At 70.8% G+C, this 113,667-nt stretch carries 100 protein-coding genes and 1 pseudogene (2 of these 101 running past the window's edge); 59 read left to right on the top strand and 42 right to left on the bottom strand.

The genetic code is table 11. The annotated features are described in order from the left end of the window. Window positions 1-2,261: the 3' portion of a galactose oxidase-like domain-containing protein gene (locus tag ACIP79_RS10505; protein WP_383686787.1), read on the top strand. Its footprint begins 10 nt before the window's first position; the window shows 2,261 of its 2,271 coding nt (coding positions 11-2,271); its start codon lies off the left edge, out of view; its stop codon occupies window positions 2,259-2,261. A 64-nt stretch (window positions 2,262-2,325) separates the two neighbouring features. Here the strand turns inward: ACIP79_RS10505 and ACIP79_RS10500 are convergent, their stop codons facing one another. From ACIP79_RS10500 to ACIP79_RS10490, 3 genes and pseudogenes are all read right to left on the bottom strand, one after another. Then, window positions 2,326-2,958, bottom strand: a complete 633-nt coding sequence (locus ACIP79_RS10500; protein WP_401221814.1) for a TetR/AcrR family transcriptional regulator — start codon at window positions 2,956-2,958, stop codon at window positions 2,326-2,328. A gap of 323 nt (window positions 2,959-3,281) precedes the next feature. Continuing rightward, window positions 3,282-4,829, bottom strand: a pseudogene (locus ACIP79_RS10495) (MFS transporter); the annotation flags it as partial. Between the two features lie 147 nt (window positions 4,830-4,976). Further along, window positions 4,977-5,735, bottom strand: coding sequence for a hemolysin III family protein (locus tag ACIP79_RS10490; RefSeq protein ID WP_401221812.1), 759 nt, complete (start codon window positions 5,733-5,735; stop codon window positions 4,977-4,979). Window positions 5,736-6,061: 326 nt separating this feature from the next. On the opposite strand from ACIP79_RS10490, the gene ACIP79_RS10485 reads away from it, so the two are divergent. From ACIP79_RS10485 to ACIP79_RS10455, 7 genes are all read left to right on the top strand, one after another. Further along, the gene (locus ACIP79_RS10485; RefSeq protein WP_401221810.1) at window positions 6,062-7,894 is read left to right on the top strand and encodes a phosphoenolpyruvate carboxykinase (GTP); all 1,833 of its coding nucleotides are present in this window, start codon (window positions 6,062-6,064) and stop codon (window positions 7,892-7,894) included. 253 nt (window positions 7,895-8,147) lie between these two features. Continuing rightward, window positions 8,148-9,155: a serine/threonine-protein kinase gene (locus ACIP79_RS10480; RefSeq protein WP_401221809.1), complete on the top strand. Its 1,008-nt coding sequence runs from the start codon at window positions 8,148-8,150 to the stop codon at window positions 9,153-9,155. Then, the gene (locus ACIP79_RS10475) at window positions 9,142-9,618 is read left to right on the top strand and encodes a hypothetical protein (protein WP_401221808.1); all 477 of its coding nucleotides are present in this window, start codon (window positions 9,142-9,144) and stop codon (window positions 9,616-9,618) included. Before ACIP79_RS10480 ends, ACIP79_RS10475 begins: the two co-directional genes overlap by 14 nt. 92 nt (window positions 9,619-9,710) lie before the next feature. Beyond that, window positions 9,711-10,697, top strand: a complete 987-nt coding sequence (locus tag ACIP79_RS10470; protein WP_401221807.1) for a hypothetical protein — start codon at window positions 9,711-9,713, stop codon at window positions 10,695-10,697. 80 nt (window positions 10,698-10,777) lie between these two features. Further along, window positions 10,778-11,539: a hypothetical protein gene (locus ACIP79_RS10465; protein WP_383680862.1), complete on the top strand. Its 762-nt coding sequence runs from the start codon at window positions 10,778-10,780 to the stop codon at window positions 11,537-11,539. A 3-nt stretch (window positions 11,540-11,542) separates the two neighbouring features. Then, window positions 11,543-12,343: a PP2C family serine/threonine-protein phosphatase gene (locus tag ACIP79_RS10460; RefSeq protein WP_401221806.1), complete on the top strand. Its 801-nt coding sequence runs from the start codon at window positions 11,543-11,545 to the stop codon at window positions 12,341-12,343. After that, window positions 12,340-13,497 (top strand): hypothetical protein, encoded by a 1,158-nt coding sequence (locus ACIP79_RS10455; protein WP_387187528.1) that lies wholly within the window; start codon window positions 12,340-12,342, stop codon window positions 13,495-13,497. The genes ACIP79_RS10460 and ACIP79_RS10455 overlap by 4 nt, the downstream gene beginning before the upstream one ends. 32 nt (window positions 13,498-13,529) lie before the next feature. Here the strand turns inward: ACIP79_RS10455 and ACIP79_RS10450 are convergent, their stop codons facing one another. The 6 genes from ACIP79_RS10450 to ACIP79_RS10425 all read right to left on the bottom strand — a co-directional run bounded on the left by ACIP79_RS10450 (window position 13,530) and on the right by ACIP79_RS10425 (window position 20,046). Continuing rightward, complete coding sequence (locus ACIP79_RS10450) at window positions 13,530-14,138, bottom strand: hypothetical protein (RefSeq protein WP_401221803.1); 609 nt, start codon at window positions 14,136-14,138, stop codon at window positions 13,530-13,532. Beyond that, a complete protein-coding gene (locus tag ACIP79_RS10445) occupies window positions 14,125-15,675 on the bottom strand; it encodes a substrate-binding domain-containing protein (RefSeq protein WP_401221802.1) in 1,551 nt (516 codons plus the stop codon). The genes ACIP79_RS10450 and ACIP79_RS10445 overlap by 14 nt, the downstream gene beginning before the upstream one ends. After that, window positions 15,672-16,847, bottom strand: coding sequence for a toxic anion resistance protein (locus ACIP79_RS10440; protein WP_401221801.1), 1,176 nt, complete (start codon window positions 16,845-16,847; stop codon window positions 15,672-15,674). The genes ACIP79_RS10445 and ACIP79_RS10440 overlap by 4 nt, the downstream gene beginning before the upstream one ends. A gap of 12 nt (window positions 16,848-16,859) precedes the next feature. Further along, window positions 16,860-17,933 carry a substrate-binding domain-containing protein gene (locus ACIP79_RS10435; protein WP_401221800.1) on the bottom strand — a complete coding sequence of 358 codons (1,074 nt, stop codon included), beginning with the start codon at window positions 17,931-17,933 and terminating at the stop codon, window positions 16,860-16,862. A 337-nt stretch (window positions 17,934-18,270) separates the two neighbouring features. Next, window positions 18,271-18,687, bottom strand: coding sequence for a hypothetical protein (locus ACIP79_RS10430; protein ID WP_401221798.1), 417 nt, complete (start codon window positions 18,685-18,687; stop codon window positions 18,271-18,273). 147 nt (window positions 18,688-18,834) lie between these two features. Further along, a complete protein-coding gene (locus ACIP79_RS10425; RefSeq protein ID WP_383680848.1) occupies window positions 18,835-20,046 on the bottom strand; it encodes a pyridoxal phosphate-dependent aminotransferase in 1,212 nt (403 codons plus the stop codon). A gap of 211 nt (window positions 20,047-20,257) precedes the next feature. On the opposite strand from ACIP79_RS10425, the gene ACIP79_RS10420 reads away from it, so the two are divergent. After that, entirely contained in the window at window positions 20,258-21,133 is an 876-nt protein-coding gene (locus tag ACIP79_RS10420) for a serine protease (RefSeq protein WP_401221796.1), read from the top strand. Window positions 21,134-21,161: 28 nt separating this feature from the next. Here the strand turns inward: ACIP79_RS10420 and ACIP79_RS10415 are convergent, their stop codons facing one another. Both ACIP79_RS10415 and ACIP79_RS10410 read right to left on the bottom strand, forming a co-directional pair. Beyond that, window positions 21,162-22,784: an amidohydrolase family protein gene (locus ACIP79_RS10415; protein ID WP_401221794.1), complete on the bottom strand. Its 1,623-nt coding sequence runs from the start codon at window positions 22,782-22,784 to the stop codon at window positions 21,162-21,164. Between the two features lie 50 nt (window positions 22,785-22,834). Next, window positions 22,835-24,112, bottom strand: coding sequence for an amino acid deaminase (locus tag ACIP79_RS10410; protein WP_401221792.1), 1,278 nt, complete (start codon window positions 24,110-24,112; stop codon window positions 22,835-22,837). Window positions 24,113-24,260: 148 nt separating this feature from the next. On the opposite strand from ACIP79_RS10410, the gene ACIP79_RS10405 reads away from it, so the two are divergent. The 5 genes from ACIP79_RS10405 (at window position 24,261) to ACIP79_RS10385 (ending at window position 28,818) form a co-directional block, all read left to right on the top strand. Then, window positions 24,261-25,280, top strand: a complete 1,020-nt coding sequence (locus tag ACIP79_RS10405) for a sugar kinase (protein WP_401221790.1) — start codon at window positions 24,261-24,263, stop codon at window positions 25,278-25,280. Then, window positions 25,277-26,044, top strand: coding sequence for an IclR family transcriptional regulator (locus tag ACIP79_RS10400; protein ID WP_401221788.1), 768 nt, complete (start codon window positions 25,277-25,279; stop codon window positions 26,042-26,044). The genes ACIP79_RS10405 and ACIP79_RS10400 overlap by 4 nt, the downstream gene beginning before the upstream one ends. Before the next feature lie 7 nt (window positions 26,045-26,051). Continuing rightward, the gene (locus tag ACIP79_RS10395) at window positions 26,052-26,462 is read left to right on the top strand and encodes a RidA family protein (protein WP_401221787.1); all 411 of its coding nucleotides are present in this window, start codon (window positions 26,052-26,054) and stop codon (window positions 26,460-26,462) included. Window positions 26,463-26,622: 160 nt separating this feature from the next. After that, window positions 26,623-28,107 (top strand): GntP family permease, encoded by a 1,485-nt coding sequence (locus ACIP79_RS10390; RefSeq protein WP_401221785.1) that lies wholly within the window; start codon window positions 26,623-26,625, stop codon window positions 28,105-28,107. 81 nt (window positions 28,108-28,188) lie between these two features. Then, window positions 28,189-28,818 (top strand): hypothetical protein, encoded by a 630-nt coding sequence (locus ACIP79_RS10385; RefSeq protein WP_401221784.1) that lies wholly within the window; start codon window positions 28,189-28,191, stop codon window positions 28,816-28,818. A gap of 93 nt (window positions 28,819-28,911) precedes the next feature. Here the strand turns inward: ACIP79_RS10385 and ACIP79_RS10380 are convergent, their stop codons facing one another. The 3 genes from ACIP79_RS10380 to ACIP79_RS10370 form a co-directional block, all read right to left on the bottom strand. Beyond that, entirely contained in the window at window positions 28,912-30,279 is a 1,368-nt protein-coding gene (locus ACIP79_RS10380) for a M14 family metallopeptidase (protein WP_401221782.1), read from the bottom strand. Window positions 30,280-30,598: 319 nt separating this feature from the next. Further along, complete coding sequence (locus ACIP79_RS10375) at window positions 30,599-31,885, bottom strand: hypothetical protein (protein WP_401221780.1); 1,287 nt, start codon at window positions 31,883-31,885, stop codon at window positions 30,599-30,601. A gap of 87 nt (window positions 31,886-31,972) precedes the next feature. Next, on the bottom strand, window positions 31,973-32,488 hold the full coding sequence (locus ACIP79_RS10370) for a SigE family RNA polymerase sigma factor (protein WP_401221778.1): 516 nt from the start codon (window positions 32,486-32,488) through the stop codon (window positions 31,973-31,975). Window positions 32,489-32,703: 215 nt separating this feature from the next. Here ACIP79_RS10370 and ACIP79_RS10365 point away from each other — a divergent pair, with 215 nt between their 5' ends. Both ACIP79_RS10365 and ACIP79_RS10360 read left to right on the top strand, forming a co-directional pair. Next, window positions 32,704-33,303, top strand: coding sequence for a hypothetical protein (locus ACIP79_RS10365; protein ID WP_401221776.1), 600 nt, complete (start codon window positions 32,704-32,706; stop codon window positions 33,301-33,303). 4 nt (window positions 33,304-33,307) lie between these two features. Continuing rightward, the gene (locus tag ACIP79_RS10360) at window positions 33,308-33,778 is read left to right on the top strand and encodes a hypothetical protein (RefSeq protein ID WP_401221774.1); all 471 of its coding nucleotides are present in this window, start codon (window positions 33,308-33,310) and stop codon (window positions 33,776-33,778) included. Window positions 33,779-33,838: 60 nt separating this feature from the next. Here the strand turns inward: ACIP79_RS10360 and ACIP79_RS10355 are convergent, their stop codons facing one another. Continuing rightward, window positions 33,839-35,533: a chitinase gene (locus ACIP79_RS10355; RefSeq protein ID WP_387187541.1), complete on the bottom strand. Its 1,695-nt coding sequence runs from the start codon at window positions 35,531-35,533 to the stop codon at window positions 33,839-33,841. A gap of 431 nt (window positions 35,534-35,964) precedes the next feature. On the opposite strand from ACIP79_RS10355, the gene ACIP79_RS10350 reads away from it, so the two are divergent. From ACIP79_RS10350 to ACIP79_RS10280, 15 genes are all read left to right on the top strand, one after another. Continuing rightward, on the top strand, window positions 35,965-36,927 hold the full coding sequence (locus ACIP79_RS10350; RefSeq protein ID WP_383680827.1) for a hypothetical protein: 963 nt from the start codon (window positions 35,965-35,967) through the stop codon (window positions 36,925-36,927). A gap of 73 nt (window positions 36,928-37,000) precedes the next feature. Then, entirely contained in the window at window positions 37,001-37,714 is a 714-nt protein-coding gene (gene cpaB / locus ACIP79_RS10345) for a Flp pilus assembly protein CpaB (RefSeq protein WP_401221771.1), read from the top strand. Between the two features lie 255 nt (window positions 37,715-37,969). After that, the gene (locus ACIP79_RS10340) at window positions 37,970-39,586 is read left to right on the top strand and encodes a CpaE family protein (protein ID WP_401221769.1); all 1,617 of its coding nucleotides are present in this window, start codon (window positions 37,970-37,972) and stop codon (window positions 39,584-39,586) included. Continuing rightward, the gene (locus tag ACIP79_RS10335) at window positions 39,583-40,005 is read left to right on the top strand and encodes a TadE/TadG family type IV pilus assembly protein (RefSeq protein ID WP_401221767.1); all 423 of its coding nucleotides are present in this window, start codon (window positions 39,583-39,585) and stop codon (window positions 40,003-40,005) included. Before ACIP79_RS10340 ends, ACIP79_RS10335 begins: the two co-directional genes overlap by 4 nt. Before the next feature lie 26 nt (window positions 40,006-40,031). After that, on the top strand, window positions 40,032-41,375 hold the full coding sequence (locus ACIP79_RS10330; protein ID WP_401221766.1) for a CpaF family protein: 1,344 nt from the start codon (window positions 40,032-40,034) through the stop codon (window positions 41,373-41,375). 31 nt (window positions 41,376-41,406) lie between these two features. Next, entirely contained in the window at window positions 41,407-42,348 is a 942-nt protein-coding gene (locus ACIP79_RS10325; RefSeq protein WP_383680819.1) for a type II secretion system F family protein, read from the top strand. Window positions 42,349-42,355: 7 nt separating this feature from the next. Beyond that, window positions 42,356-43,252 carry a DUF5936 domain-containing protein gene (locus ACIP79_RS10320; RefSeq protein ID WP_401221763.1) on the top strand — a complete coding sequence of 299 codons (897 nt, stop codon included), beginning with the start codon at window positions 42,356-42,358 and terminating at the stop codon, window positions 43,250-43,252. Next, window positions 43,249-44,961, top strand: coding sequence for a sensor histidine kinase (locus ACIP79_RS10315; protein ID WP_401221761.1), 1,713 nt, complete (start codon window positions 43,249-43,251; stop codon window positions 44,959-44,961). The genes ACIP79_RS10320 and ACIP79_RS10315 overlap by 4 nt, the downstream gene beginning before the upstream one ends. After that, window positions 44,954-45,688: a response regulator gene (locus ACIP79_RS10310; RefSeq protein ID WP_401221759.1), complete on the top strand. Its 735-nt coding sequence runs from the start codon at window positions 44,954-44,956 to the stop codon at window positions 45,686-45,688. The genes ACIP79_RS10315 and ACIP79_RS10310 overlap by 8 nt, the downstream gene beginning before the upstream one ends. Window positions 45,689-45,805: 117 nt before the next feature. Further along, window positions 45,806-46,006, top strand: coding sequence for a hypothetical protein (locus ACIP79_RS10305; protein WP_401222112.1), 201 nt, complete (start codon window positions 45,806-45,808; stop codon window positions 46,004-46,006). Further along, window positions 46,003-46,611, top strand: coding sequence for a pilus assembly protein TadG-related protein (locus ACIP79_RS10300; protein ID WP_401222110.1), 609 nt, complete (start codon window positions 46,003-46,005; stop codon window positions 46,609-46,611). Before ACIP79_RS10305 ends, ACIP79_RS10300 begins: the two co-directional genes overlap by 4 nt. A gap of 15 nt (window positions 46,612-46,626) precedes the next feature. Next, complete coding sequence (locus ACIP79_RS10295; protein WP_401221757.1) at window positions 46,627-47,226, top strand: hypothetical protein; 600 nt, start codon at window positions 46,627-46,629, stop codon at window positions 47,224-47,226. Window positions 47,227-47,228: 2 nt separating this feature from the next. Then, on the top strand, window positions 47,229-47,870 hold the full coding sequence (locus tag ACIP79_RS10290; RefSeq protein WP_383680810.1) for an OmpA family protein: 642 nt from the start codon (window positions 47,229-47,231) through the stop codon (window positions 47,868-47,870). A 73-nt stretch (window positions 47,871-47,943) separates the two neighbouring features. Then, on the top strand, window positions 47,944-48,816 hold the full coding sequence (locus ACIP79_RS10285) for an LLM class flavin-dependent oxidoreductase (RefSeq protein ID WP_401221755.1): 873 nt from the start codon (window positions 47,944-47,946) through the stop codon (window positions 48,814-48,816). Between the two features lie 57 nt (window positions 48,817-48,873). Further along, entirely contained in the window at window positions 48,874-49,410 is a 537-nt protein-coding gene (locus tag ACIP79_RS10280) for a GNAT family N-acetyltransferase (RefSeq protein ID WP_401221754.1), read from the top strand. On the opposite strand, the gene ACIP79_RS10275 is transcribed toward ACIP79_RS10280, so the two are convergent. Further along, window positions 49,395-49,907: a DinB family protein gene (locus ACIP79_RS10275; RefSeq protein WP_401221752.1), complete on the bottom strand. Its 513-nt coding sequence runs from the start codon at window positions 49,905-49,907 to the stop codon at window positions 49,395-49,397. The two genes, ACIP79_RS10280 and ACIP79_RS10275, sit on opposite strands and share 16 nt — an antisense overlap. Window positions 49,908-49,996: 89 nt before the next feature. Here ACIP79_RS10275 and ACIP79_RS10270 point away from each other — a divergent pair, with 89 nt between their 5' ends. After that, complete coding sequence (locus tag ACIP79_RS10270) at window positions 49,997-50,776, top strand: class I SAM-dependent methyltransferase (RefSeq protein ID WP_401221750.1); 780 nt, start codon at window positions 49,997-49,999, stop codon at window positions 50,774-50,776. A gap of 16 nt (window positions 50,777-50,792) precedes the next feature. Here ACIP79_RS10270 and ACIP79_RS10265 read toward each other — a convergent pair whose 3' ends face one another. The 3 genes from ACIP79_RS10265 to mgrA form a co-directional block, all read right to left on the bottom strand. After that, window positions 50,793-51,944 carry a winged helix DNA-binding domain-containing protein gene (locus ACIP79_RS10265; protein ID WP_401221748.1) on the bottom strand — a complete coding sequence of 384 codons (1,152 nt, stop codon included), beginning with the start codon at window positions 51,942-51,944 and terminating at the stop codon, window positions 50,793-50,795. A 379-nt stretch (window positions 51,945-52,323) separates the two neighbouring features. Beyond that, window positions 52,324-52,659, bottom strand: a complete 336-nt coding sequence (locus ACIP79_RS10260; RefSeq protein WP_401221746.1) for a DUF192 domain-containing protein — start codon at window positions 52,657-52,659, stop codon at window positions 52,324-52,326. Window positions 52,660-53,067: 408 nt separating this feature from the next. Then, a complete protein-coding gene (gene mgrA, locus ACIP79_RS10255) occupies window positions 53,068-54,108 on the bottom strand; it encodes an L-glyceraldehyde 3-phosphate reductase (RefSeq protein ID WP_387187555.1) in 1,041 nt (346 codons plus the stop codon). 160 nt (window positions 54,109-54,268) lie between these two features. Here mgrA and ACIP79_RS10250 point away from each other — a divergent pair, with 160 nt between their 5' ends. The 7 genes from ACIP79_RS10250 to ACIP79_RS10220 all read left to right on the top strand — a co-directional run bounded on the left by ACIP79_RS10250 (window position 54,269) and on the right by ACIP79_RS10220 (window position 63,336). Next, window positions 54,269-55,039, top strand: a complete 771-nt coding sequence (locus ACIP79_RS10250; RefSeq protein ID WP_383680867.1) for an isoprenyl transferase — start codon at window positions 54,269-54,271, stop codon at window positions 55,037-55,039. 308 nt (window positions 55,040-55,347) lie between these two features. Continuing rightward, the gene (locus ACIP79_RS10245) at window positions 55,348-56,673 is read left to right on the top strand and encodes a PhoH family protein (RefSeq protein ID WP_401221744.1); all 1,326 of its coding nucleotides are present in this window, start codon (window positions 55,348-55,350) and stop codon (window positions 56,671-56,673) included. Between the two features lie 416 nt (window positions 56,674-57,089). Next, complete coding sequence (locus tag ACIP79_RS10240; RefSeq protein ID WP_387187556.1) at window positions 57,090-57,806, top strand: transglycosylase SLT domain-containing protein; 717 nt, start codon at window positions 57,090-57,092, stop codon at window positions 57,804-57,806. A gap of 148 nt (window positions 57,807-57,954) precedes the next feature. Next, on the top strand, window positions 57,955-59,538 hold the full coding sequence (locus ACIP79_RS10235; RefSeq protein WP_401221743.1) for an AI-2E family transporter: 1,584 nt from the start codon (window positions 57,955-57,957) through the stop codon (window positions 59,536-59,538). 203 nt (window positions 59,539-59,741) lie between these two features. Next, complete coding sequence (locus ACIP79_RS10230) at window positions 59,742-60,269, top strand: PadR family transcriptional regulator (protein WP_401221741.1); 528 nt, start codon at window positions 59,742-59,744, stop codon at window positions 60,267-60,269. A 35-nt stretch (window positions 60,270-60,304) separates the two neighbouring features. Next, the gene (locus ACIP79_RS10225; RefSeq protein WP_383680794.1) at window positions 60,305-60,994 is read left to right on the top strand and encodes an ABC transporter ATP-binding protein; all 690 of its coding nucleotides are present in this window, start codon (window positions 60,305-60,307) and stop codon (window positions 60,992-60,994) included. Beyond that, the gene (locus ACIP79_RS10220) at window positions 60,991-63,336 is read left to right on the top strand and encodes an ABC transporter permease (RefSeq protein ID WP_401221740.1); all 2,346 of its coding nucleotides are present in this window, start codon (window positions 60,991-60,993) and stop codon (window positions 63,334-63,336) included. Before ACIP79_RS10225 ends, ACIP79_RS10220 begins: the two co-directional genes overlap by 4 nt. A gap of 27 nt (window positions 63,337-63,363) precedes the next feature. On the opposite strand, the gene ACIP79_RS10215 is transcribed toward ACIP79_RS10220, so the two are convergent. Further along, window positions 63,364-64,317 (bottom strand): LysR substrate-binding domain-containing protein, encoded by a 954-nt coding sequence (locus ACIP79_RS10215; protein ID WP_401221738.1) that lies wholly within the window; start codon window positions 64,315-64,317, stop codon window positions 63,364-63,366. Between the two features lie 159 nt (window positions 64,318-64,476). Between ACIP79_RS10215 and ACIP79_RS10210 the strand changes: the two genes are divergently transcribed. Together ACIP79_RS10210 and ACIP79_RS10205 are read left to right on the top strand one after the other, a co-directional pair. Beyond that, window positions 64,477-65,031 carry a peroxiredoxin gene (locus tag ACIP79_RS10210; protein ID WP_401221736.1) on the top strand — a complete coding sequence of 185 codons (555 nt, stop codon included), beginning with the start codon at window positions 64,477-64,479 and terminating at the stop codon, window positions 65,029-65,031. A 6-nt stretch (window positions 65,032-65,037) separates the two neighbouring features. Then, entirely contained in the window at window positions 65,038-65,571 is a 534-nt protein-coding gene (locus tag ACIP79_RS10205; RefSeq protein WP_401221734.1) for an alkyl hydroperoxide reductase, read from the top strand. 314 nt (window positions 65,572-65,885) lie between these two features. Here ACIP79_RS10205 and ACIP79_RS10200 read toward each other — a convergent pair whose 3' ends face one another. Further along, complete coding sequence (locus ACIP79_RS10200; RefSeq protein ID WP_401221732.1) at window positions 65,886-66,173, bottom strand: hypothetical protein; 288 nt, start codon at window positions 66,171-66,173, stop codon at window positions 65,886-65,888. Then, complete coding sequence (locus ACIP79_RS10195) at window positions 66,170-67,105, bottom strand: SPFH domain-containing protein (protein WP_383680785.1); 936 nt, start codon at window positions 67,103-67,105, stop codon at window positions 66,170-66,172. The genes ACIP79_RS10200 and ACIP79_RS10195 overlap by 4 nt, the downstream gene beginning before the upstream one ends. A gap of 279 nt (window positions 67,106-67,384) precedes the next feature. Here ACIP79_RS10195 and ACIP79_RS10190 point away from each other — a divergent pair, with 279 nt between their 5' ends. Then, complete coding sequence (locus tag ACIP79_RS10190) at window positions 67,385-69,673, top strand: transglycosylase domain-containing protein (RefSeq protein ID WP_401221730.1); 2,289 nt, start codon at window positions 67,385-67,387, stop codon at window positions 69,671-69,673. Between the two features lie 57 nt (window positions 69,674-69,730). Here the strand turns inward: ACIP79_RS10190 and ACIP79_RS10185 are convergent, their stop codons facing one another. The 5 genes from ACIP79_RS10185 to ACIP79_RS10165 all read right to left on the bottom strand — a co-directional run bounded on the left by ACIP79_RS10185 (window position 69,731) and on the right by ACIP79_RS10165 (window position 77,921). Beyond that, window positions 69,731-71,194, bottom strand: a complete 1,464-nt coding sequence (locus ACIP79_RS10185) for a catalase (protein ID WP_401221728.1) — start codon at window positions 71,192-71,194, stop codon at window positions 69,731-69,733. Between the two features lie 152 nt (window positions 71,195-71,346). Beyond that, complete coding sequence (locus tag ACIP79_RS10180) at window positions 71,347-73,452, bottom strand: SpoIIE family protein phosphatase (protein WP_401221726.1); 2,106 nt, start codon at window positions 73,450-73,452, stop codon at window positions 71,347-71,349. Window positions 73,453-73,810: 358 nt separating this feature from the next. Beyond that, window positions 73,811-74,503, bottom strand: a complete 693-nt coding sequence (locus tag ACIP79_RS10175) for a DUF402 domain-containing protein (RefSeq protein WP_401221724.1) — start codon at window positions 74,501-74,503, stop codon at window positions 73,811-73,813. Window positions 74,504-74,618: 115 nt separating this feature from the next. After that, window positions 74,619-76,004 carry a class II fumarate hydratase gene (locus ACIP79_RS10170; RefSeq protein ID WP_401221722.1) on the bottom strand — a complete coding sequence of 462 codons (1,386 nt, stop codon included), beginning with the start codon at window positions 76,002-76,004 and terminating at the stop codon, window positions 74,619-74,621. A gap of 252 nt (window positions 76,005-76,256) precedes the next feature. Further along, window positions 76,257-77,921 (bottom strand): fumarate hydratase, encoded by a 1,665-nt coding sequence (locus tag ACIP79_RS10165; RefSeq protein ID WP_401221720.1) that lies wholly within the window; start codon window positions 77,919-77,921, stop codon window positions 76,257-76,259. A gap of 155 nt (window positions 77,922-78,076) precedes the next feature. On the opposite strand from ACIP79_RS10165, the gene ACIP79_RS10160 reads away from it, so the two are divergent. Continuing rightward, window positions 78,077-78,793, top strand: a complete 717-nt coding sequence (locus tag ACIP79_RS10160) for a DUF1707 domain-containing protein (RefSeq protein ID WP_401221718.1) — start codon at window positions 78,077-78,079, stop codon at window positions 78,791-78,793. A 209-nt stretch (window positions 78,794-79,002) separates the two neighbouring features. Beyond that, a complete protein-coding gene (locus tag ACIP79_RS10155; protein WP_383680220.1) occupies window positions 79,003-79,380 on the top strand; it encodes a WhiB family transcriptional regulator in 378 nt (125 codons plus the stop codon). A 102-nt stretch (window positions 79,381-79,482) separates the two neighbouring features. Here ACIP79_RS10155 and glpX read toward each other — a convergent pair whose 3' ends face one another. Next, window positions 79,483-80,514: a class II fructose-bisphosphatase gene (glpX, locus tag ACIP79_RS10150; protein WP_401221716.1), complete on the bottom strand. Its 1,032-nt coding sequence runs from the start codon at window positions 80,512-80,514 to the stop codon at window positions 79,483-79,485. Between the two features lie 126 nt (window positions 80,515-80,640). Between glpX and ACIP79_RS10145 the strand changes: the two genes are divergently transcribed. After that, entirely contained in the window at window positions 80,641-81,159 is a 519-nt protein-coding gene (locus ACIP79_RS10145) for a DUF4245 domain-containing protein (protein WP_383680224.1), read from the top strand. An 86-nt stretch (window positions 81,160-81,245) separates the two neighbouring features. Here the strand turns inward: ACIP79_RS10145 and ACIP79_RS10140 are convergent, their stop codons facing one another. The 4 genes from ACIP79_RS10140 to ACIP79_RS10125 all read right to left on the bottom strand — a co-directional run bounded on the left by ACIP79_RS10140 (window position 81,246) and on the right by ACIP79_RS10125 (window position 85,061). Then, window positions 81,246-81,836: a malonic semialdehyde reductase gene (locus ACIP79_RS10140; protein ID WP_401221714.1), complete on the bottom strand. Its 591-nt coding sequence runs from the start codon at window positions 81,834-81,836 to the stop codon at window positions 81,246-81,248. Between the two features lie 239 nt (window positions 81,837-82,075). Continuing rightward, the gene (locus ACIP79_RS10135; RefSeq protein WP_401221713.1) at window positions 82,076-82,321 is read right to left on the bottom strand and encodes an exodeoxyribonuclease VII small subunit; all 246 of its coding nucleotides are present in this window, start codon (window positions 82,319-82,321) and stop codon (window positions 82,076-82,078) included. Window positions 82,322-82,330: 9 nt separating this feature from the next. Continuing rightward, the gene (xseA, locus tag ACIP79_RS10130) at window positions 82,331-83,539 is read right to left on the bottom strand and encodes an exodeoxyribonuclease VII large subunit (RefSeq protein WP_401221711.1); all 1,209 of its coding nucleotides are present in this window, start codon (window positions 83,537-83,539) and stop codon (window positions 82,331-82,333) included. A gap of 121 nt (window positions 83,540-83,660) precedes the next feature. Beyond that, a complete protein-coding gene (locus ACIP79_RS10125; RefSeq protein ID WP_401221709.1) occupies window positions 83,661-85,061 on the bottom strand; it encodes an APC family permease in 1,401 nt (466 codons plus the stop codon). Window positions 85,062-85,158: 97 nt separating this feature from the next. Here ACIP79_RS10125 and ACIP79_RS10120 point away from each other — a divergent pair, with 97 nt between their 5' ends. Further along, entirely contained in the window at window positions 85,159-86,163 is a 1,005-nt protein-coding gene (locus ACIP79_RS10120) for a 4-hydroxy-3-methylbut-2-enyl diphosphate reductase (protein WP_401221708.1), read from the top strand. Window positions 86,164-86,257: 94 nt separating this feature from the next. Continuing rightward, window positions 86,258-87,004 carry a polyphosphate--glucose phosphotransferase gene (gene ppgK / locus ACIP79_RS10115; RefSeq protein ID WP_383680235.1) on the top strand — a complete coding sequence of 249 codons (747 nt, stop codon included), beginning with the start codon at window positions 86,258-86,260 and terminating at the stop codon, window positions 87,002-87,004. A 195-nt stretch (window positions 87,005-87,199) separates the two neighbouring features. Here the strand turns inward: ppgK and ACIP79_RS10110 are convergent, their stop codons facing one another. Then, window positions 87,200-87,619 carry a DUF6542 domain-containing protein gene (locus ACIP79_RS10110; protein WP_401221706.1) on the bottom strand — a complete coding sequence of 140 codons (420 nt, stop codon included), beginning with the start codon at window positions 87,617-87,619 and terminating at the stop codon, window positions 87,200-87,202. 340 nt (window positions 87,620-87,959) lie between these two features. Between ACIP79_RS10110 and ychF the strand changes: the two genes are divergently transcribed. Next, window positions 87,960-89,048, top strand: coding sequence for a redox-regulated ATPase YchF (gene ychF / locus ACIP79_RS10105; RefSeq protein ID WP_383680238.1), 1,089 nt, complete (start codon window positions 87,960-87,962; stop codon window positions 89,046-89,048). Window positions 89,049-89,160: 112 nt separating this feature from the next. Here the strand turns inward: ychF and ACIP79_RS10100 are convergent, their stop codons facing one another. Further along, window positions 89,161-89,742 (bottom strand): Uma2 family endonuclease, encoded by a 582-nt coding sequence (locus ACIP79_RS10100; protein WP_401221704.1) that lies wholly within the window; start codon window positions 89,740-89,742, stop codon window positions 89,161-89,163. A gap of 108 nt (window positions 89,743-89,850) precedes the next feature. Here ACIP79_RS10100 and ACIP79_RS10095 point away from each other — a divergent pair, with 108 nt between their 5' ends. Beyond that, the gene (locus ACIP79_RS10095; RefSeq protein WP_401221702.1) at window positions 89,851-90,378 is read left to right on the top strand and encodes a hypothetical protein; all 528 of its coding nucleotides are present in this window, start codon (window positions 89,851-89,853) and stop codon (window positions 90,376-90,378) included. Between the two features lie 88 nt (window positions 90,379-90,466). Here the strand turns inward: ACIP79_RS10095 and ACIP79_RS10090 are convergent, their stop codons facing one another. The 4 genes from ACIP79_RS10090 to ACIP79_RS10075 all read right to left on the bottom strand — a co-directional run bounded on the left by ACIP79_RS10090 (window position 90,467) and on the right by ACIP79_RS10075 (window position 94,922). Then, window positions 90,467-91,390, bottom strand: coding sequence for a lysostaphin resistance A-like protein (locus ACIP79_RS10090; protein ID WP_401221701.1), 924 nt, complete (start codon window positions 91,388-91,390; stop codon window positions 90,467-90,469). A 167-nt stretch (window positions 91,391-91,557) separates the two neighbouring features. Beyond that, a complete protein-coding gene (locus ACIP79_RS10085) occupies window positions 91,558-92,238 on the bottom strand; it encodes a response regulator (protein ID WP_401221698.1) in 681 nt (226 codons plus the stop codon). Further along, window positions 92,235-93,503 carry a sensor histidine kinase gene (locus ACIP79_RS10080; RefSeq protein ID WP_401221695.1) on the bottom strand — a complete coding sequence of 423 codons (1,269 nt, stop codon included), beginning with the start codon at window positions 93,501-93,503 and terminating at the stop codon, window positions 92,235-92,237. Before ACIP79_RS10080 ends, ACIP79_RS10085 begins: the two co-directional genes overlap by 4 nt. A gap of 207 nt (window positions 93,504-93,710) precedes the next feature. Then, window positions 93,711-94,922 carry a serine hydrolase domain-containing protein gene (locus tag ACIP79_RS10075; RefSeq protein WP_401221692.1) on the bottom strand — a complete coding sequence of 404 codons (1,212 nt, stop codon included), beginning with the start codon at window positions 94,920-94,922 and terminating at the stop codon, window positions 93,711-93,713. A 274-nt stretch (window positions 94,923-95,196) separates the two neighbouring features. Here ACIP79_RS10075 and ACIP79_RS10070 point away from each other — a divergent pair, with 274 nt between their 5' ends. Beyond that, on the top strand, window positions 95,197-97,647 hold the full coding sequence (locus ACIP79_RS10070) for a DEAD/DEAH box helicase (protein ID WP_401221689.1): 2,451 nt from the start codon (window positions 95,197-95,199) through the stop codon (window positions 97,645-97,647). A 309-nt stretch (window positions 97,648-97,956) separates the two neighbouring features. On the opposite strand, the gene ACIP79_RS10065 is transcribed toward ACIP79_RS10070, so the two are convergent. After that, window positions 97,957-99,066, bottom strand: a complete 1,110-nt coding sequence (locus tag ACIP79_RS10065; RefSeq protein WP_401221686.1) for a pyridoxal-phosphate dependent enzyme — start codon at window positions 99,064-99,066, stop codon at window positions 97,957-97,959. Window positions 99,067-99,317: 251 nt separating this feature from the next. Here ACIP79_RS10065 and ACIP79_RS10060 point away from each other — a divergent pair, with 251 nt between their 5' ends. The 7 genes from ACIP79_RS10060 (at window position 99,318) to ACIP79_RS10030 (ending at window position 107,914) form a co-directional block, all read left to right on the top strand. After that, window positions 99,318-100,880, top strand: coding sequence for a S8 family peptidase (locus tag ACIP79_RS10060; protein WP_401221684.1), 1,563 nt, complete (start codon window positions 99,318-99,320; stop codon window positions 100,878-100,880). Window positions 100,881-101,199: 319 nt separating this feature from the next. Beyond that, window positions 101,200-102,417, top strand: coding sequence for a DUF4190 domain-containing protein (locus ACIP79_RS10055; RefSeq protein ID WP_401221681.1), 1,218 nt, complete (start codon window positions 101,200-101,202; stop codon window positions 102,415-102,417). Between the two features lie 147 nt (window positions 102,418-102,564). Further along, window positions 102,565-103,317, top strand: coding sequence for a GntR family transcriptional regulator (locus ACIP79_RS10050; RefSeq protein ID WP_401221678.1), 753 nt, complete (start codon window positions 102,565-102,567; stop codon window positions 103,315-103,317). Between the two features lie 314 nt (window positions 103,318-103,631). Continuing rightward, on the top strand, window positions 103,632-103,814 hold the full coding sequence (locus ACIP79_RS10045) for an SPOR domain-containing protein (protein ID WP_366696693.1): 183 nt from the start codon (window positions 103,632-103,634) through the stop codon (window positions 103,812-103,814). Between the two features lie 78 nt (window positions 103,815-103,892). Continuing rightward, window positions 103,893-104,321, top strand: coding sequence for a (deoxy)nucleoside triphosphate pyrophosphohydrolase (locus ACIP79_RS10040; protein WP_401221675.1), 429 nt, complete (start codon window positions 103,893-103,895; stop codon window positions 104,319-104,321). 257 nt (window positions 104,322-104,578) lie between these two features. Next, window positions 104,579-105,022 (top strand): ATP-binding protein, encoded by a 444-nt coding sequence (locus tag ACIP79_RS10035; protein WP_401221673.1) that lies wholly within the window; start codon window positions 104,579-104,581, stop codon window positions 105,020-105,022. 243 nt (window positions 105,023-105,265) lie between these two features. Continuing rightward, window positions 105,266-107,914 carry a SpoIIE family protein phosphatase gene (locus tag ACIP79_RS10030; RefSeq protein WP_401221670.1) on the top strand — a complete coding sequence of 883 codons (2,649 nt, stop codon included), beginning with the start codon at window positions 105,266-105,268 and terminating at the stop codon, window positions 107,912-107,914. Between the two features lie 64 nt (window positions 107,915-107,978). On the opposite strand, the gene ACIP79_RS10025 is transcribed toward ACIP79_RS10030, so the two are convergent. Then, window positions 107,979-109,577 (bottom strand): hypothetical protein, encoded by a 1,599-nt coding sequence (locus ACIP79_RS10025; RefSeq protein WP_401221667.1) that lies wholly within the window; start codon window positions 109,575-109,577, stop codon window positions 107,979-107,981. A gap of 699 nt (window positions 109,578-110,276) precedes the next feature. Here ACIP79_RS10025 and ACIP79_RS10020 point away from each other — a divergent pair. Beyond that, a complete protein-coding gene (locus ACIP79_RS10020; protein WP_401222108.1) occupies window positions 110,277-111,383 on the top strand; it encodes a hypothetical protein in 1,107 nt (368 codons plus the stop codon). Between the two features lie 145 nt (window positions 111,384-111,528). Then, window positions 111,529-112,482, top strand: coding sequence for a class I SAM-dependent methyltransferase (locus ACIP79_RS10015; protein ID WP_401221664.1), 954 nt, complete (start codon window positions 111,529-111,531; stop codon window positions 112,480-112,482). A gap of 6 nt (window positions 112,483-112,488) precedes the next feature. On the opposite strand, the gene ACIP79_RS10010 is transcribed toward ACIP79_RS10015, so the two are convergent. Together ACIP79_RS10010 and ACIP79_RS10005 are read right to left on the bottom strand one after the other, a co-directional pair. Further along, window positions 112,489-113,253 (bottom strand): succinate dehydrogenase/fumarate reductase iron-sulfur subunit, encoded by a 765-nt coding sequence (locus ACIP79_RS10010; protein WP_401221661.1) that lies wholly within the window; start codon window positions 113,251-113,253, stop codon window positions 112,489-112,491. Then, window positions 113,250-113,667, bottom strand: the 3' portion of a protein-coding gene (locus tag ACIP79_RS10005) for a fumarate reductase/succinate dehydrogenase flavoprotein subunit (RefSeq protein WP_401221659.1). Its footprint extends 1,628 nt past the window's final position; the window shows 418 of its 2,046 coding nt (coding positions 1,629-2,046); its start codon lies beyond the right edge, outside the window; the stop codon is at window positions 113,250-113,252. Before ACIP79_RS10005 ends, ACIP79_RS10010 begins: the two co-directional genes overlap by 4 nt.

Raw genomic sequence — 113,667 nt, 5'->3', positions numbered from 1 at the left:
GCTGGGAGAAGTCCGGCTGGGGTGACAACGACTTCACCTTCTCCACGGTCGGCGGTGCCCACTCGGGCACCAAGGCCATGAAGGTCGAGCTGACCCGCCGGGTGGACGGGGACCGCAAGGCGCTGATCACCGAGTCCGCGGCCTGCGCGCCGGTGGTGACGCCGGGCAAGCAGTACGACCTGGGACTCTGGTACAAGTCGACGACCCCGGACACCTCGCTCACCCTCTTCCGGCACGACACGACGGCGGGCTGGCAGTACTGGACCGACCTGAAGACGCTGGAGATGGCGGGGAGTTGGACCGAGGCGACGGTCCGCACCCCGGCGGTGCCGGCCGGCACCGACCGCATCACCTGGGGTGTGTCCGTCTACGGCACCGGTTCGGTGACCACCGACGACTACACGATGGAGCAGGTCGCCGACGTGATTCCGCCGGCCGGCTGCACCGGCACGGCCGAGCAGTGCGCCAACGGCAAGTGGGACGTGCTGCCCACCCAGAACCCGGTCCGCTCCATGCACTCCGTCGTCCTGAACAACGGCAAGGTGCTGCTGATCGCGGGCTCGGGCAACAGCGAGGAGCAGTTCAACGCGGGCACGTTCACGAGCGCGGTGTACGACCCGGTGAACGGCACGTACAAGACGATCCCGACGCCCAAGGACATGTTCTGCGCGGGGCATGTGCAGTTGCAGGACGGGCGCGTGCTCGTGATGAGCGGCAACAAGGCGTTCCCGGCGGCGGACGGTTCGCACGGGTACGAGGGCTACAAGGACTCGTACATCTTCGACCCGGTCACCGAGACGTACAGCAAGACGAACGACATGAACGACGGCCACTGGTATCCGTCGGCGACCGAGCTCGGCAACGGCGACATCATCTCCTTCGGCGGTCTGCGTGAGGACTCCACCGGTTCGGTGACCGCCGAACTCTGGTCGGACGACGAGCAGAAGTGGCTGCCGCTCTGGCAGGTCAACCAGACCTGGTCGTACTGGGGTCTGTACCCGTCGATGATCCTGATGCAGGACGGCCGGCTCTTCTACTCGGGCAGCCATGTATTCGGCAACGGCACGCCCGGCACCGGCTCGGCGATCTACGACTACGACGCGAACACGGTGACGGCGGTCCCGGGGCTCCAGAACAAGGACCAGCGCGACCAGTCCGCCAGTGTGCTGCTGCCCCCGGCCCAGGACCAGAAGGTCCTGACGATCGGCGGCGGCAACATCGACTCCAACCCGGAGGCCAACCGGCTCACCGACATCATCGACCTCAAGGCGGCGAACCCGGCGTACACCGTCGGCCCGCCGCTTCCGCAGGGCACGGTGGACCTGGGCGCGGGGAAGGTGGCCCAGACGGGCAACCAGGGCAAGATGTACGTCTCCGCCGTACTGCTGCCCGACGGCAAGGTGCTGGAGACGGGCGGCGCCCTGCACAACCGCGCCGATCCGGTGTTCGAGACGTCGATCTTCGACCCGGTGACCTCGACCTTCGACCCGGTGGCCACCGACCCGGAGGAGCGCGGTTACCACTCCTCCGCGTTCCTGCTGCCCGACGGCCGGGTGATGACGACCGGCGACAACCCGGGCAACGGCACCTGGAACCACGACGTCTCCATCTACACGCCGCCGTACCTCCTCAAGGGCGCCCGCCCGACGATCACTTCGGTGATCGACAACGAGTGGGTGTACGGGGACACGCAGCGGATCACCGTCGACCGGCCCATCGCCAAGGCGGAGTTGATCCGGCCGGCCGCGGTGACGCACTCCTCCGACCCCAACCAGCGGTTCGTGGACCTGCCGTTGTCCGTCGACGGCAACAACGTCGACCTGAACGTGACGAGCAACCCCGACCTGGCGCCGCCCGGCTGGTACATGCTCTTCGCGGTCGACGCCAACGGGGTGCCGTCGGTGGCCAAGTGGGTTCATCTCCAGGGTCCGTCGGCACTGGCCGCGGCCTCGGCTCCCGAGGCGCACGTCCACTCCTTCGCCGACTCCCTGGCGGGCAAGGTCACCGGGCCGGGCAAGAAGCGGGCCTCGCAGAAGGTCAGTCCGACGCTCGCCGGGTGCGACCGGCACTACGGCTCGGTCAACGTCTGCGTGCCGACCGTCTTCCCCGCCGAGGTGAAGAAGACGACGGCCGCCCGGTGCGCCTGGCTGAAGACGAACGACTACGGCCGTCTGAAGGTGAACGGCAAGGACGATCCGCTGCGGCTCGACCCCAGCAAGGACGGGGTGGCCTGCGGCGCGAAGGACCTGAAACGCCGCTAGTGGCCGAACTCGGTGAGGGTGCGCCCGCGTTGGGCGCGCCCTCATCGCTGTGGGCTCTCGGACATCAGGGCGTCCGCCCGTTCTCCAGGATGTGCAGGGTGCGGTCGACGAGGTCGGCGAGGTCCTCCTGGTGGCCGCCCTCGGCCCAGTAGAGGGAGGTCTCCATCAGGGCGCCGATCAGGGACATCGCGAGGACGCGTACCTCAAGGCCGTCGGGGTCCTTGCCGGTGCGCTCGCCGATGACCCGGCACAGCATGCGGCTGGTGACCGACATGCTCTCCATCATCCGGGAGCGGACGGCGGGCACCTGCACCATCAGGTGGGTCCGGAGTCTCGCCACCTCGGGTTCCTCGGTGGTTTCCAGGCCGATGGCCTTCCGCATGATGTGGCGCAGGGAGACCATCCACGGCTCGTCGGCGGGCCGTGCCCGCAACTCCTGCTCCATGAGCGGGTCGAACTCGTCCGTGAGGACGATGTCCTCCTTGGTCGGGAAGTAGCGGAAGACCGTCGAGGGGGAGACCTCGGCCGCCTCCGCGATCTGCTCGACGGTCGTCGCGTCGTACCCCTGCTCCCTGATCAGCCGGTAGGTGGCGTCACGGATCGCGATCCGGGTCTTCTGCTTCTTCCGCTCGCGGAGCCCGAGCTGGGGCTCCGCGGGGGAGGCGGAGCTGTGTGCGGTGGCGGCCATGGGCCTCATTGTCCGGCATCGGCCGGTGCCGGTGCCATGTCGGCGTCCTTTCCGGGGGCGGGGCGGTGGCCGGTCTCGCCGGTCCCGGCGACGTCGCCGGGCTCGCCGGGGTGGGCCGCCGCGGTCGACTTGACGGCTTGGACCGACCCGGCCTCCTTTGCGGTTCCGGCGGGTCCAGCGGTTCCGTCCGATCCGGCGGTTCCGGCGGTTCCGGTCGGGCCGGCGGGCTCAGCCTTTCCGGTAGCTCCGGTAGCTCCGGTAGCTCCGGTAGCTCCGGCGGGTCCGGTCCGCTCGATGGCTCCGGGGGTTCCGACGGGGCCGCTGGCTCCGACCGGCCCGGCGGGTCCGGCCGCACCGTCGGCGCCGGCAGGCTCCGTCGGCTTCGCGTTCGGCAGCAGGGCCGCCGCCAGTAGCGCGGTGAGCAGCGCGGCGACGCCGCTGACCAGCAGGACCAGGCCCATGCCGTGCACGTACGAGGTGTCGGCGGAGGCGGCGAGCGCGCGGTCGCCGAGCCGGGCGGCGACGACATGGGCGCCGACCACCGAGTCGGAGGCGGTGTCCGCCGCGGCGGCGGGCAGGCCCGAGGTGTCGAGCCGGTCGCCGTACGCGCCGGCCAGCAGCGAGCCGAGCAGGGCGATGCCTATCGCGCTGCCCACCTGGCGCACGGTCATCAGCAGTCCGGAGCCGCTGCCGGCGCGGTCGCGGGGCAGGGCACCGAGGGCCGCGGTCATCGCGGGCACCACGGCGAAGCCGAAACCGAGCCCGGCGACGGACAGCCACAGGGCCGTGAACCCGTAGCCGTCACCGACGGACGTACGGCTGCCGAGGAACGCGGCGAAGGCGAGCGCGACCAGGCCCGCGCTGATCACCGCGCGTGCCCCGAACCTCGCCAGCAGCGGCTGCGCGCACCGCGAGGCGACCAACAGTCCGCCCATCATCGGCAGCATCCGCACCCCGGTGCCGAACGCGTCGTACCCGAGCACCGCCTGGAGGTACTGCGGCAGCACGAACATCAGGCCGGACAGGACGAACATGACGAGGGTCGCGGCGAGCGTGTTGAGAAGGAAGGCGCGCTGGCCGAGGAGCGTGAGGTCCAGCATCGGGCGGGCGCTGCGGCGTTCGCGCAGGACGAGGAGGGTGATCAGCACGGCGGAGGCCGCGAACAGGGCGAGGACCAGTGGGTCGCCCCAGCCGCGGTGCGGTGCCTCGATGATCGCGTAGATCAGGACGCTGAGGCCGGCCGCGGTGAACGCGGTGGAGACGGCGTCGACCCTGGGCGAGGCGGGGTCGCGGGTCTCGGGGAGCAGGAAGACGCAGGCCACGACGCCGATCGCGGCCATGGGCACGTTGACGAGGAAGACCGAGCCCCACCAGAAGTGGTCCAGGAGCCAGCCGCCGACGATCGGGCCGAGCGGCAGTCCGAGCGCGGAGGCCGCGGACACCGCGCCGACGGCCTTCGTGCGCTCGTCGGCCTCGAACAGGGACGGCAGCACGGCCATCCCGAGCGGCATGACCAGCGCGGCGCCGATCCCCATGACGCCGCGGGCGACGATCACGAGGGTGACGTCGTCGACGAGGGCGCCGACGAGCGAGCCCGCCAGGAAGACGACGAGTCCGGTGATGAGCATCCGGCGTCGCCCGAAGCGGTCGCCGAGCAGGCCCGCGGGGAGCATCAGCGAGGCGAAGACGACGACGTAGGCGTCCGCCATCCACTGCTGCTCGCCGGTGGAGGCGCCCAGTTCCCCGGCCATCGTCGGCAGCGCCACGTTGAGGATCGTCATGTCGAAGCCGAGTACGAGCATGCTCGCGATCAGGGCTCCGAGGGCCCACCAGCGGCGGGGATCACGCCGTACGGCGTCAGCGTCAGTGATAGTCACCATGAAATGAGAGTAACTCTCAAAAGGTAGCTGCTGTCAACTGAGGGGGGAGGGGGAGGGAGGGTCCGGTCGGGTGCGGAGGTGTCCGGGCACGCAGAAGTGGCCGCGGCTGGAGAGCCGCGGCCACTGGAGATGTGTCGGTCGAAAGGGTCAGCCGTGCTGGTAGGCCACCAGGGAGATCCCGACGTAGTGCACGACGAACGCGCCGACGGTCAGGGAGTGGAAGACCTCGTGGAAGCCGAACCAGCTCGGTGACGGGTTGGGGCGCTTGATCGCGTAGATCACGCCGCCCGCGCTGTAGAGCAGTCCGCCGACCACGACCAGGACGAGGACGGCGATGCCGCCCGTCCGCATGAAGTCGGGGAGGAAGAAGACGGCCGCCCAGCCCATCGCGATGTAGCAGGGGGTGTAGAGCCAGCGCGGGGCGCCGACCCAGAACACCCGGAAGGCGATGCCCGCCACCGCCGCGGCCCAGATGCTCCACAGGAGCCACTGCCCCTTGGCCTCCGGCAGCAGCAGCATCGTCAGCGGGGTGTAGGAGCCCGCGATGATCAGGAAGATGTTCGCGTGGTCGAGTCTGCGCAGCACGCCGTCCATGCGCGGGGTCCAGGTGCCCCGGTGGTAGAGCGCGCTCACTCCGAACAGCAGGCAGGCCGTCAGCGCGAAGATCGCGCAGGCGATGCGGGCCCGGGTCGAACTCGCGAGCGCGGTGAGCACCAGGCCCGAGACGAGGGCGGCCGGGAACATGCCGAGATGCAGCCAGCCGCGGAGCTTGGGCTTGATCTCGTCCGGCAGATGGGGGTGCGGCAGCGAGAGGTGTGCCGAGGTCGAGTGCGACGGGGAGTGCGCGACGGACCCGTGGCCGGCGGCCGGGGAGTCCGTGTGCGCGTCGGGGACAGACGCAGTCATGGGCCGAATCCTACCTACGGAACCGTAAGTTACCTGTCAGTGTCGCCGGACGACCGGGCAATAGTGGCCATGGTCTCACGCACACCCGTGCCGCGATACGTCGCGGTACCGGGGGTGAACCCAAAATGGCGCGGAGGAAACCCGGAGATGAGTGGCGATGCTCACTCCGCTCACCTGTGAGGCCCTCTGGACATATGCGCGCTCTAGTCGGATGATCAAATGAGTGCGGTCGGCACCGGATGAGCGCCAGGGCATCAGAATCGTGAAGCATCCGGGTCGCAGCCCCCACGGGGCACAACAACAAAACCCCTCATTTAGGAGCAATCGTGGCGCGCGACATCGCGGCTCCCACCGTCGTACCCACCAACCACAAAGCCCTGATCTCGTGGGTCAACGAGATCGCCGAACTGACCGAGCCGGACAGCGTGGTCTGGTGCGACGGATCCGAAGCCGAGTACGAGCGACTGAGCGAGGAACTCGTCCGCAAGGGCACCTTCAGGAAGCTCGACCCGATCAAGCGCCCCAACTCCTACTACGCCGCCTCCGACCCGTCCGATGTCGCACGGGTCGAGGACCGGACGTTCATCTGCTCCGAGAAGGAGGAGGACGCCGGACCGACGAACCACTGGAAGGCCCCCGCCGAGATGCGGGAGATCTTCCAGGGGACGGACGGCAGGGGAGGCGTCTTCCGCGGCTCGATGCGCGGCCGGACGATGTACGTCGTCCCCTTCTGCATGGGCCCGCTCGGCTCGGACCTCTCCGCCATCGGCGTGGAGATCACCGACTCGGCGTACGTCGCCGTCTCCATGCGCACCATGACCCGGATGGGACAGCCGGTCCTGGACGAGCTCGGCACCGACGGCTTCTTCGTGCGTGCTGTGCACACGCTCGGAGCGCCGCTGGCGGCGGGCGAGGCGGACGTGCCGTGGCCCTGCAACGCCACGAAGTACATCTCGCACTTCCCGGAGTCCCGCGAGATCTGGTCCTACGGCTCCGGCTACGGCGGCAACGCGCTGCTCGGCAAGAAGTGCTACGCGCTGCGCATCGCCTCCGTGATGGCGCGCGACGAGGGCTGGCTCGCCGAGCACATGCTCATCCTCAAGCTCACGCCCCCGCAGGGCGAGTCGAAGTACGTCGCGGCGGCCTTCCCGAGCGCCTGCGGCAAGACGAACCTCGCCATGCTGGAGCCGACGGTCGGCGGCTGGACCGTCGAGACGATCGGTGACGACATCGCCTGGATGCGGTTCGGCGAGGACGGCCGGCTGTACGCGATCAACCCCGAGGCCGGTTTCTTCGGCGTCGCGCCCGGCACCGGTGAGCACACCAACGCCAACGCGATGAAGACGCTGTGGGGCAACTCCGTCTTCACCAACGTCGCACTCACCGACGACAACGACATCTGGTGGGAGGGCATGACGGAGGAGACTCCGGCCCACCTCACGGACTGGAAGGGCAACGACTGGACGCCGGAGTCCGACGCGCCCGCCGCCCACCCCAACGCCCGCTTCACCGTTCCCGCCGCGCAGTGCCCGATCATCGCGCCCGAGTGGGAGGACCCCAAGGGCGTGCCGATCTCGGCGATCCTGTTCGGCGGTCGTCGCGCCACCGCGGTCCCGCTGGTGACGGAGTCCTTCGACTGGAACCACGGCGTCTTCCTCGGAGCCAACGTCGCCTCGGAGAAGACCGCCGCCGCCGAGGGCAAGGTCGGCGAGCTGCGCCGCGACCCCTTCGCCATGCTGCCGTTCTGCGGCTACAACATGGGCGACTACATGGGCCACTGGATCGACGTGGCCAAGGACAAGGACCAGGCGAAGCTGCCGAAGATCTACTACGTGAACTGGTTCCGCAAGAACGACGCGGGCAAGTTCGTGTGGCCCGGCTTCGGCGAGAACAGCCGTGTCCTGAAGTGGATCGTCGACCGCCTCGACGGCCGCGCCGAGGGCGTCGAGACGCCGATCGGCATCCTGCCGGCCAAGGGCGCCCTGGACACCAAGGGGCTCGACCTGTCCGAGGCGGACCTCGACTTCCTGCTCACCGTCGACAAGGACGTGTGGCGCGAGGAGGCCGCGCTGGTGCCGGACCACCTCAACACCTTCGGCACGCACACGCCCACCGAACTGTGGGACGAGTACCGCGCACTCGTACAGCGCCTGGGCTAGTCCGGGCAGAGACTCCGCGGCCGGTCCGGTCTGCCCTGACCTGCGTCGTCGTCAGGACCGGCCGCGGTGACAGCACCGCGGGAAGGGGAGGGGCCCCGCACAACGACGTGCGGGGCCCCTCCCCTTCCCGCGTACTCCCTCACCGGCGGCGCCGTAATTTTCCGCAACGACTCCGTCTCGACCGGTATTTCGCGGGACACTCGGGGCAACTCGCAACGAACCCCGAAACGAACCCCGGAACGAGGTGAGCGGGGTGCGCACACCGGTCAGCGATCCCCTGAAGATCGGGCCGTACCGCATAGTCGGCCGGCTGGGCTCCGGCGGCATGGGCTGGGTGTACCTGGGCCGTTCGCCGGCCGGCCGTGAGGTCGCCGTCAAGGTGGTGCGGGCCGAGCTGGCGGCGGAGGGGGAGTTCCGGGAGCGGTTCGCCCGCGAGGTCGCGGCGGCCCGGGTGGTGAGCGGCGCCTACACCGCGGCCGTGGTCGACGCCGACACCGAGGCCGAACTGCCCTGGCTGGCGACGATGTACGTGCCGGGTCCCTCGCTCGCCGAGGCGGTCCGCACCGACGGGCCCCTGCCCGAAGCACAGGTACGGCAACTGGGCGCGGGCCTGGTCGAGGCGCTCCAGGCCATCCACGCCGCCCGGGTCGTGCACCGGGACCTGAAACCGGCGAACGTGCTGCTGGCCTCCGACGGTCCGCGCGTCATCGACTTCGGGATCTCGCGCGTCGACGGCGTACCCGGGCTCACCCAGACCGGCATCGTGGTCGGCACCCCGCCGTTCATGTCGCCCGAGCAGATCAAGGCGGAGCGGGTGGGCCCGCCGAGCGATGTGTTCTCCCTCGGCGGGGTGCTGGTGTTCGCCCTGACGGGCCGGGCGCCGTTCGGGAGCGGGGACGCCGTGCGCTTCCGGGTCGTACGGAGCGAACCCGAACTCGACGCCGTGCCGCCCGGAACGCGCGACCTGATCGCCCGCTGTCTGGCCAAGCGGCCCGAGGACCGGCCCCAACTGGCCGAACTGCTCGGCGCGTTGCTTGAGGAGACGCCGAAACCGGCGCCCTGGCCGCCGCCCACCGTGGCGCACAGCATCAAGGTGCGCACCAGCGACCTCGCCGACCGCAGAAGGGCCGCGGTCACCGGCCGCGGCGGCGGCGCGAGCGTGTCGGTGCCCTCCTGTCTGCTGCTGCACGCCCAGACGCTGCTGGACGCCGGGCTGACCGACGCGATGGTTGCCGAGGCGGTGGGCCGTGGCGACGCCTGACTCCTCGCCCACCCGCTTCCCCGGCCGGGAGCCCGAGGTGCTCGAAATCGGCACGCACTGGCGGCAGATGGTGCAGAGCTGGGTGGCCGGACGGAATTACCACACCATGACCGACACCGTTTCCGTTTCCATGCAATTTGATCTCCAGGAGACGGGCCGCATGGTCACCGTGCGATTCATGACCACCAAAAGGCTTCTGGTCGCCTTCGCGACCGATGGTCATTATCTGCGCCAGGACCAACTGGCCGTCGCCGCAGCGGCGTCGAACGCGTGGAATACCGAACAGCTGAATCCCATGCTTTCCGTGTGGGACGTACGGGGGCCGCGGCCGTGTCTCGCCGGGGTCTGCGATCTGCCGCTGACCTGCCGGATGACGCAAACAGATTTCGATGCTCTGGCCAGTGATTGGGTGGAACGGGCGAGGCAGATGTTCACGCGCTGCCATCAGGTGTTCAAGTTGTAGAAGTGAAACCCGTGGTGTGCCCAAACCCCTTTCGGGCGCACGCCCGTTGCCCCCACTATGGGCGAGTGCCTTTTAGGCCACGGGGGGTTGCCATGAGGCGTTCGCTGTTTTTCGCGGTGCTTGTCGGAATGCTCGTCGCCCTGCTTCCCGCGGGGACGGCGGCGGCCGACACCTGCGGCCGGAATCTCAAGGACCGGCTCGAATGCTGGTCCGGCGAGATCGACGAGCACGGCGTCCTGGTCACCCTGGACAGCCGGGTGCCCTTCGACGCCGAGGCCGCCGACGTCGGGGCCTTCGAGCGGACCCTGTGGGACAAGCGCGAGAACCTCGTGGTCGAGGTGCCCAAGGGCGCCAGGACCGGGGCGGGCGGGACGGCACTGCTCCTGCTGGCGGGGACCGGCTGGGTGGCACCGGACGCCACCATCGACAGGCTCCCGCGGGAGCACCAAGAGGGCCTGCCCGCCTGCGACTCGGCGAACGCCGACCCCACCGGCTCCCTCAAGGAGATCCTCGACGTCTGCGACAGGCTCGCCGAGAAGTCGCTCACCGGCGAGCAGTTGATCGCCGAGGCCCCGGCCACCTTCCGCGCCAAACACACCTACACCGTCGCCGCCGAGGAGTCCTCCGGCCGCGACACCCTCCTCATCGCCGTCGTGGGAGCCCTGCTGCTGGCCCTGCTCACCGCCCTCGTACTGATCGTCCGCCGCTCCTCCAGGGCGGGCCACCAGACCCGCCCCGCCCTCGCCACGGCCGGCGCGGGACCGGTCCCCACGGCACCCGGCCGCGCGGCCGACGAGGAGACCACCCGGCTGCGGACCACGCCCGCTCCCCGCTACGGACGCCGGGTGGGCAACGTACCCGGCCCCGCGAAGTCCGCCGTCGTCCGGACCGAACTGCACCCGCAGGGCTACGTCGAACTCGACCGCGTGCTGTACCGGGCCGTATGGGCCGAGCCGGGCCGCCCGCCGCCCGCCCCGGGCGCGCTCGTCGACGTCACGGAAGCCCGCGAGCGCGACTCCGACGTCCTGTACGCCTTCCCGCCCACCAGCGGGCGGCACGCCAAAGGCACCCGCACCTGACCCGCCGCACCCCTGGGCGCCCGACGGCGCCCAGTGCCCGCAGACCCTGAGACCCTGAGACCCGGAGAAGAGACACCGAGATGCCCAGCGAATACCCGCCCACCATGCCGGCGGAGTACGCCGACATCGAGTTCGAGAACAACGCGCAGAGACTCCCGCTCGTGCTCTGCCTCGACACCTCCAGCTCCATGGCGGGACAGCCCATCCAGACGCTCAACAACGCGCTCATGGAGTGGACCCGCGAACTGCACGACGACGTCAGCCTCAGCTACAGCGTCGAGGTCGCCCTCGTCACCTTCGGCGGCCAGGGCGTCGGCGCCTGGCGCGGGCCCCAACTCCTGGACGCCCGCGCGCCGGTGAGCCCCTTCGTGCCCGCCCACATGTTCAGCCCGCCGCGGCTCACCGCCGCCGGAGTGACCCTGATGACCGAGGCGGTCGAGCTGTCGATGCACATCGTCGCGGCCCGCAAGGCCGAGCTGCGGGCCTCCGGGCTCCAGTACTACCGGCCGCAGATCTGCCTGGTCACCGACGGCCTGCCGACCGACGGCACCGGCCATCTCAGCGACTCCTGGCACCGGTTGATCCCGGTCCTCGCCGACGAGCAGAGCGCCCGCCGCTTCCGGCTGTACGCGATCGGGGTGGGCGGCATCACCGACCGGGGCGAGCAGGTGCTCCAGGCGTTCGCCCCGAAGTTCAACGCCCGGCTCCAGGGATTCCCCTTCCGTGAACTGCTCCAGATGATGTCGGCGAGCGCGAACGCCGAGCAGAAGGGGGCGGGCGACGAGGTCTTCGAGAAGATCTTCAGCCAGTTCAAGACGCAGCGTCCGGCCTGGGAATCCTGACCGATGGCCGGAGCGGAGCAGCCGGACTCCCCGTGGCGCGTCCATGGCATGAGCGTCGAGGGCTACCGCCACCGCCGCCAGGGCCTGCCCTGCCAGGACGCCTGCGCGTACCAGGTGTCGCAGCACGTGGCGGTGCTCGCGGTCGCGGACGGCGCGGGCAGCCGCCCGCGCTCGGAGGAGGGGTCGAAGCTCGCGGTGCGGCTGGCCGTCGAGCACTTCACGCGGCGGGCCGGCACGGCACGGGACCGCGGCCCGGGGGAGGCCGTCCACGAACTGCTGGAGGACGCCTTCCACGACGTCAGCAAGATGTTCCTGGACACCACGGGACCCGACTCCGCCGACTTCGCCACCACGCTCACCGTCGTGGTGCTCGCCCCGGGCTGGCTCGGCCAGCTCACCGTCGGCGACGGCTTCGTCGTACTGCGGGCCGGTACGGAGGACGGTGAGCGGCAGTTCCATCTGCTGCCGCAGCCGCGGGCGGCCAGCGAGTACAGCAACGAGACGGTCTTCCTCACCTCGCCGGACGCGGCGCGCTGGGTGCACACCGACTGTGTGGCCGACGACGGGATCGACGGCGTGCTGCTGTCCACCGACGGACTTGTGCAGGCCGCGCTCACCCGGGCCGCGTCCGGCACCGCCCAGACGCCGAACGCGTCCTTCGCCGACGCCGTGTTCAAGTCCCTCGACACGGTCACCGACGACGCCCACGAGGGACTCGCCGCCCTGCTGAGGTCGGACCGGCTCACCGCCCTGAACGCCGACGACAAGACACTGCTGCGGGCCGTGCGCAGGGCGCGGCCATGAGCGGGCTCACGGTGTTCCTGGACGGGAAGCCCGTCACCCTGGCGGAACTGCCGCTGAAGGGCGGCGGGCAGGCGGCCGTCTACCCGGTCGTCGGCGACGACGGCATCGTCGTCAAGCTCTACCGCGAGCCGCCCGGCCCCGAACAGGAGCGCCGGCTGACCCGCATGCTGACCATGTCACCGCTCGCCGCCCGCCCCACCAACGCCTCCCAGCCGCCCGAACTGGCCTGGCCCACCGCGCTCGCCCGCGGCCCCCGCGGCGAGTTCCTCGGCTACGCCATGCGCCGCTTCGGCGAACCCCAACACGTCCAGCTGGTGGGCCTGTTCACCCGCGCCCAGCGCCTCAAGCTCTTTCCCGACCGGGCCGACTGGCGGTTCCTGCTGGGCGTCTCCTGGAACCTCGCCTTCATGACGGCCCGTATGCACTACGACGATCTCGTCATCGGCGACTTCTCCAGCAGCAACGTCGTCGTCGACGGCCACGGCTTCGTCACCTTCCTCGACTGCGACTCCATCGCCTTCACCGACCCGGTGAGCGGGGAGCTCTTCCCCTGCCTGATGCACACCACCGACTACTCGTCCCCCGAACGGCAGTCCGGCGGCCCCGCGACCCGCGCCACCGACGACTTCGCACTCGCCGTCCTCGTCTACCAACTGCTCACGGCCGGCAACCACCCCTTCGGCGGCGTCCCGCACGAAAGCGCCTCCGAGTCGACCGTCAAGGACAACATCGCCGCGAGCTGCTCCTACGTCGTACGCCCGGAGCGGGTGGTCATCCCGCGCGGCACCGTCGACCCCTCGGTGCTGCCCCCGGAACTCCTCGGCCTCTCCCGCGCCGCCTTCGGCCCCGGTGTGCAGGACCCCGCCGCGCGCCCTCAGGCGGAGGCCTGGCTGCGGGCCCTGGACAGGGAGCGCGCGCTCGTCCGGGTCTGTCCGATCCGCCCGCTGCACGCCTACGGATCCCATCTGCCGTCCTGCCCGTGGTGCACCCGGGCCGCGGTCACGGGGCACGACGTCTTCAACGGTCCGGCGCCGGTCCCGGTGCCCCCGCCGCCTCCGGAGGCGGGGACGCCGTGGCCCCCGGCCCTGAAGGTCGCGCTGCTGGTCCTGCTGGTGGTGATCCTGGTGGTCATCGCGGCGAGCGCGGGCGGCTGAGGGCCGTCACCGCGAGCGCGGGGCGGCGGCCGTCACTGCGAGCGTCCCCGGTCCTCCAGATAGCGCGTGTGCGACTCCTGCCGTCGCGCCTCCGTCTCCCGCAGCTGTGCCGCCAGCCGCTCCGACTCCTCGTGCAGCAGGGAGAGCTGGCGCTCCAGGTGGCGTTCCGGCGGTTCGGTGCCGGGTGTCATCCGGTTCCACCACCGCGTCCGTACGAAGGTGTCGACGGCCTCGGGAACGTCCTGCCGTACGGCACGGGACAGGGCGTGCACGCCCTCCGGGTCCTGGGCGAGCACCTCGGCGACCCAGCCGGGATCCAGCAGCGCGGTCAGCAGCTCGGTCAGTTCGGTGAGCCGGCCGGCCGCCGCGGGCGGCAGTTCGATGCCGTCCAGGTACTCGCGCAGCTTCCCGAAGTCGGTCCGCAGCTCGTCGAGTTGGGCGGAGGGGTCGGGGAAGTCGGGCAGCGGCGGGCGTTCCGGCGGGGCGATCAGGGCGCCCGCGCCGTACAGGCCGACGACGACGGCGGGCCAGTACGGGCCCGCCACCCCCGTGAAGGTCAGGGCGAGCCCGGCGATCCCGCCCGCGCTCCCCGCGAGGTTCTTGCGGGACTCCAGATAGCCCAGGAACCTATTGGTAGCCACGGATCTCCTCGAAGGCGCCGTCCAGCGAGCCCTTCTGGGCGTCGAAGAGACGGCCGCCGGTCAGCTCGGCGATGCCCTGCAACTCGCCGCGGTCGGAGTCGCCGAAGAGGATCGGGAAGACCGGGATCTCCCGTTCCTGGGCCGGGAGTCCGGCGTAGAAGTCGTCGAACTCGGCCGCGCTCTCACCCGTCGTGTTCTCGCCGTCCGTCATCAGCACGATCGACGTGAAGCTGTCGTCGTCGGCGCCCAGGTACTCGTACGCCTTCTCCAGCGAGGTGAAGATCGCGGTGTCTCCCTCGGCGGTGAGCGCGCGGGTGTCCTTGCGGATCCCGTCGAGCCCGGTCTGCGGATCCTCGGGCTTCACCACGTGTGTGCGGACGCTCTTGACCGCCGAGCCGAACGGCATCAGGGTCACTTCCTCGCGGTCGCGGAAGTCGCTGGTCAGCGCGGTGAGCGCCGCCTTGAGCTGGTCGAGCCTGCCGTCCTCGCTCATCGAGCCCGAGGTGTCCAGGACGTACACGGTCCGGGACGGTCGGCGGAGCTTGTTCTCGTAGGCGTCGAGGAGGCCGTCGGCGACGGACTGGCTGCCGGGGAAGGGCAGTTCGCGCCTGCGGGTGGTGTCGAGGCCGGTCGCCGGGGCGACGGAGGCGACGACCGGACGGCGCAGGGTCCGCTCGGTGATCTGCCGCTGGGCGTCCGGGGCGCGCAGGGCCTCGGTGAGGCGGCGGACGGTCTCGCGGGTGTCCTTGCCGGAGGAGGCGAGGGAGGTCAGCGGGTAGTCGGCGGTCACCACGCCGTCGCTCGGCCGGATGACGGTGAGGCCCTTCATGCCCTTGAGGACCGACTCGTAGTTGAGCAGGGCGTCCACGGTGCCGCGGTGCTCGTAGGCGGTCGCCAGCCAGCCCGAGGAACCGGACGTCAGCTTCTGCCCCTTGAAGAACTCCCGCAGCTGCGGGGTCGCCTCGTCCACGTCCGCGTCGGTCAGCGCCGACTGTGCCCCCGAGATGCCCGAGGCCACCGAGACCAGCGTGGAGAAACCGGAGTTGGAGCGGGCGGGATCGGTCATGCCGTACGTCAGCCTGCCCTCCGTCACCGCCTTCTCGACCTGCGACCAGGTGACGTCACCCGGGTTCCAGCCCAGCTCGCTCACCGTCGCCGGCTTGACGCCGATGGCCACCGGGCTGGACATGATCGACGTCTCGGAGACGACCTTCCTGGCCGCGTCGGGGCGCAGCCGCAGATAGTCGTTGGAGGACAGCCACAGGGCGTCGTAGGAGCCGTCCACCTTGCCCGCGGCGAGCAGGTCCACGGCGGCGAGGGTGCCGGTGTAGGTGGCCTTCACCGTGATGCCGGTTTCCTGCTGGATCTTCTCCAACACCGGCTTCATGTCACTGAGTTCACTGGACGCCAGGACCCGGAGGGTGCCGGGTGTCGGCGCCGCCGGCCCCTCGGGCTCCGGCGAACTCCCCGCCGTACAGGCCGACACGGCGAGCAGGGCCGCCATGCCCAGCACGGCGAGGGCACGTCGTCGTCTCATGTGGTTCCGCCTTCCAGGGCGCTCTGCGCGCGGCTGCGATCCAGGTACGCGCTGGCGTGCTGGAGTTCTGAGGTGAGCGACTCGACGGTCACGGCCATGGCCTCGGTGGCCTGCACCTTGTACGTGTCGATCGCGTCGAGGGTGCGGTAGATCTGCTGGAAGGCGTTGCGCAGGGTCTCCGCGCCGACGGCCGGGTCGGCGGCGATGCGCTGGATCTCGCCGCTCTGGGTGGCGAGCATCTCGGCGTTGCCGCGGATCAGGTCCTCGGTCGTGCCGCGCAACGCGTTGACCTGGTCGACGACCTTGCGCTGGTTGTCGAGCGCGGAGGCGAGCATCACGGAGATGCGCAGCGCGGAGACGGTCGTGGTCGCGGCCCGGTCGACGCCCTTGATCAGTTCCTCGTTGTTGCGGCGTACGACGTCCATGGCCAGGTATCCCTGGGCGCACACGGCCAGTTGCGTCAGCAGGTCCTGGTGCTTCTGGCGGACGGGGAAGAGGACGTCGGCGCGCAGGGTGTCGGCCTGCGCCGGGTCGCCCGCCTCCACGCCCGCCACGTGTTCCTCGATCGCCCTGTCCAGGGCCTGGGTGAGGACGACGTACTCCTGGAGCTTGCCCATCGTCTCCCAGAGGCGGACCCGCTCGGTCTGCAACGCCGCGTTGTCCCGGCGTAGTTCGTCCTGGCCGCCGCGCAGCGAGCCCACGATCCTGTTCAACGTGCCCTGTGCGGAGGCGTACTTGGCGACGTGGTCACGCAGTCTGTTGCCGCCGGGGAGCCGGGACAGGAGCTTGCGGCCCTTGCCCGCGGGCAGGTCGCGCGGGTCCAGGTCCTCGACCACGCGGCGCAGTTCGACGAGCGAGCCCGCCACGTGCGACTGGGCGTCCCCGCCCCTGCCGGGGAGGCTGCGGACGGTGCGCTCCAGCATGCGGTTGGACTGCGCGGCGGCGCCCCGCATCTCGCCCGCGCCCAGGCCCGCGATCTCGCCGACCTTTCCGGCGAACTCGGGGGAACGGGCGTCCAGTACGGCCAGCCCGCCGACGTACTCGGCGGCGCGGCGCGCCATGTCCTCGTGCACGGCCGGGTCGACCGGGACGAGCCCGGCGGCCCTCTCGCGGGGCACCGGGGCGACGGCCCCTGGCGGTGTGAGGGTCAAGGTGTTCGGTTCTGTGGTCATGGCTGCTTCCCCCTAGCTCCCGGCCCGGACTGCCATCTCGTGCAGCACCTTCGAGGCGGGCACGGGCGCCTGCCGGACGCCGGTGAGCTTCTGGTTGACGTACCTCGTCTGCGCGGCGGTCGCCGCCGTGAACTCGGTGCTCTCGCCCTGCGGCCGGAATCCGTGCCGGACGGCGAGCTTGCGCAACGTCGGGTCCGTGCCGAGGAGTTCGCCGAGCGCGCGGCCCTCGGGCGTGAGCGGGACGACGGTGTGGTCGCTGTTCGCCGTGGTGTCCGGGTAGAGCACGGTCAGGTCGTCGACGTCCTCGCCCCGGACGAGCAGGGAGGCGACCTGGGACTCGTACACCAGGACGAGCGGGTTGCCCGCGCCGCTGATGAAGTCCCTGAACGTCGCGTCGGTGCTGCTCTGTTGCTGGCCCTGGACGCTGATCAGCTTGTGCATCAGGGGCGCGGTGCGGGTGACGGCGGTGCTGTCGGCCGCGACGCGTCCGCCGTCGGCGACGTAGGAGGCGGCTGCGAGGTAGAGGGCTCCGGAGTTGGAGGTCTCGGGGTTGGTGGTGGCGATGAAGAGCGTCCCCGACAACTCGCCGTACTTCTCGGCGCCCTTGAGCTGCTGCCAGGTCCGGTCCGCCTTCGCCGCCCTGAGGTAGGCGGACATCGTGAGGGTGCCGGTGGCCTTGTCGAGCTTCGCCAGGCCGTTCTGCTGGAGTACCTCGGCGGCGTTGCGGTGGGCCACGACGACGAGGGGTGAGTAGAAGGGCCGGGGGAGGGGCTTCTGTACGTGGTACTTGTCGGCCAGCTCGTCGGCCGGCGCCTGGCTGGAAGGGAAGGCGAAGTCGTACCCCTTGAGGTCCAGGCTGTCCATCGCCCAGGACCCGGAGGCCTCCGTCTTCACGGTGTAGCCCTTGGCAGCGAGGGCCTTCACCACGTCGGGATCGGCGAAGAACTCCGCCTTCTCCGATCCGATCACTCCTCGCACGGTCTTCGTTGCCGTGCCCTTGTCCTGACCTTCGCGGCCTGCGACGACGGCTGCTACCACTCCGCCGATCAGCAGCACCGCCAGGACGATTCCTGCGATGCGTTTCACACCCGTGAGCGTGCTCCCGGACTCCAACATTCCCCCCGGCCCGGGATGAACACGGGGTGACGACGGGGTCCCGGTACGCAACCGGAACGGATCACCCCGCTACGGGGACACTCGTTTCCGGCGACGGCTCCGCAGGAGCCGTTTCCTTCCGCCGCGACGGCGCTCAGCCGCGACGGCGCGACCCGGCGGTGCCGAGCAACCGTGCCCCCCGGAATCGGGAGTCCCTCAGAAGCCGACGGCAGCGCAACCACGCCAAAGCGAACGCAGTGCAGTGGCACCCGGCCCGCACGTCGCTGCGGTGCGCGCGGGCCGGGGCCGTACAGGGGAGCCCGCGGGCTCAGTGGGCGGCGAGCGGTCGCGGCGCGGTCGCGGACGCGTGGGCGTCCATGCGTTCGGCGGCGAGGATCGCGGCGGCGGTGTCGGCGCGGGAGGCCGCGACGACGAGTGCGCGGCCCGCGAGGGCGTACGCGCGCTGGTGCAGGGCGACCAGCCGTGAATCGTGGTGGTCGGCCACCGAGGACCGGACCGGCGTCACTCCGTCCCGCAGCCGGGCGACCTGCGAGGCGAGCCGCTCGGCCGCCGCGTCCAGGTCGTCGGACGGCGCGGTCGCGCGAATCTCGTCGGTCACCGCGAGCAGTGCCGCGAGATGACCGGCGAGCTGGATGTCCAGCTCCTCCTCGCGCGACCGATGGGGGAAGTCGGAGGTGGCGCCGGCCGTCGAGTGGACCGACTTCGTGCGGATCGGTTCGTACATGGAACGGCCTCCTGTGCTCTGACAGGAAACCATCCTAGCTTGGAATCGGTCTAAAGTTGAGCCAGGTCGCAGAACTGGTCGAAGTGTGCGCGCAGAGTGACCGGCCGGTGCGTACGGCGATGTCCCGCGGCGGCCCGACGTGATCCGTCACGGCTGGCCGTAGCCGTCCAGGAAGTTCCCGATCCGGGTCACCGCGTCGGTCAGGTCCCCGACCGTCGGCAGGGTGACCACGCGGAAGTGGTCCGGCTCGGGCCAGTTGAAGCCCGTCCCCTGGACGACCATGATCTTCTCGCGCCGCAGCAGGTCGAGCACGAGCTGCCGGTCGTCCTTGACCTTGAAGACCTTCGGGTCCAGGCGCGGGAAGAGATACAGCGCCCCCTTCGGCTTCACGCAGCTCACGCCGGGGATCCGCGTCAGCAGGTCGTACGCCACGTCCCGCTGTTCCTTGAGCCGCCCGCCGGGCAGCACCAGGTCGTTGATGGTCTGCCGCCCGCTCAGCGCGGCGACCACCCCGTGCTGCCCCGGCATGTTCGCGCACAGCCGCATGTTCGCGAGGATCGTCAGCCCCTCGATATAGGAGTCGGCGTGCGCGCGCGGCCCCGAGATCGCCATCCAGCCCACCCGGTACCCGGCCACCCGGTAGGCCTTCGACATGCCGTTGAAGGTGAGCGTCAGCAGATCCGGGGCGATCCTGGCGGTCGAGGTGTGCGTGGCGCCGTCGTAAAGGATCTTGTCGTAGATCTCGTCGGAGCAGACCAGCAGGTTGTGGCGGCGGGCGATGTCGGTGAGCCCGCGCAGCATCGCGTCGTCGTACACGGCGCCCGTGGGGTTGTTCGGGTTGATGATCACGATGGCCTTGGTGCGGTCGGTGACCTTCCGCTCCACGTCCGCGAGGTCGGGCATCCAGTCCGACTGCTCGTCGCAGCGGTAGTGCACCGCCGTGCCGCCGGACAGGGACACCGCCGCGGTCCACAGCGGATAGTCCGGCGCCGGTACGAGCACCTCGTCGCCGTCGTCGAGCAGCCCCTGCATCGCCATCACGATCAGCTCGGACACGCCGTTGCCGATGAAGACGTGCTCGACGTCGGTCTCGATGCCCAGGGTCTGGTTGTGCATCACGACCGCCCGGCGCGCCGCGAGCAGGCCCTTGGCGTCGCCGTAGCCGTGCGCCGAGGACACGTTCCGCAGGATGTCCTCAAGGATCTCGGGCGGGCACTCGAAGCCGAACGCCGCCGGATTCCCGGTGTTCAGCTTGAGAATCCGATGCCCTGCCGCTTCCAGCCGCATCGCCTCCTCGAGCACCGGTCCCCGGATCTCGTAACAGACGTTGGCGAGCTTGGTCGACTGGATCACCTGCATGTCCGTGAGCTTACGGCCGGGTAACGCCGGGCGGTGGGTGTTTTCCACCACGTGAGACGGGTGTTTTGTTCTGCTTTGGCCGACCTGGGATGCGAACTCAGGCCGGAAACAGCTCCTTGTCGCCCCCGGGCACTCCCTTCACAATGCGCATGACAAAACAGAAGGTGACCGGAAGACCTCCGGTCACCCACGTCGCAAGAGGGGACCCCACATGAGAAAGCCTCTCGTCGCCGCGCTCTTCGCCCTGGTGATCGCCGGGGCGGGCGCGGCACCCGCGGTCGCGGCACCGGCTACCCAGCCGAAGTCCGTGACGGCGCCCGCCTCCGCGGAGAGCGCCGCCGCTCCCGCCGTCCAGGCCGTCGACTTCGCCGGCACCGTCGCGCTCAGCAACTGCAGCGGCTCGCTCGTCCGCATGCCCGCCTCCGAGGCCGACGACCCGGCCCTGGTGCTGTCCAACGGCCACTGCCTGGAGACCGGTATGCCGACGGCCGGCCAGGTCATCGTCGACCGGGCGTCCACCCGCACCTTCGGCCTGCTCAACTCCGCCGGTACGCGGGTCGCCACCCTGCGCGCCGGCAAGATCGCGTACGGGACGATGACCGACACCGACGTCTCGATCTACCAGCTCACCAGCACGTACGCGCAGATCCAGAGCTCGTACGGCATCAGCGCCCTGACGCTGGACGCCGCGCACCCCACGGCGGGCACCGCCATCAAGGTCGTCTCCGGGTACTGGAAGCGGATCTACACCTGCAACGTCGACGGATTCGTGTACCGCCTGAAGGAGGGCGGCTGGACCTGGAAGGACTCGGTCCGCTACACCTCCGCCTGCGACACCATCGGCGGCACGTCGGGCTCGCCCGTGATCGACAACGCCACCGGCAAGGTCGTCGCCGTCAACAACACCGGGAACGAGGACGGCGCGAGCTGCACCGTCAACAACCCCTGTGAGGTCGACGCGAGCGGCAACATCACCGTCCGCCAGGGCATCAACTACGCCCAGGAGACCTACCAGATCGTGCCGTGCTTCGGTCTCGACAACAAGCTGGACCTGACCCGCGCCGGGTGCACTCTGCCCAGGCCGTAGCCGGTGAGCGCAGGGCGGACGACAGGGCCTAGGCGGGAGTCCCGCGGACCGACCGTCCCGCCAGTACGTCCGTCCTGCGCCCGTCCTCGATCACGAAGCGCCCGTCGATGAGGACGTGCGGAATGCCGGTGGGCAGGGTGCGCGGGGCGTCGAAGGTGGACCCCGCCGCCACCGTGGCCGGGTCGAAGAGGACCAGGTCGGCGCGGTGGCCCTCACGGACGAGGCCGCGGTCGGGCAGCCGTAGCCGGGCCGCGGGCCGGGAGGTGAGGTGGGCGACGCACTCCTCCAGCGAGAGGACGCCCAACTCCCGCACGTACCGGCCCAGATAGTGCGGGAAGGTGCCGTACGCGCGCGGGTGCGGTTTGTCGCCCCGCAGGATGCCGTCCGAGCCGCCGGTGTGCACCCGGTGCCGCATGATCGCGCGGACGTTCTCCTCGTGGCCGACGTGCTGGAGGATCGTCGAGCCGAGGCCGTCGGCGATCAGCAGCCGGCGGGCGGTGACCCAGGGGGCCTCGCCGAGCCGGTCCGCGGACGCCTGGACGGTGCTGCCCACGTAGGGCGCGAGCGCGGGGTCGGTCACTCCCGAGATCTCGATCGTGTCCCACTCGATGGGCACGCCGTGGCAGCCGTCCGCGCCCACGACCTCCATGTGGTGCCGGACGCGCTCGGCCGTCCCGTCGTCCCTGAGGCGGCCCAGGATCGCCTCGGGGCCGCCCTCGCTCGCCCAACTGGGCAGCATCGCCACCAGGGTTGTGCAGCCGGGTGTGTACGGATAGGTGTCGAGGGTGATGTCGGCGCCCTCGTCGAGCGACCTGTCCAGGAGGGCCAGCAGGTCCGGGGCCTTCCCCTTGTTCACGCCGAAGTTCATGGTCGCGTGGGCGAGGTGGAGCGGGCAGCCCGCCTCGCGGGTGAGGGCGACCATCTCCTCGTACGCGCGCAGGGCGCCCGCGCCGTAGGAGCGGTGGTGCGGGCAGTAGTAGCCGCCGTGCTCGGCCACCACCCGGCACAGTTCGGTGAGTTCGGCGTCCTTGGCGTACATGCCGGGGGTGTACGTCAGCCCGGACGACATGCCGACGGCGCCCTCGCGCATGCCGGTGGCCACCAGATCCCGCATCCGGTCCAGCTCCCGGGGCGTCGCCGGCCGGTCCTCCCAGCCGACGGCGAGCATCCGTACGGTGCCCTGCGGGATCAGGTAGGCGGCGTTCACCGCGATGCCCTGCCCGTCGAAGCCGTGGTCGAGCCGGTCCAGGTACTCGCCCACCGACCGCCAGTCGAAGTCGATGTCCGCGCCGTCGCCGTTCCAGCCGGTGATCGACCGGCGGACCTCGGCGAGCGTGCGGTCGTCGACCGGGGCGTACGACAGACCGTCCTGGCCGATGACTTCGAGGGTGACCCCCTGCGCGGCCTTCGCGCTGTGGTCCGGGTCGCGGAGCAGCGCGAGATCGCTGTGCGCGTGCATGTCGATGAACCCGGGGGACAGGACGAGGCCCTCGGCGTCCAGGACGCGGCGGGCCACCGGGCGCAGACAGCCGGCCGCGGCGCCCTCCCTGACCACCGTGGTGATCACACCGTTCTCGATGCCCACGTCGGCGCGGTAGGAGGGGTCCCCGGTGCCGTCGACGACGTCGGCGTCGCGGATGACGAGATCCATCACAGCGGTCTCCTGGTCTCGTGGTTTCTAGAAGCCTGGTCCCGTGATGTCTAGAAGAACGTACGGATGTAGTCGACGACCGTGCCGTCCGCCTCCACCAGCGGGATCAGCTGCCACTTGTCGAAGGACGTGCAGGGGTGGGACAGCCCCATGCCCAGCCAGTCGCCGACCCGGACGTCCGCCTCCGGCGTCGTGGTGAGCCAGCCGTGCTGGTCGGAGAGCCCGGTGACGGTGACCCCGGCCGCCGGACGGTCGGTGCCGTCGCGCCGGATCACCTGCGCCTCCGGCAGATCCAGGTCGTAGGCCGCGTCCCGCTTGCCCGCGTTGACGAATGCCTGGCCGGGGGAGGGCCGGGAGACGACCTGGGCCCACAGCCGGAAGGCGGGGTGCAGCGCGCCCTCCTCGGGGACCCGGGTGAAGGGCGTGAGCTTGCGGTAGTGGCCGTCGTCGTGCGAGACGTAGGCGCCTGAGCGAAGCAACTTCAGTACGGGCAGGGAGAGTTCGGGGATCTCCGCGAACACGTCGGCCACCGCGTCGAACCAGGCGCTGCCGCCCGCGCTCACCACGATCTCGTCGAGCCCCGCGAACCGGCCCGCCTTGTCGAAGTCGGCCGCCAGCGAGGTGAGCCGGCGCAGCCACGCCCGCACCCGCTCGGGGTCGGCCCGCGGCACCTCGCCCTCGTACCCCGCCACGCCCGCCAGCCGCAGCGTCGCCGCCCCGGCCACCGCGTCCGCGACCGCCGCGCACTCCTCCTCGGTGCGGACGCCGGTTCGGGCGCCCTCACCGGCCGCGAGTTCCACGACGACGTCCACCGGCCGGGTGCCGCCCCGCAGCGCCGCGTCCATCAGCTCCACACCGGCCACGGAGTCGACGTAACAGACGAAGCGGAAGTCGGGGTCCGCCGCGAGCTCGGAGGCGATCCAGCGCAGGGCGGGCGCGTCGACGAGTTCGTTGGCGAGGAAGATCCGGTCGATGCCGAACTCCCTTGCCACCCGCACCTGGTGGGGGACCGCGAGGGTGATGCCCCAGGCGCCGTGCTCGATCTGCCGCTGGAAGAGCTGCGGGGCCATCGAGGTCTTGCCGTGCGGGGCGAAGGCGAGGTGGTGGCGGGTCGCGTACGTCTCCATCAGCGCGAGGTTGTGGTTCAGGCGCTCGGCGGAGAGGGCGAGGACGGGGGTGGTGAAGCCGTCCGTGAAGAGGTTGCGGCGCTGGGCGGCGAGCTCCCCCACGGTCAGGCCGTCGGCGTCCGGGGGGAGGCCCTTGAAGCGGAGGTCGACGCGGTCCGCCGAGAGTGCGGTGAGCCGTGCGGCGGCGGTGTCGGCGCCCATGGGGCCTCCTTGTTTCCCTGATGAGACAGTCCGTTGCGCTGTATGCAACGGTCATTGCGTATGTCGCTTACTGCTGTCTAACATCCCAGCCAACGCAGGGTCAACGGTGCCGATGCCGTTGTCCGAGAGAGCAAGGGGCCCAGCCATCGTGACCGCCTTCGAAGTCGTAGCGCTCGGCGAGTCCATGGTCACGTTCCTTCCCTCCCGGCCCGGACGCCTCGCCGACGTCCCCTCCTTCGCCCGGGGGATCGGCGGCGCGGAGTCGAACGTCGCCTGTGTGCTCGCCGCCGCGGGGCACTCCGTGCAGTGGGTCAGCAGGGTCGGCGCGGACGGGTTCGGCGATCACCTGGTGGAGGCGATCGCCTCCTACGGCGTGGACACCTCCGGCGTACGACGGGATTCCGCGCGTCCGACGGGCATCTACTTCCGTACGGCGGGCGACCGGGCGACCGACGCGCACGAGGTGGCGTACTACCGGGCCGGCTCGGCCGCCTCCGCGATGACCGCCGACAACACGGACCTGGAAGCCATCGGGTCCGCCCGGGTGCTGCACCTCTCCGGCATCACCGCCGCGCTCTCCGCCGACTGCCTGGCCCTGCTGCGCGAACTGACCGCACAGCGCCCCGGCCGCCCCCTCGTCTCCTTCGACATCAACCACCGGGCCAACCTCTGGGACCGCCGGGAACCCGGCCCCGTCCTGCGGGAACTGGCCCGCGGCAGCGACCTCGTCTTCGTCGGCGAGGACGAGGCCGAGGACGCCTGGGGCGTCACCGGCGGCCCCGACGCGATCCGCGCCGCGCTGCCCGAACCCCGCACCCTGGTCGTCAAACAGGGCGTCCGCGGCGCCACCCTCTTCGACGGCGGCCACGTCACCTTCGTCCCCTCCGTCCACGTGGACGTCGTCGCCCCCGTCGGCGCGGGAGACGCCTTCGCCGCCGGTTTCCTCTCCGCGACCCTGCGCGGGCTCCCCGCCAGCGACCGGCTCCGGCACGGGCACCTCATGGCCGCCGCCGCCCTCACCGTCCCCGGCGACCTGGCGGCGCCGCCGTCCCGCGACCACGCCGACCGGCTGGCCGCTCTGGACGACCGGGCGTGGGAGACACTTCGACTCGGCCCCGGCTGGACCGAAGCCGACACGCGGGCCGACGAGGAGGTACGTACCCCATGAGCCAGACCGTCGACCGAGCGCTGAGCATCCTGCCGCTGCTCGCCGAGGGCCCCGCCGACCTCGGGCAGGTCGCCGACCGGCTCGGCGTGCACAAGTCCACGGCGCTGCGCCTGCTGCGCACGCTCCATGAACACGGCCTCGTCTACCGCCAGTCCGACCAGCGCTACCGCCTCGGCGCCCGCCTCTTCGCCCTCGCCCAGGAGGCGGTGGAGAACCTGGACATCCGGGAGATCGCCCACCCCCACCTCGTACGGCTGAACGAGCAGTGCGGGCACACCGTCCACCTCGCCGTGCACGAGGAGAACGAGGTCCTCTACATCGACAAGGTGGAGAGCCGGTACCCGGTCCGGATGTACTCGCGGATCGGCAAGCCCGTCGCCATCACCGTCGCCGCCGTCGCGAAGCTGCTCCTCGCCGACCTGCCCGAGCCCGACCGGCGCGCCCTCGCCGACAGGCTCGACTACCCCATGTACACGGCCCGTTCGATCCCCAACGCCCCCGCCTTCCTCAAGGAGCTGGCGACGGTGCGCGAACAGGGCTGGGCCACCGACCTCGGCGGCCACGAGGAGTCCATCAACTGCGTGGCCGCACCGATCCGCGGCACCGACGGCCGGGTCGTCGCCGCGATGTCCGTCTCCGCCCCCAACGTCGTCGTCACCGCCGACGAACTCCTCACGCTGCTCCCGCTGGTGCGCCGTACCACCGACGCCATCAGCCGCGAGTACTCCGGCAAGTCCCCCGCCAAGGAAGCCCCGAAGGAATGAGCACGGCATGACCGAGAAGACAGCCCTCACCCCCAAGACCCACACCACGCCGCCCGCCCGGTTCTCGCACGGCGTGAGGAAGGGGAACATCCTCCAGGTCGCCGGGCAGGTCGGCTTCCTCCCGGCCGTCGAGGGGCAGCCGCCCACACCGGCCGGCCCCACCCTGCGCGAGCAGACCCTCCAGACCCTCGCCAACGTCAAGTCGATCCTCGAAGAGGGCGGCGCGAGCTGGGACGACGTGATGATGATCCGCGTCTACCTCACGGACGTCGACCACTTCGCCGAGATGAACGGCATCTACAACACCTACTTCGAGGAGCAGGGCCTCACCGCGCCCCCCGCCGCCCGCACGACGGTCTACGTCGGCCTGCCCGCCGGGCTCCTCATCGAGATCGACGCCCTGGCCGTACTCGGCTGACACGCCGGCCCGCGTCCTCTCCACCTCTCCCGCACCCCGTACGTCGTCACGGTGCGGCGCCCGTCATCCCTGGGGCGCCGTACCGCGATACCCCCTGCCCGGCCGCACCCGACAGGGGACAACCCAGACCCCCGACGATGCCCCCAAGAAGAGGTCCCCCTTGCTCTCCTCACCGCTCGCGGCGACACCCGCCGTACCCGAGACCCCACCCCACACCGGCGGCCTGCTCCTCCTCATCGACGGCACCGCGGGACTGCTCACCGTCGCAGCCCTCGGAATCGCCCTCCTGCTCGTCCTGATCATCAAGCTCAGACTCCAGCCCTTCGTGGCACTGCTCGCCGTCTCCATAGCCGTCGGCCTGTCGGCCGGCCTCTCGGTGACCGAACTCTTCGGCACGGTCCAGCGGTCCACGGCCGTCTCCGTCATCGAGTCCGGCATGGGCGGCATCCTCGGCCATGTCGCGATCATCATCGGGCTGGGCACCATGCTCGGCGCGATCCTCGAAGTCAGCGGCGGCGCCGAGGTGTTGGCCTCCCGGCTGCTCAACCTCTTCGGCGAGAAGCGCGCACCGCTCGCGATGGGCCTCACCGGCCTGATCTTCGGTATCCCGGTCTTCTTCGACGTCGGCATCTTCGTCCTCGCGCCGATCGTGTACGCCGCCGCCAAGCGCTCCGGCAAGTCGATCCTGCTCTACTGCATGCCGCTGCTCGCGGGCCTGTCGATGACCCACGCGTTCCTGCCGCCGCACCCTGGCCCGGTCGCCGCGGCGGGCCTCCTGCACGTCGACCTCGGCTGGGTCATCCTCATGGGCATCGTCTGCGGACTGCCCGCCGTGCTCGCCGCCTGGGTCTTCTCCGCCTGGATCGGCAAGCGGATCTTCGTCGCCGTACCGCAGGACATGGTCGAGGCCGCCGAGGAGGCGAAGCTGGCCGTACGGGAGGAGCAGCGGGCCTCCGGAGTCGAGCCGCGCGAGAGCCCGGTACCGCTGGGCACCGTCCTCGGCATCATAGGTACGCCGCTGGTGCTGATCCTGGCCGCCACGTTCTCCTCGATCGCGCTCGACCCCTCCACCCTCCGCTCGGTGATCGAGTTCTTCGGCAGCCCCTTCGTCGCCCTCACCATCGCCCTGCTGCTCGCCTACTACCTGCTCGGCATCCGGCGCGGCTGGTCCCGCAAGTCCCTTGAGCGGGTGTCCACTTCGTCCCTCAAGCCGGTCGGCAACATCCTGCTCGTGGTCGGCGCGGGCGGCATCTTCGGCGCCGTGCTCAAGGCCAGCGGCGTCGCCCAGGCGCTCTCCGACACCTTCAACGACGTCGGCCTGCCGGTGCTCGTCCTCGCCTACCTGATCTCCGTCGTCCTGCGCGTCGCCCAGGGCTCGGCCACCGTCGCCATCGTCACGACGGCCGGCATCGTGGCGCCGCTGCTCGCCGAGGGCGACCACTCCCAGCCCTTCGTCGCCCTGGTGATCATGGCGATCTCGGCGGGCTCGATCTTTGCCTCGCACGTCAACGACGGCGGCTTCTGGATGGTGGCGAAGTACTTCGGCATCAGCGAGCGCGACACCCTGAAGTCCTGGACGGTCCTGGAGTCGGTGCTGTCCGTCGCGGGGTTCGCGGTGGCGGCGGTCCTGAGCCTGTTCGTATAAGGGCCGGTTTCGTATAACGGCCGTGCAGCTATGTAGGGGCCGACTGTTCCTGACACAGGATCTTCGACCATACTTCGCGCTGTGGAGCAGCGCATAGGTTCGAAGAGCCAGCCCCTGGATGCCGCCGCGGTCGACCCGGCGTACGTCCCCGGGCTCACGGCACCCGTGCCCGCGGCCCCGGCCGCCAAGGACTCGGAGACCGAGGACTCGGTGGTCGAGGACGCCGGTCCCGCGGACGCCGAGGACGCCGAGACCGAGGAGGCGTCCTCGGAGGAAGCCGTCTCCGAGGAGGCGGCCGTCTCCGAGGACGCCGAATCCGAGGACGACGACGAGTCCGGGAAGGCCGCTGGGACCGGGACGGAGGCCGAGGCGGCGGAAGAAGCCGACGCGGACGCCGACGGCCCCGTCTTCGAGGCCTCCGACCGGCGCGCCTCGATCAAGGCCGACCACACCGGCGTACACCTGCGGCTGGACGACCAGCAGGCGGAGTTCCGCTGGGACGAGATCGGCGCGGTCGAGACGGAGTCGCCGCGCTTCGGGAAGCGGTTCACGGTCACGGTGCACACGCCGGACCGCCGCTGGTACCCGATCGAGATCGAGGCGAAGGCCCGGTCCCGCTTCAAGGAGTGGGAGACCGAACTCGACGAGGTCCTCGACGCCTACTTCGAAGAGGGCGCAGAGGAAACCGACATGGAGGAGAGCGCCCCGTAGGGGGCGCGGGGAACTGCGCGACCAGCTACGTACGGCCCGCAGTTCCCCGACAACCTCAGGTTCGTTCATTCACCCGTGAACGAAGCGGAGCGCTCACGCGCAGTACTGCGCCTGCTTGCCGATCGAGCGGTACATGCAGTCGGAGTTCTCCAGGAGTTGCAGCACCGCGTCCCGGTTCCGGGACGTCTCCCGGACGATGACCTCGTCGGGCGGGTAGAAGCCGCCGCCGGAGGCCGACGACGGGTACATCTCGAAGGTGTACGCGAAGATCTTCTGGTTGCCCCACAGCCAGTCGTCGATCGAGCCGTCGGTGATGTAGAGATCACTGGCCTGCTCGGGCGTGTAGCCGTTGCTCGCGGCCATCTTCCCGCCGACCGCGGCGAAGGCGTTGCGGTCGTCGAGCGTCATGCCGGGCGCGGTGTTGGCGGTCGTGTAGCCGTAGGGCCACAGCACCAGTTGGCTGTACGTGTGGAAGTCGACGCCCGCCTTGATCTGCTGGGTGCCGCCGACGACCCGGCTGCGTACGAAGTTCGCGACGACCTTGACCTCGGGGGCCGACTCGGGTGACGCGCCGCGGTAGGTCTCCGAGGAGGTCGACCCGGACGAGCCGCCACAGCAGCCGAACTGGTAGTTCCAGTTGCGGTTGAGGTCCGTACCGACGTACGAGGAACCGGAGTTGGGCTGGCGGTTCTTGCGCCACGAGCGGTAGGCGCCGCTGGCGATGTCGTACTCGCCGCCGTCCGGGTTGAGATCCGGGATGATCCAGATCTCACGGGAGTTGACCATGCTGGTGACACGGGAGTCCGTGCCGTAGTCGGAGGTCAGCTCCTTCAGGAGATAGAGGGCCATCTCGACGGTGAGGTGCTCGCGGGCGTGCTGGTGGTGGGTGAACAGCACCTCGGGCTCGGCCTCGTCCGTACCGACGTTGTCGCTGATCTTGAGGGCGACGATGTTCCGGCCCTGGTACGAGGTGCCGATGACCCGCTGGCTCACCAGGGACGGGTACTGCGCGATGACGGAGCTGATGTCGCTCGTCATCTCCGCGTAGTTGTGGTAGCCCGAGTCGGCCGAGGGGAAGTCGAGAACCCCGACGTCGGCGGCGCTGGAGCGGTCCGGCGCCGAGCCGAGCAGCGAGACCTCGTAGCCGAGCGAGCGCAGCTTCTTGACCTGGTCCGTGCGTCCGGATACGACCAGTCCGTGCTGGTCGACCTCGTCGACGGTCACGCCGGTCTGCTGGATGGCCGTACGGGACTTGACGTCCGAGTGCGTGTGCACCTCGTACTGGCGGACGGGGTCCGCCTCGGCCGTGGGGGCCTTGGCGCCGTCGGCCGTGGCGTTGGTGGCCGTGGCCGTGAGGGGGGCCGCGAGCGCGATCGCCAGCAGCGTGGCGAAGGCGGCGGTACGGCGTCGGCGTCTGTTCCCGGTGGGTCCGGCGCCGCTGCCGCGGATGCGAAGTCGCATGAAGTCTCCTTGTTTCTCCGGGCGTTCCGGGATCTCCGGAACGAAGGGAGTGGAGCGGTGGGGGGTGGATCCGTGCGACGTGCCTGGTGCGGGTGTGGCGCTCATCGTGGAGGGCTGGCATGGTCAGGTCAAGACTCTCCCAAGGTTCGGCAACGGGAATCGGCCGAAAAATGGGCCGGGGGGAGGGGGAGCACGACGCACGCGGCCGGACCGCGCGGCCCGGATACGGGGGACCGTATACGCGCGTACACCTCGGGCCCCGGCGGCACGCTCACCCGCCGGGGCCCGATTCGCGGGGCGGTCCGCCGCCCGGCCCGGATCAGTCGATCGTCAGCCACCTTCCGTCCGTGGCGATTCCCTCCAGCTGCCCGAGCGTGAGCGCCGGAGCCTCGCGTGTCGCGTCGTCCTCCAGGCCGCCGGTGTTGAACGCGCTGACCACCACCCGCCTGCCGTCGGGCCTGATGGTGTCGGCGGTCCGCATGACGACCCCCGAGCCGCTCTTCTCGCCGAGACCCTCGCGCGTGACGACCTTGGTGCCGTCGGGCAGCGTCCTGGCGTCGGCGCCGAAGAGCTCGTCCTCGACATCCGACATGTCGTTCTGGACATTGATCTGGACCATGCTCTTCCCTTTTCCGTCGTCGACGACGACATAGGCGTACTCGGTCTCCTGGCCGCCCGACGAGACGACCTCGACGCCCTCGGGGAGCAGGGAGGTCAGCGTCGAGAGGATCTTCTCGCCGTCGATGCCGACGTCCGGCGTCCCGGGACTCACCGTCGGCTTCCCCGGCTCCGCGCTGATCCGGTCGGCGGCCGTGCGCCACTGTCCGTCGGTGACCAGGTCCTGCAACTGGGCGGTGGTCAGCGGCGGTTCGTCCCTGCTGACCGGCTCGCCCTTCTCGGCCGGGGCGTTCCACTCCTGCACGCCGACGTGCTGCCCCTGCGGAGTGACCAGGTCGGCGCTCCACCGCTTCGTGTCCACCCGCCGGTCGGGATACTCGTAGCCCTGGAAGAGCCTGAGCGCCGAGCCGTCCGACAGCTCGCTCGTCACGCAACTGTCGTAGGGCACCAGCGCCTTGTCGGGGCACGCGGTCGCGTCCTGGGCCGCTGAACCGCCCGGGGTGACCTGGGCGAGGCTGAGGGCGACGGCCGCTCTGCCCCCGCCGTCGTCGTACACGACGTGGGCGAACGGCGGCAGCGGCTCGTCGGTGCCCCGCGACTCCTGGCCGCTGAACTCGCCCTCGGGCAGCAGCGACTGGAGGGCGGCGACGAGTTCGTCACCGGAGATCGGCCCGGTCTCCGGCCAGGTCCCGGGCGAGGTGTTCGGCGAGGTGTCCGGCGAGGTCCGCGCGCTCGCCGCCACGGAGCGCCGGCCGTCCTCGCGCTCGCCGCCATCGGTGGGGACGAACAGCGCACCGCCGAGTCCCGCCAGCGCGACCCCCGCCACACTGCCGACGACGACCGCCCGGCGACGGTGCAGGAGCCTGCGCCCGCGCACCTCTCCGGCGGCGGCCAGCGCGCTCCGGTCCGTGTCGTAGGAGCCGCCCGCCCGGCGCAGCGCCACGCCGATCCGGTCCTCGAAGCGCTCCTCTGGGTCTTCAACGGGCATGACGAACCACCCTCTCCGGGGGTCGATGAGTGTGTGAGTCGGTCGGTGGACGAGTCGGTGCGTGAGAGCAGGGGGGGTGGTGCCGGTTCAGGAGGTGGCGTACTCGTCGAGGGCGTCGCCGAGCAGGACGCGCAGCCGGGCCAGGGCACGGACGCAGCGGGTGCGCACCGCGGCCGAGGTGACGTTCATCGCGTCGGCGGTCTCCTCCACGCTGCGGTCCTCCCAGTAGCGCAGCACGACCACCGCCCGGTCCTTGGCGGACAGCCGGCCGAGCGCCTCGACCAGGGTGAGCCGCAGTGACGTGTCGGTGGCGGCCGACCGCGGGTCGGGGACGTCGGGGAGCACGTCGGTGGCGCGCTCCCCGCTGCTGCGCCGCCGCTGGTGCGCGAGGAAGGTACGGGTGAGGACGGTCTGGGCGTAGCCGGCGGGGTTGTCGGCCCGGGAGACCCGGTGCCAGCTGACGTACAGCCGGCCGAGCGACTCCTGCACCAGGTCCTCGGCGAGATGGGTGTCCCCGCCGGTGAGCAGGCACGCGGAGCGGTACATGTGACCCGCTCGCGCCGCGGCGAACTCCTGGTAGCCCTCCGCCCGGCCCTGTCTCATCCGCCGCCCTCCCCCTGGCTCGCGTACCGTCCTCACCTCTCTGATGCGGTGGGACCCCGGAAATGTTTCACCCGTACGGCGGCGATCTCCACCGGCGGCCTCCGGTGGCCTCCGCGGACCGGCGGTGGGGACGCCGGTGGGGACGCGTTTTCGAGGTCACCCCCAGGTGTAGCGAGCGGGGTGAAGGCGCCCGGCGGTGCCTAGGGTTGATCGTCATGAGGTCAGACTTCGGACTAGCCGCCGCCGTGGCGGCCACCGTCCTCCTCGCCGTGTCCCCGCCCGCGGCGGGCGCGGACGCCGGGCTCGCGGCGGCACCGGCAGGGTGCGCCGAGGGCGGCAGGGACTCCCGGGACCGCTCGTCCGTCCACGAGGGGGAGACCGGTCGGGGGGAGATCCGCTGGGCGGACGGGACGAGGTTCAACGACGCGCTCGCCCACGCGAACAGGGCCTGGTCCGCGGGAGGCCTCGGCCAGGTCGCCATCAGGTCCGCCGGCCGGGGCGCGCCCGTCGAGCTGCGCTGGCGCGACGTGAACCGCACCGGGCCGGGCTGGAAGAACGTCTACGGCAAGTGGACGTCGCAGCCGGGAGCCGACACCATCCAGCTCAACCGGGCCTATCTGGACGGCGGTAGGAGGCGGGGCGACGTCAAGTCCCGCCGGGTGGTGGCCGCGCACGAGCTGGGTCACGCTCTCGGCTTCTGCCACAAGTCGGCCCACCGGTACGCGACGTTGATGGACGCGGACTTCGGGCGGCTCCCCAAGGACGGCAGGCCCACCGCGCAGGACCGCCGGAACTACCACCTGCTCTGGGGCTGAGGTCATGAGGATTACCCGTGTCGCGGCGCTTTCGGCCGTCGCCGCGCTGACGCTGGCGCTCGCCCTGGCCGGTGGCGACTGGAACGGCCGCCGGCACCCGGCCGGCGCGGACGGACGGGCGGACCTCGCGGAGTCCCTCACCGGCTACGATCCCGCCGACGCCGGGCAGGTCGCCGCCACGGCCGACGACGTCTTCGTCGCCGAGGTCCTCGAAACCGCCGGCCGCAGGATCATCGACGACGTCGACTGGGACCTCTACCGGGTGCGGGTCGCCGAGAGCCGCAAGGGCGACCGCGCGGGCACCGTCCGGGTGGCCGTGGAACACGGCGGCCCGCCGCTGGAGTCCGGCGCCGCCTACGTCTTCGCGACCAACCGCTTCCCCCGCCCCGCCGACGGCAACGGCCAGGTGGCCGAGGCGGCTCCCCGGCCCGCCGGGCCCGGCACCTCTCGTACGGCGAGGGCCGCACCCCCGTAGAGGGAGTACGGCCCTCGCCGGCCGGGACCCGCGGACGCCCTGTGGACGTCCGCCGGACCGCTAGGGGAGCGCGTGCACGTGCGGTCCCACCGCGTTGGACCACGCGTTGCCCGCCGAGGCGTCCCAGTTCGTCGACCAGGTCATCGCGCCGCGCAGGTCCGGGTAGGTCCTGGACGGCTTGAAGGTCCCGCAGCCGGTGCCCTTGGTGAGGCAGTCGAGGGCGTTGTTGACGATGGTGGGGGAGACGTAGCCGCTGCCCGCGCCGCTGGTGGAGGCGGGGACACCGAGGCCGACCTGCGAGGGCGCGAGGCCGCCCTCCAACTGGATGCAGGCGAGGGCGGTCAGGAAGTCGACCGAGCCCTGCGAGTACACCTTGCCGTCGCAGCCGAGCATCGAACCGCTGTTGTAGTACTGCATGTTGACGACGGTGAGGATGTCCTTGATGTTCAGCGCCGTCTGGAAGTAGGCGTTGGACGTGGACTGCATGTCGATCGTCTGCGGCGCCATCGTGATGATCAGCGACGGGCCCGCCTTGGCCGAGAGGGACCTCAACGCCTGTGTCATGTAGGTCGCGTTGAGACCGTTCTCCAGGTCGATGTCGACGCCGTCGAAGCCGTACGTCGTCATCAGCGAGTAGACGGAGTTGGCAAAGTTCGTCGCGGACGTCGAGTCGTTGATCGCCACCGTGCCGTTCTGGCCGCCGATGGAGATGATGACCTTCTTGCCCGCGGCCCTCTTGGCGGCGACGTCCGCCTTGAACTGGTCGACGGTGTAGCCGCCGAGGCCGGCCGAGTCGAGGTTGAAGGTGACCGCGCCCGGCGTCCCCGTGGCGTCCGCGAAGGAGACCGCGATGATGTCGTACTGGGACTGGACGGCGGAGATCCGCTGGACCGTCGCGCCGTTGTTGAAGTTCTGCCAGTAGCCCGTCACCGCGTGCTTGGGCAGCGTGCCGCCGCCCCCGCCGCCGGTCGCGGTCGTCGTGCCGGTGACGGTGGCCGACTTCGCCGACTCACCGGCCGCGTTCGTCGCCGTGACCTGGAAGGTGTACGAGGTCGAGGCGGCCAGCGAGGACACGGTCGCCGAGGCGCCGGTCACCGAGAGGACCTTCGTGGCGCCGCGGTAGACGTTGTAGCCGGTCGCGTTCGACACCGCGTTCCAGGCCAGCGAGACGGAGGAGGACGAGGTGGAGGAGACGGCGAGACCGGCCGGGGCCGCGGGGATCGTCGGGGCCGGGTCGGTGCCCCCGCCGCCGTCCGGGCCGAACACCGAGAGGTCGTCGGCGTAGTAGGCGGCCTGTCCGTACCAGCCGTGCGTGTAGACCGTCACCGAGGTCGTCGAGGACCCCGTGGTGAAGGTGGTCGTCAGCTGCTTCCAGGAGGCCGAGTCGGGCGTCCAGGTCGACACGTCCGTCGTACCCGTGCCGGTCACGCCGAGATAGGAGTACCCGCCCTGCACCCAGGCGCTCAGCGTGTACGTCGAGTTGGGCTTGACGGCGACGGCCTGCGTGCACTTCGCGTTGTCCTGCCCGGCCGGCGTGCCCTTCAGCGCGCCCGCGCCGCCGTGCACCGGCGAGGAGACGGTCGAACCGCTGCCGGCGGAACACGTCCAGTTGGCCAGGCCCGATTCGTAGCCGGCGTTCTTCGCGTTGTTGATGTCCGCGGCCGAGGCATCGGTGGCGAGGCCGGCGACGGTGAGGAAAGAGGCGGTGACGGCGGCGGCGAGGAGTCCCGCCCAGGTGCGTCTGCGTCCGGGCATGCCTGATACGCGGTCCACTGGGACCTCCGGTGAGGGGGAGGGATGGGGAGTGGTGCGGGGAGGGGATACGGAACGGTGGCCACCGTCGTGGGGTACAAGGTGGTCCAGACCAATTGGGTTGTCAAGACCTCTGGCGGCCGTCGCGGCTCCCCGGCACCCCCAACACCCCGACCGACGGGCCGAGTTGCGGCATATGCCTTTCACTCTCCGTTGACTCTCCGTTGATCAAGCCCGCACCTTCCGTAAGTTGATCTCGCGAAGTCGGTGTTGAGCGGGGCATGCCGTGGATATGGTGCTGATGCAGGAAGGCGTCACAGTGGCGATCTCTGGCCATATGTGATGGTTCATGGCGAAAAAGGGGCGATCTGGGGCGGTGGTTGACCACTCCGCCGCAGTGAACGGCCCGCCGCAGCGAACGGGGTGTGTGCAGCGTGCCGACCGCGATAGCCGTCACCAGTCCCGACCTGGTGCTCCCACCCCACGACCGGCAGACACCGCCCGCGGTCGTCCAGCCCCTCGACACCCTTGAAAGCTCCCTGCTCGGGATGCACGCACTCATCGAGCAGCACGGCTACGTCATCTCGCTCTCCCCGGCCTCCGCCTCCGACGAGGTGACCCAGCGGCTGCGCACCGTCCGCTCGGTCCTGGAGAGCGACCGCATCGCCCTGCTCGGCATCGACCTGCCACCGCTCGGAGTCGCCCTGCTGGCCCAGCAGTTGAGGCAGCTCTCGGTCTGCGACTTCAGCCCCGGCGTGCTCGCCTCGGCCGCCCGGCTGCTCGCCCACTACATCTACGCGGGCGCCCTGCTCGGCTCGGTCGCCAAGCTCGACCGGATCCCGGTCTCCCTGAAGTCCCACGCCAAGTCGTGGGTGCCGGGCGCCCAGTTCGCCGTACTGGCCAATCCGCGGCCCCAGCTCGTACGCGTCGGCCAGGAGGAGCTGGTGGGGCCCGAGTTCGGCACCCGGCTGCTCACCGCCGCGGGTCAGGCGCCCTCCGACTGGGTCACCGAGACGCTCGCGCCCGCCTGGCGGGTGCAGGGCGTCTCGAACGTACCGCTGCCCAAGGAGTCGGCCCGCTGGTGGGGGACCGGCAAACTCGTCGAGTTCGCCGCGGGGCTGTACGACGTGTCCGTGCTCTACCAGCTCGTGTCGTCCGTCCGGCGGGAACAGTGCCACTGGTGCGGGCTCGAACTCATCGGTGACCGCTGCGGGTTCTGCGCGGCGCCACTGTCGCCGCCTTCGTCGTCCCAGCCGGTCCCGGCGTCGTCCTCGGCGTCCTCGTCGCGCTCGGTGACCCGGTCGTCGCTGTCGGCACCTTCATCTTCATCCGAGCTTCCGGCCCCCGCCGCGCGGGCAGCCTCTCCTGTGCGCGCCCTGCCCCCGGGCGCCACGTAAGCACCGCCGAGCAACGCCAGGTACGACCGCTCGACCCCGCCGTCTCCACCCCACGATCGAGGTTGTCCGGATCATGAACTCACGCCAGCGCCGCGGCGTCATCCTGCTGGTCCTCTCGGCCCTGTGCGCCATGGGCGCCTTCGCCGGAGTGCTCTCGGTGATCCGCGACGTGAACTCCAAGGTCGGTCCGGAGGTGGCGGCGTACCGCCTGAAGGATGACATCGCGCCCTATAAGGACCTGTCGGCCGACCAGTTCGAGAAGGTCGAGATGCCCGAGCGGTGGCTGTCGTCCACGGCCGTCACCGACCTCTCCCAGATCCGCGGCAAGATCGCGGTCACCCAGCTGGAGAAGGGCTCGCTGCTCCAGACCGACATGATCGTGGACCGGCCGGCGCTGGAGACGGGCCAGCAGGAGATCGCGATCCTGATCGACGCGTCGACCGGTGTCGCGGGCAAGATCAACCCCGGTTCGCGGGTCAACATCTACGCCACCTTCGAGGCCGACGACGCCGACGGTGTCGACCAGTCCAAGGTCATCGTGGCGAACGCCCGTGTCATCGACGTCGGCAAGATCACCGCCCTGGACCCGGGCCAGTCCAGCGCCGACCGCAGCAGGACGGCCACCCAGGCCGTGCCCATCACCTTCGCGCTCAGCACGGCGGACGCCCAACGCGTCGCGTTCGCCGAGTCGTTCGCCGAACACGTCCGGCTGGCCCTGGTGGCCGGCGGCTCGGACATCACCGTCGCTCCCGGCGACCGCACGTACACCCTCGACGAGGACAAGTAGGAGGCCGGGCATGACGACCAGGAGGCCGGGCGTGGTATCCGAGGCGTCGCGTGCGACGACCGCGAAGGCGACGCGGGCGAACCCGCGGACGGGGTGGGCGACCGTCGGGACGGTGCGGGGAGCACCGCTGGTGGTGCCGGGGGCCGCCGGGACGGCGTTGGCGGCACCGCTGATGACGACGGCGGGGACCGTCAGGACGGCGTCGGTGTCGGCGACCGCGGACCAGGCCGTGACGACGAGTCGTAGGTGCGTCCGATGACCATCAGAATCCTGCCGGCCGTCGGCGACATAGACTCCGCCCGCGCGCTCACCACCCTGCTGAGCCAGCTCGCCGACGCCGAACCGGCCCCGCCGGTCCCCGACTCGACGGCCCTCCTCGACACCCTCGCGCGTCTCGCCGCGGAGTCCCTCGACGAGCTGCCCGAGGTCGTCCTCGTCCACGAACGGATAGGCCCCGTACCGGCGTTGGAGCTGATCCGGGACGTCGTGATGCGCTTCCCCGCGGTCGGCGTGGTCCTCGTCACCTCCGACACCGGCAGCGGCGTGCTCACCGCCGCCATGGACTCCGGCGCCCGCGGCATCGTCGGCCTGCCGCTGGGCTACGACTCCCTGGCGGAACGCGTCCAGGCCGCCGCCGCCTGGTCGCTCGGCATGCGCCGCCATCTGGTCAGCGGCACACCGGAGTTGTACGCCGGACCTGGCGGCACCGTCGTCACGGTGACCGGCGCCAAGGGCGGTGTCGGCGCGACCGTCACCGCCGTACAACTCGCCCTGGCCGCAAGGGCGTCGGGACGCGAGGTGGCCCTGGTCGACCTGGACCTCCAGTCCGGCGACGTGGCCTCCTACCTCGACGTCCAGTTCCGCAGGTCGATCGCCGACCTCGCCGGGATCAGCGACATCAACCCCCGGGTGCTCCAGGACGCCGTCTATGTCCACGACACCGGACTCGGCCTGCTCCTCGCCCCCTCCGAGGGCGAGCGCGGCGAGGAGGTCACCGACCGGGTGGCCCGCCAGGTCCTGGGCACCCTGCGCTCCCGCAACGACGTGGTGATCGTCGACTGCGGCTCGCAGATGAACTCCGCGACCGCCGCCGCCATCGAGATGGCCGACCACGCGCTGCTGCTGGTCACCCCCGACGTCATCGCCGTCCGCGCCGCCAAACGCATGATCCGCATGTGGGACCGCCTCCAGATCCGCAAGGCCGAGGAGACGACCACCGTCGTCAACCGTTTCAGCCGCGGTACGGAGATCCAGCCCTCCCTCGTCGAGCGCGTCACCGGCACCAGGGTCGCCCGCGCCGCCGTACCCGCCGCCTTCAAGGAACTCCAGTCCGTCGTCGACGCGGGCCGCCTCCAGGACCTCGACGCCCGCTCGACGGTGAAGCAGGCGCTGTGGGCGCTGGCCGGCGAACTCGGTCTCGTCGTCGGCCAGGAGGGCGGCGGCGGTGGCAGGCGGCGCAAGGCCCAGCCGACCGACCGGGGCGCGCTGGTGCTCCGCCGCAAGGGCAACGACCGAGGAGCGGTCACCCTCGAATTCGCCGGTATGTTCCCGCTGTTGCTCGTCGTGATGACCATCCTCTGGCAGTGCGTGCTGTACGGCTACTCGTACTCCCTCGCCGGGAACGCGGCGGACGAGGCGGCACGGGCGGCCACCGCGGCGTACGCCGACGGCGACTGGAACGGCGCCTGCCAGGCCGCCGGGAGCGAGCATCTGCCGAACGCCTGGAGCGGCGCCACGATCGGCTGCGCTCCGGGTGGCTCGCTGATGACGGCCGACGTGAGCGTCCAAGTGCCGTTGTTCTTCCCCGGGTTCGACGCCGGGTGGACCGTGCGGGGGAAGGCGGGTGCGGCGTTGGAGGGTGATGACGGATGAGGCTTCCCGTGCGATTGCGGGGCCTGCGGGTCCGTGGCCTGCGGGCCCCGGACCCGAGCGCCCGGGGCCTCAGGCATCGGCTCCGTCACGACGACCGAGGCGTCTCCATCCTGGAGTTCGTCGGGTTCCTGCCCATCCTGCTGGTGGTGGGAATGGCCGCGATCCAACTGGGACTCATCGGCTACGGCATCAACCAGGCGGGCACCGGGGCGCGAGCCGCCGCCCGGGTCGCCTCGCAGGACGGCGACGGCAACGGGGCCGGCCAGGCCGCCGTGAGCGGGTGGCTCAACCCCGTCGTCTCGGCGGCCGAGGGCCCCGACCTCACCACCGCCAGCGTCTCCGTCACCGTCCCCTCCGTCATCCCCCTCTTCGACGACGTGTCCGTGACGCGCGAAGCGACCATGCCCACCGACGACTGACCGCTCGTACGAGAGGAGCCGAAGCCATGAGCCTGCGTTCCCGTATCGCCGCCGCCCCCGACGAGGGAGGGCCTGCCCGTGAGGACGGACACCTCGTCGCCGTCTACCGGGCCAAACTCCTTGAGGAGATCGACCTCGCGGAGATGTCGAGCCTCGCGGCGGCCGAACGCCGCTCGCGGCTGGAACGCGTCCTGGGCCACATCATCAGCCGCGAAGGCCCGGTCCTCTCCTCCGCCGAACGCTCGCAGCTGATCCGCCGGGTCGTCGACGAGGCACTCGGACTCGGCGTCCTGGAACCGCTGCTCGCCGACGCGTCGATCACCGAGATCATGGTCAACGGCCCCGACTCGATCTTCGTGGAGCGAGCGGGACGCGTGGAGCAGCTCCCGCTCCGCTTCGCCTCCAACGACCAGCTCATGCAGACCATCGAGCGGATCGTCTCGACCGTCAACAGGCGTGTGGACGAGTCGAATCCGATGGTCGATGCCCGCCTTCCCACCGGCGAGCGCGTCAACGTCATCATCCCGCCGCTCGCCCTCACCGGCCCGACCCTCACGATCCGCCGCTTCCCCCGGGCGTTCACCCTGCCGGAGCTGATCGGCCTCGGGTCGCTCGACGAGCAGATGCTCATGCTCCTCGCGGCCTTCGTGCGGGCCCGTTTCAACGTCATCGTCAGCGGCGGCACCGGCAGCGGCAAGACGACCCTGCTGAACGCGCTGTCCGGGCTCATCCCGTCGCACGAACGCATCATCACCATCGAGGACTCGGCGGAACTCCAGCTCCAGCAGGAGCATGTGATCCGCCTGGAGTCCCGACCTCCGAACGTCGAGGGCAAGGGGCAGGTCACCATCCGGGACCTGGTCCGCAACTCCCTGCGCATGCGCCCCGACCGCATCATCGTCGGTGAGGTCCGCGGCGGCGAGACGCTCGACATGCTCCAGGCCATGTCGACGGGCCACGACGGCTCGCTCGCCACGGTCCACTCCAACTCCGCCGAGGACGCGTTGATGCGCCTCCAGACCCTCGGCTCCATGTCCGAGGTGCAGATCCCCTTCGAGGCGCTGAAGGACCAGATCAACTCGGCCGTCGAGGTCGTCGTCCAGCTCTCCCGGCACGCCGACGGCTCCCGCAAGGTCACGGAGATCGCGCTGCTGGTCTCGCACGGCCGCGAACAGTTCCGCATCGCGCCCGCCACCCGTTTCGTCCCCCGTCCCGTCGGCCCCGACCGGGTCGTCCACGGCTACTTCGAGCACCTCCCGCTCCCGCGCTCGGTCGCGGAGAAGCTGTACGTCGCGGGCGAGTCGCTGCCGCCCGCCTTCGGCGTGGCCGAGGGCTACGACGTGCTGAACACCAGGCAGGCCATCGGATGAGGCCCGTGATCACCTTCAGGAGGTGTGAGCCATGAACAACTCCGTCCCGCTCGCCCTCGGCGCGACGGTGCTGTGCGGCACACTCGCCGTCGCGGGCGTCCACGCGTACGTCTCCGGACGCGCCCAGCGCCAGGCACTGGTGGAGCGGCTCTCCAGCACTGGCCCACTGCGCACCGCCGCGGGCCGCGTACGCCGCTTCGCGGGTGTCGACCGGCGCCTGCGCCGTACCCGGGTCGGCCGCTCGATCCATCTGCGGCTCTCGGCAACCGGACTCGACCTGACGGCAGGGGAGTTCTTCACCTACGTGACGGCCGTCGTGGTGGCGCTCTGGCTGATCGCGGCGGCGACCCTGGCCCCCTTCTTCGGCCCGATCGCCGCCCTCCTGGGCGTCTGGGGCGCGGCCGTCTTCCTCAACTGGCAGCGCCAGAAGAGGATCGAGGCCTTCATCAGCCAACTCCCCGACGTGGCACGCCTGCTGGCCAACGCGACGGCGGCGGGACTGGCGCTGCGCACCGCCCTGGCGATGGCGGCGGAGGAGCTGGAGGCCCCGGCGGGCGAGGAACTCGCACATGTGGCGGACCAGTTGACGATGGGCAGGACGGTCGAGGACGCCCTCGCCGAACTCTCCGAACGCCTCCCGTCGCGCGAGCTGATCGTCCTGGTCACCACCCTGGTGCTGGCCAACAAGGCGGGCGGGTCGGTCGTCAGCTCGCTGCGCAACCTCACCCAGACCCTGGAGGACCGCAAGGAGACCCGCCGCGAGGTCCGCACCATGCTCTCCGAGGTCAACGCCACCGCCTTCACCGTCCCGTTCCTGGGCATCGGCTCACTCGTGCTGATCAACTCCTCGAACGAGGGTGCCCTGGCCCGCGTCACCGGATCCCCCCTCGGCCAGGGCCTGGTGCTGCTGTCCCTGAGCCTCTACACCGTCGGCTTCTTCGTCATCCGCCGTCTCGGCAAGATCGAAGTATGAGGGAGGGATGACGTTGCTGCCGCTGCTGCTCGCCCTCGTCATGGCCGCCTCGATCGCGGGCGTCCTGCTGGGCATCCGCATGATCCGGGCCGACGCCAAACTGCCCTCCGACCTCGTGCTCGCCCTGGAGGTCGGCGCGACCCGCGTCTCCAAGGCGGACTCGGCCGTCGACCGCCTCGGCATGCGCTTCGCCCCCTCGGTGCTGCGCCTGATGGGCCCGCGCCGCGTCGACGCCAAACGCCGCCGCATCGACATGGCGGGCAACCCCGGCGGCCTGACCCTCAACCGCTACGCGGCCCGCCGGGCGGTGTACGGCATCTTCGGCGTCGTCCTCGCCTTCGTCTTCCTCTCCAACGGCCAGCTCCTCTTCGCCGTACTGACCCTGGCCTTCGGCCTGATGGCCGCCGACGCGCTGATCTGGCAGGCCGTCCGCGAGCGCAAGGAGGTCATCGACCGCACCCTCCCCGACTTCCTCGACGTCCTCGCGGTCGTCGTCTCGGCGGGCCTCGGCTTCCGGCAGGCCCTGGACCGCGTCGCCGAGAAGTACGAGGGTCCCTGGGCGGACGAACTGCGCATCACCCTGCGCCAGATGGACGTCGGCGTCAGCCGCCGCCAGGCCTTCGACGAACTGCGCAGGCGCAACTCCTCCGAGCAGGTCGCCCAGTTCGTCTCCGCCCTGCAACAGGGCGAGGAACTCGGCTCCCCGATCGCCGACACCCTCATCCAGCTCGCCAACGACATGCGGCGGACCGACGCCCAGAACGCCCGCCGCCGCGCCGCGAAGACCATCCCCAAGGCGACGATGGTCACCCTCGTCTTCATGCTCCCCGCCACGATGATCCTGATCGCGGCAGGCATGTTCCTCGGGTCGGGCACCGACTTCGGCTCGATCCTGGGCCGATGATGACCATGAGGCTGACACGGCTGCGGGTGGGGGGCGCCGGGCGCCGGGGGGCGGGGCGCCGGGGTGCCTGGCCCAGGGGTGCCTGGCTCAGGGGTGCCTGGCCCGGGGGTGCCGAGCCCAGGGGCACGGGGCTCGGGGGTGTCGGGCGCGAGGGTGTCGGAGTCGAACGCGTCGGGCGCGAGGATGTCGGAGCAGCCGAAGGCGCCGGGCTCAGCGGCGCCGGGCCTGACGCCGCGGGGGGTAGGGACGCCGGGACCGACGCCGGGACCAGAGGTGCGGGGCGGGAAGAGATCCGGCACCGGGACGCGTGGGCGGGCGCGGGCTGGCCCACCGGCACGGGTGCCGGTTACCTCGCGGACGACGCGCCGCCCCCCGGCAGCGTCCGCCTCCAGCTGAACGCCCTCCAGGCCCTCTGCCGCCAGGCCTTCGCCGTACGCCTCGTGGCCATCGCGATCGGCGCCCCCGTGGCGATGGCCAACACGGCCGACGGGCCGCCCCGTTACGCCGTACTGGCTGCCGCCGTCCTCGGCGTCATGGGCTCGTACGCCATGCTGCGCGACTGGGACCGCTTCGGCCCCCGCCTCCTGGCCCACCCCACCCTCATGGCCGTCGACCTCGGCTTCGGCGCGATCCTGCTCCTGACCGCGTCCCCGGCCTCCCCCCTCGCCTACGCGACGGTCTGCACCCCACTCCTGGCCGGCCTCCTGTACGGCTGGCGCGGCTCGGGCGTCTTCACCGGCCTGCAACTGATCGTCCTGCTTCTGGTGTTCCGGGCCTGGGAGCACCATCCGGGAGCAGGCGCCAACACCCTTCTCATCGCGGGCTTCTGCGTCGGCGCCGGCATCATCGGCGTCACCCTGCGCAACCTGATGTTCCGCTTCGGTACGGCGAGCCAGGCACTGTCCGAGGCGACCTCCCGGCTGGCCGTCGCGGAGGCCGTGGAGTCCGAACGGGCCCGCCTCGCAAGGGAGATGCACGACTCGGTCGCGAAGACCCTGCACGGCCTGGCCCTGGCGGCGGAGGCCCTGGCGGCCTCGGCCGACGCCTCGGCCAACGCGTCCGCGAACGCGTCCGCGAACGAGTCCGTGGAGGCCTCGGACAGGGCGCACGGGCAGGAGGACCGGAAAGTCCCGGATGTCTCCGAGGCGAACGCGCTGAAGGCGCTCAAGGGCCAGGCGACGACGGTGGCGGACGCGGCACGCAGAGCGGCGGCGGAGTCACGCGCACTCCTGTCGGACCTGCGCCACCACACGGACCTCGTCACCGAACTCGCCGTACGCATCGCGGACTTCGAGTCGCACACCCGGATCAGGACCTCCCTGAACCACAAGGGCGGCCGTTGCCCGTCGCTCCCCGACACCACGGCCCACCACGTCCTGGCGATCGTCTCCGAGGCGCTGGAGAACACCCACCGCCACGCGGACGCGAAGCGCGTCACCATCGAACTGGAAGCCTCCGACACCGACCTCACGATCCGCGTCCAGGACGACGGACGGGGCCTGCCCGCCGCCGCCACGCTCCAGGACGCGGCGAAAACCGGCCACTTCGGCCTGCTGGGCATGACGGAACGGGCCGCCACCCTGAACGCCCGCATCCACCTGGGCCCGTCCCCGCAGGGAGGCGCGGAGGTAGCCGTGACCCTCCCCGTCGCCGCCCCCGTCACGCCCCGCGCCCCCTCACCCCCCAGACAGGAGGCCGCACATGCCTGACCAGGCACTCCCCGGCCCGCCGCCCCTGCGCGTACTCGTGGCCGACGACAACCCGGTCGTCCGGGCCGGCCTCACCGCGCTGCTCGGCGGCCACCCGGACATCGAGGTCGTGGCGGCGGCCGCGGACGGTGACGAGGCCCTCGCCCTCGCCGCCCGGCTCGCCCCGGACCTCGTACTCCTCGACGTCCGCATGCCCGGCACCGACGGCCTGACCGCTCTGCCCGGCCTCGCCCGGATCGCCCCCGTGATGATGCTGACGTACAGCCGCGAACCCGAGGTCGTGGCGGAGGCGATGCGCCGGGGCGCGACGGGGTATCTGGTCCACGGCGAGTTCACTGTCGTCGAACTGGTCACAGCCGTGCGGAACTTGAGGCACGGCACGCCCACTTTCACGAAATCACTCGGTGTTTCGTACGAACCGAACAAAAACTCTTCGCACCTGCAACCTTTTGTGGGACAGTCGTCAAAGGCTCGACCCACGCTCGCGACGGGGATCCGCCGTCGCATCCCCGACCAACCCGAATTCGGCCTCAGCTCAAGGGAGGTGGAGGTGATGGACCTCATCGCTACCGGCATGAGCAACCGCCAGATCGCCGCCACCTGCTTCATCAGCGAGAAGACCGTCAAGAACCACATCAACCGCATCTTCGCAAAGCTGCACAGCACTTCGCGCAGCGAAGCGATCGCCCACTGGCTGGGCACGGCGCGGGAGGGGTGGACCGGATGACCCCAAGACGGTCCCCACTGCACGGAAGTTGGGCCCCCGGGCCCACTCGCAGTAGGCGTGTTCTCACGTACGGTGCTCGGGTTGACAGTTGTGACGTGGTCCGGGAGGGCAGTGACGATGAGCAGGTTCGACAGGTGGAAGCGGACCGTTGTCTCCCGGATGTGGGGCGAGCGGCGAGACGCCGGGGCGGGGTTCGTGGAGTACGCGGGCCTTCTGATTATCATCGCGGGGATCTTCACGTTGGTCGACAGCCTCGGGCTGGACAACCTGATCTCCACCGCGATCCTCAACGCGGTCAACGACGTCATCGGCGGCTGAGTGCCGTACGACCGCCTGACGACCGGGGTCAGACTCTTCCCATCTACATCTGGCTGACGGCGATCCTGCTCTTTGCCGCGCTGGCCTTCTTCGTGTTCGCCCAAGCAGCGTCCGCCCGCAATGGAGCTCAGTCCGCGGCGGACGCTGCGGCGTTGGCGGCGGCGCAGGAGGCGCGGGACGAGATCGTGGACGAGCTGGGTGCCGCCATAGGCCAGGAGGACGACTGGCTGGACTGGCTTGACGGCGACCTGGACCCCGTGGGTACGGGAGCCGCGGCGGCGGCTCAGGCATTGGCCGCGGAGAACGACTCGACCGTCCAGGACGTGCAGTTCGTCACGGTGAACGGCTTTCCCGGGTTCCGGGCTGCCATCCAGACCAACTACGCGGTCGGTGATTCGATCATCCCCGGCACGGAGGGTATGCAGGCCGGCGCCCATGCCGTCGCCGTCATCAAACCGCGGTGCGATTTCGATCTGGATGCGGATCCCGAGAATCCTGTCGAACTGGATTGTGACGGCGAGATCGTGGACATCGATCCCGGAGATTTCGATCCGATCGACCTCCCGGACGCGTCCGTGCTGTTCTCTGTGCATCTGGCCGAGTGAGAGGAAGCCGTACCGATGGACTTTCGGCACACCATGAAGGGCCGCAGGGCGCTGAGCGCGGTGGCGATCGCGACTGGGCTGCTCCTCACGGTGGCCGGTTGCGGTGGGAGCGACGACGGCCAGTCCGACAAGGGCGCCTCGTCCTCCCAATCCTCCTCGGCGCCCAGCAAGAGCACCGAGGACGGCGGAGACGAGTCGACGGAAACGGCGGACACGGTACTCGCCGAGGTCAAGGGGGAGAACGGCCTGACCCTCGCCGTCACTTCCGCCGTGCGGGACGAGGGAGGCTTCGTGACCATCGAGGGGACGGTCACGAACAACACGGACGGCATCTGGATCGCGGGGAACTGGCGCGGTGACGAACGCGAGTTGTCCAAGAACGGCGCCTCGATCGCCGGCGCTGTCCTGATCGACCAGAAGGGCAAGAAGAAGTACCTCATCCTCCGGGACACCTCCGGCCGCTGCCTGTGCACCCAGTTCACCGGCGGCGTTCAACAGGGCGCGACCACGCAGTGGTTCGCCCAGTTCCCGGCGCCTCCCTCGGACACCACCGAGGTCGACTTCCAGGTCGGCGGAATGCCCCCCGCCTCCGTCCAACTCACCGAGGGCGAGTAACCATGGCCCTCCCACCCCGCACCGCAGCGACGACGTTCACCGCCCTGGTCGTACTGGCCACGCTGAGTCTCACCGGGACCCCGGCGGATGCCGACGAAGGGGACCCGAGTGCTCCGCCGGGCAGTGTGACCACCTCGCCGCCTCCCGAAGTCGACCCCAACAGCCCGGGGTTGAAGCTCGCGGACGGCGGGACGCTGGCTCCGGCCAAGGTGCTGGACATCAAGTCGGTCGTGGAGGATCTCGGCGGTGAGGAGCGCCGGGAGGACACCAACTCGGACGTGAGCTTCGCGTTGCAGGCGGAGGTCCTGTTCCCCAAGGACAGCTCGAAACTGAACCCCGAGGCCCGTTCCCGTATCCAGGCGATCGCGGACGAGATCGAGGCCCAGAACGCGACGACCGTCCGGGTCTTCGGCTTCACCGACAACCTCGGCTCGTACGGCCACGGCCTCACCCTCTCCAAGAACCGCGCGGAGATGGTCCACGACCAACTGGCCTCGTTCCTCGGCTCGACGGACGTGACCTTCGAGGTCCGCGGCTACAGCGAGGACTACCCGATCGCGGACAACACCTCGGAGCAGGGCCGCCGCAAGAACCGGCGCGTCGAGGTGACGTTCCCGCGCGGATCGGCCGGCGAACAGGGCTGACCGGCACGGCGACCACGACGGCCTGACGGGCAAAGCGGTTGCCCCCCGGGACAACCGCAGGTAAGAAGGCCCTATGACTGGACTCGGCGCGGTGTTCCGTCCTCAACTGCCCCCCGAACGCCTGCGTGCCGTGGCGCGCGCGGCGGAGGAGGCGGGCCTTGAGGAACTCTGGCTGTGGGAGGACTGCTTCCTCGAAGGGGGCATCTCGACGGCGGCGGCCGCGCTCGCCTGGACCGACCGGCTGCGCGTCGGCGTCGGCCTGCTCCCCGTCCCTCTGCGCAACGTCGCCGTCACAGCGATGGAGACCGCCACCCTGCACCGGCTGTTCCCGGGCCGCGCGATCCTTGGCGTCGGCCACGGCGTACAGGACTGGATGGGACAGGTCGGGGCGCGGGCCGAATCCCCCGTGACCCTGCTGCACGAGTACCTCGACGCGTTGCGCGCGCTGTTGCGCGGGGAGCGGGTCAGCACGGACGGGCGGTACGTGAAGCTCGACGGTGTCGCCCTCGACTGGCCGCCCACCGAGGTGCCGGAGGTTCTCACCGGCGCCACAGGGCCCCGTACGCTCCGGCTCTCCGGCGAGGCGGCGGACGGCACCATCCTCACCGCCGCCACCGCACCGGAAGGGGTACGGCGGGCGCGCCTGCTCATCGACGAGGGGCGGGCGCGCGCCGGGCGGACCGATGCCCACCGCGTGGTCGTCTACCTGCACGCGGCCACCGGTGCCGACGCGGACGCCCGGCTGCGCGCCGAGATCGAGGCCGGGGGAGAGGCCGCGCTGCCCGAGCACGGAGTCGCCGGTGACGCGGACGTGGTCGCCAAGGCCGTCCAGCGCCTCGCGGACGCCGGGGCCGACACCGTCATCCTCCAGCCGACCGCCGACGAACCCGATCCCGAGGGGTTCGTACGCTTCGTGGCCGACGAGGTGCGACCGCTGGTCCCCTGACGGCCGGTCCCCTGACAGCCGGCCCGATTGTCAGTGCCCGGTGCCAGACTGCCGGGCATGAGCGAAGACGTGCGGATCAGGGACGTACGGATCAGGGACGTACGGGACACCGACCTGGAAGTTTTCTACGAGCAGCAGCTCGACCCGGAGGCGGTGCGCAGGGCGAGATTCCCCGCCCGGGACCGGGAGACCTTCATGACCCACTGGGCCACGAAGGTCCTCGGCGACCGCACCGCGCTGGTCCAGGCGGTCACCGTCGACGGCGAGACCGCGGGAAGCATCGTCGCCTGGTGGGCGGACCACGCGGACCGGGTGGGTCAGGCGGACCAGGCCGAGGAGAAGGACCGACAGCGCTTCATCGGCTACTGGTTCGGCCGTCAGTACTGGGGCCGGGGCGTCGGCACCCGGTCCCTGGGCCTCTTCCTCCGGCTGGAGGAGACCCGTCCGCTGTACGCCGATCCCTTCGTCGGCAACACCGCCTCGGTCCGCCTGCTGGAGAGACACGGTTTCCGCCCCAGCGGGACGGTCCGCCCCGGTGAGGAGGACTTCCCGCTGCTCGTCCTGCACGGGGAGGACGCTCAGCCCGGCCGGTGATCCCCGGCCGTCCCGTCGATCAGCTCCCGCAGGATGTCCATGTGTCCCGCGTGCCGGGCAGTCTCCTCGACCATCCGGATGAGGACCCAGCGCAGCGACACCGTCGCGCCGTTCCAGGATGTGCCCAGATCGTCGAGCGACCCCTCGGTGATCGTCCGGTCGGCGGCGGCGCGGGCGCGGCCGTAGAAGTCGACGATCTGTGCCGTCGTCTCGCCCTGGTCCGCGCTCATGTCCTCACCGGCGAACGGGTCGAACCAGAGCGGCTCGGTCTCGTGCCCGAAGGCCGTGCGGAGCCAGCCGTACTCGACGGACCCCAGATGCTTCACCAGACCCAGCAGACTGGTCCCGGACGGGGTCATCGGCCGCCGCAGCCGCTCGTCGTCGAGCCCCTCCAGCTTCCACAGCACGGCGTTCCGGTGCCGGTCGAGGCACGCGTGCAGGCTCTCCTTCTCGCCACCGGTGTACGGCACGTGGACGGCTGCTGGTTTCGTCGTCATGCCCGGGAACGTAACAGCGGCCACCGCCGGGTCTGTCGGCACGGCGAAACTCCCTCGCGCCTCTCCCACACCCGGGAGAGAATCCGTACGTGACCACCGCCCACCGCACCTTCGAAACCCTCGTCGACGAGGCCGAGGCCGCGCCCGTCGACGGCTGGGACTTCTCCTGGTTCGAGGGCCGGGCCACCGAGGAGCGGCCCTCCTGGGGGTACGCGCGCGCCATGGGGGAGCGGCTCGCGCGGGCGTCCGCCGCCCTCGACCTCCAGACCGGCGGCGGTGAGGTCCTCGCCGCCGCCCCGGCGCTGCCACCGCTCACCGTCGCCACCGAGGGCTGGTCGCCGAACGTCGCCAGGGCCACCGCCCTGCTGCACCCGCGCGGCGCCGTGGTCGTCGCCTGCCCGGAGGACGCCCCGCTGCCGTTCGCGGCGGAGGCCTTCGACCTGGTCGTCAGCAGGCATCCCGTCCACACGTACTGGGACGAGATCGCGCGTGTCCTGCGTCCGGGCGGCGTCTACTTCTCCCAACAGGTAGGCCCGGCGAGCGTCTTCGAGCTGGTGGAGTACTTCCTCGGCCCGCAACCGGACGAGGTCAAGAACGGCCGCAACCCCGACCGTGCCGTCGCCGCCGCCGAGGCCGCCGGGCTCGACGTCGTGGACCTGCGCTCGGAGCGACTGCGGGTCGAGTTCCACGACATCGGCGCCGTCGTCCACTTCCTGCGCAAGGTGATCTGGATGGTCCCCGGCTTCACCGTCGACGCCTACCGCCCCCGGCTCCGCACCCTGCACGACCGCATCGAGACCGAGGGCCCGTTCACCGCCCACAGCGCCCGCTACCTGATCGAGGCCCACAAGCCACCCCGGCCCAACTAGGGGGCGCGCACCGCCCTCACGCATGCGCCCCCGCCGTCACCTTCCCGATCACCAACTCCGCCTCCGCCTGGAGCACTTCGCCCACCCGGCGAACCCGCGCGGCCAACTCCCGCTCCCGCGCGGCCGTCAGCCGCCGCAGCGGCTCCACGGTGACCGTCGTACGCCGCCCCCGACGCCGCTGGTGCCAGACGCCCGCGACCACGCCGTCGACCAGGAGCACCGGGAAGTTGCCGGCCTGACCGCCCGCGAGGGCGCGCTGGTACGCCGCGCCGGGGAAGAGCGTCTCGCGCGGCTGGGCGGCGATGGCGTACGCGTCGAAGTACGGGAGCAGCCGCACCCCGCGCACGGGCCCGGACGGGAAGTCCGTGTCGCCCGCCACCACCCAGGCCGGTCCTCCCGCGAACTCGGCCTCCTCGATCTCACCGGCCGCGGCGGCCGAGGCGAACAGCTCCCCGGCCCAACCCCGCGGCGCGGCGAGCCACTTGGCGAAGTGCGCCGCCGTCGCCGGTCCGTACGCGCGCAGATACCGCCGTACGAGCATGGCGAGTGCCGCGTCCGCCGTGAGCGGTTCGAAGCGCGGCGGGCGCGTGTACGTCACCTTGCGACCCCGGTTCGGCCCGAAGGACAGCGCGCCCCGCTGCCCGGCGCGGTGCATCACCTGGCGCCAGCGCGGCCACATGGTCTGGAACGCCGGCATCACCAGCTCCCCGGCCCACGGCCCGGTGCGGGCCACGACCGCGTCGCCCAACTCGTCGATGGTCAGGAACGCCCCGTCCAGCGCGTCCCCGATCGCCGCGATCACCTCGTCCGCCCGCGCCGCGCTGAGCCGCACGTCCGTCGCGAACGGGCTCGGGCCGGTCGGAATCGTCCCCAACGCCGATGACCAGAAGGGGAGTTCGGCGGCGGGCAGCAGATGCAGGGTCCCGCGCGGGCCGTACGTCTTCACCAGCGTCCGGTGCTCCCACAGCGCGGCCCGTACGTCCGCCCGTGTCACCCCGTCCACGCGCACGCCCACCGACACCTCGGCCGCCGACAGCACCTGCGCGTGGGCGCCGAGCATCGCGCCGACCACCTCGGCGACGGGAGTGCCGGCCACCGCGGGCACGGTCAGGGACTGCCGTTCCAGTCGTCGGGCGCTCGCCTCGGCCCAGGTGATCCTCAGAGTCATGGGGCGACGCTAGATCCGGAAGAGGTCGGATTCTGTCCGCTGGAGGCGTGAAAACCGACCGCCGATCTGATTGACCGAAAACCTGCCGATGCAGCATGGTCTGCGCGAGATGTCCGTCCACATGGCGGACGAGCGGCGGTCGTGGGCGGCGGGTGTGGCGCGGGGTGTGGGCGTACGCGGGGTGTGGCGGACGACTCACAGGTTTTCCACATCGTTATCGGGACGGGCTCGTCTCGCCTGTATGCCTCACGTAAGTTCAGTCCAAGGAAATTCGCGTGAGCAAAGCCGCGCGTGAGGCACCGCGCGGTGGAGGGGACTGCGCGGTGCCTGCTCCCGTGCTCCCGGCGGCCTGACGTGAGGTCACCGACGGGTGGACGTGTCAGGGGGACCGGACCGTGACCCGCACTCCGCGCCGTACGCCCCACCCCTCCATCGCGCCGGCCGCCGCCTCCAGGACGTGCCTGGCCCGCGGTCGCGGCAGCCCCACCCGCCCCGGGCGCATCGTCCGTACCGCCAGGACCCGGAAATCGCGGTCCAGGTGAGCGACGTCGATCGCGAACCGCATCCCGATCGTGTGCACCGAACTCGCGGGGCTGAGCAGCAGCGCCCCCTCGATCCCGTCCCGTCCGAGCAGCCCGCGCCGCCGGGCCCGCGCCGACCCGGCGAGCTCCAGCGGCACCGGCTCGGAGGTCCCGGGGGTGGTGAACGTGGCCATGGCTGCGAAGTTAGCGGTGGCGTCAAGCGGACGTTCCTCGCGGGGTCACTCTCCCGGAGGACGCGCCGCTCGGGCCGGGCGGGAAAACACAACCGTGTGCAAATCCCCGGGATCTTTCCGATTCCTCCGCGAACGTCGATGAATCCCTTTGAATCCGCTGTGATTCAGCCATCATCACGCCCTGAATGAGGGCTTCCGCGCCCACCTCGGCGTCGCCGGACGACTCCGGAGAGTAGTTGTGGCACGCCGATGCACGCAGCATCACTTACGAAGGGTTATGGTGGAAACCCCCCCTCGGGCCGGTCCGTCTCCCCCCCACGGACCGGCCCGTTTTTTGTGCCCGGACCCGGCCCGTCCGACGGGCGCCCCCGTGCGCCCCCCGGTTCCGCGTCCCGGGAGCCCGGTGACTCAGCGCCGACCGGCCCAGATGTTCGTCCCCGGCGTCGACACCGCGAACGTGTCGATCTCCTTGAGCTCCTCGTCCGTCAGCTTCGGAGCCGACAGCGCCGCCAGGTTCTCCTCCAGCTGCCGCACGCTGGACGCGCCGATGAGCGCGGAGGTCATCCGCTCGTCCCGCAGCACCCAGGTGAGCGCGAGCTGGGCGAGGGACTGGCCGCGGCGGGCCGCGATGTCGTTCAGCCCGTTCAGCCGGCGTACGACGTCCGTGTCGCCCGCCAGGCCCGGGTCGAGCGACTTGCCCTGGGTGGCACGCGAGCCCTCCGGGATGCCCTTGAGGTACTTGCCCGTCAGCAGACCCTGCGCGAGCGGCGCGAAGGAGATGCAGCCCATGCCGGCCGCCTCCAGCGTGTCGAGCAGGGAGTCGTCCTCCGTCCAGCGGTTGATCATCGAGTACGAGGGCTGGTGGATGAGCGGACGCACCCCCATCCCGGTCAGGATGCGCACCGCCTCGGCCGTCTGCTCGGCGGTGTAGGACGACACCCCCACGTACAGCGCCTTGCCCTGCTGGACCGCGGACGCGAGCGCGCCCATCGTCTCCTCCAGCGGGGTGTCCGGGTCGAAGCGGTGCGAGTAGAAGATGTCGACGTACTCGACGCCCATCCGCTTCAGCGAGGCGTCCAGGGAGGACAGCAGGTACTTGCGGGAACCCCACTCCCCGTACGGGCCGGGGTGCATGAGGTAGCCCGCCTTGGTCGACAGGACCAGCTCGTCCCGGTACGGCGCGAAGTCCTGCTTCAGCAGCTTGCCGAAGTTGAGCTCCGCGGAGCCGGCCGGCGGCCCGTAGTTGTTCGCCAGGTCGAAGTGCGTGACGCCCAGGTCGAAGGCGCGGCGCAGGATCGCGCGCTGGGACGCGAGACCGCGGTCGTCGCCGAAGTTGTGCCACAGGCCGAGTGAGACGGCGGGCAGCTTCAGCCCGCTGCGGCCCGTGCGCCGGAATTCCATGGATTCGTACCGCTCCGTCGCCGCGCGGTACACAGACGTGTCGTTCATGGACACGAAGCTACGTCAGCGCGCGGACCACCCACGGGAGAGTCCCCCGCTCCGTCGCGTGAGGCCCCTCCACCCCAAGGGAACACCGCGTTCCAGCAGGGGTAGGGTGTCGCCCCTGAGGGACCGCCATTTGCACGGAGGGGCTGACAAACACGTGAACCTGCTGCGCGAAAACCTGCGCCGACTGCTGGTCAGGTTCTATGCACGCAGGGTGGAAGGCCACCTCGACCACGACCAGGTGCCCAAGCACATCGGCGTCATCGTGGACGGCAGCCGCCGCTGGGCGAAGGCCGCCGGCTCCACGGCCGTCGACGGTCACCGCGCGGGGGCCGAGAAGATCGAGGAGTTCCTCGGCTGGTGCACCGAGACGGACGTCGAGGTCGTCACTCTCTGGCTGCTGTCGACGGACAACTTCAGCCGCCCGCCGGAGGAGCTCGGACCCCTCCTCGGCATCATCGAGGACGTCGTCCGCACCCTCGCCGCCGACGGCCGCTGGCGTGTCCACCACGTGGGCACGCCCGACCTGCTGCCCACTCAGATGCAGCACGCCCTCAAGGAGGCCGAGGAGTCCACGGCGCACGTCGACGGGATACTGGTCAACGTGGCGATCGGCTACGGCGGCCGCCAGGAGATCGCCGACGCCGTGCGCTCGATGATCCTCGAAGCCGCCGAGAAGGGCTCCTCCATCGAGGAGATCGCCGAGTCCGTCGACATCGACCGCATCGGCAAGCACCTCTACACCAGCGACCAGCCCGACCCCGACCTCGTGATCCGTACGAGTGGTGAGCAGCGGCTGTCCGGATTCATGCTCTGGCAGACGGCCCACTCGGAGTACTACTTCTGCGAGGTCTTCTGGCCGGCCTTCCGCAAGGTCGACTTCCTGCGCGCCCTGCGTGACTACGCGGCGCGCCACCGGCGCTACGGCGGCTGACCCGCAGGTCCTCAGGACGTCGTACGGGACACGCGTCATCTGGAGTTAACGAACGCGTCGTCATGCCCATTGGCATGGCCTGGCTCGATCGAGGGCATAAAGCTTCCAGGTCGACGCCCGAACCACGGGTGTCGGATCTCAGCGGACGGCACGGGGCCGTCCGCCCGGGAGGCCCTTTGCACCAGCCCGACCGTGCGGTCAGTACGGACGAAGCGGAGGGCCGGTTTTCGGCCCGCGCATCGGTGCCGCAGACCGGTCCAGATCTCCTCCGTCGCTCCCCGACCTCATCCGAGGGGGTACGTCCTTCCGTGGTGACCAGCACAAAGCGCCGTATGCCAGACCGGCGCACCTATGTCATCGACACCAGCGTCCTGCTGGCCGACCCCAACGCCCTGAACCGCTTCGACGAGCACGAAGTAGTGCTGCCGATCGTCGTGGTCACGGAGTTGGAGGCCAAGAGGCACCATCCCGAACTCGGCTACTTCGCCAGGCAGGCCCTGCGCCTGCTCGACGAGTTCCGGGTGCGGTTCGGCCGCCTCGACGCTCCTCTCCCGATCGGGGATCTCGGAGGGACCCTGCGCGTCGAGCTCAACCACTCGGACCCCAGCGTGCTGCCCAGCGGCTACCGCCTGGGGGACAACGACTCCCGCATCCTCGCGGTGGCCCGCAATCTCCAGGCCGAGGGCTACGACGTCACCGTCGTGTCGAAGGACCTGCCGCTCAGGATCAAGGCCTCCTCCGTCGGACTCCTCGCCGAGGAGTACCGCGCGGAGCTCGCCATCACGGGCAACTCCGGCTGGACCGGAATGTCCGAACTGACCCTGGCGGGCGAGCAGGTGGACATCCTCTTCGACGAGGGGCACGCCTACGTTCCCGAGGCGGCGGAGCTGCCGGTGCACACGGGCCTGACGATCCAGTCGGAGCGCGGCAAGGCCCTGGGCCGCGTCACGCCCGAGGGGAACGTCCGGCTCGTACGCGGTGACCGCGAGGTCTTCGGCATCAAGGGCCGCAGCGCCGAGCAGCGCATCGCGCTGGATCTGCTCCTGGATCCGGACATCGGGATCGTGTCGATGGGTGGCCGGGCCGGCACCGGCAAGTCCGCGCTCGCGCTCTGCGCGGGCCTGGAAGCCGTCCTGGAGCGACGCCAGCACCAGAAGGTGATGGTCTTCCGGCCGCTGTACGCGGTGGGCGGCCAGGAGCTCGGCTATCTGCCCGGCTCCGAGTCCGAGAAGATGAGCCCGTGGGCGCAGGCCGTCTTCGACACCCTCTCGGCCGTCACCTCGCGCGAGGTGATCGAAGAGGTCACCGCACGCGGCATGCTGGAGGTCCTGCCGCTCACCCACATCCGGGGCCGGTCCCTCCACGACGCCTTCGTGATCGTGGACGAGGCACAGTCGCTGGAGCGGAACGTACTGCTGACGGTGCTGTCCCGAATCGGCGCCAATTCACGGGTCGTTCTCACCCATGACGTGGCACAGCGGGACAACCTGCGAGTGGGCCGGTACGACGGCGTGGTCGCCGTGGTCGAGAAGTTGAAGGGCCATCCGCTTTTCGCGCACGTGACCCTGAACCGGTCCGAGAGGTCCCAGATCGCGGCACTAGTGACCGAAATGCTGGAGGACGGGCAAATCTGAACGGTCTGACCCACCTGGACCCGTTCCGGGAATCGGTGGCGAATGCACGGTAGTTGGCGCCGTCCGGCAAAGGCGAAAACCTTAGCCGGGCGGCGTCTTGCTGCGCGCTCGTTTCCGGAAAACTCCTGGGACAAACGAAGTGTGAGCTTTCACACGCAACTCGGAATTGCCGTGCGGCGTCGGGTTACGGCAGAGTCTCACTCCTGTCAGGCCCCGCATACGACACACCTGTACCCCCAGCGGTACGGCACCACAGGAACGTCAGAACTCCATAGCGCCGTCGTATGCCGCCCGCGCACCACGTGGCGCTCCCCGCAAGGGAGTTGCCCACCGGGCCCGCGCCTCCCGTGACCCCGCAGTTGGGAGGCCAGCGTCAAGGGGCACGATTGCGTCCGCGAGGGTCACCTAAGCGGTCGATGCTGGAAGGAAACCGTGTGAGCCGGATTTCGGTCCGGGGATTCGCAGTGGCTTCGGCCACCGCGGTCACCGCTGTCGGAAGCGTCGTCGGAGTTGCCTCGGGCAGCACCGCCGCGCCATCGAGCGACGCTGAGGCGACGGCAAGCGACGCGACTCTCCTCGCGGACATACCCGCGGGCCAGCAGGCCCAGGTGCAGACCGCATCCCTGACGCAGCAGGCCACCGCGCAGGCCATCCAGGCCGACGCGAGCGCCAAGAAGGACGCGGAGGAAGCGGCCCGCAAGCAGGCCGCCGAGGACGCCGTCGCGAAGCAGAAGGCCGCTGAGAAGGCCGAACAGGAAGCCAAGGAGCGCAAGGAAGCCGAGGAAGCCGCCAGTCGCAGCGCGACCCGCGACGCCAGCAGCTTCACCGTCCAGGCCTCCTACACCACCGCGCAGATCCAGGCCATGGCCCAGTCCATGGTGCCCAGTGGTCAGTACCAGTGCTTCAGCAACATCGTGGACCACGAGTCGAGCTGGAACTACACGGCGGTCAACGCCTCCTCCGGTGCCTACGGTCTCTTCCAGGCCCTGCCCGGATCGAAGATGGTCTCCGCCGGTTCCGACTGGCAGACCAACCCGGCCACACAGATCAAGTGGGGCCTCAGCTACATGAACGACCGCTACGGCAGCCCGTGCGACGCCTGGTCGTTCTGGCAGGCCAACCACTGGTACTAGCCGCTGGTACCAGCCGCGCGGAACACGCCGGCCGCTCAACCTTCCGGAGCCCTTCCCCGTCCTACGGGGAGGGGCTTCGGCCATGTACGGTCGGATCCGACGACTCCAGGGGGGAGTGGTGGGGAGCAACGGGGGAAGAGGACGGATCATGTCTCGCGTACCAGCATGGCTCGGCCGGATCGGCGCCGGACTGACCGAGTTGGGCAGACGGCTGGACGAGCGGCGGGCCGAGGTGGAGCGGGAGTCGCAGTCCGGACCGGACGGACAGCCGCCCCGGCAAACCCCCGCACGCGGCACCTCGTCGCCGGACGCCAGGCCTCCGGCGGACGCCCCGTCCTCGTGGGAGACCGGAACCCCGCCGCCCGCCCCCTCCTCCTGGGACACCGGAACCCCGCCGCCCGCCCCCTCCTCCTGGGACACCGGGACCCCGCCGCCCGCCGAGGACGTCCGGTCCGCGCCGGACGCCCAGCCCTCGCCGTCCGCCGCCGCTCCCGGTCCGCGTGACGCCGCGGCGGCCTCCGACGTCTCCGATCTCTCCGGTCCGCCCGCCGACCCCGCCTCGCCCTCCGCCCCGGCACCGGTCCGCGCGGCCCCCGCGACGTACGTCACCACGCTGACGTCCCGCCCGGACCCCGCCGTGGCCGTGCCGTGGGGCGTACGGGTCGCCGCCGAGGCCGGCTGGCGGCTGCTCGTACTCGCGGGCACCCTCTGGGTGTTGATGCGGGTCATCAGCGCCGTGCAGCTCGTGGTGTTCGCCTTCGTGGCCGCCCTGCTGATCACCGCGATACTGCAACCCGCCGTCGCCCGCCTGAAGCACTGGGGCGTGCCGCGCGGACTGGCCACCGCGCTCACCGCGATCCTCGGCTTCGTCGTCATCGGGCTGATCGGCTGGTTCGTCGTCTGGCAGGTCCAGGAGAACATCGACACCCTCTCCGACCAGATCCAGGACGGCGTCGACGAACTGCGGAACTGGCTCCTCAACAGCCCGTTCCACGTGACCGACAAACAGATCAACGAGATCGCCGAGAACCTGCGGGACGCGATCGGCACCAACACGGACCAGATCACGTCGGCGGGCCTGGAAGGCGTCACGGTCATCGTCGAGGGCCTCACCGGCATCCTGCTCGCGATGTTCTCGACGCTGTTCCTGCTCTACGACGGCAAGCAGATCTGGCAGTGGACGCTCAAGCTGGTGCCGGCGGCGGCCCGCCCGGGTGTCGCGGGCGCGGGGCCGCGCGCCTGGCGCACCCTCACGGCGTACGTCCGGGGCACGGTGGTGGTGGCGTTGATCGACGCGATCTTCATCGGTCTCGGCATCTACTTCCTCGACGTGCCGATGGCCGTGCCGCTCGCCGTCTTCATCTTCCTGGGCGCGTTCATCCCGCTCGTGGGCGCGGTGATCTCGGGCGCGCTGGCGGTGGTGGTCGCGCTGGTGACGCAGGGCCCCTTCACCGCGGTCATGGTGCTCGTCGTGGTCCTCGCCGTGCAGCAGATCGAGGGGCACATCCTCCAGCCCTTCATCCTCGGGCGGGCCGTACGGGTCCATCCGCTGGCGGTCGTCCTGGCGGTCGCCGCGGGCGGAATGGTCGCCGGGATCGGCGGAGCGGTGGTCGCCGTGCCGCTGGTGGCCGTCACCAACACCGTGGTCGGCTACCTGCGTTCGTACCAGTCCGGGGAACCCCCGGAGGCCGCGGCCAAGGACGTGGATCCGGCGCGCCGACCGGTGCCGTAGGCCGGCACCCGGTGGCGTAGGCCGTCGCCGGGGCCCTGGACGCGGGGCCCCGCAACCTCCGTCGGCGGCCCCGCTCGCGCGAGGCGGCGGCCCGGTGACAGAACCGTGACAATGCCCCCTGACCTGCGCTTTCACCTACCCCATCATGATCTATACACCGCATGTATACACACCATGTATACCCCGTGTGTAGAGTCTCCTCCATGTCCATCGGTCACACCCTCCTGGGACTCCTGGAGTCCGGACCCCGTCATGGTTACGACCTGAAGCGGGCCTTCGACGAACAGTTCGGCCACGACCGGCCGCTGCACTACGGCCAGGTCTACTCGACGATGTCGCGCCTCCTGAAGAACGGCCTCGTGGAGGTCGACGGGATAGAGGCGGGCGGCGGTCCCGAGCGCAAGCGGTACGCGATCACCGAGGCCGGGATCACCGACGTACAGCAGTGGCTCGCGACCCCCGAGAAGCCCGAGCCCTACCTTCAGTCGACCCTCTACACCAAGGTCGTCCTCGCGCTGCTCACCCACCGGGACGCGAGCGAGATCCTCGACACGCAGCGCTCGGAACACCTGCGCATGATGCGCATCCTCACCGACCGCAAGCGCAGGGGCGACCTCGCGGACCAACTGATCTGCGACCACGCCCTCTTCCACCTGGAGGCCGACCTGCGGTGGCTGGAGCTCACCGCCGCGCGCCTCGACAGGCTCGCCGAGTCGGTGACCGCCCGATGACCCCTACGACGACTGCGACTCCCATGAACAATCCGATGACTCCTCCGCCCGGGTCCCTGCTGACCGCCTCGGCGCTGCGCAAGACGTACGGACCGACGACCGCCCTGGACGGCGCCGACTTCTCCATCCACCCCGGCGAGGTCGTCGCCGTGATGGGCCCCTCAGGCTCGGGCAAGTCGACCCTGCTGCACTGCCTCGCCGGCATCGTGCCGCCCGACTCGGGCTCGATCATGTACGCCGGCCGTGAGATGGCCACCATGAACGACTCGCAGCGCAGCGCCCTGCGACGCACCGAGTTCGGCTTCGTCTTCCAGTTCGGCCAGCTCGTACCGGAGTTGACCTGCGTCGAGAACGTCGCCCTGCCGCTGCGGCTCAACGGCACCGGCCGGAAGGAGGCCGAACGGGCCGCGCTGGCACGGATGGAACAGCTGGAGGTCGACGACCTCAAGGGCAAACGGCCCGGAGAGGTCTCCGGCGGCCAGGGCCAGCGCGTTGCCGTCGCCCGCTCGCTGGTCACCGACCCGCGCGTGCTGTTCGCGGACGAGCCGACCGGCGCCCTGGACTCGCTCAACGGCGAACGCGTGATGGACCTGCTCACCGAGGCCGCCCGCTCCACCAACGCCGCCGTCGTGCTCGTCACGCACGAGGCACGGGTCGCCGCCTACTCCGACCGCGAGATCGTCGTACGCGACGGGAAGTCCCGGGACATGGAGCGGATCGTATGAGCACGCGGGGGGGCCCCCAGTGGTACAGGGATCTGGCCATGGGGGTCAGGTTCGCCTTCACGGGCGGACGTGAGGGATGGGTCAGGGTCCTGCTCACCGCCGTCGGCGTCGGACTGGGCGTGGCGCTGCTGCTGCTCACCGCCGCCGTGCCGAGCGCGCTGTCCGCCCGGCACGACCGGGAGAGGGCGCGCACGGACATCACGTTCAGCGACCTGCGGCGGCCGAAGGCCGACAACACGGTGATCGTCGCGAACGTCGGCACCACCTACCGCGACAAGGACGTCCGGGGACGGCAGTTGGAGCCGGAAGGCCCCCGTGCCCCGCTGCCGCCGGGAGTGGCGAAGTTCCCCGCGCCAGGTGAGATGGTCGTCTCTCCCGCGCTCAGGAAGCTGCTGAAGTCGGACAGCGGGAAGCTGCTGCGGGAGCGGCTGCCCTACCGCGTCGTCGGCACCATCGGAGAGCCCGGACTCATCGGCTCGGCCGAACTCGCCTTCTACGCGGGCGGCGAGGGACTGGCGCCCATGATCACCGGCGGCCGGGTGTCCCGCATCGACTCCTACGGGGACCCGCAGCCCTCCTCCGAGCCGCTGGACCCCGTACTGATCCTGCTGATCCTCGTCATGTTCGTGGTCCTGCTGACGCCCGTCGGCGTCTTCATCGCCGCGGCCGTACGGTTCGGCGGCGAGCGGCGCGACCGCAGGCTCGCGGCACTGCGCCTGGTCGGCTCCGACAGCCGGATGACCCGGCGGATCGCCGCGGGTGAAGCACTCGCGGGCGCCGTGGTCGGCCTCGTCTTCGGCACCGGCTTCTTCCTGCTCGGCCGTGAGGTCGCGGGCTCCGTCGAGGTCCTCGACGTCAGCGTGTTCCCCAGTTACATGAACCCGACGCCCACACTGGCCGCGCTGGTCGCCCTCGCGGTCCCGGCCGCGGCGGTGCTGGTCACCCTGCTCGCGCTGCGCGGCGTGGTCATCGAACCGCTCGGAGTGGTGCGCTCGGCACGGCCCGCGCGGCGCCGGCTCTGGTGGCGGCTGCTGCTCCCGCTGGGCGGACTCGCGATGCTCTACCCGATGATCGGGCAGGGCCGGGAGAACGGGGACTTCAACCAGTACCTGGTGATCGGCGGCGTCATCCTGCTGCTCGTCGGCGTCACCGCGCTGCTGCCGTGGATCGTCGAGGCCGTCGTCGCACGGCTCGGCTCCGGCGGCGTCGCCTGGCAACTGGCCGTCCGAAGGCTCCAGTTGAGCAGCGGTACGGCGGCTCGCATGGTCAACGGCATCGCGGTGGCGGTGGCCGGCGCGATCGCCCTCCAGATGCTGTTCGCCGGTGTCGAGGACGACTACACCAAGGTCTCCCAGAACGACCTGACACGGGCGCAGATGCAGGTGCCCCTGCCGAGCGGGATCCCGCTCGCCCCGGCCGCCGAGAAGTTCGAGCGGACCAAGGGGGTCACCGGGGTCTCGTCGTTCGGCGAGGGCTACCTCGGCGACCGCAGGACGGACCCCGAGCTGTCGGGCGCGTTCACCGTCGGCGACTGTGCCGCCCTGCGCGAGGTGGCGACCCTTCCCACGTGCCGGGACGGCGACGTCTTCGCCCTCGCGGACACCGAGTACGAAACCGACACGAAGGCACTGGCCGAGCCCGGCAGGACGCTCTATCTGGACCCCTCCTACAGCGACATTCCGGACCCCACGAAGCAGATCACCTGGACCCTGCCGAAGGAGGTCAAGCAGGCCGAGCCGCGCAAGGACATGACCGGTATGTACCGCGACGGTTTCCTGGTGACCCCCAGCGCGCTCCCGGCAAAGGCCGCACCGGCCGTCTCCGGACAGATCTACCTCAGGACCGACGCGTCCGTGCCGGACGTGAACGAGCTGGTACGGAACACGGCGGCGGACATCAGCCCCTTCGCGGACCCCTACTCGTGGACGGTCAGCGAGCGGTCCGACCGCTTCACCTCCATCCGCACCGGCCTGTTCGTCGGCGCCACCTGCGTCCTCTTCCTCATCGGCGCGAGCCTGCTCGTCTCCCAGATCGAGCAGCTGCGCGAACGCAAGAAGCTCCTCTCCGCCCTGGTCGCCTTCGGCACCCGGCGCCGCACGCTCAGCCTGTCGGTGCTGTGGCAGACCGCGATCCCGATCGCCCTGGGCCTGGTCCTGGCCTCGGCGGTGGGCATCACCCTGGGAACGGTGCTGCTGAAGATGACGGCCACGCCGGTACGACTGGACTGGGCGAGCGTCCTGTCGATGACCGGCATCGGCGCCGGGGTCGTGGTCCTGGTGACCGTGCTCAGCCTGCCGCCGCTGCTGCGGCTGATGCGGCCGGACGGACTGCGCACCGAGTAGGCCCACGGGCCGCCCGGCACCGCCGACTCAGAGCACCCGTACGGGCAACGGCCGCAGCGCTTCCCGGAGCGCTGCGGCCAGCTCCTCGTACTCGGCCCCGCGCGCCGCCCCCGTACGCCTCGCCAGCGCGATCCGCCGGGTCGGTGCCGGGTCGGCGAAGTAGCCGGTGAGGAGCTGGTTGCTGCGGGTCGTCTCGACCCTGACGGCGGTACGCGGGAGCAGCGTCACGCCGAGGCCGCCGGCCACGAGCTGGACGAGGGTGGAGAGGCCGGCGGCGGTCGTGGTGACGGGGGCGTCCGCGCGGCCCGCCTCCCGGCAGATGTCCAGCGCCTGGTCCCGCAGACAGTGCCCCTCGTCGAGCAGCAGCAGGTTCAGCTCCCGCAGCGCCTCGCGTGGAATCTCCCGCTGCCCGCCCAGCGCGTGGTCCAGCGGTGTCACCAGCACGAAGTCCTCGTCGAACAGGGGGAGTTCGACAACCCCGGGCATGCCGAGCGGCACGGCGAGCAGCAACAGGTCGAGCCGGCCGACCGAGAGCCCCTCCAGCAGGTTCGTGGTCTGCTCCTCGTGGACCTGGAGATCCAGAGCCGGGTAGCGGTCGTGGACCAGCTTCAGGACCGTGGGCAGCAGATACGGCGCGACGGTCGGGATCACCCCGAGCCGCAGCGCCCCGGTGAACGGCGCCCGCACCGCCTCCGCCTCCTCCAGCAGCGCCCCGACCTCGTCGAGCACCGCCTTCGCCCGTACGGCCAGCCGCTCCCCGGCGGGCGACAGCAGCACCTTCCGCGTCGTCCGCTCCAGCAACGTCACCCCGAGCGTCTCCTCCAGCGCGGACACCGCCCCCGACAGCGCCGGCTGACTCATCCCGATCGCCCCCGCGGCATCCCGGAAGTGCAGATGCTCAGCCACGGCGGCGAACGCACGAAGCTGAGCGAGGGTGGGCTGCCGTCGGCCGCTCCCCGGCGCCCTCGTGCTCTTGACCATTGGCCCGCTCCCCACCCATAGTGACTGATAGTTACATTCGATCAACGGGTGCAAGTATAGCTATTTCACTAATCAATGCAGCTTGTGCCAGCATTGACTCCGTCCAACCCATGAGGAACGCCTCGGGAAAGGGGCGTTCCTTCGCTGCGAGGAGAGCGCGTGCTCACTGTTGGTGACAAGTTCCCTGAGTTCGACCTGACCGCCTGTGTCTCACTGGAGAAGGGTGCGGAGTTCGAGGAGATCAACCACAAGACCTACGAGGGCAAGTGGAAGATCGTCTTCGCGTGGCCTCGGGACTTCACCTTCGTCTGTCCGACGGAGATCGCCGCGTTCGGAAAGCTGAACAGCGAGTTCCTCGACCGTGACGCGCAGATCCTCGGCTTCTCCACCGACAGCGAGTACGTCCACCACGCCTGGCGCAAGGACCACGACGACCTGCGTGAGCTGCCCTTCCCGATGCTGGCCGACACCAAGCAGGAACTGAGCTCCGCGCTCGGGATCCTGGGCGAGGACGGCGCGGCCAAGCGTGCCGTCTTCATCGTCGACCAGAACAACGAGATCCAGTTCTCGATGGTGACCGCCGGTTCCGTGGGGCGTAACCCCAAGGAGGTGCTGCGCGTGCTGGACGCTCTGCAGACCGACGAGCTGTGCCCGTGCAACTGGACCAAGGGCGAGAACACCCTCGACCCGGTCGCCCTGCTGGCCGGTGAGTGACCTCTCATGTCTCTCGACGAACTGAAGTCCGCCGTACCGGACTACGCGAAGGACCTGCGCCTCAACCTCGGCTCGGTCATTGGCAACTCCGACCTTCCCCGGCAGCAGTTGTGGGGCACGGTGCTGGCGTGCGCGATCGCCTCCCGTTCGCCCCGCGTGCTGCGTGAGCTGGAGCCCGAGGCCAGGGCGAACCTGTCCGCCGAGGCGTACACCGCCGCCAAGTCGGCCGCCGCCGTCATGGCGATGAACAACGTCTTCTACCGCACGCGGCACCTGCTCTCCGACCCCGAGTACGGGACGCTGCGCGCCGGTCTGCGGATGAACGTCATCGGCAATCCGGGCGTCGAGAAGGTCGACTTCGAGCTGTGGTCGCTCGCCGTCTCCGCCATCAACGGCTGCGGCCAGTGCCTCGACTCCCACGAGCAGGTGCTCCGCAAGGCCGGCGTGGACCGCGAGACGATCCAGGAGGCGTTCAAGATCGCGTCGGTCATCCAGGCCGTCGGTACGACGCTTGACGCCGAGGCGGTCATCGCGGAGTAGCTCCGCCGTTCCGGCTCCGCGACGGGGAGCCGTGCCGCCGCGTACCGCGGAGCCGTGCCCCCGCGTACCGCGGAGCCGTGCCCCCGCGTACCGCGGAGCCGTGCGTCTGCCGTTCAGAGGCCCGGCCCGCCGACCAGTCAATCGGCGGACCGGGCCTCCGGCTTCGCCACCGGCGCGCGGTCCAGGGCCTGTTGTCACGTTCCCGGCGCCCGGCGCCCGGCGCCCGGCGCCTGTCGCCCGGCGCCTGTCGCCTGTCGCCTGTCGCCTGTCGCCCGGCGCCTGTCGCCCGGCAGACGGCAACGTGACGACCGGGCCTAGTCCTCGGGTTCCCCGGAGAGCGGTGGTCGCCCCCGGCGCGGGATCGGTCCGGTTCCGCCCGGCAGCCGTCCCGCCTCCGTCAGCGCCCTGCGCAGCAGGAACTCGATCTGGGCGTTGGCCGAGCGCAGTTCGTCCCCGGCCCAGCGGGCCAGCGCGTCATGGACGAGCGGATCCAGTCGCAGCAGCACCTGCTTGCGCTGCCGCGCGGGGCGCCGCCCGGCGGCCGGGCCCGTGCCGGGAGCGGAAGCGGGGCCGGGGCCGGAATCCTCCGGAGGAACGGTCACTGGTAGAGGGACCCCGTGTTCAGGACGGGCTGCGGCGCACGGTCCCCGCACAGCACCACCATCAGGTTCGACACCATCGCCGCCTTCCGCTCGGAGTCCAGCTCCACGATCTCCCTCTCGGAGATCCGGGCGATCGCCGCCTCGACCATCCCCACCGCGCCGTCCACGATCTGCCGCCGCGCGGCGACGACCGCCCCGGCCTGCTGCCGCTGGAGCATCGCCGACGCGATCTCGGGAGCGTACGCGAGATGCGTGAAGCGCGACTCGATGATCCGCACACCGGCGGCCTCCACGCGCGCGTGCAGTTCGACGGCGAGCTTCTCGGTGATCTCCTCGGCGTTGCCGCGCAGCGAGAGCCCGGCCTCGTCGTGGGCGTCGTACGGGTACTCGATGGCGATGTGGCGGACGGCCGCCTCGGTCTGGGTGGCGACGAACTCCAGGAAGTCGTCGACCTCGAAGCTGGCCTGCGCGGTGTCCCGGACGTTCCACACCACGACCGCGGCGAGCTCGATGGGGTTGCCGTAGGCGTCGTTGACCTTGAGGACGGCGGTCTCGTGGTTGCGCACGCGTGTCGAGATCTTGGTGCGGGAGGTCAGGGGATTGACCCAGCGCAGGCCGTCCTGCCGGATCGTGCCGCGGTAGCGCCCGAAGAGCTGGACGACGCGGGCCTCGCCGGGCGCCACGGTGTTCAGCCCGCACATGGCGACGAACGACGCGAGGGCGATCACGATGCCGCCGACGATGAGCGCCGCCTTCGCCCCGGTCCCGCCGACCGTCGTGGCGGTCGCGATCATGCCGGCGCCCAGCAGCAGCCCGACCAGGCCGAGCAGCAGCGCGAGTCCGCCGCCGATGCTGTGCGCGGCGAACTCCCGTACCCGTGGGGCGGGCATCTCCGGTACGTCGGCGGTGGGTGTGGCGTCTTGCCTGGACATCTGTATCCCCCCGTGGTTCGTAGGCGCGGGGCGGGTTCCGCCCCGGCACAGAGCATAGCGTCAATCTAGCTAAGTGATATCACTTTACCCGGCACGGCAACCTTCTACCCCTTTCGGTCGTCGGTTCCAGTGGGGTGGGAGTGTGTCGCGTGCTGATTCTCACGTCCGGAAAGGACCGGATCAGTAGCCCTTTGTCATAGCGCGCGGTGTTAGTTTTCTGAGCTGACCTGAGCGACGAACCTGTGTGCCACACGAGAGTGAAGCGGAGCGGATCGACCCATGGGACGAGCGGACGAGAGACGAGCGAGGCAGGCGCAGGGACGCCGCCGCGCGGCGCCCAAGCGCTCGGCCAGGGGAAAGGCGGGCCGCCGCAGCGGCATACGCAGGTTCCTCAACTGGAAGACGCTGCTAGGTACGTTCTTCGGGTTCTGCCTGCTCGGCATGGGCGCCTTCATCGTGCTCTACCTGGTCGTCGACGTACCCGAGGGCAACGCGGCCGCCCAGCAGCAGAGCAACATCTACCAGTACAGCGACGGCTCGGCGCTCGCCCGTACCGGTGAGGTCAACCGTGAGGTGGTGGACCTGGCCAAGGTGCCCAAGGAGGTCCAGCGGACCTTCGTCGCCGCCGAGAACAAGTCCTTCTACACGGACTCGGGAATCGACTTCAAGGGCACGGCGCGCGGGCTGGTCAACACCCTGTCCGGCAAGGGCCTCCAGGGCGGTTCGACGATCACCCAGCAGTACGTCAAGAACTACTACCTCACCCAGGACCAGACCGTCACGCGCAAGCTGAAGGAAATGGTCATCTCCCTGAAGGTGGACCAGCAGCAGTCCAAGGACGACATCCTCGCGGGCTACATCAACACCAGCTACTACGGCCGTAACGCGTACGGCATCCAGGCGGCGGCGCAGGCGTACTACCGGATCGACGCGAGCGACCTCTCCGTCGAGCAGGGCGCGTACCTCGCCTCCCTCCTCCAGGCCCCGAGCCAGTACGACTGGGCGGCGGCCACGGCCACCGGCAAGGAGCTGGTCAAGGCCCGCTGGAACTACACCCTGGACAACATGGTCGGGCAGGACTGGCTGGACTCCGCCGAGCGCGACGGCATGAAGTTCCCGGTGCCCAAGGACCCCCAGGGCGCGCCCGGCATGGAGGGGCAGACCGGCTATCTGGTGGAGGCGGCCAACAACGCGCTGGCCAACCAGCTCGTCACCGACGGGACGGCCGACGGCCTGGACGATGCCAAGGCGCTGGTCGACGCGGGCGGCTGGACCATCAAGCTCAACATCGACAAGAAGAAGCAGTCGCAGCTCGAAGCGGCCGTGAAGAAGCAGCTGACCAGCAACCTGGACGCCAAGAAGCGCGATGTCGACGGCGACGTGCAGGCCGGCGCCGCCTCCGTCGATCCGAAGACCGGCAAGGTCCTCGCGATCTACGGCGGCGTGGACTACTTCAAGCACTACATCAACAACGCGACCCGCCGCGACTACCAGCCCGCCTCCACCTTCAAGCCGCTGATCTTCGCGGCGGCCCTCGAACAGGGCGCCAAGACGCAGGACGACAAGCCGATCACGGCCAGCACGGTCTACGACGGCACGAGCGGCCGCGCGGTCAAGGGCAGCGACATCGCCTTCGCGCCGCCGAACGAGGACGACCAGGACTACGGCAGGGTCACCGTCCAGACCGCGATGAACAAGTCCATCAACTCCGTCTTCGCGCAGATGGGCGTCGACGTCGGGATGGACAACGTGCTGAAGGTCGCCGGCGAGCTCGGCATGAACACCAAGGGAGTGCAGGCGGTGCCCGCGCAGACGCTGGGCACCATGGGCGCGAGCCCGCTGGAGATGGCGGGCGCCTACGCGACCCTCGACAACCACGGCAAGAAGGTCACCCCGGCCGTCGTGGCGTCGGCGGAGCACAAGGACCGGGCGGTCAAGTTCGCCGACCCGATCGGCGAGCAGATCATCAGCGAGGAAGCCGCCGACACCGTCACCTCCGTACTGACCGGTGTGGTCGACGACGGTACGGCCCGGGTCTCGGTGGCCCAGGCGCCCGATCGCAAGGGGCAGCAGGTCGCGGGCAAGACGGGTACGTCGGACGACAACAAGTCGGCCTGGTTCACCGGCTACACGCCGAACCTGGTCACCTCGGTCGGCCTGTTCGGCGAGGGCGCGGTCGGCTCCAAGGACGCGGGCAAGCAGGTCACCCTGAAGGGCGCCGCGGGCGGCGGCCGGGTCAACGGCGGTGGTTTCCCGGCCGAGATCTGGGCGGAGTACACCTTCGGCGCGATGGGCAAGGTCACCAAGTTCGACCTGGACACCACGCAGGGCGCGGCGGTGGCGCCGACCGAGACGCCCACCGTCTCGCAGACGCCCTCCTCGACGCCCTCGTCGACGCCGACCACCGAGGAGCCGACGACCGAACCGCCGACGAGCAGCAGCCCGCCCGCGTCCCCGTCGGAAGAGCCCACGACCTCCGAGCCGCCGACCGAGGAGCCGAGCTCTCCGTCGGAGTCGGCGAGCGGCCCCTCGATTCCGGAGGATCCCCTGGACCCGGACAGTCCCTAGGCGTACAGAGGGGGCGCCCGGTGATCCATCACCGGGCGCCCCCTCACTCGTACGTGCTCAGCCGCCGTTGACGGCGTTCGCGATCCGGTCGCCGATCTCCTTGTCGACGTTGCGCCAGTACTGGATGGCGCGGTCGAGGACCGGGCGGGAGACGTCGGCCTTGAGGTGGCCGCTGACGTTGGACACCAGGCGGTCGCGGGCCGCGTCGTCCAGCACGTGGCGGACCATCGTGCCGGCCTGGCCCCAGTCGTCGTCCTCGCGGTGCGGCTTGTACGCCTCGCGCACCAGCTCGCCGGCGGTGTGCCAGCTCGCGGGGTCGCCGAAGCGTCCGTAGTCGGCCGCGGGACCGCCGTAGGAGTTGGGCGCGTACGGCATCGCCGCGTTCGACTTCTCGTAGCGCATCGGGCCGTCCTTGGCGTACGAGTTCACCGGGGAGCGCGGCCGGTTGGGCGGCAGCTGGGTGTAGTTCGGGCCGATCCGGTACCGGTGGGTGTCCGGGTACGAGAAGAGCCGGCCGAGCAGCATCTTGTCGGGCGAGGGGCCGATTCCCGGCACCAGGTTCGACGGCTCGAAGGCGGCCTGCTCGATGTGGATGAAGTGGTCGTCCGGGTTCTCGTCGAGGGTCATCCGGCCGACGTCGATCAGCGGATAGTCCCCGTGCGGCCAGACCTTGGTCAGGTCGAACGGGTTGAAGCGGTAGTCCGCCGCGTCCTCGAAGGGCATGATCTGCACCTTGAGCGTCCAGGTCGGCGCGTTCCCGGACTCGATCGACTCGTACAGGTCCCGGCGGTGCTTGTCCGCGTCGTGGCCCGCCAGTTCGTCGGCCTCGGCCTGCGTGAGGAACTCGATGCCTTGGTCGGTCTTGAAGTGGTACTTCACCCAGAACCGCTCACCGGCGCCGTTGATCCACATGTAGGTGTGGGAGCTGTAGCCGTTCATGTGGCGGTACGTCTTGGGGACGCCGCGGTCGCCCATCAGCCAGGTCACCTGGTGTGCCGACTCGGGGGAGAGGGTCCAGAAGTCCCACTGCATGTCGTTGCTGCGCAGCCCGGTGGCCGGGTGGCGCTTCTGCGAGCGGATGAAGTCCTGGAACTTGATCGTGTCACGGACGAAGAAGACCGGGGTGTTGTTGCCCACGAGGTCGTAATTGCCGTGCTCGGTATAGAACTTGAGCGCGAAGCCACGGGGGTCGCGCCAGGTGTCGGGCGACCCCATCTCGCCGGCGACGGTGGAGAACCGCGCCAGCATGTCGGTGCGCTTGCCCGGCTGGAAGAGGTCGGCCTTGGTGAACTGGCTGACGTCGTTGGTGACTTCGAAGAATCCGTACGCGCCACTGCCCTTGGCGTGCACCACCCGCTCGGGGACCCGCTCCCGGTTGAACTGGGCCATCTTCTCGATGAGGTAATGGTCCTGGAGCAGGATCGGGCCGTCGGGGCCCACGGTGAGCGAGTGTTCGTCGCTCTCCACCGGAATGCCGACGTTGTTCGTGGTGTACGGAGCCTTCTGGGATGCCTGCGTCACGAGCGTCCTCCCGTCAGAGAAGAGGGTCGATAGGTCGCTTCGTCCACATCAGCAGTCAACTCCGCCGACCGGATGTCGGCAACATCTGGACGGGGTCTAATTCCGGTCTGGTTCTGAGTGGCTGCTGAAGGGAGTGTTGCGCGAGTACCCCTTCAGCTCCGGTTCAACTCGAACCAGACGACCTTTCCCGTGCTCAGCCGCGTGGCTCCCCACCGTCTGGCCAGTTTGTTGACCAGGATCAGCCCGCGTCCGCCCTCGTCCGTGACGCGAGCCTGCCGCAGCCGGGGCAGCTGCGGGACGTCGTCGCCCACCTCACAGCGCAGTACGTCCGTACGCAGCAGCCGCAGGGTCACCGGCCGTGACGCGTAGCGCACGGCGTTCGTCACCAGCTCGCTCACCAGCAGTTCCACGGAGTCGGTCAGCTCCTCCATGCCCCAGCGGGACAGCGCCCGCCGGGCGAGCTTGCGGGCCCGCCCGGGAGCCGCGTCCTCCGGCTCCAGGTACCAGTACGCGACGTCGCTCGGCGCGATCCCGTCGAAGCGGGCGGCGAGCAGCGCGATGTCGTCGTCCCGGTCGCCCGGGCCGAGCATGTCGAGCACGTCGTCGCAGAGGGCTTCCAGCGGCGGCGGATGGTCGGGTCCGGTCAGCTGCGCGGTCGCGGCGAGCCGCTCGCGCAGCTGCTCTATCCCGGTCCACACGTCCCTGAGACGGGACTCGACCAGCCCGTCGGTGTAGAGGAGCAGGGTCGCCCCGGCGGGCGCGTCCAGCTCGACCGCCTCGAAGTCCACCCCGCCCACGCCGATGGGGGCGCCCGGCGGCACCCGCAGCACCTCGGCCCGGCCGCCCAGGTGCAGCAGGACCGGCGGGGGATGGCCCGCGTTGGCGATGGTGATCCGGTGCGAGACCGGGTCGTAGACGGCGTACAGGCAGGTCGCCATCCGGTCGGTGCCCAGCCGCTGCGCCTGCTCGTCGAGGTGGTGCAGCACCTCCTGCGGCGGCAGGTCGAGCCCGGCGAGGGTCTGCGCGGTGGTCCGCAGCTGGCCCATGATCGCGGCCGAGGTCATCGAGTGGCCCATCACGTCACCGACGACGAGGGCGACACGGCTGCCCGGCAGCGGGATCGCGTCGTACCAGTCGCCGCCGACGCGCGCGGTCTCGGCGGCCGGCAGATAGCGGGACGCCAGCCGCACGCCCGTGGGCCTGGGCAGGGTCTCGGGCAGCATGGTGCGCTGGAGCTCGTCGGCGATGTACGCCTCGCGCCCGTACAGCACCGCCTTGTCGATGCCGAGCGCGGTGTGCGTGGCGAGCTGGGCGGCGACCAGCAGGTCGTCCGCCTCGAAGGCGAACCGCTCCGGGCGGCGCAGGAACAGCGCCGCGCCGATCACCCGGCGACGACCGCGCAGCGGGGCCAGGATGGCGCGCTGTCCGCGCGGCACGACCAGGTCGTCGCCGAGCAGCTCGGGCAGCGCGGCGCGGGCCGCGGGCGCGTCCGCGAAGACGGGCCGAACACCGCGCAGCACCTCGGCGAGGGCGCCGCCGGGACGCACCTCGCACAGCTCGGCGGAGACCGGCGACAGCTCGACGGGCTCCGGCTGGAACATGGGCGAGAAGCCGTTCTCCGTGTCCCGCTCCGAGGGGATCCGGTCGGTGCGCCGCAGCCGCAGCACGAGGGGCCCGGTGGGCCGCTCGTCGCCGACCGGCAGCGGGTCGCGCAGATAGACGAGGATCGCGTCCGAGAACGTCGGCACGGTCGCCCGGCAGAGCCCCATCACGATCTCGTCGAGGTCGATGCCCCGGGCGATCCGCCGGGTCGCGGCGCCCACGAAGCGCAGCCGGTCCCCGTCCCGCCGCATCGGCATCGGGCCACCGGGCGGCAGCGCCTGTCCCGTACGCCGCTCCTTGCCGCCGGAGTTCCCGGCCGTCCGCTCCGGGTCGGCGCCCTGCTGGACCGGGATGCTGTCGGGAGCGGGGCGCGGGCGGTGCGGATCGGGCACGGTGGCGGGCGACTGGGAGTGCTCGGGGCCCGGCGAGGCCGGGGAGGGCGTGCCCGTACCGGCGGACGCCTGAATGCCGGGCGGTCCGTCCGGGAGGCCCGAGGGGGTGTCGCCCGAGCGTGCCTGTAGGGGGAGAGCGGTGGCCTCCGGAGTCCGGGACGGCTGTTCCGGGGTGTGCAGAAGCGCCCCGCGGGGGTCCGCGGGGGCGGCTGGCCGGCCGGCGCCGCTCTTACGGCGCTCGTGCGAGGTGGGCTGCTCCGTCACGCGTGTCGAATCCGTCCGTCCGGGGCCGCGCGCCGTACGCGCGGTTCGTCCCGCAGCCCCGATACCCGGAATGTGTGCCCCAGGAACGGAATCTGCGCGTCGTCAGGTCCGGGCAGGCCCGATACCGGCCGCGGCGCCGGTGCGGCGCCGCCGGTCGTCGGCCCGAAAGCGGCTGTGGCGTCCGGCCGGTGCGGCTGTCCGCACGCCGTACCGCCGTGGCCCTCGTACCCCTCGCTCACGTCCTGCCGCCCCTCGGTGACATATGGTCAAGCCCGCCCCGTACTGCGGGAGTTGTTCCTGCCGTGCGCCCTTGCGGAAGACGATCCTACGGTTGTACCACGGGGGCGTAACAAGGGTCTCACGAGGACACATGCGCGGGCGTACGGTCCCAGTCATCGGGCAGGGCGGGAACCGGCCATGCCGGATCGGGGCGCCAGTGCTGCCAGCCGTCGCGGAACGGCGGGCCCCAGGCGCTGATCACCTCGACCGCCGCCCGCCCCGCTTCCCTTACCCTGCCCGCGAGTTGGGCGTCCATCAGACCGGCCCGCTGGGCCTGCGCGAACTCGTCCTCGTCCAGCCAGTGCCAACTCCGGTCCGGGTGTACGGAGATGTCCAGGAAGTGATCCTCCGAGTCGACGCCGCCCTCCCAACGGGCCAGCGGTTCCTCAAGGTTCACGTACCAGTTCTTGAAACGCCAGCCCGGCTCCCAGAACAGCCACACCGACCAGGGGTCGCCGGGCCGCGCCAGCTTGAGCACTCCGGTGCCCCACCAGTGGTCGCGCTGCACGGTGCGCGGCTTGGTGTAGCGGGATTCGAGCGGTTCTCCGTGCACGGGGGTGCCGTCGGCGAGCACCGGCTTCACGCACTCGGTGCCCGGCGCCATCCACACCGCGAGCAGTTCCCGGTCGTCCCGTACGACGGTCACCGGGCGGCAGATGTGGAAGCCGGCGCCGGCATTCTCCCGGTACCGCCACAGGATCTGACTCCCAGGGGCCCAGCGCGCCGTCGATCCGCCCGCTTCCACTTCTCTCACCGCTCCACCGTCCGTCATGACCAGATATTAGGTGCCCAGGGCATACGACGCTGCGGCACACGTCATGGTTCTCCACACCCGACACATGACGTTACGGAGGTGTCATCAGGCGTTTCTCCCAGGGTGAGGCGCGTTACGGACGCGTCATCCGCAGGACATCCAGGGCCTCGTCCAACTGCTCGACCGTCAGATCGCCCCGCTCCACGTACCCGGACTCCAGGACGACCTCACGGATCGTCTTCCGCTCCGCCAGCGACTTCTTGGCGACCTTGGCGGCCTCCTCGTACCCGATGTACTTGTTCAGCGGCGTGACGACGGAGGGCGAGGACTCGGCGTACTCCCGGGCCCGTTCGCGGTGCGCGACGATGCCGTCGACGGTCCGGTCGGCGAGCAGCCGGGAGACGGACGCGAGCAGCCGCACGGACTCCAGCACGTTCTTGCCGATGACCGGCAGCATGACGTTGAGCTCGAAGTTTCCGGCCGCGCCCGCGGTGGCGACGGTCGCGTCGTTGCCGATGACCTGTGCGGCGACCATCAGTACGGCCTCGGGGATGACCGGATTCACCTTGCCGGGCATGATCGAGGAGCCCGGCTGGAGGTCCGGCAGGCTGATCTCGGCGAGTCCGGTGCGCGGTCCCGAGGCCATCCACCGCAGGTCGTTCGCGATCTTGGTCAGACCGACGGCGATCGTCCTGAGCTGTCCGCTGGTCTCCACGATCCCGTCGCGGGCGCCCTGCGCCTCGAAGTGGTCGCGCGCCTCGGTCAGCGGCAGCCCGGTGTCCCTGGCGACCTCCGCGATGACGGCGGCGGAGAATCCGGGCGGTGTGTTGATCCCGGTCCCCACGGCCGTCCCGCCCAGCGGCAGTTCGGCCAGCCGCGGCAGCGAGGCGTTGAGCCGCTCCACCCCGTACCGGATCTGCGCGGCGTACCCGCCGAACTCCTGCCCCAGCGTCACCGGCGTGGCGTCCATCAGGTGCGTACGCCCCGACTTCACGACGTCGGCGAACTCCTCGGACTTGCGGGTGAGCGAGGCCGCGAGGTGTTCGAGGGCCGGGATGAGGTCACGGGTCACGGAGGCGGTGGCGGCGATGTGGATGGAGGACGGGAACACGTCGTTGCTGGACTGCGACGCGTTCACGTGGTCGTTGGGGTGTACGTCCCGGCCGAGCCGCTCGGTGGCCAGCGTCGCGATGACCTCGTTCGCGTTCATGTTCGACGAGGTCCCCGAGCCCGTCTGGAACACGTCCACCGGGAACTCCGCGTCCCACCGCCCCTCGGCGACCTCGGCCGCCGCCGCCCGGATAGCCTCCGCGACGTCCGTCCCCACCACCCCCAGCTCGCCGTTCACCTTCGCGGCTGCGGCCTTGATGCGGGCGAGGGCCTCGATGTGCGCGCGTTCGAGGCGCTGGCCGGAGATCGGGAAGTTCTCCACCGCCCGTTGTGTCTGGGCCCGCCACTTGGCGTCGGCGGGGACGTGGACCTCGCCCATGGAGTCGTGCTCGATGCGGTAGTCGGTCATGACCGGTACAGCGTGGAGGGGGGTGAGGGTGTTCCCGGGTGGGGCTGATCGGACGAGCGTTTTTCGCCCCCTCCGCCCCTACCCGTCCCGTACTCGGGGGCTCCGCCCCCGAACCCCCGCTCCTCAAACGCCGGAGGGGCTATTTCTTAGCCTGTCCGGCGTTTGAGGACGAGCGCGAAGCGCGAAGCGGGGGTCTGGGGGCGGCAGCCCCCAGGAACGGGACGGGAAGGGGCGGAGGGGGCGAGAAAACCCCTAGCCCAGCCCCGGCCCCCGTACCGGAATGGAGGTGAACGTCGGCGCGGGCGCCGGGTCCTGGAAGAAGTCGTTGCCCTTGTCGTCGACGACGACGAACGCAGGGAAGTCCTCGACCTCGATCTTCCAGACCGCCTCCATACCGAGCTCCTCGTACTCGACGACCTCGACCTTCTTGATGCAGTCCTGCGCGAGCCGGGCCGCCGGTCCCCCGATGGACCCGAGATAGAACCCCCCGTGCGCCCCGCACGCCTGCGTGACCTGCGCAGACCGATTCCCCTTCGCCAGCATCACCTTGGACCCCCCCGCCGCCTGGAACTGCTCGACATAGGAGTCCATCCGCCCCGCGGTCGTCGGCCCGAAGGACCCGGACGCGTACCCCTCGGGCGTCTTCGCCGGCCCGGCGTAGTACACCGGGTGGTCCTTCAGGTACTGCGGCATCTCCTCACCCGCGTCCAACCGCTCCTTGATCTTGGCGTGCGCGATGTCACGCGCCACGACGAGCGGCCCGGAGAGCGAGAGCCGGGTCTTCACGGGGTACTTGGTGAGCTCGGCGAGGATGTCGTCCATCGGCTGGTTGAGGTCGATCTCGACCACGCCGGACTCGTCGAGGTGCTCGTCGGTCGTCTCCGGCAGGAACCGCGCCGGGTCGGTCTCCAACTGCTCAAGGAAGACACCCTCGGCGGTGATCTTCGCGACCGCCTGCCGGTCGGCGGAGCAGGACACCGCGATGGCGACGGGGCAGGACGCGCCGTGCCGGGGGAGGCGGACCACGCGTACGTCGTGGCAGAAGTACTTGCCCCCGAACTGCGCCCCGATCCCGATCCGCTGGGTCAGCTCGAAGACCTTCTGTTCGAGGTCCTTGTCCCGGAAGCCGTGCCCGAGCTCGGAACCCTCGGCCGGAATCTCGTCCAGGTAGTGCGCGGACGCGTACTTCGCGGTCTTCAGGGCGAACTCCGCGCTCGTACCCCCGACCACGATCGCCAGGTGGTACGGCGGGCACGCGGCCGTACCGAGCGAACGGATCTTCTCCTCCAGGAACTTCATCATGGAGGCCTCGTTCAGAACGGCCTTCGTCTCCTGGTACAGGAAGCTCTTGTTGGCCGAGCCGCCGCCCTTGGCCATGAACAGGAACTTGTAGGCGCCGCCGTCGGTCGCGTACAGCTCGATCTGGGCCGGGAGGTTCGAGCCCGTGTTCTTCTCGTCCCACATGGTGAGCGGGGCCATCTGCGAGTAGCGCAGGTTCAGGTTCAGGTACGCGTCGTAGATGCCGCGCGAGAGGGCCGCCTCGTCGGAGCCGCGCGTCAGGACGTTCTGCCCGCGCTTGCCCATGACGATGGCCGTGCCGGTGTCCTGGCACATGGGGAGGACGCCCGCGGCGGCGATGTTCGCGTTCTTCAGGAGGTCGAGCGCGACGAACTTGTCGTTGCCGGACGCCTCCGGGTCGTCGATGATGCGCCGCAGCTGCGCGAGGTGGGCGGGCCGCAGATAGTGCTGGATGTCGTGGATGGCCTCGGCGGCGAGCTGCCGCAGCGCCTCCGGCTCGACCGTGAGGAACGTCCGCCCGTCAGCCTCGAAGGTGGAGACACCCTCGGAGGTCACCAGCCGGTACGGCGTGGTGTCCTCTCCCTGGGGGAGCAGATCGGTGTACGCGAACTCAGGCATCTCGCCCATTCCTCACTCGACAGACAGCGGCGTGCCTCCATTGGCAGCGTCCACCAGCGTAGAACCTGCCTCGGACATCGAGCTTGTGAGGTAAGGCTCAGTTCGTCGTCCACACCCCCTAGTCGCGATCTATCGCGTTTGGGTACGCTGTGGCCGTGGACCTTCAGAAGCGCCCCGAGCCGACCGCCCCCGCCTCGGTGAAGCCGGCCGAGCTCCGTGCCTCCGACGCGGACCGTGACCGGATCACCGACATCCTGCGCGACGCCCTCGCCGAGGGCCGTCTCACCGCCGAGGAGCACTCCGAGCGCGTGGAAGGGGTGCTGGCGACCAAGACGGTGGGTGAGCTGGACCAGTTCGTGCGCGACCTGCCCGTCGCCCACGGCCCCCGTGCGACGCCCGCGTACTCGATCGCGCCCAACCGCCCCACGGCGGGCGCGATCCCGCTGGAGCCCGATGACAACGTGGTGGCCGTGTTCAGCGCCGCCGTCCGCAAGGGCCGCTGGCGCGCGGGCCGCCGTATCCACGCGTACGCGGTGTTCGGCAGCGTCGAGATAGACCTCAGCGAGGCGATCTTCGAGTATCCGCAGGTCGTGATCAGGGCGATCTCGGTCTTCGGCAGCGTGGACATCCGCGTCCCGGAGAACGTGTCGCTGCGTGGCAGCGGCGCCGGGGTGCTGGGCAGCTTCGAGGTGAAGACGCTCGACGGAGGTGACACCGGAGCGCCCGTGGTCTATGTCGACGGCCTCGCGGTGCTGGGAAGCGTCGAGGCGAAGCCCAAGCGAGGCAAGCTGATCGCGGACCTTTTCGACCGTGTCACGGACCGGGTGTCGGAGCGGCTGGACAAGGGTTTGCGCAAGCACCTGGACCGTTGACGCCTGTGAATCAGGCGGCGCCCGCCGCGAGTTGGTCCAGTCGCGGCGGACCGGCATTCGTGTGGCGGCGGTGGAGAATTCCAGGGCTTCGGAACACAGTGCATAGGCGCGCGCACAGCGGGTAGGCCTTGCTGCATCGTCCCCTGGAGGGTGCTGTGGACTTCCCCCGGCGCCCGGCACGCTCGCGAAGCCGTCGTCAGGAGTAGACCGTGCTGCAACCGCCGCATCAGTCCCTGCAGGTAGCCGCCGTTCAGGCCCAGCGGGCGCCAGTGCGGGACAGGGATCAGGAAGCCCCCTGGCACACGGAGGCCGTGTGCCGACGGGACGAGGCAGGCCTGTTCTTCGCGCCCTCCAAGGAACCGACCGCGGCCCGCCTCTCCCGTGAGGAGGCGGCGAAGCGCGTCTGCGCGCGCTGCCCGGTGATGGTCGAGTGCCGCGAACACGCGCTCCTGCAACCCGAACCGTACGGCGTGTGGGGCGGCCTCACCGCCGCCGAGCGCCGCGTCGTCCTCGCCCGACGCCGCCGCCGCGACGTCGAACTCAAGAAGGCCGCCCGCTCCACCGGGCCGATAGCGGCGGCCGGTTAGCCCGGAGCACACGCAGCCACCGGCCGGTCCTGAGCGCATGGAAATGGGGCGCCCCTCCGCACAAGGGGCGCCCCATTTCCCGTACATGACTGACGGCGGAGGCTACTTCCCCCGGTCGAAGTCGATCGCGCTGTACGCCCGCAACTTGCTCAGCCGGTGCTCCGACGTGATCTGCCGGACCGTGCCGGACTTGGAGCGCATGACGATCGACTCGGTCGTGGCGGTCTCGGCGCGATACCTGACCCCGCGCAGCAACTCGCCGTCGGTGATGCCGGTGGCGACGAAGAAGACGTTCTCGCCCGAGACCAGGTCGTCCGTGTAGAGGACGCGGTCGAGGTCGTGGCCGGCGTCGAGCGCCCGCGCCTTCTCCTCGTCGTCCTTGGGCCACAGCTTGCCCTGGATGGTGCCGCCCAGGCACTTCACGGCGCAGGCCGAGATGATGCCCTCGGGGGTGCCACCGATGCCGAGCAGCAGGTCGATGCCGGTGCCCTCGCGGAGGGCCAGGATCGAGCCCGCGACGTCGCCGTCGGAGATCAGCTTGATCCGGGCGCCGGTCTCGCGGATCTCCTTGATGATCCCGTCGTGCCTCGGCCGGTCGAGGATGACGACGGTGACGTCCTCGGGTGAGGATTTCTTCGCCTTGGCAACCCGGCGGATGTTCACCGAGACGGGGGCGTTGATGTCGACGAAGTCGGCGGCCTCCGGGCCGGTGACCAGCTTGTCCATGTAGAAGACCGCGGACGGGTCGAACATGGTGCCCCGGTCGGCCGCGGCGAGCACGGCGATCGCGTTGGTCATGCCCTTCGCGGTGAGGGTGGTCCCGTCGATCGGGTCGACGGCGATGTCGACCTCGGCGCCGGTCCCGTCACCGACGCGCTCTCCGTTGAAGAGCATCGGGGCCTCGTCCTTCTCGCCCTCACCGATGACGACGACGCCGTTCATCGAGACGGTGGAGACGAGGGTGCGCATGGCGCGCACCGCGGCACCGTCGGCGCCGAGCTTGTCACCGCGGCCGACCCAGCGGCCCGCGGCCATCGCGGCTGCTTCGGTGACCCGGACGAGTTCCAGGGCGAGATTTCGGTCGGGGGCCTCGGCGGGGACCTCGAGTTCGGACGGCAGATGATGCTCGGTCATCGAGACGCACCTTTCTGATACGACGACGGCCGGATGAGGGTATGGCCACGACTCTATCGCCAGGCTGACAAAATGAGCAGGGGACCCCACGGATGAGCAGGCCAGGGCACCTGCGACGATAGGCGCGTGGCAGGTACCAATGGCAGGCAGTCGATCCGGGGCATGGTGCTCTCCCTGGGCATCATCACGCTCGCGGCAGGGGTCATCTACCTCTTCATCCCGCACGACGACTCCGAACCCGAGCTCAAGCGCGTCGACTACCGCGTCGAGCTGCTCACGGCCCGGCGCGCGGCCAGCTATCCCGTGGCGGCGCCCGAAGGGCTGCCCACGGAGTGGAAGGCGACGTCGGTGCGGTACGACGGCTCGCAGTTCGACGCCTGGCACCTGGGCTACCACGACCCCGAGGGCCAGTACGTGGCCGTCGAGCAGTCCACCGAGAAGCCGGCCGCGTTCATCTCGGCGGCCAGTCAGGGCGCCAGGGAGACGAAGGCCACGCAGCGCATAGGCGACCGGACGTGGCAGCGGTACGAGGGCGAGCAGTACGACGCCCTGGTGCTCAAGGAGGACGGTGCCACGACGGTGGTGACCGGAACGGCCTCGTTCGGGCAGCTGACGAAGATGGCGCAGGCCCTGGAGACGACCTGAGCCGAGCCGCCGGGTGCGGACAGCACGTGAAGGAAGGGCCCCGGTGACCTCACCGGGGCCCTTCCTCGTGCCTGCCGACGGACGGCTCAGACGGTCGTGATGACCTGGTCGCTCTCCAGGCGCGGGTTGCGCGGGAACCACGCGTCCTCGCCCGGGCGGCCGATGTTGACGACCATCAGCGGGGTGTGGTCGTCGTCCAGGAACTCCTTCTGGACGCCGACGGAGTCGAAGCCGGTCATCGGGCCCGCGGCCAGGCCGGCGGCGCGCACGCCGATGATGAAGTACGCGGCCTGGAGGGCGGCGTTTAGGGCAGCAGACTGCTCGCGGGCCTCACGGGAGCCGCCGAACATGTCCTTGGCGCCGGGGAAGTGCGGGAAGAGCTGCGGCAGCTCCTCGTGGAACTCGTTGTCGGCGGCGAGGATCGCGACCAGCGGGGCGGTGGCCGTCTTGGGGCGGTTGCCCTCGGACATGAGGCCGACGAGGCGCTCGCGGGCCTCGGCGGAGCGGACCAGGGTGATCCGCAGCGGCGACTGGTTCATGGAGGTCGGGCCGTACTTGACCAGGTCGTAGATCGCCTGGACCTGCTCCTCGGTCACCGGCTCGTCGGTGAAGGTGTTCGCGGTGCGGGCCTCGCGGAACAGCAGGTCCTGTGCGGCGGAGTCAAGAACGAGAGACATGGTTGAACCTTCTCGGTACGTGCGTCGGATCCCGGGGGATCGGCTGACAACGACGACAGTAGACCTTTGATGTTCAAACTTCAACTAAATGCGGAGCGTCGTGGTCCGCATCACGGATCCCGGTGTCGTCACTTCGAGGGCGCGCCCTGCTCAAGAGGCGGACGGCGCACCTGACCCGGACTCGGCCTCCGCACTCCCGAGGGCGGCCCTACTCGGCCTCCGCACTCCGGAGGGCGGCTCTACTCGGACTCGGCGTCCGCCGAACCGTCCGCTCCCTCGCCGTCCTCCCCGGCCAGCGCCGCGTCCAGCCGCGCCCGCGCGCCCTCAAGCCAGCGCCGGCACACCTTCGCCAGTTCCTCGCCCCTCTCCCAGAGCGCGAGGGACTCCTCCAAGGTCGTACCGCCCGCCTCCAGCCTGCGTACGACCTCGATCAGCTCGTCCCGCGCCTGCTCGTACCCGAGCGCCTCGTCCACCTTGCTGGTCATGCGCCCACCCTATGCATCGACTCGGACGGAGAACTCACCCTCGGCGACCCGCGCGCGCAGCGGCTCGTCGGCCGTCACCTCGGCGGGGTCCCTGACCACATGGCCGTCGGCCCGCTGGAGCACGGCGTAACCCCGCTGGAGCGTCGCGGCGGGGGAGAGGGCCACCACGCGCGCGTGGGTGTGCGTCAGCTCCGAGACCGCCCGGTCCAGGAGATGCCCCAGCGTGCGCCGGCCGCGGTCGAGCATCGAGGCGACGTGGTCCGCCCGCTCGTCGATCATCCGGTGCGGATCCTCTATCGAGGGCCGGGCCAGCGCGTGCGCCAGGCCACGCTCCTCGCGGTCGATGAAGGCGTGCACGCTGCGCCGCGCCCGGTCCCGCAGCAGCCGCACCCGCTCGTATTCCTCGCCGACGTCCGGCACGACCTTCTTGGCGGCGTCGGTCGGCGTGGAGGCGCGCAGGTCGGCCACGTAGTCGAGGAGCGGGGTGTCGGGTTCGTGTCCGATGGCCGACACCACCGGCGTACGGCAGGCCGCGACCGTCCGTACCAACTGCTCGTCCGAGAACGGCAGCAAATCCTCCACACTGCCGCCGCCGCGCGCCACGATGATCACGTCCACGTCGTCCCGCGCGTCGAGGTCCTTCACGGCCTGCACGACCTGCGGCACGGCGTGCACGCCCTGGACGGGGACGTTGCGCACCTCGAAGCGGACCGCCGGCCAGCGGTGCCGCGCGTTCTCCAGCACGTCCCGCTCGGCCGCGGACGCCCGCCCGCACACCAGCCCGATGAGCTGCGGCAGGAACGGCAGGCCCTTCTTGCGCTCCGGCGCGAACAGGCCCTCGGCCGCCAGCGACTTCTTCAACTGCTCCAGGCGGGCGAGCAGTTCACCCACACCCACCGGCTTCATCTCGGTGGCCCGCAGCGACAACTGCCCCCGCGGCGCGTACCACTCGGGCTTCGCGAGTACGACCACGCGCGCGCCCTCCGTCACCACGTCGGCCACCGCGTCGAACACCTGGCGGTAGCACGTCACACTCACGGAGATGTCGTGCGACGGGTCGCGCAGCGTCAGGAAGACGACACCCGCCCCCGGGCGCCGCGACAACTGGGTGATCTGCCCCTCGACCCACACCGCGCCGAGCCGGTCGATCCATCCCCCGATGAGCCGCGACACCTCACCGACGGGCAGCGGGGCGTCCGCGGACGTGTTGAGAGCCATGTCGCGAGAGTAGCCGCCGGGTCGGACAACGCGGCCGCGCCTGCTGGCACGGCGGAGGCCGGCACCCTGAGCCCGGCCCCTCGCCCCCGACCCGCCGTGGACCGGCGGCAACCCCCGTCGGCTACCCGGCGTCCTCGCCGCCCCGGCCGCGCTGCGCCACCAGCACCACGAGCCCCACCGCCAGCCAGATCGCGCCGACCACCTGGGCCGTCCCCGAGGCCTCGAAGATCACGGCAACGGTGATCGCGGCGCCGACGACGGGGATCAGGACGTGCCGCCACCACACCACAGGACCGCCCCGCCGACGTACCGCGAACCAGCCCACCACGCTCGCGTGCAGCAGGGTGAAGGCGGTGAGCGCGCCGATGTTGACGACCGACACCAGACGGTCGAGTCCGTCGTCGCGCCGGGCCGCCCAGACCGCGGCGACCAGCGTGATGACCGCCGCGCACAGGAGAGCCGCCCGCGGTACGCCGGCGTCGGTCTTCGACAGCACCTTCGGCAGCCGCCGGCCACGGGCCATCGCGAACACGAGCCGGCCTGCCGCGGCCTGCCCGGCGAGCGCCGCGAACGCCGCTCCGATCGCCTTGCTCAGGGCCACCAGATCGTGCAGCCAGGTCCCCACGGAGACGTCCACGGCGTCGTAGAAGGCCGATCCCTGCAACCCCGGGTCCGCGGCGAGCCGCGCGGACGTCGTCGGCTCCAGGAGCGCCACCAGGTAGGTCTGTGCCACGAACAGCACACCCGCGAGCGCCAGACAGAACAGCACCGCCCTGGCCACCTTCTCCGAACCGCCCGTGACCTCCTCCGCGAAGGAGGCGATCGCGTCGAAGCCCAGATACGACAGGACGGCGATCGACACCGCCCCGATCACCGCCGACAGCGCGAACGCCCCCTGGGTGCCGTCGCCGGACAGCGGTGACAGCCAGCCGCGCTGTGCCCCGTCGCGCGCCAGTACGACGATCGCGGAGACGACGAAGACAAGGAGGACCACGATCTCCATCGCGAGCACCAGGAAACCGACCCGGGCGGCGGCCCGTACGCCCCACAGGTTCAGCAGGGTCGTGACGACCACGGCGAGCGCGGTCCACACCCACCGGGAGACCTCCGGGACCAGGGAGTTCATCGCGATCCCGGAGAAGAGGTACGCCACCGCCGGGATGAGCAGATAGTCCAGCATCGCCATCCACCCGGCGACGAACCCGGCCCCTTTTCCGAGCCCCACGCGCGCGTAGGCGAACACCGAGCCCGCCTGGGGGACCACACGGACCATCTGCGCGTAGCTGAAGGCGGTGAACGCCATCGCGACGGTGGCGACGACGTAGACCAGGGCGACGGCCCCGTGCGACTTCGCGTCGAGGGTTCCGAAGATGCCGACCGGCGCCATCGGGGCGATGAACAGCAGCCCGTAGACCACCAGGTCCCGGAAACCGAGACTGCGCCGCAGCCCCCGCTCCCCACCGGCACCACCGGCACCACCGGCGTCACCGGCCGCTCCGGCAGAGGTCTGCGTGTCGGACATCCGTGCCTCCCGAGAGTCGCGACTGGCCCCGCCCGTTCCCGCCCCCGACCAGTCTCCCCAAGGAGGCGATCTTTGACCTGTCGAGCGCGGCCTTACGATGGGACGCATGACTGCTTCGTCTGGCCGCCGTGTCCTGCTCGCCGCCCCCCGGGGCTACTGCGCGGGTGTGGACCGCGCCGTGATCGCCGTCGAGAAAGCCCTTGAGCAGTACGGGGCCCCGATCTATGTCCGCCACGAGATCGTCCACAACAAGTACGTCGTGCGCACCCTGGAGAAGAAGGGCGCGATCTTCGTCGAGCAGACGGCGGAGGTCCCCGAGGGGTCCATCGTCATGTTCTCGGCGCACGGCGTCGCCCCGGCCGTCCACGACCAGGCCGCGGCCGGGAAGCTCGCCACCATCGACGCGACCTGCCCGCTGGTCACCAAGGTCCACAAGGAAGCAGTCCGCTTCGCCAAGGAGGACTACGACATCCTCCTGATCGGCCACGAGGGCCACGAGGAGGTCATCGGCACCTCCGGTGAGGCCCCCGAGCACATCACCCTGGTCGACGGCCCCTCGGACGTCGCCCAGGTCGAGGTCCGCGACCCCTCCAAGGTGGTCTGGCTCTCCCAGACCACGCTGTCGGTCGACGAGACCATGGAGACCGTCGACGCCCTCAAGGAGAAGTTCCCGCAGCTCATCTCCCCGCCGAGCGACGACATCTGCTACGCCACGCAGAACCGCCAGATCGCCGTGAAGAAGCTCGCCGAGGACGCCCAGCTGGTGATCGTGGTCGGCTCGAAGAACTCCTCGAACTCGATCCGGATGGTCGAGGTCGCCCTCGACGCGGGCGCGCCCAAGGCCCACCTGGTGGACTTCGCCTCCGAGATCGACGAGGCCTGGCTCGAAGGCGTCGACACGGTCGGCCTGACCTCGGGCGCCTCCGTCCCCGACGTGCTGGTGGAAGAAGTACTGGAATGGCTCGGCGAGCGTGGCTACGGCGACGTTGAGACGGTGAAGACGGCCGAGGAGTCCATCACCTTCTCCCTGCCGAAGGAGCTGCGCCGCGACCTGCGCGCGGAGGCGGCGGCCCTGGTGGCGGAACGCACCGGCGAGAAGTGACCGACAGGCGGTCGCGCGGCCTCCGGACGTGAAGGTACCGGGGCCGTGCGCCACCCGAGAAGTGACTGTCAGTGGCACGACGTAACGTGGGTCCATGCAGATCTTTGGTGTGGACATCGGCGGTTCCGGGATCAAGGGCGCTCCCGTGGACCTGGAACGCGGCGAACTGACGGAGGAGCGCTTCAAGGTGCTCACACCGCATCCCGCGACGCCTGACGCGGTGGCCGACGGCGTGCGGGACGTCGTCGCCCATTTCGGCTGGACCGGTCCCGTCGGCATCACCTTCCCCGGCGTGGTCACGGGTGAGGCCACCATCCGCACGGCCGCCAATGTCGACAAGGACTGGATCGACACCGACGCGCGGGCGCTGCTCAGCGGCAGACTCGGCGGCCTTCCGGTGACCGTGCTGAACGACGCGGACGCGGCGGGCGTCGCCGAGATGCAGTTCGGCGCGGGCCGCGACCGTCAGGGCACGGTCATCCTGCTCACCTTCGGCACGGGCATCGGCAGCGCCCTCTTCATCGACGGCGCCCTCGTGCCGAACACGGAGCTCGGCCACCTGGAGCTGGGCGGCCACGAGGCGGAGAAGCGCGCCTCCACCAAGGCCAAGGACGACCACGAGCTCACCTGGGAGCACTGGGCGCGCCGGGTCACGAAGTACCTCGCCCACCTGGAGATGCTCTTCTCGCCCGAGCTCTTCATCATCGGCGGGGGAGTCAGCCGCAAGGCCGACAAGTTCCTGCCCCTGATCGAGGACATCAAGGCGGAGATCGTCCCGGCGCAGCTCCAGAACAACGCGGGGATCGTGGGCGCGGCGATGCGCGCGGCGAAGGCCTCGTAGGGGCTTTTTAGGCGCTTCGCGGGGCTCGCCGGGGGAGTCGGGGCGGGCCGTGAGGAAGACGACCCGGGGCGTGGGGGGAGACGACTCGGGCCGCTGGAGTGCGCCCCGAACGCGCGGCGGACGACGCCGGGCGGTTGTACCGACCGGCGCGCCGTCTTCTCAGACCAGGACGCCGCCGGGCCTGTGGTTGCGCTCTCAGACCGGACGCCGCCGGGCCTGTGGCTGCGCCGCCCCCCGCTGCGCGGCCTGCCGGGTCATGAGCCGGGCCTTCCGCACGGTCGAGATGAGCCCCGCGATCAGCGTCCCCCCGTACAGCCATCCCGCCTGTACGGCGAGTGCGGTGAACAGTCCCATCAGCCGCCCCCCGATCCCGCCTCCGCCGTCACCGGCGACCGGCAGCAGCCCGAAGGCGAAGGCGATCGGGACGACGACCGGCGCGATGACGAGGTCACCGCGCCGCACCCACACCGCGGTCAGCGCGCAGACCGGCAGGAACAGCACTCCGTACACCACCATCGACGCCCCGAACAGCAGTTGGTCGACGCAGCCGAGTGCGAACATCACCGCGCCGCAGAACAGTCCGCCGCCCAGTCCGGTGAGCCGGGGGTTGGGCATCCCGCGTACCGCCTGGACGACCGGCGGAGCGGGCCGTCCGGTGGCCGCCGGGCTCCGCCGGACCGTACCGGCCGCACCCCGCCCGGCCTGCGAGGGAAAGGGCGCACCGCGGCGCGGTCCGTGCTGGGTTCCGGGCTGAGGGGGACGCGTCCTGTGTTGCTCCACTGGATCAACCTAGGTCGTTTTATGTGTGGAATAGGCCTTGGGACACGCCGTAGAGCCGACCTTGGGCAAGCGTTCGATACGTCGCCGGGGCGGGATCCGGCACGCCGTAGACTGGTGGATCGGCCCGCGCTCTCCCGGGGGCCTTCGCCCATCCTCACGTACGGGAAGTCGCAACGTGTCGCTCACGATCGGAATCGTCGGTCTGCCCAACGTCGGCAAGTCGACCATGTTCAACGCCCTGACCAAGAACGACGTGCTCGCGGCCAACTACCCGTTCGCCACGATCGAGCCGAACGTCGGCGTGGTCGGTGTGCCCGACGCGCGGCTGACGAAGCTGGCCGAGATCTTCAGCTCGCAGAAGATCCTGCCCGCCACCGTCGACTTCGTCGACATCGCCGGCATCGTGAAGGGCGCCTCCGAGGGGGAGGGCCTGGGCAACAAGTTCCTCGCGAACATCCGCGAGTCGGACGCGATCTGCCAGGTCATCCGCGCCTTCAAGGACGAGAACGTCGTACACGTCGACGGCAAGGTCTCGCCCAAGGACGACATCGAGACGATCAACACCGAGCTGATCCTCGCGGACCTCCAGACGATCGAGAAGGTCCTGCCGCGTCTCCAGCGCGAGTCGCGCATCAAGAAGGATATCGGCCCGAAGGTCGCCGCGGTCGAGGCGGCCCAGGCCATCCTGGAGAAGGGCGAGACCCTCTTCTCCGCGGGCATCGTCCAGGGCTCCGGCAACGAGGAACTGCTGCACGACCTGCACCTGCTCACCACCAAGCCGTTCCTGTACGTCTTCAACGTCGACGAGGACGAACTGGTCGACGACGAGTTCAAGGCCGAGCAGCGCGCCCTGGTCGCCCCCGCCGAGGCGATCTTCCTCAACGCCAAGCTGGAGGCGGACCTCGCCGAGCTCGACGAGGAGGAGGCGATGGAGCTTCTGGAGTCGGTGGGCGTCGAGGAGCCCGGTATGGCGACGCTGGCCCGCGTCGGCTTCGACACCCTGGGCCTGCAGACCTACCTGACGGCCGGCCCGAAGGAATCCCGCGCCTGGACCATCAAGAAGGGCGCCACCGCCCCCGAAGCCGCCGGAGTCATCCACACCGACTTCCAGAAGGGCTTCATCAAGGCCGAGGTCATCTCCTTCGCCGACCTGGTGGAGACGGGATCGGTCGCGGAGGCACGGGCGAAGGGCAAGGCCCGTATGGAGGGCAAGGACTATGTGATGCAGGACGGGGATGTTGTGGAGTTCCGGTTCAACGTGTAGTCGTTTCGTTACTGCATGTTAGTTAATTTGGTCAAACGTGCAGGTCAGAAGGGGTCGGACCCTGACGAGTCCGACCCCTTCGGCATTCCCGTGCTGACTTGGTGCTGACTTTTCAGCCGCTTCGGGGCGGCGTGAGCTTGTCGAGGTCCAGGCCGACCTGGAAGGGCACCGGGCGTTGGAGGGTGCCCCGGAAGATCCCGGCGGGAGCGTAGGCGCCGGTGGGTTCGTCGAGCTCGTAGACGTGGACGACGGGTGCTCCGTCCTCGTCCTCGATGCACCAGTAGTGCGGGATGCCGGCCTCTGCGTACTTGCGGAGCTTTACCGTGCGATCGCGATGGGCGGACTCCGGGGATACGGCCTCCACGACGAGCTTCACGTCCTCCGGGGCGTACCAGGTGCGGTCGGGGTCGTAGGGCAGGTCCGTCAGCAAGAGGTCCGGCTCGGGGCGGTTGCGGGCATCGAGGCGGATCGTCATCTCCCGCTCGACCTCGAATCCGGCCGGTGCCTGCGCCATGAGCGTGGTGGTCAGGGCGGTGACGAGGCGGCCATGCCAGGACCGCTGGGGCGACATCATGAAGACGAGGGCTCCATCGATCAACTCCGTGTGGCGGGGTGCCTCGGGGAGGCGGTCGAGATCCTCCGCGAACCAGCCTTCCGCGCGCGGCGGGCGCATCCAGTCGGGCAGTGCGGTCATGGCTTCACGGTAGCGGCCCACAGCTCAAGCTGGAGAGCCAACGATCCCCGCCGGAGGATTTTCGGCAACTCGCCGCGCCGTGATCGGCCACCCACCTGACATCCGGCCATGAGCGACTCATCGGTCCAGATCGCCACAGTGGTCATCTCTGTGGCGGCTCTCGTCTTCTCAACGACAGCCGCGTTTTGGACCCTCGTCTACAACCGACGTCAGGCGAGAGCGATCGCGCACGCCAACGCCCTCACGGAAAGGGCGCAACGCGAGCAGGCGGAGCCGTACGTCATCGTCGACATCAGGCCTCGTATCCCTGGGTCATCGATGCTCGTGCTGGTGATCGAGAACATCGGACAGACCCTGGCCCGCAACGTACGCGTCTCGGTGAGCCCTCCGCTGCAGACCACTCTGGGGGCCGAGCGGGCTGCGACTCTCAATCGCGCTATTGGTCGCCCAATCGCCACCCTGCCTCCGACGCGCCGCATTCCCTTCGTCATGGACGTGGGCCATCAGTTGTTCTCCTCGGAGCTGCCCAAGGTCTACGAGTTCCGGGTGGAGGCGGAGGGGCCCTTCGGTCGCGTGGACCTGCTTACCTACGTTCCGCTTCAACGTGTAGTCGCGCCCGTACGTCACGTGCGGTAGTTCCTCGATCGTGCAGTCGGAAGGGGTCCGTCTCCTCGGAGGCGGACCCCTTCGTTCTCCCGTCCCGTGGGCGGCGCGGACAGCCCTGTCAGGGCCTGGCCGGTGTCTCCGTGGTGCTGGGGCGCCGGCGCGGGTGGAGGTGGCCTCGGCGTTTGGCGGTGCGGAGGAGCAGGATTGTGGGGATCGTGCAGACGAGGATGGCGAAGATGCTGGCCTCTGGGCCGAAGTCGCCTCCGGTGATCGCCGTGGGGCCGGACAGCGTGCCGTGGAGCAGGCCGGTGGGCATGTCCTCGTTGCCGGAGACGGTGACGCCGAAGACGCCGCTCAGGGCGAAGTTCCAGCCGAAGTGCAGGCCGATCGGGAGCCAGAGGGTGCGGGTGGCGGCGTAGGCCGCGCCGAGCATCAGGCCGGCCTCGATGGCGATGGCGAGCGCGCCCCACACGGTGGCCCCGGAGTTGACCAGGTGAAGAACCCCGAACAGCACGCCCGAGACCACCAGCGCACCGCGGGTGCCGGCAAGGTCCTCGACGAGGCGGAAGACGATGCCGCGGAAGAGGAGTTCCTCGACGACCGCGACCCCCGCCATCATCCCGAGCACGGTCAACGCGCCCCCGACGGACACCCCGCCCTTCGTGCCGTACCCGCCGAACAGGGTGATCAGCGCGAGCGTCGCGACGAACAGTCCGACGCCGCCCAGGGCGCCCAGGCGCAGGCCCGACCCGGCAGCGGAGGTGTCCAGCTCGGACGCGGGGCGCTGCTCCAGGAGCCGTACCGCCGCCGCGTAGACCGTGAGGGCGAGCACCGCGGCCGCCGCGCCGAACAGCAGCGACAGCACCGGGTTCTCGCCCGCCAGCGCCCGCATCCCCGCGGCGATCCCCGTCACCAGGACGAACAGCCCCACCATCACCGCCAGCCGCACCCCGGCCGGCCACACCCGGCGCGTCGGCTCGAACGGTGCCTGCGAGAACTGGTGGCGCACCCACCGCACCGCCCGCGCGTTCCTCAGTGACATGACACTTCCCATCGTCGACCGGCGGCCCGGCCGCCCCTGCATCGACGGGAACGCTACGAGCGGAGGGCACCCCCGAACGTCCCCCCGGGGTGGACAGCCGCGTGTAGCTCGCACGGGGGACAACGGGAAGTGGGCAACAAACAACGGGGCACGGGTGCCTGGACGGGTCAGGCCTGCGCGGTGACCAGGCCCACCCGGTAGGCGAACACGACCGCCTGGACGCGGTCGCGCAGGTCGAGCTTGGTCAGGATGCGCGACACGTACGTCTTGACCGTCTCGCGGCTGAGGACCATGCGGTCGGCGATCTCGGCGTTCGACAGTCCCTCGGCGATGAGTTTCAGCGCCTCGGTCTCGCGGGGAGCCAGCAGGGACAGGGCCTGGGTCGCGGCGGGTGTGTGGACCTCGGCCGGGCGGATCCGGTCGGCGAACCTGCCGACGAGCTGCCGGGTGACGGCGGGCGCCAGCAGGGACTCGCCCGCGGCGATCGTACGGATCCCGTCCACCAGTTCACGCGGCGCCGAATCCTTGAGCAGGAACCCGCTCGCGCCGGCCCGCAGTGCCTCGTACACGTACTCGTCGAGGTTGAAGGTGGTGACCACCAGGACCTTCACCGGGTCGGCGACCCCGGGTCCGGCCAGCAGCCGGGTCGCCTCGATGCCGTCGAGGAGCGGCATCCGGATGTCCATCACCACCACGTCCGGCCGCAGCCGTCCCGCGGCCTCCACCGCCGCACGGCCGTCGGCGGCCTCTCCCACGACCTCCAGGTCCGGCTGGGCGGCGAAGATGGTGACATAGCCGGTGCGCACCAGCTCCTGGTCCTCACAGACGAGGACCCTGATCGGCGTCATGCGTGCCTCCTGGCGGGAATCGCCTGTTCCCCGGCGGGTGTTGGCCGTCCGCCGAGGCGAACTCCGTCGTCCCCGGCGGGAATCCGGGCGCTGACGCTGAAACCGCCGTCCGGGCGGGCGCCGGCCAGGAGTTCCCCGCCGAACACGGCCACCCGCTCGCGCAGCCCGACCAGTCCGAGGCCGCCGCCCCGGCCCAGCGGTCCGGTCCCGGTGGCGGCCGGAACGGCGGGCGCCCCCTCGGTGGTCACCGCGACCTCGAGCTCGTCGTGCGCGTAGCGGACGGTGACGAGTGTCCGGTGGCCCGGCGCGTGCTTGAGGGCGTTGGTCAGACCCTCCTGCACCACGCGGTACGCGGCGAGTTCGACCCCCGAGGCCATCGTCGGCCGTTCTCCCGTCCGGGTCAGTTCCACGGGCTGGCCCGCCGCCCGGGTCCGCTCGACCAGTTCGCCCAACCGGCCCGGCGCCAGGGCGGGTTCCGCCGCGGAGGTGTCTCCCGGTAGTTCCGCGGCGGACGGGTCGCCGCCGGACGCCTGGAGTACGCCCAGGAGTTGCCGGAGATCGGCCAGGGCGTGCCGGCCCGAGTCGCCGATCGCGCCGAGGCCGTTGGCCACCTGGTCCGGGGCGTCGGCGAGCAGGAACAGGGCCGCGTCCGCCTGCACGGTCATCGCGGTGACGTGGTGGGTCACCACGTCGTGCAACTCCCGGGCGATACGGGCCCGCTCCTGGGCCGTCGCCGCCGCCACGCTGAGCCTGCGCCGCTCCTCCTCCCCGGCCTGCCGCGCCTGTACCGCCCGGCCCGCGGCCCAGCAACAGACCAGCACGAGCAGGATGAGGAGGAAGTCGGACGCCCGCTGCGGCGAGCCCCTGTGGTGCAGCCCGAGGGCGAACAGGGCGAACAGGGCGATCGCCGCGGCCGAGACCAGGACGAGACGCGGGCCGTCGACCCGCCTGCCGTGGGCCCCCACGCTGTAGAGGGCGATGTACAGCCCCACACTCGCGAACGTGGCCGGGAAAGCGGCCAGTTGGTGGACCGCGAAGGCCGCCGCCACCAGGGCGAGGCACACCCCCGGCCACCGTCGGCGTACCACCAGGGGCAACCACAGGGCGAGTGTCACCAGGACGCCCGGCAGGTCGGGCGAGCGCTTCGCCAGGTCGCCGAACTCCGCGCTGAGATGGGCCGTGGCCGGTGCGAACACCAACGGCGTCAGGGCGAGGGTGAACACCCCGTCGCGTACCAGCACGCCCAGCGCGTTCCAGCGCGCCACGGCACCTCTGACGCCCCCCGCCCGCACTGGTGTTGTCGCTCCGAACACACCGCGAGCCTAGTCCCCGCACGGACTCGGCGGCTCCCGCCCCGGACGGCTTCACACAGGCCAGGGGCCGACCCGATCGCGGGTCGGCCCCTGGCCTGTGCCTGTGCCTGTGTGGGTTGCGGATGTGGGGGTGGGTGCGGGTCCGGAAGGTCTACGGCATCAGCGGCCGACGCCTGGCGTGGCCACCGGGCGGTCGTAGATGTTGTCCGGGGTCACGATCTCGGTGATCGCGCGGGCGACGAGCGAGGACGGCTCCTGGCCCTCGTAGGTGATGTCGGTGTTCAGCATGAGCACCAGGGTGGCCTTCTTGGAGGGCAGGTACACGGTCACGGTCTCGTATCCGGGGATCGAGCCGTTGTGCCCGATCCAGCCGTCGGACTCGAAGATGCCGAGGCCGTAGCTCGTGCCGGGGTGGCCGGTCGGCAGCATCTTGAGCCGTTGCCGCTGGGTCTCGGGGCTCAGCAGCGTCCCGGTGGCGACGATCTTCGCCCAGCGGCGCAGGTCGTGCAGGTCCGAGATCATCGCCCCGGCCGCCCAGGCCCAACTGGGGTTCCAGTCCGTGGAGTCGGTGACCTCGCCGCTCAGCGTCTGGTTGGTGTAGCCGCGCGGGTGCGGCTCGGGGAACTCCGAGCCCTCCGGGAACAGCGTGCGGTGCAGGCCGGCCGGGTGGAGCACCCCCTTGTCGATGACATCGGCGAGGCGGTGACCGGTGACCTTCTCGATCACCAGGCCGAGCAGGATGAGGTTGCTGTTGTTGTACTCGAACTGCTTTCCCGGCGCGAAGGTGTTGGGGTGCTTGAAGCCGTACGCGAGCAACTCCCGCGGGGTGAACGGGCGCTGCGGGTCGCTCAGCAGGTCGTGCACGAAGTCCGGGTCGGAGCTGTACGGGAACAGGCCGCTGCGCATCTCGGCGAGGTGACGCAGGGTGATCCGGCGCCCGTTGGGCACGCCCTGGATGTACTTGGCGATCGGGTCGTCCAGCCGGATCCGCTTGTCGTCGACGAGCTTGAGCTGCGCGGTGACCGTGAAGGTCTTGGTCTCGCTGCCGATCCGCACGAAGGGACTGGTGGTCATCGGCTCGCCGGTGGCGGTGTCGGCGACCCCGCTCGCGCGGACGTAGTTTCCCTTGCCGGGCATCCACAGTCCGACGACGACGCCGGGGATGCCTGCCTCCTTGCGGACTTTCTCGACGGCCTTGTCCAAGCGGGCGGTCAGCTCGGGGCCGAGACCGCCTGGCCGGCACTCGTCCTTGTCGCAGCGGTCGATGGCCGCGGTGTGGTTCGCCGCCGCGGGAATCGCTGTCATCGGGGCCAGCACGGCCGCCGCGAGCAGGGCCGCGGCGAACAGACGGCGGGTGGGGGTACGTCGCATGTCGGGGCGCTTCTTCCAGGTCAGGGGCTCGGACGGCAACGTCACCATCCGGCCCCCGGATGGGGGTCTCCGTCCGGTACGCGCTTGCGCGAGTCCACTCGTTCGGCGCCACGCGGGATCCCGGGGACCCGTCACCGTTGCGCGCGGCGTCGGTTCCCGCGCGGCGCCAGGCCGCCCGCGCGGCTGTCCGGTTGTCCGGCGGTCCGGGAACCGTGACTGTCAGACCCCCGTGGAAGGATGCGCGCATCGGGGCGGATGGCACATGAGGGGCGTCATGGCGGGTGTCGAGAGGAGCGGGACTCCGGCGGGGCCGGGGAGAGCCGGGGTGCCCGGGAGCGGCGGCCAGGCTCCGCCGGTCGGGCGCGGCGCCCGGGAGTTGGTCACGGCGGGCGCGCGGTTGTACGGGGCCGCGCGGGCCCTGCTCACCGATCAAGCGCGGGCGCTGGAGGCGGTGCGGTCCGCTCTGGTACCGATCCACGCCGAGCTGGTCGGCGGGGAGCTCGACTCCATCCCCGTCTCGCGGCTGAAGGACGTCACCGAGGGACGGCTGCGGCTCGGCGCCCTGGAGGCGGCCGGGCTCGAGTCGGTGCGGGCGGTGTACGGGAAGAGCCGGTACGAGTTGCGGCAGTTGCCCGGAGTGGGCGAGCAGACCGCGGACCGGGCGCTCGCCGCCGCGCGGCAGATCGCGCGGGCGGTGGAGGAGACCGTCTCCGTGCGGATCGACGTCGACCGTCCCGAGCCCTTGACGACCGCCCTGGTCATCGCCCTGCGCACCCTCGTCGAGGCCGGTCCGGAGCTGCGCCGGGCCGTGGACGCGGCCACCCGGCTCGACGAGCGGCTCGGCACGCTGCTGACGGCGGCCCGGCCCGCCGCGGGGCGGCTGCGGATGGCGCTCGCGGGGCGGCACACGCGCGAGCGCGCGCTGGCGGCCCTCGTGGAGCTGCGCGAGCTGACCACCGGCGCCGCCGCCAAAGACGTACGGCTGCTGCTTGCCCAGGCGTCGACGGACCTGCTGCGCGAACCGGCCTCCGACATCGAGGCGTGGGTCGACTTCGAGCTGCGTTCCACGGAGTACTACAGCCAGCTCGCCGAGGTCTCGCGGCGGCGCCCGGACGTCGAGGCCTCCGAGGGGTTCCTGCCGTCGGAGGTCGCCGAGCGGGTGCACGCCCAGGAGCTCGACGACACGCACCGGCGGGTCTCGCTGCGCGGCTACCAGGACTTCGGCGCCCGCTTCGCGCTGGCCCAGCGGCGGGTCGTCCTCGGCGACGAGATGGGTCTCGGCAAGACCGTGCAGGCCATCGCGGTGCTCGCGCATCTCGCGGCGGCCGGGCACAGCCACTTCCTGGTCGTCTGCCCCGCCAGCGTGCTGATCAACTGGACGCGTGAGATCGGCGCGCGCAGCACCCTGCGGGCCCTGCCGGTGCACGGCTCCGAGCGGCTCGACGCGTACGAGGAGTGGTGGGAGCGCGGAGGCGTCGCGATCACCACGTACGACGTGCTGCACAGCCTGCCCGAGCCCGCGCCCGCCCAGGACGCGCGAGGGGCCAAGGGGCTCAGGGGGAACAGGGGAGGCAGGCCGGGCAGGGGCGCCAAGGCGGCCAGAGGGGTCAAGGGGGTCACGAGGGCCGAGGGCTTGGAGACGGCCGCGGGTGCCGTGGGCGCCAGGGAGCTGCCGGGCGGGAAACCGGGGATGCTCGTCGTCGACGAGGCGCACTACGTGAAGAACCCCGACACCCGCCGCTCCAGGGCGGTCGCGGCCTGGACCGGGCACTGCGACCGCGTCCTCTTCCTCACGGGCACGCCCATGGAGAACCGCGTCGAGGAGTTCCGCACCCTCGTCCGCTACCTCCAGCCCGGACTTCTCCCCGCCATCCACAACGGCAGCGCGGCGGCGGGCCCGCACGCCTTCCGCAGGTCCGTCGCCCCCGCGTATCTGCGCCGCAACCAGGGCGATGTCCTCACCGAACTGCCCGCCCTCCTCAAGGTCGACGAGTGGGAGGAGTTCGGGGCGGCGGACCGGGCCGCGTACCGCAGGGCCGTCGAGGAGGGGAACTTCATGGCGATGCGCCGCGCCGGGTACGCCGGCGCGGCGAGTTCGGCGAAGCTGCAACGGCTGCGTGAGCTGGTCGCGGAGGCGGCGGAGAACGGTCTGAAGGTCGTCGTGTTCTCCTACTTCAAGGATGTCCTCGACACCGTCGAACAGGCCCTGGGGGACGGGGTGTTCGGCCCGATCTCCGGCGCCGTTCCCGCCGTGCGCAGACAGCGGATGGTGGACGACTTCACGGCCGCCGCGGGACACGCGGTGCTGCTCTGCCAGATCCAGGCCGGCGGTGTCGGCCTCAACCTCCAGGCGGCCTCCGTGGTCATTCTCTGCGAGCCGCAGGTCAAGCCGACCATGGAGCATCAGGCGGTGGCCCGCGCCCACCGGATGGGCCAGGTCCGCCCCGTCCAGGTCCACCGCCTCCTCGCCACCGACAGCGTCGACCAGCGGCTCCTGGACATCCTGGAGAACAAGACCCGCCTCTTCGACGCCTACGCCCGCCGCAGCGACACCGCCGAACACACCCCGGACGCCGTCGACGTCTCGGACAGCGGCCTCGCCCGCAGGATCGTCGAGGAGGAACAGCAGCGGCTGGCGACCGGCGCCGCGGGGATCCCCAGGTCGGGGGAGATACCTGAGAGCCCGGACGCGCCGCGGAAGCCGGAGGGTGCGGGCGGTGCGTGAGGATGCGGAGGGTCCGGGCGGTGCGGAGGGGCGGTGCGGAGGGTCCGGGTGGTCCGGAGGGTCCGGGCGGTCCGGAGGATCCGGGAGGTCCGGGAGGTCCGGGAGGTCCGGGAGGTCCGGGAGGTCCGGGAGGTCCGGAGGGGCCGGGCGGTGCGAAGAGTCCGGACCGGTCCGGGCGGTCCGGAGGATCCAGGAGGTCCAGGAGGCCCGGGAGCTCCGGGAGGTCCAGGAGGTCCGGAGTGGCCGGAGGGTCCGGGCGGGCCGGAAGGCACTGCCTGACGCACCGGCCAGGGCCTTACGGCCAGGGCGTTACGGCCGGCGCGCCAGCCCCGTCTTCACCCCCGCCCCGCACAGAGGCACCACCGCCGACCGCTCGCCCAGCGCCCCTTCCCGGACAGCCGCCCAGCACGCCACCCCCGTCGACTCCACGTACAACCCCTGGGACGCCAGGTCCGTCTGCGCGTGCCGGATCTGGTCCTCGGTCACCGTCAGGAAGGCGCCTCCGGAGTCCCGTACCGCGCGCAGGATCTGGCGGGCGCGCGGCGGGCGCGGGATCGCGATGCCCTCGGCGAAGGTGGGGGCCGCCGGGGTCACCCCGAGCAGGTCGTCGGCGCCCGCCCGCCAGGCCTCGGCCAGCGGGGCGACCGCGGCGGCCTGGACCGCGTAGAGGGCCGGGCGGCGGTCGATCAGGCCCGCCGAGTGGAGTTCGGCGACGGCGAGGGCGGCGCCCAGCAGCAGGGTGCCGTTGCCGACGGGGACGACGAGGACCTCGGGGAGGCGCCCGCCCAGGTCCTCCCAGAGTTCGTGGACGTAGGTCTTGGTACCGGCCAGGAAGTACGGGTTGAAGACGTGCGAGGCGTAGAACACGCCCTCCTCGTCGGCCGCCTCCCGCGTGGCGGCCGCCGTGGCCTCACGGTCGCCGTCGACCACCCGCACCCGCGCGCCGTGCGCCCCGATCTGCTCCAGCTTCTTCGGCGACGTGCCCTCGGGCACGTACACGGTGCACGGCAGCGCGGCGCGCGCGCAGTACGCGGCGATCGCCGTGCCCGCGTTGCCGCTGCTGTCCGCGAGCACCTGCCGGGCTCCAAGGCGCAGGGCCAGTTCGGCCAGCATGACGGCGCCGCGGTCCTTGAACGACAGCGTCGGCGTCAGGAAGTCGAGCTTGGCGAAGACGTGGTCCCGGAGCGGGACCAGCGGGGTGCGGCCCTCGCCGAGGCTGAGGGTGGGCGCCGTCAGCGGCAGGCACTCCGTGTAGCGCCAGAGTGAATTGACCCGTCCGGTGAGGGACTTGAGGCCCGCCGGGGTCGGTGCGAAGTCCAGGTCGAGCGGGCCGCGGCAGGCCGGGCAGCACCAGGCGAGCGAACCGGCGGGCACGCGGGTGCCGTCCACCGGGCAGAAACAATCCGGCAAAGGTGTCATGTTCGCAGGTTAGATGCGCTGTTTGGTGACGTTGTGTCATGACTGGCATATGGCACCTGTGTTACGTCCACGCAGGACTCTTGTGCAATTCCTGTGGAAGCCCCAATCTTTCGGCTGACGCACAGGTTCTGCACAGGCCTCGGACAGGGTTCGCACGTGTGGTCATTCGCCCCACGAGTTGGCATGAACCTGCTCTGTTTGCGTTGCACCACCCCCCACCAGCGCACCACCGATTGAGGAGGATCCCTCAGATGGCAGTGATGCGTCACACCCGCCGAAGACTGGCCGGCATAGCGAGCGCCGCCCTCGTCCTCGGAGTCGTCTCCGCCCTTCCCGCGAACGCGGCACCGGAGCGAGTAGGACAGATCCAGTACGCGGGCGCCGCCAACGCGGTCGCCGACAGTTACCTCGTCACCCTGAAGGCGGACGCCGCGAAGGCCGGTTCCGCCGAGGGCAAGGCCCTGGCCGAGGAGTACGGGGCCACGATCGAGCGGACGTACAAGAAGGCCATCAACGGCTACGCGGTCGAGGCCACCGCGGCGGAGGCTGGGCGGTTCGCCGCCGACCCGGCCGTCGCCTCGGTCGTCCAGAACCGCACCTTCCGCATCAACGCGACCCAGCCCAGCCCGCCCTCCTGGGGCCTGGACCGCATCGACCAGAAGACCCTGCCGCTCAACAACAGCTACACCTACCCGGATTCGGCCGGGACGGGCGTGACTGCGTACATCATCGACACCGGCGTCCGCATCACGCACGGCGACTTCGGCGGCCGTGCCTCCTACGGCTACGACGCCGTCGACAACGACAACACCGCGCAGGACGGCAACGGCCACGGCACGCACGTCGCGGGCACGGTCGCCGGAACCGCGTACGGCGTCGCGAAGAAGGCGAGGATCGTCGGCGTCCGCGTCCTCAACAACGCGGGCTCGGGCACGACCGCCGGAGTCGTCGCGGGCATCGACTGGGTCGCCGCGAACGCGGTCAAGCCGGCCGTCGCCAACATGTCGCTCGGCGGCGGCGCGGACAGCACGCTCGACGCGGCCGTCCGGGGCGCGATCGCGTCCGGGGTCACCTTCGCCGTCGCGGCGGGCAACGACGGTGCCAACGCGTCGAGTTACTCCCCGGCCCGCGTCACCGAGGCCATCACCGTCGGCTCGACCACCTCGACCGACGCCCGCTCCAGCTTCTCCAACTACGGTTCCGTGCTGGACATCTTCGCCCCGGGTTCCTCGATCACCTCGACGTGGAACACCAGCGACTCGGCGACCAACACCATCTCCGGTACGTCGATGGCGACACCGCACGTGGCGGGCGCCGCGGCGGTCTACCTCGGCATCAACCCCTCGGCCACGCCCGCGCAGGTGGCGACGGGCCTGATCAACGCCTCGTCCACCGGCGTGGTCACCAACCCCGGCACGGGCTCGCCGAACCGGCTGCTCAACGTCGCCGGCGGCACCGTGACGCCGCCCGGTCCGCGCTTCGAGAACACCGCGGACTACGCGGTCGCCGACAACACCACCGTGGAGTCCCCGGTCACGGTGAGCGGTGTCACCGGCAACGCACCGGCGGCGCTGAGTGTGCCGGTGGCCATCGTCCACACCTACATCGGCGATCTCCAGGTCCAGTTGATCGCACCCGACGGCACGGCGTACACGCTCAAGGCGTACAGCACCGGCGGCAGCACCGACAACATCAACACCACGTACTCCGTGAACGCCTCCTCGGAGGCCGCCAACGGAGTGTGGAAGCTGCGAGTCAGCGACAACGCGGCGCAGGACGTGGGCCGCATCGACTCCTGGGCCCTGCAGTTCTGAGTCCCGGGCGGTGAACACCGGGTCGGGGTCCACGAGTAGGAACACATGAACCCCCGCTCATGAATCCCGGTCGGCGTGGTCGACCACTCGTCCTCGCGGTGCGGCCTCGGGTCCCGGACCCGGCCCGCCGCGAGGACGAGGCATGACGTGCGGGCGGGAAGGGACCGGGTGGGGCCCTGGAGCGCCCGGATGGTCGCGTTCGTGCCCCGCGTTCCGCCGTCCGCCCTCGCCACGTCTACGATTCGCCGAGTCGTGGGGCAGCTCGTACGGGAGTTCGTACGTCCTTTTCCGCCCCGCCCGGACTAGGAGCAAGGTACTCGTGGCCATACCCCCGCCGCCCGGCCCCCAGCAGCCCGAGGGCCAGTACCCGCCTCCGAACACGCAAGGCCCGTACCAGCAACAGCCGTACCAGCAACAGCAGTTCCAGCAGCCGTTCCCTCAGCAGTACCAGCCCTGGGGCTACGGCTACTCCCCGCAGAACAGCCCCGCGCCCGTCAACGGGCTGGCGATCTCCGCGCTCGTGCTCGGCTTCCTCTGTTTCCTGCCCGCCGTCGGGCTGCTGCTCGGGATCCTCGCGCTGGTGCAGATCAGGAAGAAGGGCGAGCGCGGCAAGGAGATGGCGATCGGGGGCATGGTGCTGTCCTCCCTCGGCCTCGTGCTGGCGCTGCTCGCGGTCGCCACGGGCGGCGCGCACGACTTCTGGGACGGCTTCAAGGAGGCGGCGAACGACTCCGGCGGCAGCACCTTCTCCCTCGTCAAGGGCGACTGCTTCGACGTGCCGGGCGGTTCGCTGGAGGGCGTGACGTACGACGTCGACAAGGTGCCGTGCGCGGGTGAGCACCAGGGTGAGGTGTACGCCAACTTCATCATGAGCGGCGGGAGTTATCCCGGAGACGGCGCGGTCGCGGACACGGCCGACGAGAGGTGCTACACGCTCCAGGACGCCTACGCGATGGACAGCTGGGCCGTGCCGGACGACGTCGACCTCTACTACTTCACGCCGACCCGGCAGAGCTGGCGGCTCGGCGACCGTGAGATCACCTGCGTCTTCGGGAACACGGACGCGACGGCCGGTCTGACCGGCTCGCTGCGCAGGGACGCCAAGACGCTCGACGCGGACCAGTTCATCTACCTGTCGGCGGCGCAGGTCCTCAACGCGGCGATGGACACCGAGCCCGACACGGAGTACGTCGAGGACGACCTGCCGGGCCACAAGCAGTGGGCGTCCAGGGTGGCGGACGCGCTCACCGAGCAGGCGGGCAGGCTCCGCGACCACACCTTCGCCCCGGACGCGGCCGCACCCGTGACCGCCCTCGTGAAGGACCTGGAGTCGGCGCGGGCGGAGTGGACGAAGGCGGCGGACGCGGCCGACGTGGACGCCTTCTACCTCCACTACGAGAAGGGGCTGGACCTCACCGACCCCCAGCAGACGGTCACCGCCCGCGAGGCTCTGGGCCTCGCCACCGACCCGCCTACGTACGGAGGGGACGACGGTTCGGGGGACGACGGCGGAGATGACACCGGGCTGGAGGTGTGACGGCGGCTATACCGGGGAGAAAGTGCCTGGGTAAAGCCCTCGGCGGGTACAAGTCATCACATCGAGTGATTCTTTGGCCTTTGCTTGCATGGCACAACCCACGGTTGCCAGGCTGTAGCTGTCTGTACAACCTGATGGGAGCGGCCAGTGACTTTCGGTGAGCAGCCGGCGTATCTGCGCGTCGCGGGTGATCTCCGCCAGAAGATCGTCGACGGTTCACTGCCACCGCACACCCGCCTCCCGTCACAGGCCAGGATCCGCGAGGAGTACGGCGTCTCGGACACGGTCGCGCTGGAGGCGCGCAAGGTGCTGATGGCCGAGGGCCTGGTGGAGGGCCGCTCCGGTTCGGGCACGTACGTCCGTGAGCGCCCGGTGCCGCGCAGCGTCGCCCGCTCCGGCTATCGCCCGGACAGTGGCGCGACCCCGTTCCGCCAGGAGCAGGCCGACGACTCCGTGCGGGGCACCTGGGAGTCCCACAGCCGGCAGACGGAGGCGAGCGTCGCGATCGCCGAGCGGCTCTCCGTCCAGCCGGGCGACCGCGTGATGTGCACGAACTACGTGTACCGCGACGGCGGCGAGGCGATGATGCTCTCCACCTCCTGGGAGCCCCTCGCCGTCACCGGGCGTACGCCGGTGATGCTCCCCGAGGAGGGCCCGCTCGGCGGCATGGGCGTGGTCGAGCGCATGGCGGCCATCGACGTGATCGTGGACAACGTCACGGAGGAGGTGGGTGCCCGCCCGGGCCTCGCCGAGGAACTCCTCGCGCTGGGCGGCGTTCCCGGGCACGTGGTCGTCGTCATCCAGCGGACGTTCTTCGCGTCGGGGCGTCCGGTCGAGACGGCGGACGTCGTCGTCCCGGCGGACCGGTACCGCATCGCGTATCACCTGCCGGTGAAGTAGCCGCGGGACAAGGGCGCGAGGGCCGCCGTAGGTGAAGCGGCCCCCGCCTGGCTCCGGTTGGAATCTGGCCTTTCTCAACTTCCCTGCTCCGCACCGACTTTGCCCTGTTGAGACGCGCTCAGGCGGAGCTCGACGGCGCGTTCGGCGGCGTACGCCCCCGGACTCAAGTCCGCTTGCTGGCTGGTTGCGTACCTCTTTGTGAAAAGCCGTATTCGCTGCGTGAAGGTTAGGCGTAGGCTCGGGCATATGCGGATTGCGGTTTCGTCAGAGGTCGAGGCGCGGCGGGGGCCCGGGGCGGGAAGTGGAGGGGCTCGATGAACGACGGCACGATCACTCTTCCCTGGCTCGTCATCCGGCAGGACGACAACGGCAACCGCTACCGCGTGGGCAGGTACGCGACCCGGGCCGAGGCCCAGAAGATCGCCGACAGTCTCGACGCACGCGGCCACAAGCAGCTCTACTGGGTCGAGCGGATCGGGCAGAACGGAAGCAGGTGACCCGCGGGCGACCGGATCGCGGACCGCTCGCGCGTGCGTCCCGCCGGGGCTCGGGGGCGCTCCCGTAGGCTCCGGCGCATGACCGAACGGATCGTGGTCGTCGGAGCCGCCCTTCTGGACGCCGGCCGACTGCTCGCCGCCCGCCGCAGCGCGCCTCCCGAGCTCGCCGGACGCTGGGAGCTGCCCGGCGGCAAGGTGGAGCCGGGCGAGACCCCCGAGGGCGCCCTGGCGCGCGAACTGCGTGAGGAGCTCGGCATCACGGCGGAGCCCTCCGGCCGCGTCCCGGGGGAGTGGCCCCTCCGGGCGCCGTACGTCCTCCAGGTGTGGACCGCCCGACTGCTCCCCGGCTCGGACGACCCGAAGCCGCTCCAGGACCACGACGAGCTGCGCTGGCTGACGCCGGGGGAGATCTGGGACGTGGAGTGGCTGGACCAGGACGTGCCCGCCGTGCGGGCGGTGCTGACGATGTGGGACGCCGGGCAGGCCTTCGGGGCCCCGTCGGCGTGACCCGGACCCGTGTGCGCCTGCCCGGCGCTGGGCGTGCCGCCCTGGGTGAGCCGCTCCGGGGGTGAGCCGTCGCGGGGGTGGTCCGGCTGCCGCGGTCGGCGCGGAAGGAAGGCGGGCGGCGGGCGTGTCGAGCCGGGGGCCGGAATCGGAGGGCGCGCGTGACGCCCGGGTCCTGGGGCTCGTACGCCGTTCGCGCCACCGTGCGCCAAGAGGTGCGGTAAACCATCCAGGATATCGGGTATGTGCCCATTAACCCCATGAAACCGGACATGGGTGTGCTCCTCGCCCGGGAAGTGATCGGCGTGATCGACACCGAAGGCGCCTGCACCGAGTGGACTTTTCCCGCGGAGCCGGGTGCCGTCCGCGCCGCACGTGCCGTGGTCCGGGACCAACTGCGCGCCTGGGAGCTGGACTCCCTGGCCGACATCGCCGCGCTGCTGGTCAGCGAGCTGGTGACGAACTCCCTGCGGCACGCCACGGGCCCCATCGGCGTACGGCTCGTCCGGCCGGGCGGCGCCTCCGGCGTCCTGCTGGTGGAGGTCTCCGACCCGCTGCCCGACCCGCCCCGCGAACGCTCGGCCGGCAGCGACGACGAGGGCGGCCGCGGACTCCAGCTAGTGGCCAGGGCGTCCCGGCACTGGGGCACGCGTCCGGGGGACTCCGGCAAGACTGTCTGGTTCGAGCTGGCGGTGCCCGCGTGAGGCACCTCGGTCCAGGGTGTGGACAACCTACTGGTTCAGGCCACTGGTGTTGGCTGGAGTCTTTGATTCGACGGGGTGCCACCTGGTTAGAAGACTGGGAGTATGTCGCGGCCGGTCCAAAAAGCGTCTGGACCGAGCTGTGATCGTGAACACCGTGTTGTGCGGCGCCGTAGTACTGGATACTGCGGTCAGCCGCCCCCGGTGACCGGTGCCGGACGCGGTGAGCTGGAGGGGACGGTTCGCGTGAGCGAGATACCAGCGAAGGCCACGGAGTCCGAGGACCCGTCGGGCGGCGCGAGGGCTGACGGCGTGGGCGACTCCGCCGTGGGCGGCTCAGTGGTGCGCCGGTCCGCCCTGGACTTGGGAATGGGCGACGCGGGCGGCGACACGGCGGGCGACGGTATGTGGCAGAGCAGCCCGCCCGGTTCGATCTACGACTACATCAAGGTGGCCTCGTTCTCCATAGGCGCCGACGGGCTGGTCGACCAGTGGAGCCTGCGCGCGGAGCAGCTCTTCGGGATAGCCGCCGAGCACGCCGTCGGTATGGACCCCATCGCGGCGTTCGTCGCCCCCGACCGGCGCGAGTTCGGGCAGCGGAAGATGGCGGAGATCCTCGACGGCCGGGAGTGGACCGGTGTGGTCCCCTTCCAGATGCCCCGCACCGAGGCAGGTGAGGAGGGTGCCGAGGGCCTCGCCGAGGTGTATGTGATGCCCACCACTACGGAGGACGGCGAGCGAGCCGCCGTCTGCATCGTCGTGGACGTCCGCACCCTCCGCCGTATCGAGACCGATCTCGCCGCCTCGCAGGCGATTTTCGGTCAATCTCCGTTCGGCTTCCTGCTGATCGACACCGACCTCCGGGTCCGGCGTGCCAACCAGCGGTTCGCTTCGATCTTCGGCGGCACTCCCGCCGACCACCGGGGCCGCGGAGTGCACGACTACCTGCCGCGCGCCGAGGCCGAGCGGCTCTCGGCGACCCTGCGCCGTGTCCTGGAGACCGGCGACTCCGTCACGGACATGCACGTCACGGGATTCGTGCCGGGCTCCGAGGAGCGCCGCCACTGGTCCGTCAACCTCTACCGCGTGCACAGCGGCAGCGGGCGCCCCATCGGCATCGCCTGGCTCGGAACCGACGTCACCTCCCGCCGAGCCGCCGCCCGCGAAGCCGCCTCCGCGCGGCGCAATCTCGCCCTTCTGAACGAGGCCGGCGCCCGCATAGGCAACTCCCTCGATCTGGAGACCACCGCCCGCGAACTCCTCGACGTCGTCGTGCCCGGTTTCTGCGACCTCGCCACCGTCGACCTCTACCAGGTCCTCCTGGCGGGCGACGAGACCCCGCCGGGGCTCGCCGACGGCAGTGCCGAACTGCGCCGGGTCGCCTTCGCCAGCGCCGTCTCCGACGCGCCCTTCGTCGGCGGACCCGCGCCCGTCTCCGTCGGCGCCGTCCACCACTTCCCGTTCAGCTCGCGCTGCGCGGACGCCCTGCGCACCGGCCGCCCCCAGTACGTGCCCGCCGAAGAGGGCGGTCTCATCCAGTCCACGCTCGCCGTGCCGATGGTCGCCCACGACACCGTGGTGGGCCTGGCGCAGTTCTCGCGTACGAAGGGCAGCGAGCCGTTCGGGGACCGCGACCGGGCCCTCGCGGTGGAGCTCGCCGCGCGTGCCGCGGTCTGTATCGACAACGCGCGTCTGTACCGACGTGAGCACGAACGCGCACTGATCCTTCAGCGGTCCCTGCTGCCGCCGGGCGACCCCGAGGCCTCAGGACTGGACATCGCGTGCCGGTATCTGCCGGGCAACGCGGCCACCGAGGTCGGCGGCGACTGGTTCGACGTCATCGAACTCCCCGGTCACCGCACCGCGTTGGTCGTCGGCGACGTGATGGGGCGCGGTCTGCGCGCGGCCGTGGCGATGGGCGAACTGCGTACCGCCGTACGGACGCTGGCCCTGCTAGACCTCGAACCCGCCGAGGTGCTCTCCGCGTTGGACGAGATCGCCCGCGGGCTCGGTACGCCGGGCGGCGTTCAGCAGGCCACCCGCGCGGCCCGCCAGCCCCGTGACGCCGACCTGTCCGAGGTCTACCTCGCCACCTGCGTGTACGCGGTCTACGACTCCGTCACGCGCCGGTGCACCTTCGCCAACGCCGGGCATCTGCCGCCGGTCCTGGTGGAGCCGGGGGAGGCCGCGCTGATGCTCGACGTGCCGCCGGGGGTGCCGCTGGGTGTCGGCGGCGAGCCCTTCGAGGAGGTCGAGGTCGAACTTCCCGAGGGTGCTCTTTTGGCGCTCTACACGGATGGACTGGTCGAATCGCGCGACCACCCCCTCGATGAGGGACTCCAGGCCTTCGTCGGCGCCCTGACCGACCCTTCCAGCCCCCTTGAGGACGTCTGCGACCACGTCCTGAACACCCTCGACACGCACCACGGCGAGGACGACATCGCGTTGCTCATGGCACGGGTCCAGGGGCTGCCGACCGACTCCGTCGGCGACTGGACGCTGCCGCGCGAGCCGCGCAGCGTCGGCCGGGCCCGGGAGTACGCCCGTACGCAACTGGTCGCCTGGGACCTGGAGCCGCTCGTCGACACCACCGAGCTGCTGGTCAGCGAGCTGGTCACCAACGCCCTGCGGTACGGCGAGGGGGAGATCAGGCTCCGGCTGCTCCTGGACCGGACGCTGGTGTGCGAGGTCTGGGACGCCGGGCTCGTGCAGCCTCGGCGCCGTCGGGCGCGCGACACGGACGAGGGCGGGCGCGGCCTCCAGCTCGTCGGGCTGCTGTCGGCCGCGTGGGGCTCACGACGGACGCCGCGCGGCAAGACGGTGTGGTTCGAGCTTCCGCTGCCGGACGGGGGGACGCTGGCGGACCCGGCGGAGGCGTTGTTGAGCTTGTTCTGACGCGGGCCTGTTCTCAGGTCGGCCCGAGCTGATGGCGGTGGTCGGCTCCGGGCGCCGCGTTGGCCTACGGCGCCGGTTCGTCGGGTGGCAGTGCCCTCCGGGCCCGTGTCCGGGGGCCGCCGAAGCTCGCGGGACCGCCGTCAGGCAGCAGGACGCCTCCGAGTACGGCGCCGCCCGCCCCGCCGCCCTCGGACAGCGGATGCCCGTACGCCCGTACGTCCCGTTCGGCGAGGACCCGCGCCCGCTGGGCCAGGGTCTCGGCGGCCGGGGCGTCGGCGTGGTCGTGAGCCAGGTGCCGTTCGGCCTCCGCCAGGCGGGCGCGCGCCTCCCAGCCCACCGCCCCGCGGTGCGTGGCGACGAAGTCGGCCGCGATGGCGGTCGAACTGGCCGCCGGGAGCAGGGCGTGGTCGAGGAGCCCGTCGGCGAGACCCGACCCCGCCCCGGCCACCCGGCGCAGCGCGTCCAGCGGGTCGTGGGCGCCGAGGGCCGACAGCGCGTTCCGTACGTCGGTGAGGACCGACTCGGCGTGTACGACCCGGCCGGACAGCTCGGGCGGACCGGCGGCCGTGCCGTCCAGGCGGGCGTGCGCCTCGGTGACGCCGGTCTCCAGCGCGGCGAGCGCGGCGGGCAACCGCTGTGCCGCGGCGGCCAGTTCGTCCGCGAGCCGTTCGACGCCGTGGACGAGGACGGCCGCCTGGGCGATGGCTCCCTCGGCGGCGCGCAGGTCCGCGACGGCGCGGTCGACGGTGCCTGCGTCAACTGCGTCAACTGCGCCATCGCTCCGGTCGCTCCGGTCGCCGCGGTCGAGGGACTGCCGTGACCGGTTGAGGCGTGTCGTCGCGAACAGGAGCCGGTCCTTGGCCTGTTCGACGTTGCCCGCCACGGCGAGGGACGCGGAGGGGGCGAACCGTTCCCGGAGTTCGCCGAGCGTCGACTCTGCGGCCGGAGTGCGGGCGGCGAGTTCCCGGAAGCGGGTCTCGGCGTACGCCAGTGCGGTGGGGGTGTTCCGCTCCAGGGCGCGCAGCTGGTCGAACCCGGCCGCCGCCGCGTCCAGTTGGAGACCGGCCTCCGTGCAGCGGGTGACGGTCTCCTCCAGCAGGCGCCGGGCCTCGTCGGTGTCCGCCGTGTCGTCCCTGCGCCGCCGTAGCCGGAAGGCCGCCGCCAGCTCGGACCTCGCGGTCGCCAGTGCCCGTGTGTACGGCTCCGTCTCCTCCTCGCCGAACAGGCCGGTGACGAAGCCGAGTTCCTCCGCGCTGGTGCGGACACAGTCGTCGGTGCCGACGAGCGACCGCTGGGCCCGCCGGTCCAGTTCGGTGAGCGGTACGAGCCCCTGGGCCGCCCCGCCGGGGGTCGTACGCGTCCTCGCCCGCCGTCTGCGCCGGGTGTACGTGTATGCCGTCAGCGCGCCTGCCGCGCCCACCGCGGCGACCGGCAGTACGAGATCGCCGCTGCCTGTCCCGTCCTCGCTCGGGGCGGCCTCGGACGCCAGCGCCTCCGTGCCCCGCGAGACGGTCACCCGATCGTGATCATCATCGCCCCTCCCGGTGAGCGGCAGCACCAGCCACCCCACCACCACCAGGCCTCCGACCAGCCCGTACGCACCCCGCACGGCTATGTGCGACGCCGCGCGGCGCGACCTGCTTCCACTCCGGAACGACGTCACATTTGGGAGCGTATGACCGCCCGCGCCCCGCCGCGACCGGGGTACGCCGACGCGGGGCTGCTTAGGGTACGGAGGATGCGCGGGCACACCGGAGGGGGCACGGGGATGAACACGGGACAGACGGCATCCGAGCCGCCGGCACGCCCCACTTCGGACGCGACCCCTCCCACCGGCAAGCGTCCCGACACCGACCGGGCGAACCGGCCCGACGACGAGCACCGCCCGCCCGCCGCCGTGCCCGGCCGTGAGCCCCGTGCGGACCTCGACGCCGACGCAGTTCCCGACGCCGGGACGGGCATGGACTCTGGAGCCGGGACGGAGCCCGGGTCCGGCCGGGCGGACCAGCCCGAGGGCGAGCGTCTACCGCCCGGTCCGCGGCGGTCCGGCCCCGCGTCGGGCCCTGAGACCCGTCCGGAGGCCGGGGCGGATCCCGACCCCGGGGCAGACCTCATCCCGGCCCCGGGGCTCATCCCGGACCCGGACCCGGACCTCGTCCCAGACACCGGCGCGGCCCCCGTCCCGGACACGGGCTCGGACCTCCACCCGGACACGGGCCCTGTCTCGGACCCGGACCTCGCCTCGGCCCCGGCCCCCGCCCCTGACGCGGGGCTCGAATCCGACGAGAAGCCCGTCACCTCCGCGAAGCCCGGTGTCGCCGTCGACCCGGAACTCGGCACCGACGCGGAGCCCGGAGTCGCCGTGGACCCGGAACCCGGCACCGACCCGGAAGCCGGCACCGACGCGCGGCAGACCCGCCGTCGAGTCGCCCCCGCCCGGCGGATCGTGCGGGTCTGGCGGCACCCCCGGCTTCGGTGGGCCAGGCGGATCGCTCTCGGGGTGGTGATTCTGTTGGTGGTGCCGGTGCTCGGGGCGGGGGTGGCGTTGCGGGTGAATTATGCGGGGGATCCGGGGGGCGGGACGCAGAGCAGGGATCGGGACGCGTTGTGGTTGGGGCATGCCTGGATCGACGGGCGGAAGACGGGCGCCGACGTCACCGCGCTCGCGCGGCGGTTGGGGGGCACCGGGATACGGGATCTGTACGTGCACGCGGGGCCGTTGGAGCACGACGGGTCGTTGCCCGTGTCGGCCTACCCGCGGGCGGAGTGGCTGATCAGGGCCGTGCACCGCGAGTTGCCCGGCGTACGGGTGCAGGCCTGGCTCGGTGACGTACTGGCGGGTGAGGGCCCGGAAGGGCTGCGGCTGGAGCGAGAGGAGACACGGGCCGCAGTGGTCGGGTCCACCGAACAGGTCCTCGGCGCCGGCTTCGAGGGGGTCCACTTCGACCTGGAGCCGCTGCACTCGGACGACCAGGACTACCTCTCCCTCCTCGACGCCCTGCACACGGTCACCCGGGACCGCGGCGTCGCCCTCTCCGTCGCCGCCCACCAGATCGACCCGTTCCCGGCCGCGAACTCCGTCAGGGGTGCCCTCACCGGCCACCCCAAGTGGTGGACCCAGGAGTACTTCGGCCAGGTCGCCCGCCGGGTCGACCAGATCGCCCTCATGTCGTACGACACCGCGCTTCCGCTGGAGAGCCTGTACGGCGGCTACGTCGCCCAGCAGACCTCCCTCGCCCTCGAAGTCACCCCGGAGTCCACGGACCTGCTGATGGGCCTGCCGTTCTTCCACGACGACGACATGAGTCACCACGAGGACGCCGAGACGGCCGGGGCGGCCGTCCGCGGCGCCCGTCTCGGCCTCTCCCGCACGGACCGCGACCGGGAGCGTTTCGGCGTCGCGCTCTACATCGACTTCGCCGCCGAGGAGTCGGACTGGGCCGCGTACAGGGAGGGCTGGGTGTCCTGACCGGAGCGGCCGGGCGGTGACGCGGGCATTCCGTCACCCAGAAGTCATCCGTGCTTTCCCCGTAGGGAGGCCCTTGTTGGTTGTGGACGGGGTCTGAGGGCTCTACCGTCCACCTCCCCTACCACCCCGTGAGGGTCACACACTGATGCGAGCGTTACTCACCAGCAGGGTTGCCCGGCGTGTCCTGCGTCCCGTAGCCGACCTCATCGACCAGCGCATAGAGCGCCAGGTCCGTCGTATCGTCGGGACCCCCTCGGGGAAGATCCCGGCGAAGGTCCCGGCCGGCGCCGCCGACGAGGCGCTGCTCCAGGAACTGAAGAAGCTGCGGGCCCGCCAGCGTCCCCTGGAGCTGTTCTTCGACGGCACCGGGCGCGGCGCGTCCCGGCTGCCGTCCGCGCCCCATCTCAACCGCACGATCAGCGAGTTGGCGGAGGTGACCGGGGACAGGGAGGGCGCCGAGCGCAACACCGCCCAGGCGTTCCGGCTGCTCATCGCGATGGAGGCGCTCGGGGTCGGCCGGATCGCCGGCGGCACGATGAACATCGTCGGCAAGCTGTCCGCCGTGCCGCTGCTCGACCCGCCGAACGAGGAGATCCTGGAGATCGGCACCCTGTACGGGATGTTCGGCGCGGCCCTGATCCGCATGATGGAGCGCGCCGGCCGCGACCCGAGCCTGACGATCGTCGACCCGCTCGCGGGGCTCCAGCTTCAGCCCGGAACCACCATGGGCGGCGACGTCACGGGCACGCCCGTGCGCGAGGCCGCCGTGCGCACCAACCTGGCGCTGGCCGGTGCGGCCGGTGCCGCGGCCCGCATCCAGCAGGGCTTCTCCGAGGACCCCGAGATCCGCGCCCTGGTCTCCGACCGCGCCTACGGCGTGATCATCGTCGACGGCGACCACTCCGCCGCCGGTGTCGCGGCCGACCTGGAGTGGGCCGAGCAGATCGTCGCGCCCGGCGGCATCGTCGTCCTGGACGACTTCGGTCACCCCAAGTGGCCCGGTATCAAAGAGGCCTTCGAGAAGCACATGACCAGGGACACCAAGCTGAGGTTCCTCGGCCAGGTGGCCCACTCCGGTTACCTCCGGGCAGAGGCGTGAGACCCCTCAGGTGCGCCGCCTGATCTTGCTCCCGAGCCACACGAGAGGGTCGTACTTGCGGTCGACGGCCCGTTCCTTCAGGGGGATCAGCGCGTTGTCCGTGATCTTGATGCCCTCGGGGCACACCTCGGTGCAGCACTTGGTGATGTTGCAGTAACCAAGGCCGTGTTCGTCCTGGGCCGTGCGTTTGCGGTCCAGGCCGGACTCGGCGGCGGCGTCCAGCGGGTGCATGTCCAGTTCCGCGACCCGCATCAGGAACCGCGGTCCCGCGAACGCCGGTTTGTTCTCCTCGTGGTCCCGGACGACATGGCAGGTGTCCTGGCACAGGAAGCACTCGATGCACTTGCGGAACTCCTGCGGACGGTCCACGTCCTCCTGCTGCATCCGGTACTTGCCCGGCTCCAGGTCCGGCGGCACGAAGGACGGGATCTCGCGCGCCTTCGTGTAGTTGAAGCCGACGTCCGTGACCAGATCCCGGATGACGGGGAAGGCGCGCAGCGGTGTGACGGTGATCGTCTCCTCCCGGCTGAACACCGACATCCGCGTCATGCACAGCAGCCGCGGCCGTCCGTTGATCTCGGCCGAACACGAACCGCACTTGCCCGCCTTGCAGTTCCAGCGCACGGCCAGGTCGGAGGCCTGGGTCGCCTGGAGCCGGTGGATGATGTCGAGCACCACCTCACCGTCGTTGACCTCGACCTCGAAGTCCTTCAGGCCGCCGCCCTTCACGTCTCCGCGCCACACCTTGAAACGGGCCTCGTAGCTGCTCACTCGTAGAGCTCCTCTTCGGCGAGGTACTTGACCAGCTCCTCCTTGTCGAAGAGGGCGAGCAGGTCGGGGCGGATGGGTTCGGTGTCCTCGCGGGTCAGCTCGATCTGGCCGTGTACGGGGTCGGTGGCCGCCAATCCGCCGGTGGGATCGGTCAGTTGGCACAGGAGGTTGGCGCGGCGCCAGGCGCGCTCCATCGCCGGGTGGTCCTCGCGGGTGTGGCCGCCACGGGACTCCGTACGCTCCAGGGCGGCCCGTGCGACGCACTCGCTGACGAGGAGCATGTTGCGCAGGTCCAGGGCGAGGTGCCAGCCCGGGTTGAACTGACGGTGGCCCTCGACCCCGGCCCGGCGGGCCCGTACCCGCAGATCCGCGAGCTTCTCCAGGGCCGCCTCCATCTCCTCCTGCCGGCGGATG

This window comes from Streptomyces sp. NPDC088747 (genome assembly GCF_044751025.1).
In the GTDB taxonomy this organism is placed as follows: Bacteria; Actinomycetota; Actinomycetes; order Streptomycetales; family Streptomycetaceae; genus Streptomyces.
The sequence above is the reverse complement of the archived record's forward strand: the minus strand, read 5'-3'. Positions and strand labels throughout refer to the sequence as shown.

Excerpts from the sequence above, each read along its gene's own strand:
- ACIP79_RS10195 (WP_383680785.1), bottom strand. The coding sequence starts at position 67,105 with ATGTCCAGGCAAGACGCCACACCCACCGCCGACGTACCGGAGATGCCC.
- ACIP79_RS10215 (WP_401221738.1), bottom strand. The coding sequence starts at position 64,317 with ATGGTCAAGAGCACGAGGGCGCCGGGGAGCGGCCGACGGCAGCCCACC.
- ACIP79_RS10430 (WP_401221798.1), bottom strand. The coding sequence starts at position 18,687 with ATGTACGAACCGATCCGCACGAAGTCGGTCCACTCGACGGCCGGCGCC.
- ACIP79_RS10070 (WP_401221689.1), top strand. The coding sequence starts at position 95,197 with ATGGCGGGTGTCGAGAGGAGCGGGACTCCGGCGGGGCCGGGGAGAGCC.
- ACIP79_RS10220 (WP_401221740.1), top strand. The coding sequence starts at position 60,991 with ATGAGCACGCGGGGGGGCCCCCAGTGGTACAGGGATCTGGCCATGGGG.
- ACIP79_RS10500 (WP_401221814.1), bottom strand. The coding sequence starts at position 2,958 with ATGAGGCCCATGGCCGCCACCGCACACAGCTCCGCCTCCCCCGCGGAG.
- ACIP79_RS10310 (WP_401221759.1), top strand. The coding sequence starts at position 44,954 with ATGCCTGACCAGGCACTCCCCGGCCCGCCGCCCCTGCGCGTACTCGTG.
- glpX (WP_401221716.1), bottom strand. The coding sequence starts at position 80,514 with ATGACCGAGCATCATCTGCCGTCCGAACTCGAGGTCCCCGCCGAGGCC.
- ACIP79_RS10410 (WP_401221792.1), bottom strand. The coding sequence starts at position 24,112 with ATGGGCGCCGACACCGCCGCCGCACGGCTCACCGCACTCTCGGCGGAC.
- ACIP79_RS10175 (WP_401221724.1), bottom strand. The coding sequence starts at position 74,503 with ATGACGGACGGTGGAGCGGTGAGAGAAGTGGAAGCGGGCGGATCGACG.
- ACIP79_RS10280 (WP_401221754.1), top strand. The coding sequence starts at position 48,874 with ATGAGCGAAGACGTGCGGATCAGGGACGTACGGATCAGGGACGTACGG.
- xseA (WP_401221711.1), bottom strand. The coding sequence starts at position 83,539 with ATGGCTCTCAACACGTCCGCGGACGCCCCGCTGCCCGTCGGTGAGGTG.
- ACIP79_RS10235 (WP_401221743.1), top strand. The coding sequence starts at position 57,955 with ATGTCTCGCGTACCAGCATGGCTCGGCCGGATCGGCGCCGGACTGACC.
- mgrA (WP_387187555.1), bottom strand. The coding sequence starts at position 54,108 with ATGAACGACACGTCTGTGTACCGCGCGGCGACGGAGCGGTACGAATCC.
- ACIP79_RS10365 (WP_401221776.1), top strand. The coding sequence starts at position 32,704 with ATGAGGTCAGACTTCGGACTAGCCGCCGCCGTGGCGGCCACCGTCCTC.
- ACIP79_RS10425 (WP_383680848.1), bottom strand. The coding sequence starts at position 20,046 with ATGCAGGTGATCCAGTCGACCAAGCTCGCCAACGTCTGTTACGAGATC.
- ACIP79_RS10035 (WP_401221673.1), top strand. The coding sequence starts at position 104,579 with ATGAAACCGGACATGGGTGTGCTCCTCGCCCGGGAAGTGATCGGCGTG.
- ACIP79_RS10330 (WP_401221766.1), top strand. The coding sequence starts at position 40,032 with ATGAGCCTGCGTTCCCGTATCGCCGCCGCCCCCGACGAGGGAGGGCCT.
- ACIP79_RS10140 (WP_401221714.1), bottom strand. The coding sequence starts at position 81,836 with ATGTCTCTCGTTCTTGACTCCGCCGCACAGGACCTGCTGTTCCGCGAG.
- ACIP79_RS10355 (WP_387187541.1), bottom strand. The coding sequence starts at position 35,533 with ATGCCCGGACGCAGACGCACCTGGGCGGGACTCCTCGCCGCCGCCGTC.
- ACIP79_RS10335 (WP_401221767.1), top strand. The coding sequence starts at position 39,583 with ATGAGGCTTCCCGTGCGATTGCGGGGCCTGCGGGTCCGTGGCCTGCGG.
- ACIP79_RS10060 (WP_401221684.1), top strand. The coding sequence starts at position 99,318 with ATGGCAGTGATGCGTCACACCCGCCGAAGACTGGCCGGCATAGCGAGC.
- ACIP79_RS10275 (WP_401221752.1), bottom strand. The coding sequence starts at position 49,907 with ATGACGACGAAACCAGCAGCCGTCCACGTGCCGTACACCGGTGGCGAG.
- ACIP79_RS10490 (WP_401221812.1), bottom strand. The coding sequence starts at position 5,735 with ATGACTGCGTCTGTCCCCGACGCGCACACGGACTCCCCGGCCGCCGGC.
- ACIP79_RS10470 (WP_401221807.1), top strand. The coding sequence starts at position 9,711 with ATGAGGCGTTCGCTGTTTTTCGCGGTGCTTGTCGGAATGCTCGTCGCC.
- ACIP79_RS10445 (WP_401221802.1), bottom strand. The coding sequence starts at position 15,675 with ATGAGACGACGACGTGCCCTCGCCGTGCTGGGCATGGCGGCCCTGCTC.
- ACIP79_RS10415 (WP_401221794.1), bottom strand. The coding sequence starts at position 22,784 with ATGGATCTCGTCATCCGCGACGCCGACGTCGTCGACGGCACCGGGGAC.
- ACIP79_RS10420 (WP_401221796.1), top strand. The coding sequence starts at position 20,258 with ATGAGAAAGCCTCTCGTCGCCGCGCTCTTCGCCCTGGTGATCGCCGGG.
- ACIP79_RS10190 (WP_401221730.1), top strand. The coding sequence starts at position 67,385 with ATGGGACGAGCGGACGAGAGACGAGCGAGGCAGGCGCAGGGACGCCGC.
- ACIP79_RS10135 (WP_401221713.1), bottom strand. The coding sequence starts at position 82,321 with ATGACCAGCAAGGTGGACGAGGCGCTCGGGTACGAGCAGGCGCGGGAC.
- ACIP79_RS10460 (WP_401221806.1), top strand. The coding sequence starts at position 11,543 with ATGGCCGGAGCGGAGCAGCCGGACTCCCCGTGGCGCGTCCATGGCATG.
- ACIP79_RS10045 (WP_366696693.1), top strand. The coding sequence starts at position 103,632 with ATGAACGACGGCACGATCACTCTTCCCTGGCTCGTCATCCGGCAGGAC.
- ACIP79_RS10305 (WP_401222112.1), top strand. The coding sequence starts at position 45,806 with ATGAGCAGGTTCGACAGGTGGAAGCGGACCGTTGTCTCCCGGATGTGG.
- ACIP79_RS10375 (WP_401221780.1), bottom strand. The coding sequence starts at position 31,885 with ATGCCCGTTGAAGACCCAGAGGAGCGCTTCGAGGACCGGATCGGCGTG.
- ppgK (WP_383680235.1), top strand. The coding sequence starts at position 86,258 with ATGCAGATCTTTGGTGTGGACATCGGCGGTTCCGGGATCAAGGGCGCT.
- ACIP79_RS10125 (WP_401221709.1), bottom strand. The coding sequence starts at position 85,061 with ATGTCCGACACGCAGACCTCTGCCGGAGCGGCCGGTGACGCCGGTGGT.
- ACIP79_RS10040 (WP_401221675.1), top strand. The coding sequence starts at position 103,893 with ATGACCGAACGGATCGTGGTCGTCGGAGCCGCCCTTCTGGACGCCGGC.
- ACIP79_RS10225 (WP_383680794.1), top strand. The coding sequence starts at position 60,305 with ATGACTCCTCCGCCCGGGTCCCTGCTGACCGCCTCGGCGCTGCGCAAG.
- ACIP79_RS10015 (WP_401221664.1), top strand. The coding sequence starts at position 111,529 with ATGCGAGCGTTACTCACCAGCAGGGTTGCCCGGCGTGTCCTGCGTCCC.
- ACIP79_RS10090 (WP_401221701.1), bottom strand. The coding sequence starts at position 91,390 with ATGTCACTGAGGAACGCGCGGGCGGTGCGGTGGGTGCGCCACCAGTTC.
- cpaB (WP_401221771.1), top strand. The coding sequence starts at position 37,001 with ATGAACTCACGCCAGCGCCGCGGCGTCATCCTGCTGGTCCTCTCGGCC.
- ACIP79_RS10260 (WP_401221746.1), bottom strand. The coding sequence starts at position 52,659 with ATGGCCACGTTCACCACCCCCGGGACCTCCGAGCCGGTGCCGCTGGAG.
- ACIP79_RS10165 (WP_401221720.1), bottom strand. The coding sequence starts at position 77,921 with ATGCCTGAGTTCGCGTACACCGATCTGCTCCCCCAGGGAGAGGACACC.
- ACIP79_RS10120 (WP_401221708.1), top strand. The coding sequence starts at position 85,159 with ATGGGACGCATGACTGCTTCGTCTGGCCGCCGTGTCCTGCTCGCCGCC.
- ACIP79_RS10315 (WP_401221761.1), top strand. The coding sequence starts at position 43,249 with ATGATGACCATGAGGCTGACACGGCTGCGGGTGGGGGGCGCCGGGCGC.
- ACIP79_RS10265 (WP_401221748.1), bottom strand. The coding sequence starts at position 51,944 with ATGACTCTGAGGATCACCTGGGCCGAGGCGAGCGCCCGACGACTGGAA.
- ACIP79_RS10205 (WP_401221734.1), top strand. The coding sequence starts at position 65,038 with ATGTCTCTCGACGAACTGAAGTCCGCCGTACCGGACTACGCGAAGGAC.
- ACIP79_RS10290 (WP_383680810.1), top strand. The coding sequence starts at position 47,229 with ATGGCCCTCCCACCCCGCACCGCAGCGACGACGTTCACCGCCCTGGTC.
- ACIP79_RS10325 (WP_383680819.1), top strand. The coding sequence starts at position 41,407 with ATGAACAACTCCGTCCCGCTCGCCCTCGGCGCGACGGTGCTGTGCGGC.
- ACIP79_RS10370 (WP_401221778.1), bottom strand. The coding sequence starts at position 32,488 with ATGAGACAGGGCCGGGCGGAGGGCTACCAGGAGTTCGCCGCGGCGCGA.
- ACIP79_RS10400 (WP_401221788.1), top strand. The coding sequence starts at position 25,277 with ATGAGCCAGACCGTCGACCGAGCGCTGAGCATCCTGCCGCTGCTCGCC.
- ACIP79_RS10465 (WP_383680862.1), top strand. The coding sequence starts at position 10,778 with ATGCCCAGCGAATACCCGCCCACCATGCCGGCGGAGTACGCCGACATC.
- ACIP79_RS10100 (WP_401221704.1), bottom strand. The coding sequence starts at position 89,742 with ATGACCGCACTGCCCGACTGGATGCGCCCGCCGCGCGCGGAAGGCTGG.
- ACIP79_RS10170 (WP_401221722.1), bottom strand. The coding sequence starts at position 76,004 with ATGACCGACTACCGCATCGAGCACGACTCCATGGGCGAGGTCCACGTC.
- ACIP79_RS10085 (WP_401221698.1), bottom strand. The coding sequence starts at position 92,238 with ATGACGCCGATCAGGGTCCTCGTCTGTGAGGACCAGGAGCTGGTGCGC.
- ACIP79_RS10240 (WP_387187556.1), top strand. The coding sequence starts at position 57,090 with ATGCTGGAAGGAAACCGTGTGAGCCGGATTTCGGTCCGGGGATTCGCA.
- ACIP79_RS10340 (WP_401221769.1), top strand. The coding sequence starts at position 37,970 with ATGACCATCAGAATCCTGCCGGCCGTCGGCGACATAGACTCCGCCCGC.
- ACIP79_RS10320 (WP_401221763.1), top strand. The coding sequence starts at position 42,356 with ATGACGTTGCTGCCGCTGCTGCTCGCCCTCGTCATGGCCGCCTCGATC.
- ACIP79_RS10455 (WP_387187528.1), top strand. The coding sequence starts at position 12,340 with ATGAGCGGGCTCACGGTGTTCCTGGACGGGAAGCCCGTCACCCTGGCG.
- ACIP79_RS10360 (WP_401221774.1), top strand. The coding sequence starts at position 33,308 with ATGAGGATTACCCGTGTCGCGGCGCTTTCGGCCGTCGCCGCGCTGACG.
- ACIP79_RS10230 (WP_401221741.1), top strand. The coding sequence starts at position 59,742 with ATGTCCATCGGTCACACCCTCCTGGGACTCCTGGAGTCCGGACCCCGT.
- ACIP79_RS10110 (WP_401221706.1), bottom strand. The coding sequence starts at position 87,619 with ATGCCCAACCCCCGGCTCACCGGACTGGGCGGCGGACTGTTCTGCGGC.
- ACIP79_RS10395 (WP_401221787.1), top strand. The coding sequence starts at position 26,052 with ATGACCGAGAAGACAGCCCTCACCCCCAAGACCCACACCACGCCGCCC.
- ACIP79_RS10380 (WP_401221782.1), bottom strand. The coding sequence starts at position 30,279 with ATGCGACTTCGCATCCGCGGCAGCGGCGCCGGACCCACCGGGAACAGA.
- ACIP79_RS10065 (WP_401221686.1), bottom strand. The coding sequence starts at position 99,066 with ATGACACCTTTGCCGGATTGTTTCTGCCCGGTGGACGGCACCCGCGTG.
- ACIP79_RS10095 (WP_401221702.1), top strand. The coding sequence starts at position 89,851 with ATGAGCGACTCATCGGTCCAGATCGCCACAGTGGTCATCTCTGTGGCG.
- ACIP79_RS10295 (WP_401221757.1), top strand. The coding sequence starts at position 46,627 with ATGGACTTTCGGCACACCATGAAGGGCCGCAGGGCGCTGAGCGCGGTG.
- ACIP79_RS10285 (WP_401221755.1), top strand. The coding sequence starts at position 47,944 with ATGACTGGACTCGGCGCGGTGTTCCGTCCTCAACTGCCCCCCGAACGC.
- ACIP79_RS10440 (WP_401221801.1), bottom strand. The coding sequence starts at position 16,847 with ATGACCACAGAACCGAACACCTTGACCCTCACACCGCCAGGGGCCGTC.
- ACIP79_RS10075 (WP_401221692.1), bottom strand. The coding sequence starts at position 94,922 with ATGCGACGTACCCCCACCCGCCGTCTGTTCGCCGCGGCCCTGCTCGCG.